This window comes from Paracoccus sp. PAR01, from assembly GCF_014851995.1.
Taxonomy (GTDB): domain Bacteria; phylum Pseudomonadota; class Alphaproteobacteria; order Rhodobacterales; family Rhodobacteraceae; genus Paracoccus; species Paracoccus litorisediminis.
The window spans coordinates 1-111,213 of record NZ_JACVAW010000010.1 but is presented as its reverse complement, the minus strand read 5'-3'; the positions used below and the strand labels follow the sequence as shown (position 1 = coordinate 111,213).

Annotated in this window: 114 protein-coding genes, 3 tRNA genes and 3 pseudogenes (1 of these 120 only partly in view); 68 read left to right on the top strand and 52 right to left on the bottom strand. The window is 63.1% G+C overall.

Translation table 11 applies throughout. The features are described from left to right. A protein-coding gene (bhcA, locus tag IB235_RS15885; protein WP_192337495.1) for an L-aspartate--glyoxylate aminotransferase BhcA crosses the window boundary here: on the bottom strand, positions 1 to 755 show its 5' portion. Its footprint begins 436 nt before the window's first position; only the first 755 of its 1,191 coding nucleotides appear in the window; its start codon is at positions 753 to 755; its stop codon lies beyond the left edge, outside the window. A 184-nt stretch (positions 756 to 939) separates the two neighbouring features. On the opposite strand from bhcA, the gene bhcR reads away from it, so the two are divergent. The 3 genes from bhcR (at position 940) to purN (ending at position 3,489) form a co-directional block, all read left to right on the top strand. Then, complete coding sequence (gene bhcR, locus IB235_RS15880) at positions 940 to 1,761, top strand: HTH-type transcriptional regulator BhcR (RefSeq protein WP_155040862.1); 822 nt, start codon at positions 940 to 942, stop codon at positions 1,759 to 1,761. Positions 1,762 to 1,849: 88 nt separating this feature from the next. After that, positions 1,850 to 2,896 (top strand): phosphoribosylformylglycinamidine cyclo-ligase, encoded by a 1,047-nt coding sequence (gene purM / locus IB235_RS15875; protein WP_192337494.1) that lies wholly within the window; start codon positions 1,850 to 1,852, stop codon positions 2,894 to 2,896. Continuing rightward, entirely contained in the window at positions 2,893 to 3,489 is a 597-nt protein-coding gene (purN, locus tag IB235_RS15870; protein WP_192337493.1) for a phosphoribosylglycinamide formyltransferase, read from the top strand. Before purM ends, purN begins: the two co-directional genes overlap by 4 nt. A gap of 10 nt (positions 3,490 to 3,499) precedes the next feature. On the opposite strand, the gene IB235_RS15865 is transcribed toward purN, so the two are convergent. From IB235_RS15865 to IB235_RS15835, 7 genes are all read right to left on the bottom strand, one after another. Next, positions 3,500 to 3,898, bottom strand: coding sequence for a DUF6314 family protein (locus tag IB235_RS15865; RefSeq protein WP_192337492.1), 399 nt, complete (start codon positions 3,896 to 3,898; stop codon positions 3,500 to 3,502). Between the two features lie 119 nt (positions 3,899 to 4,017). Beyond that, on the bottom strand, positions 4,018 to 5,358 hold the full coding sequence (locus IB235_RS15860) for a branched-chain amino acid ABC transporter permease (RefSeq protein WP_192337491.1): 1,341 nt from the start codon (positions 5,356 to 5,358) through the stop codon (positions 4,018 to 4,020). Positions 5,359 to 5,370: 12 nt separating this feature from the next. Then, on the bottom strand, positions 5,371 to 6,372 hold the full coding sequence (locus IB235_RS15855; RefSeq protein ID WP_192337490.1) for a branched-chain amino acid ABC transporter permease: 1,002 nt from the start codon (positions 6,370 to 6,372) through the stop codon (positions 5,371 to 5,373). Position 6,373: 1 nt separating this feature from the next. After that, complete coding sequence (locus tag IB235_RS15850; protein WP_155040867.1) at positions 6,374 to 7,084, bottom strand: ABC transporter ATP-binding protein; 711 nt, start codon at positions 7,082 to 7,084, stop codon at positions 6,374 to 6,376. Then, positions 7,081 to 7,962, bottom strand: coding sequence for an ABC transporter ATP-binding protein (locus tag IB235_RS15845; protein WP_192337489.1), 882 nt, complete (start codon positions 7,960 to 7,962; stop codon positions 7,081 to 7,083). Before IB235_RS15845 ends, IB235_RS15850 begins: the two co-directional genes overlap by 4 nt. 111 nt (positions 7,963 to 8,073) lie before the next feature. Beyond that, on the bottom strand, positions 8,074 to 9,258 hold the full coding sequence (locus IB235_RS15840) for an ABC transporter substrate-binding protein (RefSeq protein WP_155040869.1): 1,185 nt from the start codon (positions 9,256 to 9,258) through the stop codon (positions 8,074 to 8,076). A 132-nt stretch (positions 9,259 to 9,390) separates the two neighbouring features. Further along, the gene (locus tag IB235_RS15835) at positions 9,391 to 10,398 is read right to left on the bottom strand and encodes a GlxA family transcriptional regulator (RefSeq protein ID WP_192337521.1); all 1,008 of its coding nucleotides are present in this window, start codon (positions 10,396 to 10,398) and stop codon (positions 9,391 to 9,393) included. Positions 10,399 to 10,515: 117 nt separating this feature from the next. Here IB235_RS15835 and IB235_RS15830 point away from each other — a divergent pair, with 117 nt between their 5' ends. Next, positions 10,516 to 11,916 (top strand): class II 3-deoxy-7-phosphoheptulonate synthase, encoded by a 1,401-nt coding sequence (locus tag IB235_RS15830; protein WP_192337488.1) that lies wholly within the window; start codon positions 10,516 to 10,518, stop codon positions 11,914 to 11,916. Positions 11,917 to 11,963: 47 nt separating this feature from the next. On the opposite strand, the gene IB235_RS15825 is transcribed toward IB235_RS15830, so the two are convergent. Then, positions 11,964 to 12,731: a PAS domain-containing protein gene (locus IB235_RS15825; protein WP_192337487.1), complete on the bottom strand. Its 768-nt coding sequence runs from the start codon at positions 12,729 to 12,731 to the stop codon at positions 11,964 to 11,966. 205 nt (positions 12,732 to 12,936) lie between these two features. Here IB235_RS15825 and gmk point away from each other — a divergent pair, with 205 nt between their 5' ends. From gmk to IB235_RS15810, 3 genes are read left to right on the top strand one after another with little or no spacing between them, the layout of a single operon-like run. After that, positions 12,937 to 13,569, top strand: coding sequence for a guanylate kinase (gmk, locus tag IB235_RS15820; protein WP_155040872.1), 633 nt, complete (start codon positions 12,937 to 12,939; stop codon positions 13,567 to 13,569). Next, complete coding sequence (locus IB235_RS15815; RefSeq protein ID WP_192337486.1) at positions 13,566 to 14,093, top strand: gamma carbonic anhydrase family protein; 528 nt, start codon at positions 13,566 to 13,568, stop codon at positions 14,091 to 14,093. The genes gmk and IB235_RS15815 overlap by 4 nt, the downstream gene beginning before the upstream one ends. After that, the gene (locus tag IB235_RS15810; RefSeq protein ID WP_192337485.1) at positions 14,090 to 15,142 is read left to right on the top strand and encodes an ATP-binding protein; all 1,053 of its coding nucleotides are present in this window, start codon (positions 14,090 to 14,092) and stop codon (positions 15,140 to 15,142) included. Before IB235_RS15815 ends, IB235_RS15810 begins: the two co-directional genes overlap by 4 nt. Before the next feature lie 80 nt (positions 15,143 to 15,222). Here the strand turns inward: IB235_RS15810 and purF are convergent, their stop codons facing one another. From purF to IB235_RS15780, 6 genes are all read right to left on the bottom strand, one after another. Further along, complete coding sequence (purF, locus tag IB235_RS15805) at positions 15,223 to 16,725, bottom strand: amidophosphoribosyltransferase (RefSeq protein ID WP_155040922.1); 1,503 nt, start codon at positions 16,723 to 16,725, stop codon at positions 15,223 to 15,225. Positions 16,726 to 16,865: 140 nt separating this feature from the next. Then, a complete protein-coding gene (locus IB235_RS15800) occupies positions 16,866 to 17,495 on the bottom strand; it encodes a CvpA family protein (protein ID WP_155040875.1) in 630 nt (209 codons plus the stop codon). A 42-nt stretch (positions 17,496 to 17,537) separates the two neighbouring features. Continuing rightward, positions 17,538 to 18,902: a DNA repair protein RadA gene (radA, locus tag IB235_RS15795; RefSeq protein ID WP_155040876.1), complete on the bottom strand. Its 1,365-nt coding sequence runs from the start codon at positions 18,900 to 18,902 to the stop codon at positions 17,538 to 17,540. A gap of 102 nt (positions 18,903 to 19,004) precedes the next feature. Further along, entirely contained in the window at positions 19,005 to 20,189 is a 1,185-nt protein-coding gene (locus tag IB235_RS15790; RefSeq protein WP_192337484.1) for a UbiH/UbiF family hydroxylase, read from the bottom strand. Positions 20,190 to 20,193: 4 nt separating this feature from the next. Further along, positions 20,194 to 20,394, bottom strand: a complete 201-nt coding sequence (locus IB235_RS15785; protein WP_155040878.1) for a hypothetical protein — start codon at positions 20,392 to 20,394, stop codon at positions 20,194 to 20,196. Between the two features lie 24 nt (positions 20,395 to 20,418). Beyond that, positions 20,419 to 21,105 carry a pyrimidine 5'-nucleotidase gene (locus IB235_RS15780; protein WP_192337483.1) on the bottom strand — a complete coding sequence of 229 codons (687 nt, stop codon included), beginning with the start codon at positions 21,103 to 21,105 and terminating at the stop codon, positions 20,419 to 20,421. A 65-nt stretch (positions 21,106 to 21,170) separates the two neighbouring features. On the opposite strand from IB235_RS15780, the gene IB235_RS15775 reads away from it, so the two are divergent. The 3 genes from IB235_RS15775 to IB235_RS15765 are packed head-to-tail and all read left to right on the top strand — an operon-like array spanning position 21,171 to position 23,091. After that, positions 21,171 to 21,812 carry a GntR family transcriptional regulator gene (locus tag IB235_RS15775; RefSeq protein ID WP_192337482.1) on the top strand — a complete coding sequence of 214 codons (642 nt, stop codon included), beginning with the start codon at positions 21,171 to 21,173 and terminating at the stop codon, positions 21,810 to 21,812. Beyond that, positions 21,809 to 22,435, top strand: coding sequence for a DNA-3-methyladenine glycosylase (locus IB235_RS15770; RefSeq protein ID WP_192337481.1), 627 nt, complete (start codon positions 21,809 to 21,811; stop codon positions 22,433 to 22,435). The genes IB235_RS15775 and IB235_RS15770 overlap by 4 nt, the downstream gene beginning before the upstream one ends. Further along, the gene (locus IB235_RS15765) at positions 22,432 to 23,091 is read left to right on the top strand and encodes an alpha/beta hydrolase (protein WP_192337480.1); all 660 of its coding nucleotides are present in this window, start codon (positions 22,432 to 22,434) and stop codon (positions 23,089 to 23,091) included. Before IB235_RS15770 ends, IB235_RS15765 begins: the two co-directional genes overlap by 4 nt. A 158-nt stretch (positions 23,092 to 23,249) precedes the next feature. Here the strand turns inward: IB235_RS15765 and IB235_RS15760 are convergent, their stop codons facing one another. After that, positions 23,250 to 23,711 carry a VOC family protein gene (locus IB235_RS15760; RefSeq protein WP_192337479.1) on the bottom strand — a complete coding sequence of 154 codons (462 nt, stop codon included), beginning with the start codon at positions 23,709 to 23,711 and terminating at the stop codon, positions 23,250 to 23,252. A 477-nt stretch (positions 23,712 to 24,188) separates the two neighbouring features. Here IB235_RS15760 and IB235_RS15755 point away from each other — a divergent pair, with 477 nt between their 5' ends. Both IB235_RS15755 and IB235_RS15750 read left to right on the top strand, forming a co-directional pair. Beyond that, entirely contained in the window at positions 24,189 to 24,758 is a 570-nt protein-coding gene (locus IB235_RS15755; RefSeq protein ID WP_155040884.1) for an HNH endonuclease, read from the top strand. Next, positions 24,755 to 25,150 (top strand): GtrA family protein, encoded by a 396-nt coding sequence (locus IB235_RS15750; RefSeq protein ID WP_192337478.1) that lies wholly within the window; start codon positions 24,755 to 24,757, stop codon positions 25,148 to 25,150. Before IB235_RS15755 ends, IB235_RS15750 begins: the two co-directional genes overlap by 4 nt. Here IB235_RS15750 and IB235_RS15745 read toward each other — a convergent pair. Both IB235_RS15745 and IB235_RS15740 read right to left on the bottom strand, forming a co-directional pair. Next, positions 25,112 to 26,203 carry a glycosyltransferase family 2 protein gene (locus IB235_RS15745; RefSeq protein ID WP_225612367.1) on the bottom strand — a complete coding sequence of 364 codons (1,092 nt, stop codon included), beginning with the start codon at positions 26,201 to 26,203 and terminating at the stop codon, positions 25,112 to 25,114. The genes IB235_RS15750 and IB235_RS15745 overlap by 39 nt on opposite strands. A gap of 179 nt (positions 26,204 to 26,382) precedes the next feature. Beyond that, positions 26,383 to 26,544 (bottom strand): hypothetical protein, encoded by a 162-nt coding sequence (locus tag IB235_RS15740; RefSeq protein WP_170297700.1) that lies wholly within the window; start codon positions 26,542 to 26,544, stop codon positions 26,383 to 26,385. A 121-nt stretch (positions 26,545 to 26,665) separates the two neighbouring features. On the opposite strand from IB235_RS15740, the gene IB235_RS15735 reads away from it, so the two are divergent. Beyond that, entirely contained in the window at positions 26,666 to 27,748 is a 1,083-nt protein-coding gene (locus IB235_RS15735) for a PA0069 family radical SAM protein (RefSeq protein ID WP_192337477.1), read from the top strand. On the opposite strand, the gene bmt is transcribed toward IB235_RS15735, so the two are convergent. Together bmt and trpS are read right to left on the bottom strand one after the other, a co-directional pair. Continuing rightward, positions 27,745 to 28,701, bottom strand: coding sequence for a betaine--homocysteine S-methyltransferase (bmt, locus tag IB235_RS15730; protein WP_192337476.1), 957 nt, complete (start codon positions 28,699 to 28,701; stop codon positions 27,745 to 27,747). The two genes, IB235_RS15735 and bmt, sit on opposite strands and share 4 nt — an antisense overlap. Positions 28,702 to 28,771: 70 nt before the next feature. Further along, positions 28,772 to 29,791: a tryptophan--tRNA ligase gene (gene trpS / locus IB235_RS15725; RefSeq protein ID WP_155040889.1), complete on the bottom strand. Its 1,020-nt coding sequence runs from the start codon at positions 29,789 to 29,791 to the stop codon at positions 28,772 to 28,774. Positions 29,792 to 29,877: 86 nt separating this feature from the next. On the opposite strand from trpS, the gene IB235_RS15720 reads away from it, so the two are divergent. Next, positions 29,878 to 30,591: a rhomboid family intramembrane serine protease gene (locus tag IB235_RS15720; protein ID WP_155040890.1), complete on the top strand. Its 714-nt coding sequence runs from the start codon at positions 29,878 to 29,880 to the stop codon at positions 30,589 to 30,591. Here the strand turns inward: IB235_RS15720 and murJ are convergent. The 3 genes from murJ to IB235_RS15705 all read right to left on the bottom strand — a co-directional run bounded on the left by murJ (position 30,582) and on the right by IB235_RS15705 (position 36,163). Beyond that, complete coding sequence (gene murJ / locus IB235_RS15715; RefSeq protein ID WP_192337475.1) at positions 30,582 to 32,126, bottom strand: murein biosynthesis integral membrane protein MurJ; 1,545 nt, start codon at positions 32,124 to 32,126, stop codon at positions 30,582 to 30,584. The two genes, IB235_RS15720 and murJ, sit on opposite strands and share 10 nt — an antisense overlap. A gap of 24 nt (positions 32,127 to 32,150) precedes the next feature. After that, positions 32,151 to 34,898, bottom strand: a complete 2,748-nt coding sequence (locus IB235_RS15710) for a [protein-PII] uridylyltransferase (RefSeq protein WP_370576909.1) — start codon at positions 34,896 to 34,898, stop codon at positions 32,151 to 32,153. A gap of 65 nt (positions 34,899 to 34,963) precedes the next feature. Beyond that, positions 34,964 to 36,163 carry a penicillin-binding protein activator gene (locus IB235_RS15705; protein WP_155040893.1) on the bottom strand — a complete coding sequence of 400 codons (1,200 nt, stop codon included), beginning with the start codon at positions 36,161 to 36,163 and terminating at the stop codon, positions 34,964 to 34,966. A gap of 113 nt (positions 36,164 to 36,276) precedes the next feature. On the opposite strand from IB235_RS15705, the gene rsmI reads away from it, so the two are divergent. The 3 genes from rsmI (at position 36,277) to gshB (ending at position 38,595) form a co-directional block, all read left to right on the top strand. Continuing rightward, positions 36,277 to 37,188 carry a 16S rRNA (cytidine(1402)-2'-O)-methyltransferase gene (gene rsmI / locus IB235_RS15700; RefSeq protein WP_192337474.1) on the top strand — a complete coding sequence of 304 codons (912 nt, stop codon included), beginning with the start codon at positions 36,277 to 36,279 and terminating at the stop codon, positions 37,186 to 37,188. After that, positions 37,181 to 37,576: a YraN family protein gene (locus IB235_RS15695; protein WP_192337473.1), complete on the top strand. Its 396-nt coding sequence runs from the start codon at positions 37,181 to 37,183 to the stop codon at positions 37,574 to 37,576. The genes rsmI and IB235_RS15695 overlap by 8 nt, the downstream gene beginning before the upstream one ends. Positions 37,577 to 37,644: 68 nt before the next feature. Continuing rightward, entirely contained in the window at positions 37,645 to 38,595 is a 951-nt protein-coding gene (gene gshB, locus IB235_RS15690; RefSeq protein ID WP_192337472.1) for a glutathione synthase, read from the top strand. Here the strand turns inward: gshB and IB235_RS15685 are convergent, their stop codons facing one another. Next, entirely contained in the window at positions 38,596 to 40,110 is a 1,515-nt protein-coding gene (locus tag IB235_RS15685; protein WP_192337518.1) for a YifB family Mg chelatase-like AAA ATPase, read from the bottom strand. Positions 40,111 to 40,246: 136 nt separating this feature from the next. Here IB235_RS15685 and coaBC point away from each other — a divergent pair, with 136 nt between their 5' ends. The 9 genes from coaBC to IB235_RS15640 all read left to right on the top strand — a co-directional run bounded on the left by coaBC (position 40,247) and on the right by IB235_RS15640 (position 48,741). Continuing rightward, a complete protein-coding gene (coaBC, locus tag IB235_RS15680) occupies positions 40,247 to 41,524 on the top strand; it encodes a bifunctional phosphopantothenoylcysteine decarboxylase/phosphopantothenate--cysteine ligase CoaBC (protein ID WP_192337471.1) in 1,278 nt (425 codons plus the stop codon). Further along, complete coding sequence (locus IB235_RS15675; protein ID WP_155040898.1) at positions 41,521 to 42,591, top strand: cysteine desulfurase family protein; 1,071 nt, start codon at positions 41,521 to 41,523, stop codon at positions 42,589 to 42,591. Before coaBC ends, IB235_RS15675 begins: the two co-directional genes overlap by 4 nt. 1 nt (position 42,592) lies before the next feature. Next, positions 42,593 to 44,119, top strand: coding sequence for a Fe-S cluster assembly protein SufB (sufB, locus tag IB235_RS15670; RefSeq protein WP_155040899.1), 1,527 nt, complete (start codon positions 42,593 to 42,595; stop codon positions 44,117 to 44,119). Positions 44,120 to 44,245: 126 nt separating this feature from the next. Next, the gene (sufC, locus tag IB235_RS15665) at positions 44,246 to 45,001 is read left to right on the top strand and encodes a Fe-S cluster assembly ATPase SufC (RefSeq protein WP_155040900.1); all 756 of its coding nucleotides are present in this window, start codon (positions 44,246 to 44,248) and stop codon (positions 44,999 to 45,001) included. Continuing rightward, the gene (locus IB235_RS15660) at positions 45,001 to 46,329 is read left to right on the top strand and encodes a SufD family Fe-S cluster assembly protein (RefSeq protein WP_192337470.1); all 1,329 of its coding nucleotides are present in this window, start codon (positions 45,001 to 45,003) and stop codon (positions 46,327 to 46,329) included. Before sufC ends, IB235_RS15660 begins: the two co-directional genes overlap by 1 nt. Before the next feature lie 8 nt (positions 46,330 to 46,337). Next, the gene (locus IB235_RS15655; protein WP_155040902.1) at positions 46,338 to 46,826 is read left to right on the top strand and encodes a hypothetical protein; all 489 of its coding nucleotides are present in this window, start codon (positions 46,338 to 46,340) and stop codon (positions 46,824 to 46,826) included. Then, on the top strand, positions 46,823 to 47,410 hold the full coding sequence (locus IB235_RS15650) for a YIP1 family protein (protein ID WP_155040903.1): 588 nt from the start codon (positions 46,823 to 46,825) through the stop codon (positions 47,408 to 47,410). Before IB235_RS15655 ends, IB235_RS15650 begins: the two co-directional genes overlap by 4 nt. Then, positions 47,407 to 48,618 (top strand): cysteine desulfurase, encoded by a 1,212-nt coding sequence (locus IB235_RS15645; RefSeq protein WP_192337469.1) that lies wholly within the window; start codon positions 47,407 to 47,409, stop codon positions 48,616 to 48,618. Before IB235_RS15650 ends, IB235_RS15645 begins: the two co-directional genes overlap by 4 nt. Positions 48,619 to 48,664: 46 nt before the next feature. Beyond that, a tRNA-Arg gene (locus IB235_RS15640) sits at positions 48,665 to 48,741 on the top strand. Between the two features lie 718 nt (positions 48,742 to 49,459). On the opposite strand, the gene IB235_RS15635 is transcribed toward IB235_RS15640, so the two are convergent. Further along, positions 49,460 to 49,750, bottom strand: a complete 291-nt coding sequence (locus tag IB235_RS15635; RefSeq protein ID WP_192337468.1) for a hypothetical protein — start codon at positions 49,748 to 49,750, stop codon at positions 49,460 to 49,462. A 387-nt stretch (positions 49,751 to 50,137) separates the two neighbouring features. Between IB235_RS15635 and IB235_RS15630 the strand changes: the two genes are divergently transcribed. After that, the gene (locus IB235_RS15630) at positions 50,138 to 50,590 is read left to right on the top strand and encodes a hypothetical protein (protein WP_192337467.1); all 453 of its coding nucleotides are present in this window, start codon (positions 50,138 to 50,140) and stop codon (positions 50,588 to 50,590) included. Between the two features lie 198 nt (positions 50,591 to 50,788). Here IB235_RS15630 and IB235_RS15625 read toward each other — a convergent pair whose 3' ends face one another. Together IB235_RS15625 and IB235_RS15620 are read right to left on the bottom strand one after the other, a co-directional pair. After that, the gene (locus IB235_RS15625) at positions 50,789 to 51,463 is read right to left on the bottom strand and encodes a hypothetical protein (RefSeq protein ID WP_192337466.1); all 675 of its coding nucleotides are present in this window, start codon (positions 51,461 to 51,463) and stop codon (positions 50,789 to 50,791) included. Beyond that, positions 51,447 to 52,523 (bottom strand): GSCFA domain-containing protein, encoded by a 1,077-nt coding sequence (locus tag IB235_RS15620; RefSeq protein WP_192337465.1) that lies wholly within the window; start codon positions 52,521 to 52,523, stop codon positions 51,447 to 51,449. The genes IB235_RS15625 and IB235_RS15620 overlap by 17 nt, the downstream gene beginning before the upstream one ends. Positions 52,524 to 52,806: 283 nt before the next feature. On the opposite strand from IB235_RS15620, the gene IB235_RS15615 reads away from it, so the two are divergent. The 6 genes and pseudogenes from IB235_RS15615 to IB235_RS15590 all read left to right on the top strand — a co-directional run bounded on the left by IB235_RS15615 (position 52,807) and on the right by IB235_RS15590 (position 56,370). After that, entirely contained in the window at positions 52,807 to 52,989 is a 183-nt protein-coding gene (locus tag IB235_RS15615) for a hypothetical protein (protein WP_192337464.1), read from the top strand. Between the two features lie 6 nt (positions 52,990 to 52,995). Beyond that, positions 52,996 to 53,658 (top strand): annotated as a pseudogene (locus IB235_RS25580) (portal protein); the annotation flags it as partial. 46 nt (positions 53,659 to 53,704) lie between these two features. Further along, positions 53,705 to 54,647, top strand: a pseudogene (locus IB235_RS25870) (portal protein). Continuing rightward, positions 54,644 to 54,958 carry a hypothetical protein gene (locus IB235_RS15600; RefSeq protein ID WP_192337461.1) on the top strand — a complete coding sequence of 105 codons (315 nt, stop codon included), beginning with the start codon at positions 54,644 to 54,646 and terminating at the stop codon, positions 54,956 to 54,958. Before IB235_RS25870 ends, IB235_RS15600 begins: the two are co-directional and overlap by 4 nt. A 15-nt stretch (positions 54,959 to 54,973) precedes the next feature. Next, a complete protein-coding gene (locus IB235_RS15595) occupies positions 54,974 to 55,363 on the top strand; it encodes a major capsid protein (RefSeq protein WP_192337460.1) in 390 nt (129 codons plus the stop codon). A gap of 740 nt (positions 55,364 to 56,103) precedes the next feature. Next, a complete protein-coding gene (locus tag IB235_RS15590) occupies positions 56,104 to 56,370 on the top strand; it encodes a hypothetical protein (RefSeq protein WP_192337459.1) in 267 nt (88 codons plus the stop codon). A 95-nt stretch (positions 56,371 to 56,465) separates the two neighbouring features. Here IB235_RS15590 and IB235_RS15585 read toward each other — a convergent pair whose 3' ends face one another. From IB235_RS15585 to IB235_RS15570, 4 genes are all read right to left on the bottom strand, one after another. Next, entirely contained in the window at positions 56,466 to 56,666 is a 201-nt protein-coding gene (locus IB235_RS15585) for a hypothetical protein (protein WP_192337458.1), read from the bottom strand. A 97-nt stretch (positions 56,667 to 56,763) separates the two neighbouring features. After that, entirely contained in the window at positions 56,764 to 57,507 is a 744-nt protein-coding gene (locus IB235_RS15580; protein ID WP_192337457.1) for a hypothetical protein, read from the bottom strand. Continuing rightward, positions 57,504 to 58,385, bottom strand: coding sequence for a glycosyltransferase family 2 protein (locus IB235_RS15575; RefSeq protein ID WP_192337456.1), 882 nt, complete (start codon positions 58,383 to 58,385; stop codon positions 57,504 to 57,506). The genes IB235_RS15580 and IB235_RS15575 overlap by 4 nt, the downstream gene beginning before the upstream one ends. Before the next feature lie 43 nt (positions 58,386 to 58,428). Further along, on the bottom strand, positions 58,429 to 58,689 hold the full coding sequence (locus tag IB235_RS15570) for a hypothetical protein (RefSeq protein ID WP_192337455.1): 261 nt from the start codon (positions 58,687 to 58,689) through the stop codon (positions 58,429 to 58,431). 313 nt (positions 58,690 to 59,002) lie between these two features. Here IB235_RS15570 and IB235_RS15565 point away from each other — a divergent pair. Then, a pseudogene (locus IB235_RS15565) lies at positions 59,003 to 60,131 on the top strand (IS3 family transposase). A gap of 382 nt (positions 60,132 to 60,513) precedes the next feature. Here the strand turns inward: IB235_RS15565 and IB235_RS15560 are convergent. Further along, positions 60,514 to 63,303 (bottom strand): bifunctional aconitate hydratase 2/2-methylisocitrate dehydratase, encoded by a 2,790-nt coding sequence (locus IB235_RS15560; RefSeq protein WP_192337454.1) that lies wholly within the window; start codon positions 63,301 to 63,303, stop codon positions 60,514 to 60,516. 732 nt (positions 63,304 to 64,035) lie between these two features. Here IB235_RS15560 and IB235_RS15555 point away from each other — a divergent pair. Continuing rightward, a tRNA-Leu gene (locus IB235_RS15555) sits at positions 64,036 to 64,119 on the top strand. A gap of 140 nt (positions 64,120 to 64,259) precedes the next feature. Beyond that, on the top strand, positions 64,260 to 65,285 hold the full coding sequence (dusA, locus tag IB235_RS15550; protein ID WP_192337453.1) for a tRNA dihydrouridine(20/20a) synthase DusA: 1,026 nt from the start codon (positions 64,260 to 64,262) through the stop codon (positions 65,283 to 65,285). Here the strand turns inward: dusA and mazG are convergent. After that, positions 65,282 to 66,121 (bottom strand): nucleoside triphosphate pyrophosphohydrolase, encoded by an 840-nt coding sequence (gene mazG / locus IB235_RS15545; RefSeq protein ID WP_192337452.1) that lies wholly within the window; start codon positions 66,119 to 66,121, stop codon positions 65,282 to 65,284. The two genes, dusA and mazG, sit on opposite strands and share 4 nt — an antisense overlap. Positions 66,122 to 66,325: 204 nt before the next feature. On the opposite strand from mazG, the gene yajC reads away from it, so the two are divergent. The 11 genes from yajC (at position 66,326) to IB235_RS15490 (ending at position 74,598) form a co-directional block, all read left to right on the top strand. Then, positions 66,326 to 66,655 (top strand): preprotein translocase subunit YajC, encoded by a 330-nt coding sequence (gene yajC, locus IB235_RS15540; RefSeq protein WP_155041427.1) that lies wholly within the window; start codon positions 66,326 to 66,328, stop codon positions 66,653 to 66,655. Between the two features lie 13 nt (positions 66,656 to 66,668). Then, positions 66,669 to 68,333, top strand: coding sequence for a protein translocase subunit SecD (secD, locus tag IB235_RS15535; protein ID WP_192337451.1), 1,665 nt, complete (start codon positions 66,669 to 66,671; stop codon positions 68,331 to 68,333). Between the two features lie 12 nt (positions 68,334 to 68,345). Next, positions 68,346 to 69,332, top strand: a complete 987-nt coding sequence (secF, locus tag IB235_RS15530; RefSeq protein WP_155041429.1) for a protein translocase subunit SecF — start codon at positions 68,346 to 68,348, stop codon at positions 69,330 to 69,332. Next, a complete protein-coding gene (locus IB235_RS15525; RefSeq protein ID WP_192337450.1) occupies positions 69,332 to 69,688 on the top strand; it encodes an Mth938-like domain-containing protein in 357 nt (118 codons plus the stop codon). Before secF ends, IB235_RS15525 begins: the two co-directional genes overlap by 1 nt. After that, positions 69,685 to 70,317, top strand: coding sequence for a heme ABC exporter ATP-binding protein CcmA (gene ccmA / locus IB235_RS15520; RefSeq protein ID WP_192337449.1), 633 nt, complete (start codon positions 69,685 to 69,687; stop codon positions 70,315 to 70,317). The genes IB235_RS15525 and ccmA overlap by 4 nt, the downstream gene beginning before the upstream one ends. Next, positions 70,314 to 70,970 (top strand): heme exporter protein CcmB, encoded by a 657-nt coding sequence (gene ccmB / locus IB235_RS15515; protein WP_155041432.1) that lies wholly within the window; start codon positions 70,314 to 70,316, stop codon positions 70,968 to 70,970. Before ccmA ends, ccmB begins: the two co-directional genes overlap by 4 nt. Positions 70,971 to 71,021: 51 nt before the next feature. Next, positions 71,022 to 71,747: a heme ABC transporter permease gene (locus IB235_RS15510; RefSeq protein ID WP_192337448.1), complete on the top strand. Its 726-nt coding sequence runs from the start codon at positions 71,022 to 71,024 to the stop codon at positions 71,745 to 71,747. Then, positions 71,744 to 71,887, top strand: coding sequence for a heme exporter protein CcmD (ccmD, locus tag IB235_RS15505; RefSeq protein ID WP_155041434.1), 144 nt, complete (start codon positions 71,744 to 71,746; stop codon positions 71,885 to 71,887). Before IB235_RS15510 ends, ccmD begins: the two co-directional genes overlap by 4 nt. Further along, a complete protein-coding gene (locus IB235_RS15500) occupies positions 71,880 to 72,419 on the top strand; it encodes a DsbE family thiol:disulfide interchange protein (protein WP_343043128.1) in 540 nt (179 codons plus the stop codon). The genes ccmD and IB235_RS15500 overlap by 8 nt, the downstream gene beginning before the upstream one ends. Positions 72,420 to 72,559: 140 nt before the next feature. Beyond that, the gene (gene hisC / locus IB235_RS15495; protein ID WP_192337447.1) at positions 72,560 to 73,666 is read left to right on the top strand and encodes a histidinol-phosphate transaminase; all 1,107 of its coding nucleotides are present in this window, start codon (positions 72,560 to 72,562) and stop codon (positions 73,664 to 73,666) included. After that, the gene (locus tag IB235_RS15490; protein WP_192337446.1) at positions 73,663 to 74,598 is read left to right on the top strand and encodes a prephenate/arogenate dehydrogenase family protein; all 936 of its coding nucleotides are present in this window, start codon (positions 73,663 to 73,665) and stop codon (positions 74,596 to 74,598) included. The genes hisC and IB235_RS15490 overlap by 4 nt, the downstream gene beginning before the upstream one ends. Here IB235_RS15490 and IB235_RS15485 read toward each other — a convergent pair. Beyond that, a complete protein-coding gene (locus IB235_RS15485; protein ID WP_192337445.1) occupies positions 74,595 to 75,611 on the bottom strand; it encodes a DUF2125 domain-containing protein in 1,017 nt (338 codons plus the stop codon). The genes IB235_RS15490 and IB235_RS15485 overlap by 4 nt on opposite strands. A gap of 88 nt (positions 75,612 to 75,699) precedes the next feature. On the opposite strand from IB235_RS15485, the gene IB235_RS15480 reads away from it, so the two are divergent. The 3 genes from IB235_RS15480 (at position 75,700) to IB235_RS15470 (ending at position 79,414) form a co-directional block, all read left to right on the top strand. Further along, positions 75,700 to 76,269, top strand: coding sequence for a gamma-glutamylcyclotransferase (locus IB235_RS15480; protein ID WP_192337444.1), 570 nt, complete (start codon positions 75,700 to 75,702; stop codon positions 76,267 to 76,269). 87 nt (positions 76,270 to 76,356) lie between these two features. Next, a complete protein-coding gene (locus IB235_RS15475; RefSeq protein WP_370576906.1) occupies positions 76,357 to 78,012 on the top strand; it encodes a hypothetical protein in 1,656 nt (551 codons plus the stop codon). Further along, positions 78,002 to 79,414, top strand: coding sequence for a peptidoglycan -binding protein (locus IB235_RS15470; RefSeq protein ID WP_192337443.1), 1,413 nt, complete (start codon positions 78,002 to 78,004; stop codon positions 79,412 to 79,414). Before IB235_RS15475 ends, IB235_RS15470 begins: the two co-directional genes overlap by 11 nt. Here IB235_RS15470 and IB235_RS15465 read toward each other — a convergent pair. Next, entirely contained in the window at positions 79,411 to 80,382 is a 972-nt protein-coding gene (locus tag IB235_RS15465) for a glycosyltransferase (RefSeq protein WP_192337442.1), read from the bottom strand. The two genes, IB235_RS15470 and IB235_RS15465, sit on opposite strands and share 4 nt — an antisense overlap. Before the next feature lie 87 nt (positions 80,383 to 80,469). Beyond that, entirely contained in the window at positions 80,470 to 81,033 is a 564-nt protein-coding gene (locus tag IB235_RS15460) for an NYN domain-containing protein (protein ID WP_192337441.1), read from the bottom strand. 13 nt (positions 81,034 to 81,046) lie between these two features. Between IB235_RS15460 and folK the strand changes: the two genes are divergently transcribed. From folK to IB235_RS15445, 3 genes are all read left to right on the top strand, one after another. Continuing rightward, on the top strand, positions 81,047 to 81,640 hold the full coding sequence (gene folK, locus IB235_RS15455; protein WP_192337440.1) for a 2-amino-4-hydroxy-6-hydroxymethyldihydropteridine diphosphokinase: 594 nt from the start codon (positions 81,047 to 81,049) through the stop codon (positions 81,638 to 81,640). Positions 81,641 to 81,708: 68 nt separating this feature from the next. Next, entirely contained in the window at positions 81,709 to 82,065 is a 357-nt protein-coding gene (gene rpoZ / locus IB235_RS15450; RefSeq protein ID WP_155041443.1) for a DNA-directed RNA polymerase subunit omega, read from the top strand. Between the two features lie 30 nt (positions 82,066 to 82,095). Then, a complete protein-coding gene (locus IB235_RS15445) occupies positions 82,096 to 84,213 on the top strand; it encodes a bifunctional (p)ppGpp synthetase/guanosine-3',5'-bis(diphosphate) 3'-pyrophosphohydrolase (protein ID WP_155041444.1) in 2,118 nt (705 codons plus the stop codon). 9 nt (positions 84,214 to 84,222) lie between these two features. On the opposite strand, the gene IB235_RS15440 is transcribed toward IB235_RS15445, so the two are convergent. From IB235_RS15440 to IB235_RS15430, 3 genes are read right to left on the bottom strand one after another with little or no spacing between them, the layout of a single operon-like run. Then, a complete protein-coding gene (locus tag IB235_RS15440; RefSeq protein WP_192337439.1) occupies positions 84,223 to 85,533 on the bottom strand; it encodes an FAD-binding oxidoreductase in 1,311 nt (436 codons plus the stop codon). Continuing rightward, the gene (locus tag IB235_RS15435) at positions 85,530 to 86,891 is read right to left on the bottom strand and encodes a glutamine synthetase family protein (protein ID WP_192337438.1); all 1,362 of its coding nucleotides are present in this window, start codon (positions 86,889 to 86,891) and stop codon (positions 85,530 to 85,532) included. The genes IB235_RS15440 and IB235_RS15435 overlap by 4 nt, the downstream gene beginning before the upstream one ends. Beyond that, the gene (locus tag IB235_RS15430) at positions 86,888 to 87,592 is read right to left on the bottom strand and encodes a type 1 glutamine amidotransferase (RefSeq protein ID WP_192337437.1); all 705 of its coding nucleotides are present in this window, start codon (positions 87,590 to 87,592) and stop codon (positions 86,888 to 86,890) included. Before IB235_RS15430 ends, IB235_RS15435 begins: the two co-directional genes overlap by 4 nt. A 155-nt stretch (positions 87,593 to 87,747) precedes the next feature. Here IB235_RS15430 and IB235_RS15425 point away from each other — a divergent pair, with 155 nt between their 5' ends. From IB235_RS15425 to IB235_RS15415, 3 genes are all read left to right on the top strand, one after another. Beyond that, positions 87,748 to 88,875, top strand: a complete 1,128-nt coding sequence (locus IB235_RS15425; RefSeq protein WP_192337436.1) for an aminotransferase class V-fold PLP-dependent enzyme — start codon at positions 87,748 to 87,750, stop codon at positions 88,873 to 88,875. An 80-nt stretch (positions 88,876 to 88,955) separates the two neighbouring features. Continuing rightward, positions 88,956 to 89,381: a YqjD family protein gene (locus IB235_RS15420; RefSeq protein ID WP_192337435.1), complete on the top strand. Its 426-nt coding sequence runs from the start codon at positions 88,956 to 88,958 to the stop codon at positions 89,379 to 89,381. 9 nt (positions 89,382 to 89,390) lie between these two features. Beyond that, a complete protein-coding gene (locus tag IB235_RS15415) occupies positions 89,391 to 90,026 on the top strand; it encodes a phage holin family protein (RefSeq protein WP_155041450.1) in 636 nt (211 codons plus the stop codon). 53 nt (positions 90,027 to 90,079) lie between these two features. Here IB235_RS15415 and grxD read toward each other — a convergent pair whose 3' ends face one another. Both grxD and IB235_RS15405 read right to left on the bottom strand, forming a co-directional pair. Further along, positions 90,080 to 90,442, bottom strand: a complete 363-nt coding sequence (grxD, locus tag IB235_RS15410) for a Grx4 family monothiol glutaredoxin (protein ID WP_192337434.1) — start codon at positions 90,440 to 90,442, stop codon at positions 90,080 to 90,082. 60 nt (positions 90,443 to 90,502) lie between these two features. Beyond that, positions 90,503 to 90,745, bottom strand: a complete 243-nt coding sequence (locus IB235_RS15405) for a BolA/IbaG family iron-sulfur metabolism protein (protein WP_155041452.1) — start codon at positions 90,743 to 90,745, stop codon at positions 90,503 to 90,505. A gap of 402 nt (positions 90,746 to 91,147) precedes the next feature. On the opposite strand from IB235_RS15405, the gene IB235_RS15400 reads away from it, so the two are divergent. The 5 genes from IB235_RS15400 (at position 91,148) to IB235_RS15380 (ending at position 95,516) form a co-directional block, all read left to right on the top strand. After that, positions 91,148 to 91,699: a thioredoxin family protein gene (locus IB235_RS15400; RefSeq protein WP_192337433.1), complete on the top strand. Its 552-nt coding sequence runs from the start codon at positions 91,148 to 91,150 to the stop codon at positions 91,697 to 91,699. Continuing rightward, positions 91,700 to 92,389, top strand: coding sequence for a phosphoglycolate phosphatase (gene gph / locus IB235_RS15395; RefSeq protein WP_192337432.1), 690 nt, complete (start codon positions 91,700 to 91,702; stop codon positions 92,387 to 92,389). An 83-nt stretch (positions 92,390 to 92,472) separates the two neighbouring features. Further along, positions 92,473 to 92,901 carry a TIGR01244 family sulfur transferase gene (locus IB235_RS15390; protein ID WP_192337431.1) on the top strand — a complete coding sequence of 143 codons (429 nt, stop codon included), beginning with the start codon at positions 92,473 to 92,475 and terminating at the stop codon, positions 92,899 to 92,901. An 86-nt stretch (positions 92,902 to 92,987) separates the two neighbouring features. After that, positions 92,988 to 94,808, top strand: coding sequence for a translational GTPase TypA (gene typA / locus IB235_RS15385; RefSeq protein WP_155041456.1), 1,821 nt, complete (start codon positions 92,988 to 92,990; stop codon positions 94,806 to 94,808). An 81-nt stretch (positions 94,809 to 94,889) separates the two neighbouring features. Next, positions 94,890 to 95,516, top strand: a complete 627-nt coding sequence (locus tag IB235_RS15380) for a TetR/AcrR family transcriptional regulator (RefSeq protein ID WP_192337430.1) — start codon at positions 94,890 to 94,892, stop codon at positions 95,514 to 95,516. A gap of 27 nt (positions 95,517 to 95,543) precedes the next feature. On the opposite strand, the gene IB235_RS15375 is transcribed toward IB235_RS15380, so the two are convergent. The 6 genes from IB235_RS15375 to IB235_RS15350 all read right to left on the bottom strand — a co-directional run bounded on the left by IB235_RS15375 (position 95,544) and on the right by IB235_RS15350 (position 101,212). Next, positions 95,544 to 95,867, bottom strand: coding sequence for a 2Fe-2S iron-sulfur cluster-binding protein (locus IB235_RS15375; protein ID WP_155041458.1), 324 nt, complete (start codon positions 95,865 to 95,867; stop codon positions 95,544 to 95,546). A gap of 68 nt (positions 95,868 to 95,935) precedes the next feature. Next, the gene (locus IB235_RS15370; protein ID WP_225612363.1) at positions 95,936 to 96,799 is read right to left on the bottom strand and encodes a DMT family transporter; all 864 of its coding nucleotides are present in this window, start codon (positions 96,797 to 96,799) and stop codon (positions 95,936 to 95,938) included. Positions 96,800 to 96,891: 92 nt separating this feature from the next. After that, a complete protein-coding gene (locus tag IB235_RS15365) occupies positions 96,892 to 98,100 on the bottom strand; it encodes a beta-ketoacyl synthase (protein ID WP_155041477.1) in 1,209 nt (402 codons plus the stop codon). A 137-nt stretch (positions 98,101 to 98,237) separates the two neighbouring features. Continuing rightward, complete coding sequence (locus tag IB235_RS15360) at positions 98,238 to 98,498, bottom strand: acyl carrier protein (protein ID WP_155041459.1); 261 nt, start codon at positions 98,496 to 98,498, stop codon at positions 98,238 to 98,240. 13 nt (positions 98,499 to 98,511) lie between these two features. Next, complete coding sequence (lpxD, locus tag IB235_RS15355) at positions 98,512 to 99,612, bottom strand: UDP-3-O-(3-hydroxymyristoyl)glucosamine N-acyltransferase (protein WP_192337429.1); 1,101 nt, start codon at positions 99,610 to 99,612, stop codon at positions 98,512 to 98,514. A 25-nt stretch (positions 99,613 to 99,637) separates the two neighbouring features. After that, entirely contained in the window at positions 99,638 to 101,212 is a 1,575-nt protein-coding gene (locus tag IB235_RS15350) for a murein L,D-transpeptidase (RefSeq protein ID WP_370576905.1), read from the bottom strand. 377 nt (positions 101,213 to 101,589) lie between these two features. On the opposite strand from IB235_RS15350, the gene IB235_RS15345 reads away from it, so the two are divergent. Next, entirely contained in the window at positions 101,590 to 102,150 is a 561-nt protein-coding gene (locus tag IB235_RS15345; protein ID WP_155041462.1) for a DUF882 domain-containing protein, read from the top strand. 84 nt (positions 102,151 to 102,234) lie between these two features. Here the strand turns inward: IB235_RS15345 and IB235_RS15340 are convergent, their stop codons facing one another. Together IB235_RS15340 and IB235_RS15335 are read right to left on the bottom strand one after the other, a co-directional pair. Beyond that, positions 102,235 to 102,987 carry an SseB family protein gene (locus tag IB235_RS15340; protein ID WP_192337427.1) on the bottom strand — a complete coding sequence of 251 codons (753 nt, stop codon included), beginning with the start codon at positions 102,985 to 102,987 and terminating at the stop codon, positions 102,235 to 102,237. After that, positions 102,947 to 103,576 (bottom strand): uracil-DNA glycosylase family protein, encoded by a 630-nt coding sequence (locus tag IB235_RS15335; RefSeq protein WP_192337426.1) that lies wholly within the window; start codon positions 103,574 to 103,576, stop codon positions 102,947 to 102,949. Before IB235_RS15335 ends, IB235_RS15340 begins: the two co-directional genes overlap by 41 nt. A gap of 203 nt (positions 103,577 to 103,779) precedes the next feature. On the opposite strand from IB235_RS15335, the gene IB235_RS15330 reads away from it, so the two are divergent. The 3 genes from IB235_RS15330 to kdsA are packed head-to-tail and all read left to right on the top strand — an operon-like array spanning position 103,780 to position 106,983. Next, a complete protein-coding gene (locus IB235_RS15330; RefSeq protein ID WP_155041465.1) occupies positions 103,780 to 104,433 on the top strand; it encodes an ABC transporter ATP-binding protein in 654 nt (217 codons plus the stop codon). Further along, positions 104,417 to 106,153 carry a capsule biosynthesis protein gene (locus IB235_RS15325; RefSeq protein ID WP_192337425.1) on the top strand — a complete coding sequence of 579 codons (1,737 nt, stop codon included), beginning with the start codon at positions 104,417 to 104,419 and terminating at the stop codon, positions 106,151 to 106,153. Before IB235_RS15330 ends, IB235_RS15325 begins: the two co-directional genes overlap by 17 nt. Beyond that, positions 106,150 to 106,983 carry a 3-deoxy-8-phosphooctulonate synthase gene (gene kdsA / locus IB235_RS15320; RefSeq protein WP_155041467.1) on the top strand — a complete coding sequence of 278 codons (834 nt, stop codon included), beginning with the start codon at positions 106,150 to 106,152 and terminating at the stop codon, positions 106,981 to 106,983. Before IB235_RS15325 ends, kdsA begins: the two co-directional genes overlap by 4 nt. A gap of 7 nt (positions 106,984 to 106,990) precedes the next feature. Here kdsA and IB235_RS15315 read toward each other — a convergent pair whose 3' ends face one another. Beyond that, a complete protein-coding gene (locus tag IB235_RS15315) occupies positions 106,991 to 108,202 on the bottom strand; it encodes an NAD(P)/FAD-dependent oxidoreductase (protein ID WP_192337424.1) in 1,212 nt (403 codons plus the stop codon). Between the two features lie 96 nt (positions 108,203 to 108,298). On the opposite strand from IB235_RS15315, the gene IB235_RS15310 reads away from it, so the two are divergent. Beyond that, positions 108,299 to 108,373 (top strand) — tRNA-Gln (locus IB235_RS15310). A gap of 298 nt (positions 108,374 to 108,671) precedes the next feature. Beyond that, the gene (locus IB235_RS15305) at positions 108,672 to 109,784 is read left to right on the top strand and encodes a hypothetical protein (RefSeq protein WP_192337423.1); all 1,113 of its coding nucleotides are present in this window, start codon (positions 108,672 to 108,674) and stop codon (positions 109,782 to 109,784) included. Here the strand turns inward: IB235_RS15305 and IB235_RS15300 are convergent. Continuing rightward, a complete protein-coding gene (locus IB235_RS15300) occupies positions 109,764 to 110,105 on the bottom strand; it encodes a hypothetical protein (protein ID WP_192337422.1) in 342 nt (113 codons plus the stop codon). The two genes, IB235_RS15305 and IB235_RS15300, sit on opposite strands and share 21 nt — an antisense overlap. Positions 110,106 to 110,110: 5 nt before the next feature. Between IB235_RS15300 and IB235_RS25865 the strand changes: the two genes are divergently transcribed. Continuing rightward, positions 110,111 to 110,473 carry a DUF3008 family protein gene (locus IB235_RS25865; protein ID WP_370576904.1) on the top strand — a complete coding sequence of 121 codons (363 nt, stop codon included), beginning with the start codon at positions 110,111 to 110,113 and terminating at the stop codon, positions 110,471 to 110,473. Between the two features lie 12 nt (positions 110,474 to 110,485). Here IB235_RS25865 and IB235_RS15290 read toward each other — a convergent pair. Next, positions 110,486 to 111,213 (bottom strand): FAD-binding oxidoreductase (locus tag IB235_RS15290; protein WP_192337421.1); only part of this gene is annotated, 728 nt, incomplete at its 5' end.

Sequence of the window (111,213 nt, the reverse complement as noted above, 5' to 3'; positions counted from 1 at the left end):
CCGTTGATCAGTCCGACCGGCGGCGTATAGGGGTAGCCGTTGCGGGCATAGCCGGTGGCCATATCGCGGATGTCAAAGAAGGTGCGCGGCAGCTTTGCTGTCTCGACCGCCGCCATGGCTTTCGGCGAAAAGGCGACAATCGCCAGACCCGGCGGCAGCATGAAGCCCTTTTGGCTGCCGGTGACGGCGATATCGACGCCCCATTCGTCCATGCGGAAATCCATCGACCCGATCGAGCTGACGCCATCGACGAACAGCAGCGCCGGGTGACGCGCCGCATCCAGCGCGCGGCGGATCGCGGCGATGTCGGATTTGACGCCCGTCGCGGTCTCGTTATGGGTGGCCAGAACGACGCGGATTTCGTGGCCCTTGTCGGCGGTCAGGATTTCCTCGAAGCGGGCGGCGGGGATGCCTTCGCCCCACGGAACCTCGATATGGGTTACGTCCAGACGGTGGCGCTGGCACATGTCGATCCAGCGGTGGCTGAACATGCCATTGCGGGCGGCCAGCACCTTGTCGCCGGGCGAGAGCGTGTTGGTGAGCGCGGTTTCCCAACCGCCGGTTCCGGTCGAGGGGAACAGAAAGACCTGCGCCTGGTCGGTCTTCAGCACCTTTTTCACGCCCTCCAGCGCGGGATGCAGCATCCGCCCGAAAACCGGCGAGCGGTGGTCGATGGTGGGCATGTCCACCGCCTTGCGCAGTTCCTCGGGGATATTGGTAGGGCCGGGAATGAAGATGGGGTTCTGACTGGTCATTGTGCTTCCTCCTGCACTTGTGTCCCAGCCTAGGCGCAGCTGTCCATTCCGGCAATTTTTCTGAAAAGCATTTCGCAATGGCGGAAAATATGTTGATTTCTTAACCGAATCAGATGTTTGCTGTTTTCCACACCGGATTTTCGATATTCAATCGGATTGATATGCAGTCGAAAGGATTTCTTGAATGTCATCCGCACCGCGCAAAAGGGGGCGTCCGAAAAGCAGGGCCGAGGGCAGTGAGGACACTGGCGGCGTCCGTGCCCTGGAACGGGCGCTGGATGTGCTGGACGTGATCGCCTCGGGCAATGGCCTGACGCTGAGCGAGATTGCCCAGCAACTGGGGCAGGCGCCCTCGACCGTCCATCGGGTGCTGGTGACGCTGGCCGCGCGCGGCATGGCCGAAACCGACGGGCAAAATCAGGCGTGGCAGATCGGCCCGACCGCATTTCGTCTGGGGTCAGCCTTTATGCGACGCGCTGGTCTGGTCGAACGCGCCCGTCCGGTCCTGCGCCGCCTGATGGAGGAAACCGGAGAGACCGCCAATCTGGGCATCCTGAACGGCGATGCCGTGCTGTTCATCAGTCAGGCCGAGACGCATGAAACCATCCGCGCCTTCTTTCCGCCGGGCACCCGTTCGCCGCTGCATGCCTCGGGGATTGGCAAGGCGCTGCTGGCCTATGCCCGCCCGCAGCATCTGCGCCAGTTGATCCCCGGATTGCGGCTGGACCGTTTCACGCCGACGACGCTTTGCGCCCCCGAGACGCTGACCGCCGATCTGGCTTTGACGCGGACGCGCGGCTATGCGCTGGACAATGAGGAGCGCGCACCGGGGATGCGCTGCATTGCCGCGCCGATCTTCGATTTCGGCGGCGAGGCGGCGGCAGGGATCTCGGTCTCGGGGCCGTTGCATCGGATGAGCGACGCGCGGCTGGACGGCATCGCCCGCGCGGTCATATCCGCTGCGCGTGAGCTGTCGGCAGGGGCAGGGCCTGCGGGCAACGGCTGATGGCCGGAAAACGCCGCATTTGATGGACGGATCATTGCCTGCGCGCCGCGCCTGCGCTATCGGGACGCAAAGCAAAGGAGCCCCGCACATGACCGAGCGCAAATCTGGCCTGTCCTATGCCGAAGCCGGAGTGGATATCGACGCAGGCAACGCGCTTGTCGAGCGCATCAAGCCCGCCGCCGCCGCAACCAAGCGCTCTGGCGTGATGGACGGTCTGGGCGGTTTCGGCGCGCTGTTCGACCCCCGCGCTGCTGGCTATCAGGACCCGGTTCTGGTCGCCGCGACCGACGGCGTCGGCACCAAGCTGCGCATCGGCATCGACACCGGTGAACTTGACGGCCTTGGCATCGACCTTGTCGCCATGTGCGTCAACGATCTGGTCTGCCAAGGGGCCGAGCCGCTGTTCTTCCTCGACTATTTCGCCACCGGCAAGCTGTCGGTCGATGAGGCCACCCGTGTCATCAACGGCATTGCCGAAGGCTGCCGCCGTTCCGGCTGCGCGCTGATCGGTGGCGAGACCGCCGAAATGCCCGGCATGTATGCCAAGGGCGATTTCGATCTGGCCGGTTTCGCGGTCGGCGCGATGGAGCGCGGCACCGCGCTGCCCGCAAACGTCGCGGATGGTGACGTGTTGCTGGGCCTCGCCGCGGACGGTGTGCATTCCAACGGCTTCTCGCTGGTGCGCAAGGTCGCCGAACATGCGGGTCTGGACTGGGATTCGCCCTCGCCCTTCGGCACGGGTACCTTGGGTCAGGCGCTGCTGGTTCCGACCCGGCTTTACGTCAAGCCGGTTCTGGCCGCGATCCGTGCAGGCGGCGTTCATGCCGCAGCCCATATCACCGGCGGCGGTATCACCGAGAACCTGCCGCGCGTCCTGCCGAAAGGTCTTGGTGCCGACATCGATCTGGACAGCTTCAGCCTGCCCGCAGTCTTTGACTGGCTGGCCGAGGCCGGCAACATTGCCGATGCCGAGATGCTGAAAACCTTCAACACCGGCATCGGCATGATCCTCTCGGTCGCGGTCGACCGTGCCGAGGCGCTGGAAGCCCTGCTGAAAGCTGAGGGCGAGACCGTCTATCGCCTTGGTCAGGTCACCCCCGGTGCGGGCGTGCGCTACAGCGGCAAGCTGCGGTGAAACGCATTGCCCTTCTGATCTCGGGCGGCGGGTCGAACATGGTCAAGCTGGTCGAAAGCATGACCGGCGACCATCCGGCTCGCGCCGTGATCGTCGGGTCAAACGATCCGGCGGCGGGTGGCCTTGCCAAGGCCACCGCCATGGGCGTTTCGACCTTTGCCATCGACCACCGCAACTATAAGGGCGACCGCGCCGCATTCGAGGCCGCACTGCTTCAGCCGCTGCTGGCGGCCGAACCCGACATCCTTTGTCTTGCCGGTTTCATGCGCATCCTGACCCCGGCTTTCGTCCAGAAATTCGAAGGGCGGATGCTGAACATCCACCCTTCGCTTTTGCCGAAATACCCCGGCCTCCACACCCATCAGCGCGCCATTGATGCGGGCGATCCTGAGGCGGGTGCGTCGGTCCATCTGGTGACGCCTGAACTTGATGCCGGCCCGATCCTTGGTCAGGCCCGCGTTCCGGTCCTGCCCGGCGATACGGCGGATACGCTTGCCGCCCGCGTGCTGATCCAGGAACACCGCCTCTACCCCGAGGTGCTGCGTCGCTTCGCGCTGGGTGACCAGACTCCGATCCTGCTGACGGCGGCTTAAGGCCGCCTCACTACCGCCGATACTGGCTGACGCTTCGATAATTCTTGCGTGGCCCCCGCACGGTCCAGATTTCTGCCCATCTGCGGTTGCTGGCGAACATGAACAGCCCACGATACAGGTCGTCGCCGCAATGATGCACGACCCGCTGGATGCCCTGTGATTCAAGGGTGATGAACGGGCTGCCATCCGGCCGCCTGACCTCAACCACGCCATCGCCCCATTCAAGCAGATATTGCCGCTGCGATGACAGCCGCTGGTTCTGGAACTGGATCATTCCCGTTTCGTGAAAGGCGTTGTCGGAAATCTGCGCCGTCCCCTGAAACCGTGTAACCAGACCGGTCTGGGCGTCGGAAATCCGCCGCCGCACCTGCCATTCGCCCAGAAATTCGCTCAAATCAAAGTCCTTCATGCCCACTCCTGGCGATTGTCCATCAAGGGACAAGCGGAAAGAAAAAGGGCCCATAGGCCCTTTCTCCGTTTCCGAAATACCCTGGGGGTGTGGGGGCAAGGCCCCCACGAATCCCGGGGTCATTTCTCGGGAACCAGCCCGCGCGGCGCAAAGCGCAGCACCAGCAGCAGCACCAGCCCCATCGCGACAAAGCGCATATGCGGCGCGCTTTCCAGCAGATGCGTGCGCAACGCGCCATCGGGCAGCGGCGCTGTCAGCAGGCTCATCAGCTCGGGGCCCCAGACCTCGGCCTTGATCCACAGGAACCAGATCAGCACCGCGCCCAGAACCGAGCCCCAGTTGTTGCCCGAACCGCCGACGATCACCATGACCCAGACAAGGAAGGTGTAGCGCAGCGGGTTGAAGCTGCCGGGGGACAGCAGCCCGTCCAGCGTCACCATCATCGCCCCGGCAAGCCCGATCACCGCCGAGCCGATGACAAAGATCTGCAGATGCCGACCCTTGATGTTCTTGCCCATGGCGCTTGCGGCAGTCTCATTGTCGCGGATCGCGCGCATCATCCGGCCCCAGGGCGATTTCAGCGCCAGCTCCGCCAGCAGGATCAGCACCAGCAGCACCAGCCCGAACAACCCGGCATACATCAGCTTGACCCAGATCCCCGAGGCGGTGGCGATATCCACGCCCCAATGCGCCGCCTTGGCGACGAAGTCGGGATCGCTTTGCAGATCCAGCTCATAGGGAACCGGACGCGGGATGCCGGACATGTTCTTGACGCCGCGCGCCAGCCATTCCTCGTTGCGCAGGACGGCGACGATGATCTCGCCGATGCCCAGGGTCGCGATCGCCAGATAGTCGGAACGCAGCCCCAGCGCGACCTTGCCGATGCCCCATGCGGCGGCGGCGGCCAGCGCCGCGCCGACCGGCCATGCCAGCAGCACCGGCAGGCCAAGCCCGCCGATATTCCCGGCCGAGGCGGCATTGTTCGCCTCGATCGCCATGACGGCGGGATCGAAAAGATAGCGGTACAGCACAAAGCCGACCAGCAGCACCAGCGGCATGACAAAGAAGCTGATCGGCGCGGCGACCCGCTTCCAGACCTGCGTCGCCAGCGCCAGCGTGCCGAGACCGACGACCAGCGCCACGATCACACGCATCCCGCCTGCGGCCCAGGCGCCCTGAACGGGCGGGGTCGAGACCAGCACCGGCCCCAGCGCTCCCAGCGCAAGGAAACCGACGACGCCTGCGTTGAACAGGCCAGCATAACCCCATTGCATGTTCACTCCCAAGGCCATGACGGCCGAAATCAGCCCCATGTTCAGGATGGCCAGCGCCGAGTTCCAGCTGCCCGAGAACAGCGCGTTCCGCGTGGTTCCCTCCAGCACGAACAGTGCGACGATGATCAGGAAGATGACCGGCGCGCGCCAGCGGCTTGAGGCTTCGGCTTGACGAGTATTCGACATGTCGGCCCCTCCTTAATAGGCTTTGCCGCGGAACAGGCCGGTGGGCCGGAACAGCAGGACGATGATCAGGATGACGAAGCTGACCGCGAATTTATATTCGGTGGACAGCAGTTGCAGCAGCCCGTCGGACTGGAAGCCCAGATAGGCCGCGACCTTTTTCCATGGATAGGTCACCGCAACCTCAGAGAAGGCGACGATGAAGCCGCCAGCGACCGCGCCCAGCGGATTGCCAAGGCCACCGACGATGGCTGCAGCAAAGATCGGCAACAGAATCTGGAAATAGTTGAAAGCCTTGAAGCTTTTGTCGAGGCCATAAAGCGTGCCGGCCGTCACCGCCAAGGCGGTGGCGATGATCCAGGTCAGGCGCACGACGCGCTCCGGATCGATCCCCGACAGCAGCGCCAGATCCTCATTGTCGGCATAGGCGCGCATGGCCTTCCCGGCGCGTGAGCGGTTCAGGAAGCGGAACAGCGCCCAGCAGGCCAAAGCTGTGACGACAAAGGTGATGACCTGACTGACGCGCAGGGCCAGGCCCTCGTTCAGGCCGGTCCAGGTCTTGAAGTCCTGCACCGCGATCAGGAAGCGCGCGCCGTCGTCAAAGCGGATCTCGTCCACACCGATCAGCAGGCGCGTCACCCCGTTCATCACGAACATGACCCCGACCGAGGCCATGACCAGAATGATCGGCTCGGACTTTTTCTTGCGATAGAAACGATAGACCACGCGGTCGGTGCCCAGCACAAAGGCCGAGCACAGCGCGATCCCGATCGGCAGCGCCAGTAGCGCGGTCGGCAGCGGGCCAAGGCTGAGGCCAAGCGCTTGCAGACCCCAGGTAACAATGATCACCAGCGCGGTGCCAAAGGCCATGGTGTCGCCATGGGCGAAGTTGGAAAAGCGCAGGATGCCATAGATCAGCGTCACCCCCAGCGCGCCAAGCGCCAGCTGTGCGCCGTAAGCGGCGGCGGGGATCACGACGAAGTTGAGCAGGGCCACAATGGCGTTCAGAAAGTCCATGTCAGCCCCCAAGGAACGTGCGGCGAACCTCGGGATCGGCCATCAGGGCCTTGCCAGAGTCGGTATAGCGGTTCGCGCCCTGCACCAGAACATAGCCGATATCGGCGATCTCAAGTGCCTGACGGGCGTTCTGTTCGACCATCAGGATCGAGATGCCGGTGCGCGCGACCTCGATGATGCGGTCAAACAGCTCGTCCATGACGATGGGGCTGACGCCCGCCGTCGGTTCGTCCAGCATCAGCAGGCGCGGTTTCGTCATCAGCGCGCGGCCGACGGCGACCTGCTGACGCTGGCCGCCCGAAAGCTCGCCCGCATTCTGGCGGCGCTTGTCGGCGACGGCGGGGAACAGATGATAGACCTGTTCCATCGTCTCGCGGTAATCGTCGCCGCGAATATAGGCGCCCATTTCCAGATTTTCCTCGACCGTCATGGTCGGGAAGATGTTATGGGTCTGGGGCACAAAACCCATGCCCTTGTGGACACGTTCCTGCGGGGTCAGGCGGGTGATGTCCTCGCCTCCCAGCGTCACCGCGCCTTCGCGCAGGTTCAGCATCCCAAAGACGGCCTTCATCGCGGTGGATTTGCCAGCGCCGTTCGGGCCGACGATCACGGCGATCTGGCCCTGATCCACGGTCAGCGTGCAGCCGTTCAGGATGTCGGCCTTGCCGTAGCCACCGCGCATGGCGGTGGCGGAAAGATAGGGCTGGCTCATCGGATATCCCCCGCGGGCTTGCCGTCGCCGCCATGTCCGGCCTCGGCCCCAAGGCCGGGCTGCGCGCCGTGGCTTTCGCCAAAACTGGCTTCCTCGGCGATCTCGGCGGCGACCTTGTTCTTCAGGCCGGTGCCCAGATAGGCCTCGATCACGGCTTCGTTCTGCATGATGCTGGATGCATTGCCCTGCGCCAGCACCTTGCCCTGCGCCATGACGATCACCGGGTCGCACAGGCGGCCGATGAAATCCATGTCATGTTCGATGACGCAGAAGGTATAGCCGCGCTCTTTGTTCAGGCGGACGATGGCATCGCCGATCGTGCCCAGAAGCGTGCGGTTCACGCCCGCGCCGACCTCATCAAGAAAGACGATCTTGGCATCGACCATCATCGTGCGGCCCAGCTCAAGAAGCTTTTTCTGCCCGCCCGAGAGATTGCCCGCCTTTTCGTCGGCGACATGGGAAATCGTCAGGAATTCAAGGACCTCGTCCGCCTTCTTGCGAAGCGCGCGCTCATCCTCGCGGATGCGGCCACGGCGGAACCAGGTATTGACAAGGGACTCACCCGCCTGACCGCCCGGAACCATCATCAGGTTCTCGCGCACGGTCATCGAGGAGAATTCATGGGCCAGCTGGAAGGTGCGCAGCAGACCCTTGTGGAACAGCTGATGCGGCGCAAGGCCGGTGATGTCTTCGCCATCCATGACGACGCGGCCGGAAGTCGGCGGCAGAACGCCTGCGATGACGTTGAAAAGCGTGGATTTACCTGCGCCGTTCGGACCGATCAGGCCGGTAATGGAACCGGTCTCGATCGTCAGGCTGGCACCGTCAACGGCGCGAAACCCTCCGAAATGGCGGTGCAGGTCATGGACCTGGATCATGTTTCTCCCCAGACTTCGCTGTTTCCGCGAAGATTATTGCCCCAAGAGGGGTAGTTATAACAGGCAAAAGGCCCGGATTGAATCCGGGCCCCCCGCAACTTGTGAGGTCGATCAGCGGAACCCGATGACGTTCAGCTTGCCGCCCTTGAAATCGACTTCGCGGTAGACACCGGCGCTTTCGCCCGGCTCGACCAGTTCAACCGAGGTCGCGCCGACATAATCGACATCTTGCCCTGCGGCAATCAGTTCCAGCGCCTTGGCCAGTTCGCCCGGATAGATCTTTTCGCCCGGAGCGTTGGCGACTTCCATCACCTTGTCCTTGTAGACCTTGGCGTCGGACGACTTGGCAGCCTGCATGGCCAGCATGATCAGCGCAGCCGAGTCATAGGATTCGCCAGCATAGGCCGAAGTGCCATCGAAGCCGCCAGCCTTGGCCAGTTCCGCGAACTTGTCATGGCCTTCACCCTCGGCCGAGGGGTTCTGGCCGAACGAGGTTTCCAGCGCGGTGCCGAATTTCTCGACCAGCGAGTTGTTGACCATGCCGTCGGGCAGCACGAAGGTCGAGAAGGCGCCGGTATCCAGCGAACCCTGGATCACGCCCGCGCCGCCCTGGTCGGCATAGCCCGCAACGACCAGCGCATCGCCGCCGGCAGCAGCCAGCGCCGCGACTTCGGCCGAATAGTCGGCCTTGCCGTCGTCATGCGCGGCGGTGATGGTCACGGCACCGCCCTTGGCTTTGTAGGAATTGGCGAAGCTGTCGGCCAGGCCCTTGCCGTAGTCGTTGTTGGTGTAGGTGATGGCGACCGATTTGATGCCTTTTTCCAGCACGATGTCGGCCATGACTTCACCCTGACGCGCATCCGAAGGCGCGGTGCGGAAGAAGAAGCCCTTGTCGTCGATGGTCGACAGCGCCGGCGAGGTGGCCGAGGGCGAGATCATCACGACGCCGTTCGGCACGCCGACTTTTTCCAGCGAGGCGATGGTCTCGCCCGAGCACATGCCGCCCATCACGCCCTTGACGCCTTCGGCGCTGACCAGACGTTCAACCGCTGCGACCGAGGCTGCCGCGTCAACGCAGGTGTTGTCGGCGACGACCGGAACGATCTTCGAGCCGTCCAGCAGCTTGCCGCTGTCCGAAACCTCTTTCATGGCCAGTTCGGCGCCCTTCTGCATCGCGGGCGAGATGGATTCCAGCGGGCCGGTCAGGCCCAGCGAAATCCCCAGCTTGATGTCTTCGGCACCCGCGGCACCCGCGAACATGGCACCGGCGACGCTGGCCAGAAGCAGTTTTTTCATTGTCAGTCTCCCTGAGCGAACTTTTGTTCTGTTGGGCAAGCTATAAGCCCCAAAGCGAAAAGAAAAGTGCGCAAAGGCGGCAGATTGGCGGTCTAAACGGACGAATTGCCGCGAAATCGGGACAGGAAATGCCTAAATTGCATTCAGCGCGGGGGTGTCGCGCAACCGATAGGGAGAACTGCCGAAACTGGCGCGGTAGCATTTGGAAAAATGCCCGACCGAGGCAAAGCCGCAGGCCAGTGCAACTTCAATCACGCTGAGTTCGGTCTGGGTCAGCAGGTTGCGCGCGCGCTCCAGCCGGATGTCCATGTAATAGCGCTTGGGCGAGCGGCCCAGATAGCGCGCGAACAGTCGCTCCAGCTGGCGCGGCGACATGTCGGCATCCAGTGCAAGGCGGGCGGGACTGATCGGGTCCTCGATATTGGCCTCCATCCGGGCCAGAACCTGCGCAAGACGCGGGTGGCGCGCCCCGATCCGGGTCGGAATCGACAGGCGCTGGTGGTCGCCCTCGGATCGGATCGAGGTATGGATCAACTGATCAGCCACGCGACCGGCCAGCTCATTGCCATGATCGCGGGCGATCTGGCGCAGCATCAGGTCGATGGCCGCCGTTCCCCCGGCGGCAGTCAGGCGGCTGCCATCCTCGACAAAGACGGTGCGGATCAGGCTGACATCAGGGAATTCCTCGGCGAATCCGTCCTGATTTTCCCAATGGATGGTGGCGCGGCGACCGTCGAGCAGCCCGGCTTCGGCCAGCACCCAGGCGCCGGTGCATAGCGCGCCCATCCGTGCGCCGCGCCGTGCCTCTCGTCTTAGCCAGCCAAGCACCGGACGGGTCGCCGCGCGGCCGATGTCGATGCCGCCGCAGACCAGAATCGTGTCCTCTCGGCGGGTGTCGGACAAGCCGCCATCCAGCATGACCCGCGTTCCGTTAGAGCAGATGGCGAAATCTCCGCCTTCGCCGACCACCCGCCATTCATAAAGGTTCTGCCCGGAAATGCGGTTTGCCAGCCGCAACGGTTCCACCGCAGCGGCAAAGGACATCATCGTAAAGCGTTCGACCAGCAGGAAATAATAGCGCCGGGCGCGTGACTGGGCGGGGGCAGGGGGCGGCGTAATGGCTGGATCTGTGTCTGGCATGATGCGCGGCATGGATTTCCAGCGCAGATCAGCAGCCATCTTGGCGGCGTGCAAGGCTTTTCAGCGCTGTCATGACGCACTATACCCCCAATGACCTTTTGTCAGGAGGACAGGATCATGGCACCGCAGAAAACCGCTACCGCAACCCAAACCTGGGACAAGCGTGGCTGGCGCGCCTATCCGCGCATCCAGATGCCTGACTATCCCGACCAAGCCGCTCTGAACGCCGTCGAGGCGCAGCTTGCGAAATTTCCCCCGCTGGTCTTTGCGGGCGAGGCGCGACGGCTGAAGGCCTCGCTGGCGGAAGTCGCGGCGGGACGCTCGTTCCTGCTGCAGGGCGGCGATTGCGCCGAAAGCTTCTCGGAATTCTCGGCCGACAATATCCGCGACACCTTCAAGGTGATGCTGCAGATGGCGATCGTGCTGACCTGGGGCGCGCAACTGCCCGTGGTCAAGGTTGGCCGCATGGCTGGTCAGTTCGCCAAGCCGCGCTCGACCGCGACCGAAACCATCGGTGCGCATGAGCTGCCCAGCTACCGCGGCGACATCATCAACGGCTTCGACTTCACGCCGGAAGCCCGCATTCCCGATCCGCAGCGGATGCTGGCGGCATACACGCAGGCTGCGGCCAGCCTGAACCTGCTGCGCGCGTTTTCGACCGGTGGCTATGCCGATATCCACCGCGTGCAAAGCTGGATCAGCGATTTCACCGGCGGCGAGGAAGCCGCGCGCTACCGCGACATCGCCGATCGCATCAGCGACGCGATGGCCTTCATGGCGGCGGCGGGCGTGACCTCGGCCACGGCGCATGGCCTTGGCACGGTCGATTTCTATACCAGCCATGAAGCCCTGCTGCTGGAATACGAAGAGGCGCTGGCCCGGATCGACTCGACCACGGGCCTGCCGGTCGCGGGCTCGGGCCACATGATCTGGATCGGCGATCGCACCCGCCAGATCGATGGCGCCCATGTCGAGTTTGCGCGCGGCGTGCAGAACCCGATCGGGCTAAAATGCGGGCCGTCGATCTCGGACAGCGACCTGAAAACGCTGATCTGGAAGCTGAACCCGGAAAACGAGCCGGGCCGCCTGACCCTGATCGCGCGCTTCGGTGCGGGTTCGGTCGGCGACCACCTGCCGCGCCTGATCAAGGCGGTGCAGGCCGAAGGTGCGAACGTGGTATGGTCCTGCGACCCGATGCACGGCAACACGATCAAATCGGCCTCGGGCTACAAGACCCGGCCCTTCGAATCGGTGCTGCGCGAGGTGCGCGAGTTCTTCGCCGTCCACCGCGACGAGGGCACGATCCCCGGCGGCGTGCATTTCGAGATGACCGGCAAGGACGTGACCGAATGCACCGGCGGCGTCCGCGCGGTCACCGATGAGGACCTGTCGGACCGCTACCACACCGCCTGCGACCCGCGCCTGAACGCCAGCCAGTCGCTGGAACTGGCCTTCCTTGTGGCCGAGGAGTTGCGCCGCCGCCGTGTGGCCGGCGCACAGCAGGCTAAGGCCAGCTGATCCGAACGAAATTGATGAAAAGGGCGGCGATGATTTCGCCGCCCTTTTCACATCAGCTTGTCGGTCTTTGCTGATCCGGGATCGTTGGTGACCAGCCGGAAGCGCGCGCGGCGTTCCTCGGGCGTGGTCGGATCGGGCACGGGTTTGGCCGTGTCGGCGCGCCAGCTTGCCGGGCTTTCGGCAAATCCGGTGATCGAGGCCGAAGGCTCAATGATATGCGCGCCGGGAATGACCGGGAACAGCGCCTCTCCGGCCAGATCGAACCGGCGCGGGGTCTGGCCGATCTCGCCTTCGCTGACAAGGCAGCCCAGGGCGCGCGTCACATCGCCCAGATCCGAGCGCAGCGGCAGCAGCAGCAGCGATCCGGCCAGCTTGGGCCGACCGTAGCTTGCCGGGGCCTCCAGCCTGATCCGGGCGATCTGTGGGCCGCGAAACACGGTTTCCAGCACATCCGACAGCCGCCCCCGCGATCCGGTATCAAACAGCGCGCAAAGCGGCATGCCCCGCACCTCCATCCCCATCAGGTCGATCAGGTGACGGCCGGCAAGGCGGAAGCGCGCGGCACCCGGCGCGATGCGCTCAAGGATGAAGGCGTAGTCCAGCGTGCGGCGGATGGCACGCGGCTCAACCTCGGCGCGGGCAGGAATGGCGCGGCCATTGCGCAGGCTGTCCCAGTAGCTGCGCAACTCATGCAGGATGTGCTCTGGCTGGGCTGTTCCGTGATCGGACAGGTGAAGCAGTTTACCCTCGCGCGGGGCGTCAAGCCCACGCACGGCATCGTCGCGGTCGTCCAAGGGACCGTGATCATCCGACATGCATATCACCCAAAAACCGAACGGAACTCGTAACACACTACGCGGCCAACTCTAGCAAGCCGCACCCCATTGCGCCGAGTGAATTATTTAGAATTGGTTAAAATCCGGGCGACGCCGGGGCGGGGGTTGACCCCGCCCCCCGCGCTGCGTCATTCAGGCCGCGCATTTCGTCTGTCCGGCCAACAATAAAAAGGAAATCGGGACCATGGATCGTAGCGGGCTTCTGATCATCCTGTCCTCGCCCTCGGGTGCGGGGAAATCGACACTGGCGCGGCGGCTGATGGAATGGGACCCGACCTTGCGCTTTTCCGTCTCGGCCACGACGCGCAAGCCGCGCCCCGGCGAGGTCGAGGGCGATCACTATTATTTCCGCGAACCGGGGGAGTTCCGCGCCATGGTTGCGGCGGGCAATATGCTGGAACATGCCGAGGTCTTCGGCAATCTCTATGGCACCCCGCGCGAACCCGTCGAAGAGGCGATGCGCGCCGGTCGTGACACGCTGTTCGATGTCGACTGGCAGGGCGGGCAGCAGATCCGCGCCTCGGCGCTGGGAAATCATGTCATCTCGATCTTCGTGCTGCCGCCCAGCCTTGCCGAGCTGGAACGCCGTCTGATCTCGCGCGGGCAGGACGCGCCCGAGGTGATCGCTGGGCGCATGCAGAAAAGCCGCGACGAGATCAGCCATTGGGCCGAATACGATTATGTCATCGTCAACGAGGACATTGACCAAAGCGCCGAGGCGCTCAAGACCATCCTGACGGCCGAGCGGCTGCGCCGCGCCCGTCAGACCGGCCTTGGGCCCTTCGTGCGCGGCCTGATGGAGGAGGAAGGCAGATGATCTGGGATCTGGACGGATTTTCGCCGCAACTGGCCGATGACGCATGGGTCGCCCCCGATGCGCAATTGATCGGCAAGGTCGTGCTGGAGGAGGGCGCCAGCGTCTGGTTCGGCGCCGTCCTGCGCGGGGATAACGAAGAAATCCGCGTCGGTCGCAATTCCAATGTGCAGGAACTGACCGTCTGCCACACCGATATCGGCCATCCGCTGACCATCGGCGCGGATTGCACCATCGGCCACCGCGCCATCCTGCATGGCTGTACCATCGGGGACGGCGTGCTGATCGGCATGGGCGCGATCATCCTGAACGGGGCAAAGATCGGCGCAGGCTCATTGATCGGCGCGGGCGCGCTGGTGACCGAAGGCAAGGAGATCCCGCCGGGATCGCTGGTCATGGGATCGCCGGGCAAGGTCGTGCGCGAGCTGGATGATGAGGCGCGGGCAAGGTTGCTCAAATCGGCCGGAGGCTACCGTGCCAATGCCGCGCGCTTCCGCGCTGGCATGACGCCTGCGGAGGGCAGATGAGCCCGGACCTGCTTGCGCAACTTCTGGCGGCGGTGCCGGTGCCGATGGCGGTGGTCGATGCCGAATCCCGGCTGATCGGTGGCAATGACGCGATGGAGTCGCTGCTGGGTCCGGTTCCGTCGGGCCGTCCCTTCGTCACCCTGTTGCGCCACCCCGAGGTGAATGCCGCCTTGGATTCCGTGCTGGCGGGCAGTCCGCGCGCCCGGCTGAACGCCACCATGCAGACCCGCAACGGCAAGGTCATGTGCGAGGTCACGGTGACGCCCATGGACCTGTCCAAGGGCCGCGCTGCGGGCATCACCATCGAGGACCGCTCGCGCGATGAGGAAACCGGCCAGATGCGCCGGGATTTCGTCGCCAATGTCAGCCATGAGCTGCGTACGCCACTGACCGCGCTGATGGGCTTTATCGAGACGCTGCGCGGCCCGGCCCGCAACGATCCGGCGGCTCAGGAACGTTTCCTGGACATCATGGGCCGCGAGGCCGGGCGGATGAACCGGCTGATCGGCGAATTGCTGTCGCTGAGCCGGGTCGAGCAGGACGAGCGTCGCCGCCCGGTCGAAAGCGTCGATCTGGCCGCGCTGCTGCGTTCGGTGGTGACGACGCTGTCGCCCTCGGCTACGGCGGCGGGGGTGCGGATTGAAGCGCAGGTGGGTGACGGGCAGGTCACGCTGCCCGGCGATGCGGATCAGCTGGTGCAGGTGTTTCACAACCTGATCGAGAATGCGGTGAAATATGGCGGCAGCGGCGGTGTCGTTCGCGTGCAATTGGAACGGCTGGAACATGAGCCGGTGCTGCGCGGCCCGGCATGGACGGTCACTGTCGAGGATGAGGGCGAGGGGATCGAGGCGCTGCATCTGCCGCGTCTGACCGAACGCTTCTACCGGGTCGATGCGCATCGCTCGCGCGAGCAGGGGGGCACGGGGCTGGGTCTTGCCATCGTCAAGCATATCGTCAACCGCCATCGTGGCCGGATGAAGATCGAAAGCGCGCGCGGCAAGGGCAGCCGATTCATGGTGATCCTGCCCGAAAGCGCCGGTCGGGCCTGAGGTTCGGGTCATGACGGAAAAAGAAAGGGCGGGGGCATCGAGCCCCCGCCCTTTCTGGTTCGGCTGTGCCGAACCGGGTCTTATTCTGCGGCGTGGCCGGTAATGGCAGCGCCCGCGGTTTCGGAATTGGCCTTCATGCGGAAGCCGCGTTCCAGCTGGTCGAAGGGTGCGACCGGATAGTCGCCCGAGAAGCAGGCATCGCAATATTGCGGGCTGCCGGTGTTGCGGCCCTGAGCCTCGCCCACGGCGCGATAGAGACCGTCGAGCGACACGAAGGCGAGGCTGTCCACCCCGATCCATTCGCGCATCTCTTCCTCGGACATGTTCGCGGCCAGCAGCTTTTCGCGGTCGGGCGTGTCGACGCCGTAGAAGCAGGGCCAAGCGGTCGGCGGGCTGGCGATCCGGAAATGCACCTCGGCCGCGCCGGCATCAAGGATCATGTCCTTGATCTTGCGCGAGGTGGTGCCGCGCACCACCGAGTCGTCGACCAGCACAACGCGCTTACCGGCGACCAGCGCGCGGTTCACGTTCAGCTTCAGGCGTACGCCCATGTTGCGGATCTGTTCGGTCGGTTCGATGAAGGTCCGGCCCATATATTGGTTGCGGATGATGCCCATGCCGAAGGGGATGCCGCTTTCATGCGCGAAACCGATCGCGGCGGGGGTGCCGCTGTCGGGAACCGCGCAGACCAGATCGGCTTCGACCGGAGCTTCGCGGGCCAGTTCCACGCCGATCTGGCGGCGGGTCTCATAGACCGAGCGGCCCTTGATGATCGAATCCGGACGCGAGAAATAGACGTGCTCGAAGATGCAGAAACGACCGGTCGAGGGACCGAAGGGGCGCGAACTTTCGATCTCGCCCTTCGAGATCACCACCATCTCGCCCGGGTCGATCTCGCGGATGAACTCGGCGCCGATGATGTCGAGCGCACAGGTTTCCGAGGACAGGACATAGCCCTCGTCGCCAACCTTGCCCAGAACCAGCGGGCGTACGCCCAGAGGGTCGCGGACGCCGATCAGCTTGGTGCGGGTCATGGCGATGACGCTGAACGCGCCTTCGACGCGGCGCAGCGCGTCCTTCATCCGCTCGGGGATGTTGCGCTGGATCGAACGCGCCATCAGGTGGATGATGCATTCGGAGTCCGAGCTGGACTGGAAGATCGAGCCGCGCTCGATCAGTTCCTTGCGCAGCGCCATGGCGTTGGTGATGTTGCCGTTATGGGCGACGGCACAGCCGCCCATCGAGAAATCACCAAAGAAGGGCTGTACGTCGCGGATCGCGGTCGCGGCCTTGGTTCCTGCGGTCGAGTAGCGGACATGGCCGATGGCCAGCGACCCCGGCAGGGTCTCCATCAGGCTTTGTTTCGTGAAATTGTCGCGCACGTAGCCGAAACGGTGGGCGCTGTTGAAGCCCTGTTCCGCGTCATGCGAGATGATGCCGCCAGCTTCCTGTCCGCGATGCTGCAAGGCATGCAGGCCGAGGGCGACGAAGTTGGCCGCATCCGCGACACCGATTACGCCAAAGACGCCGCATTCTTCATGCAAGCGGTCGTAATCGAAGGGATGGGCAAGAAATGGCTGCATCATCACCGGCTCATGGGGCTAGGGGAGGGGTATCTGGCGTGAGTGCCGCTAACATAGGGACTCGCGCGGGTGAAGTCACGCCCCGCCGGACCGGCAGGGCGCATTTTATGTCACGAGGCGGTTATATTCGCCGGGTTGTTTCAATTCGCCGGGGCGGTGCCCTCAGTGGGGGTCGCGGCGGGTGCGGGCGTCTGGGTGTTCTGGTCGACGGCTTCGGTGCTCATGCAGCCACGGACCAGTTGCTCATAGCGCGAGACGACCCATTCCGGCGCATTATGCGGGATTTGCTCGTCCATCTGGCCGGTCATGCGCTCAAAAACCTGGGCCGAGCGCGAGTTGTCGACGACGGGCAGGTCCTGTTCGGACATGACCCGGTCGTAGACGATGAAGGCGATCGCCACCAGCAGGATGCCGCGCGCCACACCGAACAGGAACCCCATGCCTTGGTCGATACCGCCAAGCGCTGAGCGCTGCACCACCGAGGAGAATAGCGGCGTGATGATCGAGAACAGCACCAGCGCCAGGGCAAAGACCGCGGCGAAACCGGCGATGGTCGACAACTCGCAGCTATCGGAAAGGAATTTGTTCAGACCGGGTATCTGGGCGATCATCGGCCGCGCCGCGGGCGCAAAGATGAAGGCCAGCACCGCCGCGCCGATCCAGCCGAGGATGGCGAGCGATTCGCGCACGAAGCCCCGTGCATAGGCAAGGATCGCCGAGAGGATGATCACGGCCGCCACGATGCCGTCGATGATGGTGAAACCGTCCATGTCACGCCCTTTTGCGGGTAGCCCCGCGATTGAGTGGCAAGCTCATCCGGCCCCGAATGTCTCGCCCACAAATTTTGTCAGATCCGGGACACGGTCCAGCCGCATCCCGCCCATGCCCTCGACCTTGGTGGAAGTAGGCAGGATTGCTCGTGAAAAACCAAGTTTTTGTGCTTCTTTCAACCTGTTTTCGGTCTGCGCGACTGGTCTTAGCGCGCCAGACAGGCTGATTTCGCCGAAAACCACGGCCTCGGGGGGCAGGGCAATATCCTCGCGCGCGCTAAGAAGGGCCGCAGCGATGGCCAAATCCGCCGCCGGTTCGTTGACGCGCATCCCCCCGGCAACATTGAGAAAAACGTCCAGACCTGCGAAAGGGATGCCGCAACGCGCCTCAAGCACCGCAAGGATGGTCGAGACCCGGCCCGAGTCCAGTCCGACGACGGTGCGTCGCGGGCTGGCCAGTGTCGAAGGTGCAACAAGGGCCTGAACTTCTGTCAGGACCGGGCGTGTGCCCTCGATGCCCGCATAGACGGCCGATCCGGCGCTGGGTTGACCGCGTTCCGACAGGAACAGCGCCGAGGGGTTCGCAACCTCGGACAAGCCGCCGCCGGTCATTTCGAAGACGCCGATTTCATCGGCCGGGCCGAAGCGGTTCTTATGGGCGCGCAGGATGCGGAACTGGTGGCCGCGCTCGCCCTCGAAATACAGGACCGTGTCGACCATGTGCTCGACGACGCGGGGACCGGCGATCTGGCCTTCTTTGGTGACATGGCCGACCAGCACGACCGAGGTGCCGCGCTTCTTGGCGAAGGTGGTCAGTTCATGCGCGGTGGCGCGGACCTGAGAGACCGAGCCCGGTGCGGCCTCGATCTGATCGGACCAGAGCGTCTGGATCGAGTCGATAATGGCAACATCGGGACGCTCGGCGTCGAGCGTGGTCAGGATGTCGCGCAGCGCGGTTTCCGCGCCAAGTCGCACCGGCGCATCGCCAAGGCCAAGGCGTTGGGCGCGCAGGCGGACCTGTGCGCTGGCTTCCTCGCCCGAGATATAGATCGCCTGCTGACCTGAACGCGCAAAGGCGGCAGCGGCCTGCAGGAGCAGAGTGGATTTCCCGATTCCCGGATCGCCGCCGACAAGGATGGCCGAGCCCGGAACCAGCCCACCGCCCAACACACGGTCGAATTCGGCGATGCCGGAATTGGCGCGTGTTGGGGGGGCTTCCTGCGTGGCGAGGCCGGAAAGCGGGATCGGCTTGCCCTTGAGCGTGCCAAGGCCGCGACCGGGCCCCTGCGAGAGCGGGGCTTCCTCGATGATCGTGTTCCATTCGCCGCAGGCTTCGCAGCGACCGGACCATTTCTTGTGGCTGGCACCGCAGGCGGTGCAGGTGAAAGCGGTAATAGGTCTTGCCATTTGTTCTGAATGGCAGATTGCGCGCGGACGCGCCACTGGGAAGCGTGGTTCACGGTGGCGCGGTCGCGGGGGGTATTTGAAAAACGAAGAAAGCCTGCGGTTCTAGCTGACCCCAAGGCCGGCGCGCATCAGAACTCGGCGGACCGGGGCCACCGCATAGAGGCTGCCGAGGGCTGCCGCCCGCAGGTCGCGCAAGGGCCGGGCAGAGATCATGCTGGTCCGGTTCAGTGCGTCGATACCGATCAGGCGGGCCAATGCCTCGGGGCGGCGGCGGCGGTTATAGGCGTCAAGCGAGGCGCGGCTGCCGGGACTGCCCGATGACAGCTCGATCAGGGCCGCGAGATCGGCGACGCTCATGTTCAGCCCCTGCGCGCCAATCGGCGGGACGACATGGGCGGCCTCGGCGATCAAGGCGGTGCGGGGGCCAGTGAAGTTGTCGGCGATCTGACTGATGATCGGCCATTCGGTCAGTCGGGTGGCCTGAGTCAGATGGCCAAGAACACCGGCCGAGCGGCGGTTCAGTTCAGCGGAAAACTCCTCGGGAGGAAGGGCGCGCAGGCGGGCGGTTTCGGGGCCGCGCTCCATCCAGACCACCGCCGAGGAGGGCTTGCCGTCGCGGTCGGGCAGGGGAACCAGCGTGAAGGGGCCGCCCGAACGGTGGATCTCGGTCGAGATATTGTCATGGGGGCGGTCATGAGTGACGGCGAAGGCCAGAGCCTTTTGCCCATAGCGCAGGGTGCGTGTGCCGATTCCTAGCGCCTGGCGCACCGGCGAATTGCGTCCGTCGGCACCGATGACCAGATCGGCGCGGAGGCGCTTGCCGTCCGTCAACGTGACCAGCGCTTCATTTTCGCGCGCGATCAGGCCAGCGGTTCCGGTGCCGGGCAGAAAGCGGACATTCTGCAGCGTGGCCAGCCGGGCCGAGATCTCGCGTTTCAGCAGCCAGTTCGGCAGATTCCACCCAAAGGGCTGGTCCGAAATTTCAGCCGCGTCGAAATCGCGGGTCAGGCGGGCTTGCGACATCTTTCCGCCCGCGTCGATGATGCGCATGACCTGCAAGGGCGTCGCATGCGGGGCGAGGCGTTCCCACAGCCCGGCGGCGGATAGGACCGCGATCGACGGATGCAGGAATGCCGTGCTGCGCAGGTCCGAGCCTTCGGCCGCCTCATCGGTGATGGGCGGGGCGGGGTCAACGCAAGTGACCTGATGCCCGGCGCTGCCAAAGGCTGCCGCTGCGATCAGCCCGGCAATGCCGCCGCCCGAAACGAGGATCTCGGTCCGTTCCATCAGTTCAGAAGCCTGCCGCATAGGCGATGAGCACGCCAAAGACCGTGACTGTTCCGGCAAGCCCGATCATGGCAAGCGCGGGCAGGCCCCAGATCGCGGTCGTGACAACGGCGAAAACGACCAGAGCCAGCGCGAACATCAGCAGCTTGGCTGCGGTCCGGGCTTCCTGACGGGCTTCAATGGGATCAACGTGTGTGGCGGCCATGACGCGTCTCCTGTTCGGGTTCGCTTAATTCTGTCCCTGACGCTGCGTTTCGGCAAGGGAGCGCAGGAAGGCGGTCAGGTCCATGGTGTGGTGTTGGACGTGCGCGCCGTGGTCATGAGCAGGTGCAAACTGGTCGGGACCGCTGCGACCCTTGCCGACCAGAACCGTGCGCATGCCCAGTGAATGCGGGGTTTCAAGGTTGCGGGGCTCGTCCTCGAACATGGCGGCGGTGGCAGGGTCGAAACCCGATGCCTGCATCACTGCGGCATAAGCGCGCGGGTCGGGTTTGGGCAGGAAGCCGGTGGTGTCGATGCCGTGGACCTCATCGAATACGGTCAGGCCTCGGCCCTCCAGCACGCGGGCGGCGTATTCGGTGTCGCCATTGGTATGCACGATCTTGCGCCCCGGCAGGTCCGAGATCAGCGCGGCAAGATCGGGGTCCGGCGTCAGATGGGAGAAGTCGATGTCATGGACCTCGCGCAGATAGGGCATCGGGTCGATCGCATGTTCGGCCATCAGACCGGACAGTGTCGTGCCATGCTCGCGCCAGTAATGGTCGCGCAGGCGGCTGGCCTCGGCCTCGGGGACGCGCAGCTCGCGCATGACATAGGTGGTCATGCGACGCTCGATCTGATCGAAAAGCCGCATCTCGGGCGCGTAAAGCGTGTTGTCCAGATCGAAGATCCAGGTGGTCACATGATGAAAATCCATATGCGCTGCCTAAGCCCGCAGCAGGGCGCTTGCAATCCCGCGCGCGAAACAGGATCGTGCGCCGCATGAAAGACGCCTATTCCCTGATCCTTTCCGCCATCGACAACGGCATCTATCGCCCCGGCGACCGGCTGGTCGAATCCGAGCTGGCCGAGCGTTTCGGCGTCTCGCGGACCCCGGTACGCGAAGCGCTGCAGCGGCTGGAAACCCAGTCCATGCTGAAGCGCGACGGGCGCAGCCTGATCGTGGCCACTCTGGATCACAACCAGTTGGCCGAGCTGTATACCGTCCGCGCCGAGCTTGAGGCGCTGGCCGCGCGCCTTGCCGCCCGCCATGCCACGCCCGAGGAAATCCGGGTGCTGGCCGGAATGGTCGATGAGGATCACAAGATCCTTGGCGATCCGCAGGCGCTGTCGCGTGCCAATCGGCGCTTTCACCATCAGATCCATCTGGCCTCGCACAACCGCTATCTCGTGCAGCAGCTGGACCTTGTGCATCGCAGCATGGCCTTGATGGCGCGCACGACGCTGGCGGCAAAGGGGCGCGACACGGTGACGCTGGACGAGCATCAGGAGATCGTCGATGCGATCACCGTCCGCGATGAGGCCCGTGCCGAGGCTGCCTTGCGCCGCCATATCTCGATGGCGTTCGAGACACGTCTGAAGGAAGAGGCCCGGCTGACCAGCGAGAGCAGCCCCGACGCATGATTCGGGTGATTCGCGGCCCGGCGGATCTGGACGAGGGCGCTGCCCATCTGGCGCGGGTCTGCCCGGTCTGGGCGCGGGTGCTGCCTCAGCTTGGCCCCTTGCCGCTGCGGCGCTGGGACGAAGGATTCGCGTCAATCCGCGATGCCGTGGTGTCGCAGCAGATTTCGACCCATGCCGCCAGTGCCATCGTCGCACGCATGGTCGCGGCCGGGTTGGGCGATGAGGCAGGCATTGCGGCAGCCAGCGATGAGGACCTGCGCGCGACCGGCCTGTCGCGGTCCAAGATCCGCTACCTGCGCGGCATCGCCGGGGCGGGACTGGACTGGCCCGGCCTGCGCGATCTTTCCGACGAAGACGCCATTGCCGCGTTGACTTCCTTGCCGGGGATCGGGCGCTGGACCGCTGAAATCTATCTGAAATTCGCGTTGGGGCGGGCGGATGTCTTTGCCGCCGCCGATCTGGCCTTGGCCGAGGCGGCGCGGCTGCTTTACGACCTGCCGGAACGGCCGGGGCCGCGGGCGCTGGTCGAACTGGCCGAACCGTGGCGACCATGGCGCGCGGTTGCGGCACGCGGGCTCTGGGCCTATTACCGGCTGGCAAAAGGACGCGAGGGGGTCAGATGACGCGGGAACTCAATGCAAAACGGACGGGACCGGCCAAGGCGGATTCGGTGGTTGTCTTCCTGCATGGCTATGGTGCGGATGGGGCCGACCTGCTGGGTCTGGCCGATCCGATGCAGCCGCATCTGCCGCGCACGGCATTTTATGCCCCCGATGCGCCGGAACGTTGCATCAACAATCCGATGGGGTTCCAATGGTTCCCGATCCCGTGGATGGACGGCTCGACGCCCGAACAGGCACGCGCCTCGGCCGAAGAATCATTCCGCGACATCAATGCCTTCCTTGATAAAGTTCTGAAAAACGAAGGTCTTGCGCCGTCGCGTCTGGCGCTGGTTGGTTTCTCGCAAGGTACGATGATGTCGCTGGAAGTCGCGCCACGCCGCGACGCGGAACTGGCGGGCGTTGTCGGCTTTTCGGGTCGGCTTCTGGACCCCGAGGCGCTGGCCCGCGATGTGAAATCCCGCCCGCCGATCCTGCTGGCACATGGCGATCAGGACCCGGTCGTGCCTTTCGAAAGCATGGCGCTGGCTGCCGATGCGCTGGCCGGGGCTGGTTTCTCGGTCCGGACCCATGTGATGAAACGCACGCCGCACGGGATTTCGCCCGATGGGTTGTCGGTCGCATTAGCTTTCCTGAGAGAGCGGTTTTCCGCGGGGTAACTTCATATCGCGCATAATTGCCCTTGAAGTCGCAGGGTCGGGGATTACCTTGGAATCAGTTAGCGAGGAGATTTTGCGATGAATCTGATCCTGATGGCCCTGACCGCTGTCCTTCCTGCCGGGATGCTTCTGGCAATGGCGATGCGTCGGCCGCAAGCTCAGAAAGTCGTGGTACGCGCCCGCCGCTGATCCACCCGCATCAGGCTCCATATCCGGGGTTCGGCCAATTCGATGGAATTGCCTGCCGGGTCCCGGAAATAAATCGATCTTCCCCCCTGCGGCCAGACGAAATCGGCCTCGATCCTGATGCCTGCGGCCTGCAGATGCTGCCGCCACGCATCCATCTGTGCATCCTCGACGCCAATGCAGAAGTGACCCTCGCCCTCGGCGCCATGCGGTGGAACGGGCACGGGTGATCCCGCAGCCGGCGGTCTGCGGGTTGCGTCCGGATTGAAGACCAGCAGGATCTGTTCCCCACATTGGAAAAACGCATGCCGATCGGGCTGATAGCCGATCCGGGGCAGGCCCATGACCTCAGTCCAGAACACCGACGCACGATCAAGATCGCGCGCATAAAGCGCGGTCTCCAGCGTGCCGATCAGGCTGGGTGGGTTCGCCATGCCCCGATCCTGACATTGAGGTGACCGGAAAGCCAGCACCGCTTGATTGGAAGCAATGACCCTTGCCGCGGTTCACATCTGGCAAAACTTGCCGTGGCGCATGAGGGATTTGGCGGACATCGCCTGTCACGTCGATGTCACGCATCGGGGTTAATGATTTGGCAGGACATATATTGAGGGTATTGTCTGACCGCGGTCACGATATATAGTTGTCCGCAAGACGTTCCGATGAATTACCCTGCACAGATAAGGCAGAGGGCCGATGCTGGACGACCTTGGAAAACTCAGGATGGTTCCCTTGCGCGAGTGGCGAGACTCGCGTCAAAGTCCGGGCTTCCCCCTTCCCGCGGTGGGAAAGGGCTACGAATCCATAGGCGTATACCCCAAGTTTCCACAAGATTTCCCAAGGCGCGTGATTACCACGCGCCTTTTTCATTTCGCTCAGGACGGCGCGCGCCCCCGGCCCGGAGGTAACGCATGAACCTGCCGCTTCAGAACCTTCGGACGCTGATCCTGAACGCGGACATGCAGCCGCTCAGCTATGCACCGCTGTCGGTCTGCACCTGGCAGCAGGCGATCGTGTCGGTGTTTCAGGACCGGGTCGTGCAGGTGAAGGCCTATGACGATATCCAGATCCGCACCGCTGCCCGCGAATACGACGTTCCCGCCGTCATCGCGCTGAAGACCTTTCGCAAGCGCAAGCATGTCGCCTTTACCCGCTACAATGTGTTTCTGCGCGATGAATTCCGCTGCCAGTATTGCGGAAAGCGCTATCCGGCCCGCGACCTGACCTTTGACCACATTGTGCCGCGCAGCAAAGGCGGACAATCGAACTGGCTGAACATCGTCTCCTGCTGCAGCAAGGACAATCTACGCAAAGGCAACAAGACCCCCGAGCAGGCCGGGCTGAAGCTGCTGCGTCCGCCCTTTGCCCCGACCTCGTATCAGCTTGATGCGGCAGCCATGCGCCTGCCGGGCGCGGCGGACCAGTTGCACCAGACCTGGATGGACTTTCTGTACTGGGATGCCGAGCTGGAAAACCGGTGATTGCACAACTGAAACGATATGGCGTCTTTGCCGGAGGCTCTGCCTTTGGAGCGGTGGTCGATTACGTCGTGACCCTGCTGGCGGTGCGCGCCTTGGGCATATCACCCGAAACGGCGCTGGCGCTGGCCATGGTTTTCAGCGCGACGGCGGTGTTTTTCTGGCATGAGCATCTGACCTTCGGATCGAAGGGCCAGCCGGGCCTGTCGCGCCGCTACATCCTGTTCATGCTGTGGAGCGTGGTCGTCTGGGGCATGCGTGCAGGAATGCTGTTCCTGTTCCGTATGGCGGGCATGCCGCTATATGCTGCGCTGGCCTTGGCGATCGGCATTGCCTCGGTCGTCAATTACATCCTGTCATCGCGCGCGATTTTCCGCACCACCCATCAGCGGTAACACGGTTTCTCCCGCAGCTTGCGGACGCGGTTGGACATCCACGGGCAGCACCGGCGGGATGCCGTAAAGGAAGGCGTCGCGATCCTTGCGGCGGGATGCGCCGGCCTCGGACCAGTGGATGTCGTCGACCAGAAACAGCGGGCGGCGCTTGGTTTCGTTGAAGATGCGGCCCAGATATTCGCCGATCACCCCCAAGGCGATCAGTTGCACGCCGCCCAGCAGCAGGATGGTCAGGAACAGCGTCGGGAAACCCTGCACGTCCTCGCCGATCAGCAGGGTGCGGATCAGGTAATAGGCACCGCCACCAAAGGCGAAAAGCGCGATCAGGAAGCCCAGATAGGTGGTCAGCCGCAGCGGAACCGTGGTGAATGAGGTGATCCCCTCGATCGAGAGGTTCAGAAGCTGGGCGTATTTCCACTTGCTCGTGCCCGAGAAGCGCGGCTCGCGCACGTAATCGACCGCGCAGGATTTGAAGCCGACCCAGGCGAACAGGCCCTTCATGAAGCGATGCGCCTCGGGCAGGCGCAGCAGAGCGGACACCGCACGGCGGCTCATCAGCCGGAAATCCCCGACATTGGCGGGCAAGGGGACCGGGCCAAGGCGGCGCATGACGCGGTAAAAACCATGCGCCGTGGTCTTTTTCAGCCAGCTGTCGCCCTGTCTTTCGATCCGGCGGCCATAGACCACATCATAGCCTTCGCGGTAGCGCTCAAGGAATGTCGGGATCAGCGCGGGCGGGTCTTGCAGATCGGCGTCGATGGCGATGACGGCATCGCCGGTGGCGTGGCACAACCCGGCGGTCAGCGCGATTTCTTTGCCGAAATTGCGGCTGAAATTGACCACGGTGATATTGTGCTCGGCCTCGGCCAGTTCGTGCATCAGTGCAAGCGTCCCGTCGCGGCTGCCATCATTGACGAAGACGATCTCATAGGGCTGGCCTGCGCCGCGCATGACCTGCCCGATGCGTTGCACGAATTCCCGCAGGCCGTCCTCTTCATTGAAGCAGGGGCAGACGATGGAAACAAGGGTCAGGGGAGGCACGGTCTGGGACATGACTTGGACTGAACTTTCCTTGATTCGAAAAGAGTTGTCGCGATTCACATTGCAGAGACTGCTGAACTATGGGTCCATTCTGGCGATGATGAGGCGGTGAAGGAACCTGTCCTTTTTGCCATCGTTTCGCTGGTCGCACGCGCGTTCAGGCCGTGCGCAGGGCAGGCCATATGGCCCCTCTAGTGGTCCACGCGCACGACCAGATGCACGATGGCGGCTGCGCTAAGCGCGATCAGTCCCGAAACGTAAAGCGGCACACCGATCGCGGTTACCAGCCAGATGGTCAGGCCCGCGGCCAGAATCACGGCAAGAAGCAGGATCAGGAAATGCGGAAGCGGCATGTCGACCTCCTATAGGTCGATTATGTGACTGAACGGCGTGAAGGAAAAGACCTTCGTGCCTGACGAATGCGTCAATCGTGATGTTCTTGATATGTTCTTGCTTGCGGCGTATTCTGACCGCATGACCCTGCCGCCGCGAAACCCTGATGAAATCCTGCGCGCCCGTGGGGCGGATACCCGCCCGGCTGGCCGATTCGAGCCATATCAGCAGGAACGCGAACATGACGGCTGGGATATCCCCGAGGAGCAGGCGTTGTTGCGAACCGAGGTCACCCAGGAACGCGCGCGTTCGATCATCGCGCGCAATGCCTCGCCCGACATTCCCTTCGACCGCTCGGTCAATCCCTATCGGGGATGCGAGCATGGTTGCATCTATTGCTTTGCCCGACCCAGCCACGCCTATCTGGGTCTGTCGCCGGGATTGGATTTCGAAACCAAGCTGACCGCCAAGCCCAATGCGCCCGAATTGCTGGCGGCCGAGATCGGGCGGCGCGGCTATGCGGTCGCGCCCATCGCCTTCGGGACGAATACCGACCCCTATCAGCCGCTTGAGGCCAAGATGGGAATCATGCGCGGCTGTATTGAGGTTCTGTCGGCGTGGAACCACCCGATGAGCCTGGTGACGCGGGGGGCGACGGTGCTGCGCGATGTGGCGTTGCTGGGGAACATGGCGGCACGGCGGCTGGTCAGCACAGGCGTTTCGATCACGACACTGGACGCGGATCTGGCCCGTCAGATGGAGCCCCGCGCCCCCGCGCCTGCCACCCGGCTGCGGATGATCGAGGCCTTGGCCCGCGCGGGTGTGCCGGTGCGGGTCATTACCGCGCCGATGATCCCGGTCCTGAACGAACATGAGATGGAGCGTATCATGCAGGCGGCCCGCGACGCCGGGGCACATGCGGCCAGCATGATCCCGATCCGCCTGCCGCTTGAGGTGGCACCCCTGTTTCGCGATTGGCTGGAGCGTCACCATCCGGGCAAGGCTGCGCATGTCATGGCGCGCATTCAGGCCATGCGCGGCGGGCGTGACAATGATCCACGCTTTGGCGCGCGGATGCGCGGTGAAGGAGTCGAGGCCGAGTTGCTGCGCCAGCGCTTCCGCCTCGCCCGTCGAAGGCTGGGGCTGGACAGCCCGCAGCCGGTGCTGGATTGCAGCCTGTTCGGGCCACCGCCGCGCGCGGGCGATCAACTGTCGCTGTTTTAATTCCCGGCCATCGCGCCCGAGATGCGGGACGAGATCACCTCGCGCGTCGGGCGCGCACCGGGCTGGCGCTGCTCCAGCGCGTCCCGCATGGCAGCCAGATGTTCGGGCGTGGTCCCACAGCAGCCGCCGATGATCCTGACGCCCATGTCGCGCGCCAGCACCGCGAATTCGGCCATGACCTCGGGCGTGCCGTCATAGATCAGCCCGCCGTCCTGAAAGCGAGGAACCCCGGCATTGGGCTTGGCGATCAGCGGGCGTTCCGATCCGGCTGCCGAAAAACCGGACATTGCCAGCAGCAGCTCTGCCGGACCCGTGCCGCAATTCGCGCCATAGGCGACGGGCGGATAGGGCAGGCGTTCGACCAGCGTCGCCAATTGCGGCGGGCTGACGCCCATGATGCTGCGCCCGCCCGGCTCAAAGCTCATCATGCCGCACCATGGCAGGCCGGTCGTCTGCGCGGCCTTGGCGGCGGCACGCATTTCTTCGACCGCACTGACGGTCTCGATCCATAGAATGTCGACGCCGCCATCCTTCAGGGCCTCGGCCTGTTCGGTGAACAGGCGCGTGGCCTCGGCCTCGGTCAGGCGGCCGACGGGGGCCATGATCTCGCCGGTCGGGCCGATCGAACCCGCGACGATGACATCGCGGTCGGATTCCGCCACCGCCTCGCGCGCTAAGCGCGCCGCGGCATGGTTGATCGCGGCGACGCGGGTTCCTGCGCCCGACAGACGCAAGCGGCTGGCATTGGCACCGAAGCTGTTGGTCAGGATCAGATCCGCTCCCGCTGCGATCATCTGGCGATGCAATTCACGCACCCGCTCGGGATGGGTGTCGCACCACAGATCGGGGGCGTCTCCGGGCTGAAGGCCCATATTGTAAAGATTGGTTCCGGTCGCGCCATCGGCCAGAAGCCAAGGCCGCGCGCCAAGCAACCGGGACAGGATGTCCGTCATCTGAATATCCGTTCTCGCACGGGATGAGCCTAGCACATCCCGCGCGGAAAGGGCTGATTTTTCCGTCGCTTCAGCGCGAACGGATCATGCCCATGATTTCCTTGGTCCGCTCGACGATGGGCTGGGCGATGGCCGCCGCCTGATCCGCGCCACGGCCCATGATGCGGTCGATTTCCGCAGGATCGGCCATGTACTGGGTCATCTTGGCGGTGATCGGGGCCAGCACCTCGACCGCGACTTCGGCCAAAGCGGGTTTGAAGGCACCAAAGCCCTGACCCTCGAAACGCGCCAGCACCTGATCCGCAGTTTCACCCGAAAGTGCGGCATAGATGTTCACGAGGTTGCGGGCCTCGGCGCGGTCCTTCAGACCTTCCATGTTACCCGGCAGCGGCTCGGCATCGGTGCGGGCCTTGCGGATCTTCTGCGCGATGGCATCGGCATCGTCGGTCAGGTTGATGCGGGTCGCGTCCGAAGGGTCGGATTTCGACATCTTCTTGGACCCATCGCGCAGCGACATGACGCGGGTGGCGGTGCCTTCGATCAGCGGATTGGTGATCGGGAAGAAATCGACGCCGTAATCATGGTTGAACTTGGCAGCGATGTCGCGGGTCAGTTCCAGATGCTGCTTCTGGTCCTCACCGACCGGCACTTCGGTCGCGTGATAGGCCAGAATGTCCGCCGCCATCAGCGACGGGTAGGCCAGCAGCCCAAGACTGGAATTTTCCGAGTTCTTGCCCGCCTTGTCCTTGAACTGGGTCATCCGGTACATCCAGCCGACGCGGGCGACGGTGTTGAACAGCCATGCCAGCTCCGCATGCTGGGCAACCTGGCTTTGGTTGAACAGGATCGAAACCTCGGGATCGACGCCGGATGCCAGAAACGCCGCCGCGACCTCACGGGTGTTGTGACGCAGTTTCTCGGGGTCTTGCCAGACGGTGATCGCATGCAGGTCCACGACGCAATAGATCGTCTCGGCGCCCTTGCCCTGATATTCGGCGAAGCGTTTCAGCGCGCCAAGGTAATTGCCCAGCGTCAGCCCGCCCGAGGGCTGGATGCCGGAGAAGATGCGCGGAGCGAAGCTCGTGGTCATGGCACTACCTGCTTGGAAATTTCCGAAGGCTGGCTTACCCCTTGACCGGTCCGGGCGCAACCGCCCGAGCAAGCATGAGGATGACGATGCGACCCGGTTACGACGAATCCCCGCTGAACCCTGTTCCCGCCGTGGTCTGGGCACTGGTCCTGCCGATGATCGCCTGCGAGGCGGTGTTCGGACTGGCGCAACTGGGCCTGACCGGGGGCGGCGCGCCGGGGGCGGGCATCGCCATGCGCCAGATCGCGGTCGAGCGCACTGCCTATATCCCCGAAATGGTGCTGCAACTGTGGCAGATGGGGGTGTTCATGCTGGATCAAAGCTGGCGCATCCTGACCTATTCCTTTGTCCATCTGTCGCTGATGAGTGCGGTCTTCACGATCGTCTTCTGTCTGGCGCTGGGGAACCTAGTCGCTAATCAGTTCCGGACATGGGCCGTTCTGGCGCTCTTCTTTGGCTCGGCCATTGGCGGGGCGCTCATCTACACGCTGGTCGCGGGGCTTTTGCCGCAGTTCCGCTTTCAGCCGCTGATCGGCGGCTATCCGGCGGTCTACGGTCTGGTCGGGGCCTTTACCTTCCTGCTGTGGACGCGGCTCGGGCAGGAAAACGCCAACCGGATGCGGGCGTTTTCGCTGATCGGCATGCTTCTGGCGTTCCAGCTGGTCTTTGGCATCATCTTTCAGGATGGCAACAAGACCTGGATCGCCGAGGTCGCGGGCTTTGCGACCGGGTTCCTGATGTCCTTCGTGCTGATCCCGGGCGGGGTCGCCCGGGTCATGCGCCAGATCCGTCAGCGCTGACGGCGAAAGCCTGCCTTCAGGTCCGAAGGACGGAAGGCCCCCAGCAGGATCGCGGCGATACCATAAGCCGCGACACCTGCGCCAACCAACGCCAGCAGTGCCAGATAGCGCGTGCCGGGCTGGTACAGCGTGTCACCAAGCGCCGCCAGCGTCGCCCAGATCGCCACGCCCATGACCGCCGACGCGCCGATGATGCGGGGCAGACGGTGCTTGAGCCGCTCGTCCAGTTCGGCGGCCTCGCCATAGGCGCGGGTGCCACGCCATAGCTGTGCGGCCATGGTCCAACCGGCGATGGTCGTGCCCCAGGCGGCGGCGGAAAAGCCGATGAAGGGCGCAAGGCCAAGCGCGATCACCGCATTGACCACCATCGACCAGATCGCAAAGCGGAACGGGCTGCGGGTATCCTCGCGCGCGAAATACAGCGGTTGCAGCACCTTTTGCAGCACGAAGGCAGGCAGGCCAAGGCCGTAGATCGCCAATGCGAGCGCGGTCGGGCCGACATCGGCCTCAAGGAAGGCGCCGCGTTTGAACAGGACCGAGATCAGCGGATAGGCCGCCATCACCAGCGCCACGGCGGCGGGCACGGTCAGGAACAGCGCGAATTCCGCGGCGCGGTTATAGGCATGCCGACCGCCGCCCGTATCGCCCGCCTTCAGCCGCCGCGAAATGTCGGGCAGCAGCACGATGCCGATGGCGATGCCGACGACACCCAGAGGCAATTGATACAGCCGGTCGGCATTGGTCAGCCATGCAATGGCCCCGTCATAGAATGACCCGACCTGACGTCCGACCAGCAGGTTGATCTGGACAACCCCGCCAGCCAGCACGGCAGGGGCGGCAACTGCCAACAGGCGACGCATGTCGGGCGAGAGCCTTGGGCGGCGCAGGCGCAGCGGAAAGCCCATGCGTTTGGCCGCCCACCAGACGCAGTACAGCTGAGCAATGCCCGAAACCGGCGTGGACCAGGCCATGGCCTTGCCCATGTCCCAGCCGTTCCAGTCGGCCAGCAGCATTGCGGCGATCAGGATGAAGTTCATCAGCACCGGCGCGGCAGCGGCGGCAATGAAGCGCCCGCCCGCGTTCAACAGCCCCGACAGCAGCGCCGTCAGCGAGATGAACAGGATATAGGGGAAACATATCCGGCCATAGACGACCGCCAGATCGAAACGCTCATCGCCCTTGAAGCCTGCCGCCATCGCCAGCACCAGCCATGGCATTGCCAGATGCGCGATGACCGAGACGACCAGCACGACGCTGAACAGGCCGGAAAAGGCCTCTTCGGCAAAGCCGCGCGGGTTGTCGCCGGCTTCCAGCCGTTTTGCAAACATCGGCACGAAGGCCGTATTGAAGGCCCCTTCGGCAAAGAAGCGGCGGAACATGTTGGGCAGGGTGAAGGCCACCAGATAGGCCTGCGCCACCGGCCCGGTGCCCAGATAGGCGGCGATCATCACGTCGCGGACAAAGCCCACCACGCGGCTTGCCAATGTCCATGCCCCGACCGAAAGAAAGCCGCGGATTAGTCTGATCGGTTGCATCTGTTCTTTCCGTGATCCCGGAACCTAGAACGAGCCGCCAAGGCTTCGTTCCGCCTTTTCGGCGCGCTCGGTTCCGTCCTTGATCGCCTGTTGTAGTTTCTTGCTGAGCGACTCGCGCTTTTGCGGCTGGTGCAGCTTTAGCCCGAACATGTCCTTGACGTAGAACGTGTCCACCACCTGCGCCCCAAAGGTCGCGATCACCGCGCTGGCAATCTGGATATGGTTTTCCGCCAAGGTCCGGGTCAGGTCGTAAAGCAGACCGGGCCGGTCGCGGGTATCGACCTCGATCACCGTGTAGACGTCCGACGCCTCGTTGTCGAAGGTGATATGGGTCGGGAAGCGGAAGGCGCTGTCGCGTTTCTTGGGCTTGTCGCGCCCGGCCAAGACCTCGCGCGGGACCACCTCGCCGGCAAGCGTCCGCTCGATCATCTTGCGCAGGCGTGGCAGCCGGTCCGAGGCATAGGGGTGTCCGTCGCTGTCCTGCATCCAGAACACCGCCGTCGCGAAGCCGTCCTTGGTCGTGTAGGTCCGTGCATCGACGATATTCGCACCGACCAGCGCGATCGCCCCGGCAAGGCGAGAGAAGATCCCCGGATGGTCGGCCAGAACAAAGGCCGCGCGGGTCGCGTCACGGTCGATATCGGGATGCAGGTCTATGCGGATTTCGTCATCGCCCAGACCGCGCAGCAGGTCGGCAAAGACATACTGCGTCTCGGTCGGAAGGCTGGGCCAGTAGTTTTCGTAATGCCTGCCCAACTCGCCCTTGATCTCGCGCGGCTCCCAGTCGCGGGCGGTCAGCAGATGCCGCAGCGAGCGTTTCGCCTCGCCGATGCGGCGGTCGCGGTTCAGTTCCTCAAGGCCGTTCTTCAGCGCCCTTTCGGTCTCGGCATGCAGCTTGCGCAGCAGCACGGCCTTCCAGTTGTTCCAGGTGCCGGGACCGACGCCGCGAATATCGCAGACGGTCAGCACGGTCAGCAGGTCCAGCCGGGTTCGCGTTTTGACCAGCTTGGCAAAGTCGCGCAGCGTCCGCGGGTCGGAAATGTCGCGCTTCTGCGCCACGTCCGACATCAGCAGGTGGTTGCGGATCAGCCATTCGATGGTCTCGGTCTCATCGGGTTCCAGCCCGAAGCGGGTGCAGACCCGCCGTGCCAGCCTTGCCCCAAGGATCGAGTGATCCTCGGTCCGTCCCTTGCCGATGTCATGCAGGAAAACCGCCAGATAGATCACCCGGCGGTTGGGCTTGGCCGACATGATCTTGCTGACCGTGGGCAGGTCCGCGATTTCCTCGCCGCGTTCGATCGCCGAAAGGGCGGCGACGCATTGGATCAGATGCTCATCCACCGTGTAATGGTGATAGACGTTGAACTGCATCATCGCCACGACCGGGGCAAATTCCGGGATGAAGGCGGCCAGCACCCCCAGCTCGTTCATCCGCCGCAGCGAGCGTTCCGGGTTGCCGTGCTTCAGCAGCAGGTCAAGAAAGATGCGCACCGCCTCGGGGTCCTGGCGCACATGGTCGTCGATCAGGTTCAGGTTGGCCGCAACCGCGCGCATGGCGTCGGGATGCAGCAGCACGCCGGTGCGCAGCGCTTCCTCGAATAGCCGCAGGATATTCAGCGGATCGGCCAGGAACTGCTTTTCATTGGCATAGTTCAACCGGCCGCGATCCATCACGAAGCCCGGCTTGAAGCGTTTGCGGCGGTTGAAGAAACCGTTGAGCAGCGGCGCCTTGTACAGGTGCCGTGCCTCCAGCGCGACAAGGAAGACGCGGGTCAACTCGCCCACGCGGGTGGCATGGGTGAAATATTCCTGCATGAAGATCTCGACCGCGCGGCGACCGCCCTGATCGCGATAGCCCATGGCCTTGGCGACCTCGACCTGCATGTCGAAGGTCAGCTGGTCGCTGGGCCGACCCGCGATCAGATGCAGGTGGCAGCGCACCGCCCACAAGAAATCCTCGGCCTGCCAGAAGGTCAGGTGTTCCTCACGCGTGAAGAAACCCAGATCGACCAGCTCGACCGCCCGGTCGACGCGGTGGATGTATTTCGCGATCCAGTAGAGCGTTTGCAGGTCGCGCAAGCCGCCCTTGCCCTCTTTGACATTGGGCTCAAGGACATAGCGTTGCCCGCCCTGACGGCGGTGGCGTTCCGAGCGTTCGGCAAGCTTTGCCTCGATGAATTCGGGGACGGTATTGTCGAAAAGCTCGGCCCACAGCCGGTCGCGCAGGGTTTCGGCAGTGGTGGCGTAGCCGCAGACCAGCCGGTGCTCCAGCAGACTGGTGCGGATGGTAATGTCACCCGCGCCCAGCCGCAGGCAATCGTCGATCGAGCGGGTGGATTGCCCGATCTTCAGCTTCAGGTCCCACAGCATGTAAAGCATGGATTCGACCACGCTTTCCGACCATGCGCTGACCTTCCACGGGGTCAGGAACAGCAAATCCACATCTGATTGCGGCGCCATCTCGGCCCGGCCATAGCCGCCGATGGCCAGCACGGCCAGACGCTCGGCATCGGTGGGATTGGTCTGCGGGTGCAGGATCGTCGTCGCGACATGATGGATCGCAACCACCGTCGCATCGGTCAGGCTGGCAATGGCGCGCACTGTTTCCCGCGCGGCGCGGGGATGGGACTGAAAGCCCACGACAATATCGGCCAGCGCACTGGCCCGCGCCTGCGACAGGATCGCGACAGTTCTGGCGCGGATCTCGCGCGGGCCATCAAGGTCCTGCAACTGCGTTGTCAGATAGGGCAGAAAGATTTCGGGCGAGAACAGCGAATGTGCTCCGGGCAGGGCCGGAGCACTTTGCGGCAGTTTTTCGGCGCTGGCGTCGTTCAAGTTCAGAACCCGATCCCACCAAAGCTGCTGGGCGCGGCGTCAAGGACCTCGACCCGGCCATTACGGACCGTGGCCACCGACAGCGCGCGTTCGTTGGTGCCGTCGCGGCGCAGACGGAAGGCACCCGTGATGCCCTGGAAGCCCGAGTTCTGGGTCAGCCCGGCGGTGGTCAGCGCATTGCGCTTGCCTGCGCGGGCAAGGGCGGCAATGGCGGCAACGCCGTCATAGCCCAGCGAGCCCAGTTCATGCGGTGCCTCGCCATAGGCGGCGCGGTAGCGCTGGTCGAACTGGCCCTTCAGACGGTGATCGGGCAGGGCGAACCAGCCACCCTGAACGCCCCGCAGCGACAGGCGCGAGGCAGGCTGATCCCAGCGGGTCAGGCCCATCATCTGCACCGAGGCCGAGGTAATGCCCGCATCGGCCAGCCGGTCGGTCAGATAGGGCAGAACCGCGCCTTGGTTCGCGGTCAGGAAGACCGCGTCGACATTGCCGGATTCGGCGGCCTGACGGATGTTCGGCACGACCTGATCGATGCTTTCCTGCGACAGCGCATGCGTGGCGACGCCCGCGACCGTGCCGCGGTTGCGCTGGATCGCCGCCTGAATGGCACGCGAGCCGACCTGACCGGCGGCGTCATCCTCGGCCACGACCAGAATGCGGCGCTTGCCGTTCCGCACCGCGAATTTTGCCAGTCGGTCGGCGGTATTGGCGAATGTGGTGCCCAGAACAAAGACATTGCCCCCGGCGATGTCCGAATTGTTCGAGAAGGACAGGACGTTGATGCCGCGCGGGGCCATGGCCAGACCCACCGCATTGGCGCTGTCGGCGAAAAGCGGGCCAAGGATGATCTTGGCACCCTCATCCGCGGCCTTGTTGGCCATGGCAACGGCGGTCCCGGGGTCGCCGCCCGAGTTGTAGACGCGCAGGTCGATCGTCGCGCCCTGCGCATCGGCGGCTGCCATCTTGGCCGAATTGGTCAGCGAGCGCGCCAGCCAGTCCAGATCCGCGCCGCCGCCGCTGGGCACCAGCAAGGCGACCGGAACGGGCTGCGAGGGATCGATGGTCGGGCCGGTCGACGGGCCGGAGCGGGCGGTCTCGATCGGTTCGCAGGCGGCAAGGAATACGGCCGAGGCGATGGCGGCGAGACGGGCGAGCGGACTGCGCAGGCTGAAGCTGCCGCGGCTCGTGGACGTGACGGTCATGGCATGATTCCCTGTTCTGCGGGCTGGGGGTCTTAACCTGCACAGGTTATTGTCATATCGGGAAGTTGGCAACGTGCCGGAACACCGGCAGAACCAATCGGAAAGGGTTGACCATGAACGAGAACGGGCAGGGGGCCGGAACTCCGGCACGCGCGATTTCACTGACCGTATCCGACCGGGCACCCGAGCCGGGACTGCATCTGGTCGCCACACCCATCGGATCGGCCCGCGATATCACGTTGCGGGCGCTGGACGTGTTGAACACGGCCGATGTTCTGGCGGCCGAGGACACGCGAAACCTGCGCCATTTGCTGGATATCCACGGCATCCAGCTGCGCGGCCGACGGATGATCGCCTATCACGACCACAATGCCGACCGCGCGCGGCCCGCGATCCTGCAGGCGCTCGAAAACGGGTTGTCGGTGGCTTATTCGTCTGACGCTGGCACGCCTTTGGTAGCCGATCCGGGCTACCGCCTGGCCCGTGATGTGGCCGAGGCGGGATATACCGTCCGCGCGCTGCCCGGCCCTTCGGCGGCTTTGGCCGCGCTTTCGGTGTCGGGGCTGCCCAGCGACCGTTTTCTGTTCGTGGGCTTTCCCCCAGCGACTGCGGCCGCCCGCCGGAAATGGATCGAAAGCTGGGCCGGGATCGAGGCCACGGTCATCACCTTTGAAAGCCCGAGGCGCGTTAGGCAATTGTTGGAGAATTTGTGCGAGATTGAGGCGAATCGGGCCACGGTGATCTGCCGCGAGCTGACCAAGAAATTCGAGGAAGTCATGCGCGGAACCGCCGCGGAACTGCTGGAACGCATCCCCGACGAGGGGTTGAAAGGCGAGGTCGTGGTGCTGTTCGGGCATCCCGAAATCAAGGTCGCGACCGAATCCGACCTGCGCGCCGCCCTGTCTGCGCTGCTGGATGACATGCCGGTCAAGGAAGCGGCGGGACAGGTCGCAGCGCGTTTCGGGCAACCTCGCCGCGAGGTCTATGCACTGGCGTTGGAGTTGAAGAGAGAGCGCGATGGCTAAGACGGGCGTCAACGTCCCGCAATCGCGGCGGGCCAAGGGCGAAACCGCCTATGCGTCAGGCCGGATGGGCGAGGATTCCGTCTGCCGCGACTACCTGAGCCGGGGATATGCGCTGATCGAAACCCGCTGGCGCGGCCCTTCGGGAGAGATCGACCTGATCCTGCGCCGCGACGATGAATTCGTTTTTGTCGAGGTCAAGGCCGCCGCTGCCCATGCGGTGGCAGCCCAACGCATCGATCACCGCCAGATCGACAGGATTTGCCGGGCCGCGTTGGAGTTCTGTGCGGGACTGGCCTCGGGCATGCAAACGCCGATGCGTTTCGATGCGGCGCTGGTCGATCAGGTCGGGCGTGTCGAGATCATCGAGAACGCATTCGCGATGGACTAAGGGCGGGCGCTTGCAAAGCGGACGCGGTCAGGCGAAAACTCCGGCTGAACTGTGCCGGAGCTGATTGCATGAACCTTTACGTCGCCCTCCAGATGGACCCGATCGAACATGTCTCGATCGCGGGGGACAGCACCTTCCGGCTGGGGCTTGAGGCCGAAGCGCGCGGCCACCGGCTTTTCCAGTATACCGCCGACAAGCTGAGCTATGTCGAGGGACGCGTGATCGCCAAAGGGCGTCCGGTGACCTTGCGGCGCGAGCAGGGCAACCATGTCACCTTCGGCGATTGGGCCGAGGTCGATCTGGAAGAATTCGACGTGGTCTGGCTGCGTCAGGACCCGCCCTTTGACATGGGCTACATCACCAATACCCACTTGCTTGAGCGTGTTCATCCGAACCCGCTGGTCGTGAACGATCCGTTCTGGGTCCGCAACTGCCCGGAAAAACTGCTGGTTCTGGACTTCCCGGACCTGACCCCGCCGACGCTGATCACCCGTGATCTGGAGCAGATCCGATCCTTCCGCGCCCGGCATGGCGACATCATCGTGAAGCCGCTTTACGGCAATGGCGGCGCGGGGATCTTTCACCTGCGACCGAACGATCCGAACCTTTCGTCGCTGGTCGAGACCTTCTCGGGTCTCAACCGCGAACCGATCATCGTGCAGAAATTCCTGCCCGCCGTGGTCAAGGGCGACAAGCGCATCATTCTTGTCGATGGCGAGCCTGTCGGTGCGATCAACCGCGTTCCTGCCGCCGGTGAGGCGCGCTCGAACATGCATGTCGGCGGTCGCCCGGAAAAAATCGGCCTGACCGAGCGCGAGCATGAAATCTGCGCAATCATCGGCCCGGTCCTGCGCGAAAAGGGCCTGATCTTCACCGGCATCGACGTGATCGACGGCTGGCTGACCGAGATCAACGTGACCTCGCCCACCGGCATTCAGGAGCTTGAGCGTTTCGACGGCATCAATGCAGCTGCATTGATCTGGGACGCAATCGAGGGACGCTTGGCCGCGCGCGGCTGATCAGTCCGGGCTGCCGAAAACCAGCCGGAAGGACAGCGCCTCGGCCAGATGCGGTGCGCGTATCTCGGCTGAGGCATCCAGATCGGCGATGGTCCGTGCCACCCGCAGGATGCGATGATAGCCGCGTGGCGTCATCCCGAACCGCGCGGCAGCGCGTGAAAACAGATCGCGGCATTCGGCATCGAGTGGCGCGATTTCCTCAAGCAACCGGCCCGATGCGTCGGCATTGACCCGGGCCTTGGGATCGGTGGCGAAGCGCTGGTTTTGCAGCACCCGGGCGGCGGCGACACGTGCGCCGACCTGAGCCGAGCTTTCGCCCTTTCCCGGCATCTGGATTTCCTCAAGCGTGATCTGCGGCACCTCCATCCGCATGTCGAAGCGGTCCATCATCGGGCCCGATATCCTTGCCATGTAATCGCCCCCACAGACCGGCGCGCGCGCGCAGGCTTGCGCTGGATCGGCCAGATAACCGCAACGACAGGGATTAGCCGCCGCCACCAGCAGGAAGCGCGCCGGGTAGCGGATATGGGCATTGGCGCGCGAGACATGGATTTCCCCGGTTTCAATCGGTTCGCGCAGCGCGTCGATCACCCGGCGCTCGAATTCGGGCAGTTCATCCATGAACAGCACGCCGTTATGGGCCAGACTGACCTGTCCCGGCCCAGCCTGCCTGCCGCCGCCCACGATCGCCGCCATCGAGGCGGTATGATGGGGCTGACAGAACGGTGCCTCACGCGAGATGCTGCCGTTCTTCAGCAGCCCTGCGACCGAGTGGACCACCGAGGTTTCCAACGCCTCTTGTGGGGTCAAGGGTGGCAGGATGCCGGGAATGCGGCGGGCCAGCATGGTTTTGGTCGCGCCGGGAGGTCCCACCATCAGCAGGTGGTGGCGTCCGGCTGCGGCGATCTCAATGGCGCGGCGGGCGCGTTCTTGGCCCTTGACCTCGGACAGGTCATCGAAAATCTCGCGGTCATGCGCTTCTCCCGGCGCGGCGCGGGGCAGGGGCGCGCGGTCGGTCAGATGATCCACCGCGTCCCGCAGGGTGCGTGGGGCAAAGACCGGAACCGCGCCGACCCATGCGGCCTCGCCACCGCAGGCGCGAGGGACCATCAGGGTCCGATCGGCCTCGGCGGCGGCCATGGCGGCGGGCAGCGCGCCGGTCACCGGGGCCAAACGCCCGTCCAGCCCCAGTTCGCCCAGCGACAACAGCCCGTCCAGCGCCTCGACCGGGACGATTTCCAACGCCGCCAGAACGGCCAGCGCGATGGGCAGGTCGAAATGCGAACCCTCTTTGGGCAGGTTGGCGGGGGACATGTTCACCGTCACCCTGCGCGAGGGCATGGCGATCGACAGCGCGGCAAAGGCTGCCCGCACCCTTTCGCGGGCCTCGCTGACCGATTTGTCCGGCAGACCGACGATGCCAAATCCCGGCATTCCCGGCGAGACCGAGCATTGCACCTCGACCGGTCGTGCCTCGACCCCTTCGAAGGCCACCGTATGCGCAATCGCGACCATGCCCGTCCCCGAAACCTTCACCGCCATTCGGGGTTAACCCAACGTGTTTAACCAAAGGTTAATCCGGCAGGATTCCTTGCCGCGAGGGGCCATTCGCCCTATGTGCAGGGCAAGACCAAGTTTCAGGGGGTGCCATATGCCGGACAGCCGCGTCCTGCTGATCGTTGCCGGCGGAATTGCCGCGTTCAAGATACCCGAGCTGATCCGCCAGATGCGGCGCGAGGGGATCGAGGTCGTGCCCGTGCTGACCCGCGCAGGCGCGGAATTCGTGACGCCTCTGACGCTGTCGGCTTTGGCCGATCAGCCCTGCCACACGCAGCTGTTCGATCTGACCCGCGAATCCGAGATGGGCCATATCCAGCTGTCGCGCAGCGCCGATCTGGTTGTGGTGGCCCCGGCCACGGCGGATCTGATGGCGCGGATGGCGGCGGGGATGGCGGATGATCTGGCCTCGACGCTGCTGCTGGCGACCGATAAGCCGGTGCTGGTTGCGCCCGCGATGAACGTTCGCATGTGGCTGCATCCGGCAACCCAGCGCAACCGCGACATTCTGGAAAGCGACGGCGTCAATTTTGTCGGCCCGGATGAGGGCGACATGGCCTGCGGCGAATACGGTCCGGGCCGCATGGCCGAGCCCGAAGCGATCCTTGAGGCGATCCGCGCCATGCTGGGGCGCGAGAGGCCGCTGCGCCTGCCGCTTGAGGCGGTGGTGACCGGACCCGAGGGCCACCGTCTGGCGGGGCGGCATGTGATCGTGACCTCGGGGCCGACGCATGAGCCGATCGACCCGGTGCGCTACATTGCCAACCGTTCGAGCGGTGCGCAGGGGACGGCGATCGCCGGCGCCTTGCGCGATCTGGGGGCAAGGGTCAGCTTTGTCACCGGTCCGGCGGATGTGCCGCCGCCAGCGGGTGTTCAGGTGATCCGCGTCCAGACCGCCCGCCAGATGCGCGACGCGGTCGAGGCTGCCTTGCCCGCCGATGCCGCTGTGATGGCGGCGGCAGTGGCCGATTGGCAGGTGGTCAATGCCCAGGACAGCAAGATCAAGAAGGATGGCTCGGGCCTGCCTCCGGTGCTGGAATTTGCCGAGAACCCGGATATTCTGGCGTGGCTTTCCCGGCTTGAGGAGTCGCGCCCCGGTCTGGTCGTGGGCTTTGCCGCCGAGACGGATGACGTGATCGCCCATGCCACGGCCAAACGCCTGCGCAAGGGCGCGGATTGGATCGTCGCCAATGATGTCAGCCCGGAAACCGGCATCATGGGCGGCAGTGAAAACGCGGTGACGCTGATCAGTGACGATGGCGCCGAGGAATGGCCGCGCATGGACAAGACCGATGTCGCGCGCCGTCTGGCCGAGCGCATCGCCGACGCACTGACCGGGCCGGTGCTTTACGGATCAGAGGTGGACGCATGACCGAGCGGGTTTATCTGGACTGGAACGCAACCGCACCTTTGCGCCCCGAGGCGCGGGCCGCGATGCTGGCTGCGACCGAGATCGTCGGCAACCCTTCCTCGGTCCATGCCGAAGGTCGGGCGGCGAAATCGGCCCTCGAGCGGGCGCGTGAAGATGTCGCATCCGCGCTGGGGGCCGAAGGTGCGGATGTGATCTTTACCTCGGGGGCGACGGAATCCGCTGCGCTGATCTTGCAGGGTCGCGATCTGGCCTGTGCGCCAGCCGAACATGCTGCGGTGCTGGCATGGTGCCGCGCCGAGCTTGAGGTGGACCGCAACGGCAAGGTCGCCGTCCCCGACCCGTCGCGGGCGGCGCTGCAACTGGCCAACCCTGAAACCGGCGTCATTCAGGACCTGCCGCAGGGGCTGGCGGTCAGCGACCTGACGCAAGCCTTTGGCAAGATACCCTTCGCCTTCAACTGGCTGGGAATCGATGCTGGCTTCGTCAGCGCACACAAGCTGGGCGGGCCGCGCGGCATCGGGGCGTTGGTTGTCAAGCGCGGCACGGATGTACAGGCGCGGCTGAAGGGCGGCGGGCAGGAACAAGGCCGCCGCGCCGGGACTGAAAACCTGATTGGCATCATGGGATTTGCCGCCGCAGCAAAAGCGGCGCAGAATGATCTGGATCAAGGTATCGCAGAAAAAGTGTCAGGCATCCGCGATTCGCTGATGACCGCACTGGAATCCGGCGCAGAAATGGTTACATTCCCCGGACGCGAATCCCGCCGCCTGCCGAACACATTGTCTGTCCTGACGCCAGGTTGGCGCGGAGAGACCCAGGTGATGCAGATGGATCTTGCCGGTTTTGCCGTTTCGGCGGGATCGGCCTGTTCCTCGGGCAAAGTGCGGCCCAGCAATGTGCTGACTTCCATGGGGATCGCGACGGAATGGGCGGGCGATGCAATCCGCGTCTCGATCGGGCCGACCACGGACCATCGGGACGTCATGCGTTTTGCAGAAGCCTGGCTGGCGGCATATGAGCGCTGGCGGCAAAGGAACGAAGCGCGGGCAACCGCAGGAAGGGTTTGAGATGGCTGAACAGATCAGCGATGCAATCGAGGTGCGCGAGGGCGTAGACCGCGAGACCGTCGAGACCGTCCAGAACATGGGGTCCTACAAATACGGCTGGGACACCGAGATCGAGATGGAATACGCGCCGAAAGGCGTCAATGAGGACATCGTCCGGCTGATCTCGGCCAAGAACGAAGAACCGGAATGGATGACCGAGTGGCGCCTTCAGGCATTCCGCCGCTGGCAGACCATGACCGAACCCAAATGGGCGATGCTGAACTATCCTGAGATCAACTATCAGGACCAGTATTACTACGCTCGTCCGAAAAGCATGGAAGTGAAGCCGAAGTCCTTGGACGAGGTCGATCCCAAACTGCTGGCCACCTACGAAAAGCTGGGCATCCCGCTGAAGGAACAGATGATCCTCGCGGGCATCGAAGGTTCGGGCGACACCCCGGCAGAAGGCCGCAAGGTCGCCGTGGACGCGGTCTTCGACTCGGTTTCCGTGGGCACCACCTTCAAGGATGAACTGGCGAAAGCCGGCGTCATCTTCTGCTCGATCTCGGAAGCGATCCGCGAGCATCCCGAACTGGTCAAGAAATACCTCGGCTCGGTCGTGCCGCAATCGGACAACTTCTTTGCGACGCTGAACTCGGCCGTCTTCTCGGACGGGTCCTTCGTCTACATCCCGCCGGGCACCCGTTGCCCGATGGAACTGTCGACCTATTTCCGCATCAACGCGGAAAACACCGGCCAGTTCGAGCGCACGCTGATCATCGCCGACAAGGGCAGCTATGTCAGCTACCTTGAAGGCTGCACCGCGCCCAAGCGCGACGTGGCCCAGCTGCACGCTGCCGTCGTCGAAATCGTCATTCTGGAAGATGCCGAGGTCAAATACTCGACCGTCCAGAACTGGTTCCCCGGCGACGAGGAAGGCAAAGGCGGCATCTACAACTTCGTCACCAAGCGCGCGGATTGCCGCGAGGCGCGGGCGAAGGTCATGTGGACGCAGGTCGAGACCGGCTCGGCCATCACCTGGAAATACCCGTCCTGCATCCTGCGCGGCGAGGAATCCCAAGGCGAGTTCTACTCGATCGCCATCGCCAACAACATGCAGCAGGCCGATACCGGGACCAAGATGATCCATCTTGGCAAGAACACCCGCTCGCGCATTGTTTCCAAAGGGATTTCCGCCGGTAAGGCGCAGAATACCTATCGCGGTCTGGTGTCGATGCACCCCAAGGCAACCAACAGCCGCAACTACACGCAATGCGACAGCCTGCTGATCGGCGATCAGTGCGGCGCCCATACCGTGCCCTATATCGAGGTCAAGAACACCTCGTCCCGTGTCGAGCATGAGGCCACCACCAGCAAGGTCGATGACGACCAGCTGTTCTATTGCCGCGCCCGCGGCATGGACGAGGAAGAGGCCGTGGCGCTGGTCGTGAACGGTTTCTGCCGCGAGGTCCTTCAGGCACTTCCGATGGAATTCGCCATGGAAGCGCAATCGCTGGTCGCGATCTCGCTGGAAGGGTCCGTGGGTTGATCCGCTGCCGCGCCAGCCAAGGGCTTGAGCGCGGCAAATGCTTCGCAGGACGGCATGGCCGCCCTGAAATCCATTCTGATGGTGTCGGGGCCCGGCACCGCCACACCATCGACTGAGGTAAGAATAATGCTGAACATCAAGAACCTGCACGTCAAACTTGAGGACGAGGACAAGCAGATCCTCAAGGGCGTCGACCTGACCGTCCCTGCGGGCGAAGTCCATGCAATCATGGGCCCGAACGGCTCGGGTAAATCCACGCTGTCCTATGTCCTGTCGGGCCGCGACGGCTACGAAGTGACCGAGGGCGAGGCCAGCCTTTACGATCACGACCTGCTGGACATGGAGCCGGAAGAGCGCGCCGCAGCGGGCCTGTTCCTTGCCTTCCAATACCCGGTCGAGATCCCCGGCGTCGGCAACCTGACCTTCCTGCGCACCGCGGTGAACGCTCAGCGCAAGGCGCGCGGCGAGGAAGAACTGTCCTCGGGCGAGTTCCTGAAACTGGTCCGCGAAAAAGCCAAGACCCTGCAGATCGACGCCGAGATGCTGAAGCGTCCGGTCAATGTCGGCTTCTCGGGCGGCGAAAAGAAGCGCAACGAGATCCTGCAGATGGCGATGCTGGAACCCAAGATGTGCATCCTTGACGAAACGGACTCGGGTCTGGACGTCGATGCGATGCGTCTGGTGGCCGAAGGCGTGAACGCCCTGCGTTCGCCCGAGCGCAGCTTCCTTGTCATCACCCACTACCAGCGCCTGCTGGACCACATCAAACCGGATGTCGTCCACATCATGTCGAATGGCCGCATCATCAAGACCGGCGGTCCGGAACTGGCGCTGGAAGTCGAGAAGAATGGCTATGGCGATCTTCTGGCGGAGGTCGGCTAATGGCGGATACGGCTGTTCTTGCCGCCCAGACGGTTGCGGCCAAGGCACGTCCCGCCGGGACGGCGCTTGCAGCCCGTCTGGCGGAACTGGACCTGCCCACCGGTGGCTTCACCCGCGCAGCCCGCGCGGATGCGGCGGCCCGGCTTGAGGCGATGGGCCTGCCCGGTGCGCGCGACGAATACTGGCGCTATACCGATCCGGCGCCCTTCAACGCGCCGACGGCCGATGCGCTGGCCTATACCGACCGTGAATCGACCCTGTTCGGCGGAATCGACCGCCTGAAGCTGGTCTTTGTCGACGGACGTTTCGACGCCTCGTCCTCGGATGCGCTGGAAGGCGAGGGGCTTGAGATCACGACGCTGGCCGCTGCCGATGCGGCGGGCGATCATTGGGCGGCTGACCTTTATGGTAAGCTGGAAGCCTCGGGTCAGAAGCCGGTGAAGCGTCCCTTCGCCGTGCTGAACACGCTGGCGGCGGTCGATGGCGTGCTGATCCGCGTCACCGGTAAGGTCTCGCGTCCGGTGCATGTGATGTATCGCCGCGTGGCGCTGGATGCCGACGTCACCGTCCACCATGTCGTCCGGCTTGAGGAAGGCTCGGAGCTGACCCTGCTGGAAACCGGTGGCATCGGCGCGCGTTCGAACGTCGCGATGGAAGTTGAACTGGGCCGCGAGGCGCGTTTCCACCACATCGCCAGCAAGCGTGCGGATGACGCCAAGGTTGGTATCGGCCATGTCTTTGCCCGCGTGGGCGAAGGCGCGCTGTTCAAATCCTTCACGCTGTCCGTGAATGGCAGCATGATGCGCAATGAAGGCGTGATCGAGATCGTCGGCGATGACGCGGTGGCCCATATCGCGGCAGCCGTGCTGGGCGATGGCGGCGAAGGCCGCTTCCACCATGACGACACCGTCTTCATCACTCATGCCGCCGAGCGCTGCGAAAGCCGCCAGGTCTATAAGAAGGTGTTGAAGAACGGCGCTCATGGCATCTTCCAGGGCAAGATCCTGGTGAAGCCGGGCGCGCAAAAGACCGATGGCTACCAGATCAGCCAAGGCCTTCTGCTGGACGAGGGCAGCCAGTTCCTCGCCAAGCCGGAACTGGAAATCTATGCGGATGACGTGAAATGTTCGCATGGCTCGACCACTGGCGCGCTGGATGAAACCGCGATGTTCTACCTGCGCTCGCGCGGGGTTCCGAAGGAACAGGCGGTGGTTCTGCTGGTGCTGTCCTTCCTGGCCGATGCGCTGGATGAGATCGAGGATGACCGCCTGCGCGGCGACATCCTGACCCGTCTGGACGAGTGGCTGACCAGCCGCGCTTCGGCCTGAGACCTGCGATGACCCGCGCCGGTCTTGTCCCGCGGATCATCGAAAGCTGGCGGGCGCCGGGCAGGGTGGTGAACTCCCTGCGCGGTCTGCCCGACCGGGCGCTGATCGCGATCCTGATGTCAGCCATGCTGGTCTTTCTGATCGCGCAGGCGCCGCAGCATGCGCGGGATGCGCATCTGGACCCCTCGGTGCCGTTGCAGGCACGGATGGGCGGGGCGCTTCTTGCGGTAATGTTCATGATGCCGCTGCTGGCCTACGGTCTGGCAGCACTGGTATCCATCCTGTCCCGGCTGACGCCCCGGCCGATCGATGGGCAGGATTCGCGGCTGGCGCTGTTCTGGGCGCTGCTTGCGGTCTCGCCCGCGATGCTGCTTGCGGGCCTGACCGCCGGGCTGATCGGGCCGGGGGCCGCGCTGACGCTGACACGGGCGGTGGCGGGTCTGGGCTTTCTCGTGATATGGGGCGCCGGACTGGGCGCATTGACGAGGACGGAATGAAATTCGGTGAACTAGGCGATTTGGTGGTCCTGACCCTGCGGACCCCCGAGCGCGCGGTGCGCCTGCTGCGCGATCTGGACTTCGGCATGGCCGAGCGTTGGATGATCGCGTTGCTGGCGGCCTGTCTGTCCAGCCTGCTGGCTGGCATTGCGCGGCAGATGTTTCCGCCGATCGCCTCGGACCCGCTTTCGGCGATCCTGTCGGTCCCGCTGACGCTGGCCGGTCTGCAATTCGCCGCCATGGTGCTGTCGGCCGTCGCGGTGACGGTGATCGGGCGCGCCTTTGGCGGCAAGGGCGAATTCGCCGACGCGCTGGTTCTTGTTGCTTGGGTCGAGCTGATCCTTGTCGGGCTTCAGGCCGTGCAACTTGTCCTGATGCTGCTGGTCCCGCCCACAGCGACGCTGATGTCGCTGGTCGCATTCGGCCTGTCGATCTATCTGACCATTGCCCTGACCAAGGCGTTGCATGGTTTCACCAGCACGCCCAAGGTCGCGCTTGGCTTTATCGGCGGCGTCTTTCTGGTGGCGACGATCCTGTCGATCCTGGCCGCCGCATTTGGAATCCTTCCGGAGGTCTCGCCATGAGCTTCGATGTCGACAAGATCCGCGCCGATTTCCCGATCCTGTCGCGGCAGGTAAACGGGCGCCCCTTGGTCTATCTGGACAATGGTGCCTCGGCCCAGAAGCCGACCGTGGTGATCGAGGCCATCACCCGCGCCTATGAGGCGGAATATGCGAACGTCCATCGCGGACTGCATTTCCTGTCGAACCTGGCGACCGAGAATTACGAGCGCGTCCGTTCGATCATCGCCCGCTTCCTGAACGCGCCGCATGAAGATGAGGTCATCTTCACCTCTGGCTCGACCGAGGGGATCAACCTTGTGTCCTATGGCTGGGCCGCGCCACGTCTGCAGGCCGGGGATGAGATCGTGGTGTCCGTGCTGGAGCATCACGCCAATATCGTGCCCTGGCATTTCCTGCGCGAGCGTCAGGGCGTCGTGCTGAAATGGGTTGAGCCGGAACCGGATGGCAGCCTGCCGCCCGAAAAGGTGCTGGCTGCGGTGGGGCCAAAAACCAAGCTGATCGCCATCACCCATATGTCGAACGTGACCGGCACGGTGGTCGATGTCGGCGCGATCGGACGCGGGACGGATGTGCCGGTTCTGGTCGATGGCAGTCAGGCTTCGGTCCATATGCCGGTCGACGTGGCCAGCCTTGGTGTCGATTTCTACTGCATCACCGGGCACAAGCTTTACGGCCCCTCGGGGTCCGGTGCGATCTGGATCAAGCGCGAGCGGCAGGCCGAGATGCGGCCCTTCATGGGCGGCGGCGACATGATTCGCACCGTCACCCGCGACAGCGTCGATTATGCCGACCCGCCCCTGCGCTTCGAGGCCGGAACCCCCGGCATCGTCAACCAGATCGGTCTTGGCGCGGCGCTGGAATACCTGATGGGCCTTGGCATGGACAATGTCGCCGCGCATGAACACGACCTGCGCGACTACGCCCGTGAACGCCTGCGCAGCCTGAACTGGCTGAACGTGCAGGGCGATGCCGCTGACAAGGGCGCGATCTTTTCTATGACGATGGAGGGGGCGCATGCGCATGATATCTCGACCATCCTCGACAAGCGTGGAATCGCGGTCCGGGCCGGTTCCCATTGCGCCATGCCGCTGATGGATTTCTTCGGCGTCAGCGCCACGGCCCGCGCCAGCTTCGCGCTTTACAACACTCGCGCCGAGGTCGACGCATTGGTCGACGGCCTTGGACTTTGCCGCGAGCTTTTTGCCTGACCCCCATTGCATGGCCGCGAATTAGCGGCTATGCAGCCCAAGCGTTGCACCCGTAGCTCAGCTGGATAGAGCGTTGCCCTCCGAAGGCAAAGGCCACACGTTCGAATCGTGTCGGGTGCGCCATTAAATCAATCAGTTAGTCGTGCGACCGGCCTTTAGGTGTCGGCTTCCGCACAGATTGTGCGCACAATTTGGTGCTGATCCATGGCATTGCGAACCGATGCCTGCGCTTCTGGATGATGGTGCCCATACACGGTTTCAGTGGTCTGGATTGACGCCCCGAAGTAACTGGCCGCATCCCAAGCCTTCGCCCCGTGCTACATGGCCCACGTAATCGCGGTGTGCGGCAGGGTGTGCGGGGTCACGTCCGGCATTCCTGCTTCCTCTGCGATGGCGACCCATCCGGTCTTGATGTCGCCGCGGCGCCCGCCTTGATATTCGATCACCCAGCGCGCGCCGAGCCTCCCATCTGTGAAGGTGGGTCAGCAGTCGGCGGGGTAGGCTGGCCGGTGGCTGACGCTTCTTCGTCTCGCGCGTTCCATCAGCGCAGCGGTAGAGCAGGCCGCGTTCGGTGTCGATCTAGCGCCGTAGCTCACCGCGCGCGTCTGACCGTACAGCATCATTTTGGTTGTCAGGCGAGATTTACCATAGCGCCGCCACGTCTCTCCCTTGTCGGCGGAGACTGGCAGCGTCCCCAGAATGGCAGCTGCGCCTCGATCGCGCTTCTAATGTGCCCAGCGTCCTTGACGGATGGGCTATACTACGCTCGCGTAGAAGATCAAGGCGTCTGCGAGCAGGAATTGTTCCGGAAGCGACGGTCCGGTCGGTCGATCGCGGCTGGCTATATAGAGCGCGAGTCGCTTCTCAGCTTCCGCGAGGTCTCTCGTGCCAGATGCCGTCTCTGGTCTGCCAGTGTCACGGATGACGTATTTCCCGCGAGCAGCATGGAAATAGAGGCGTGTGCGTTTGGAGCGTTACGGCATTTTTTGATCAGTTTTGGGATGGTTTCGGGTCCAATTCGGACGGTGCGTCCGAATTGGACAAATAGGCCGTGGCGTTCAGCTTCACGGCGCAGGGCTTTGGCCGGGATATTCATCTGTGCGGCGGCTTCGGTGATCGTGAGCAGGTTCATTCTCCGCCCTCCGTGCTGGCGATGGCGACGCTTGATCCGAACCCTGCGAGGGCTAGGCCGCATGTGCAGATGTCGCCCCGATTACCTAAGCAGTTTCCAACATGTTGGCCCCAACGTTCTAGCCACGCGGCAGGGCCTTTCATCATCGCCCGTGGCGCCGCGCTCTCGCGCTCAAGGGCTTCGATGCAGTCAGCGGCGGCATGTTGCGTGCAAACATGTTGAGTGTCCCATGGGCCGCTCCCAAATACAGACCGCAGCTGCGCGATCAGTTCAGCGTCACCCATCCCGCCCTTCCTGTTACCTGCGCACGAGGATGGCGGCGGCGTAAGCAAGGCCGAGACGATTCCCCGGATTGGTGCGGGAGTGACCGTCTGCGACGAGAGCTTGATGTCGCCGAAAGAATGCGCCGCCCATCGCCGGGCGATATGCCTTGAGGTCAAGATCGTCCTGAATGTCGTGTTAGACCCCATTCGGCCCGATGAGGTCTGCGGGTTCATGGAGGGATCAGCAACTTCTGGTCGGGCAATGAACGGCGTAATCGCGGGCTTCCTCGGTCAAGGGCCGATCAGCGCGTTTGAGTTCCAGCCGCGTCTGAACACGTCCGAGGCATCGCGGACGATGGATTGGAACAACATCGATTTCGGTGATCGCTGCGTCATGTATCCGCGCGAGGATGGCTTGCCCGCACAACCTGATGAGTGCTGGCTGCGCGCGCGCTGGCGCTGCTTACCCGGCCCCGGTGCGGTTCCAGTCGCAGGATGCCAGCGGAGTGGCCGAGGTGCCGCATTCCGGGATCACGCCACGCGCGCGCTGGCATGCTCATGGGTCCGTTTGGAATGACAGGCGCGAATGGCGCCTATATGAGCGCGGGCAATGGTTCACCGGAAGGCGTCGTGTCTTGCCTTCGTGGCTTTTGCATCCGGCTAGATGGCGGCGCAGGAACCACCATTTACGCCAAGGAAACGGGCTCAGTCAGTCATCCTGGATGGGGAGCAAAATAAACGCCATCGACCTATTAGGCCGACGGCGATTTTTCCGCTACGCCCACTTCGCCTCCTTAAGCAAAAGCTCGGCATAGTCGGCATTCTTATGGAGGATGTCTCCGGGACCGATATTGTACTGCGCCTTCACGGTCTTGCCGTCGACAGTGCAGTCGAATGGGGTCTTAAGTAATTGAACTTCGCAACTTTCGTAAAACGACTGATAGCTCGTCCAAATCAGGTCAAAGATTTTCTCGGTCCAGACTTCCGGTTTGGTGGTGTCCTCGCAAACCCCCTCCGTATTCCCGCGCGGTGGCGTTGGGAAGGCAATTATATTACCAGCGAATTCGGCCCGGATACGTTGCAGAAATCGGGCGCCCGGCAGAGTTGGTATGAAGCTCTCGATGCTTTGCTGAATGAACTCTTCCGGATAGCGGCATTTCCCGGACGCCGAGGATCTTAAAAACTCATCGAAGACAGCCTGCGTCTTCACACGTCCTCCGCAGTACAGGATGTTTTTGTAGCCATCGATCCTGACTGGCTCTAGCCCGGATTTTACCGGGGCGTGAAGCTCTCCTTCGTTCAGGCGGCTCCGGTTGAAGAACGAGCCCGAGACCGACCAGAAGTCGACCTCACCCTTTGGGAAGAATTTGCGCTTTTCATCAAAGAGATTCTTGATCATGGCAACGTTGCTGTCGCCGATGATGAGAAGGGCCTTATTTCGCGAAAGCATTCAGGATCACCTCTTCGCAAACAACGTCATCGTTCTCGTCAATATCGTCTTCGTCCTCGGAGGCGTGCTTTGCCGTTGTCTCGGTTGGGCTGGCTGATGTTTTGTCGAACCGCTTGATTGCCGTGAAGAAGTAGCTGAGGACATTGTTGACGCCTTCAGGCGAGATGTTTCTCAGGTTGCTCGAATAATGGATCGCGCGGCTGACCGGGCTCGTGATCACCTCATAAGACGGATAGTAATCGATCCGGCGATTGCCCCTAACGATCTGGTCGGCAGCCGCGCGAAGGGTGCTTTTACTACGGGTCACAGCGACCAGAACGTGGCTCTTGCTCGCGGTTGCGGTCAACGGAACAGGAGAGACGGTCAGCAAAACACTGATATTTGACTGCCGGTTCTCGTTGATGATCTTCATGGCGGCCTTGAAATCCGCCACGATACTGGTGAATTCGTGGTTGATGAACTTCACTCGATCCGGGTCGAATTCGCCACAGACGACGCCTGGACAAGACGAATATTCCTGCTTGGTCTCCCTGTCGATCCACGCTTCGGTTAGCCCCAAGGTGAAGAAGAAGATATCCGCTTGGGTGAAGGCATTGCGAATGGCGTCGAAGGTTTCCTCGCGCGAAGCGAGCAACTCTTCCTCAGTTGCAAATCCCTCAGGGCAGATCTGTTGCCGGTAGGGGTCAAAGTAGCGACCGTTGTGGACGATCGGCGGAATTCGAGGCTCATCCACTCCGAATGCGAAGCTGACCCATTGGCGCAACATCTTTGCGGTGTAGATGTTGCCTGTGCGGAAACTGAACACGCCGTAATTGTACTTCTTTTTGACATCTTCCTGCGCGAAGGCCGGGCCCGGCTCTGTGTTGAGCCAAGTGTAGCCAGCTTTGACCAAGCGCGAGCTGATGTTCTGAGCGAAGCACGAACCTGCAGTCACAATTTTATGGGTCTTGTTGATCCTGAAGCCTGGGCGCCAGAGATCGGTCAACCCCAATGGCCCAACCTCTGATACCGCCGATTTCCAGAAACTACGCGAGTCGAGGTCTAAATATGGATGTGACATTGGCTCCTCATTTCTTGCTTAAATGGGTCTCAGTTGACTGCGCGGCGATTCGTTACTCAGTTCAAGGGTGCGGGCATGGTGCGCCATGTCCATATCAATCTCACGAAGCCGTGACTTATTTTCCCATCACCCACGGGAAGTGGGTTTTTTAGTCAACCATCCAAAGTGAGATTGCGGAGAATGCCTGTCGACGAATGGGTACTGCTCACCGGAATAGCCCAACAGGTATCACCCATAGCGCCACGATTATTCTGCCCTCGTAAAAGATTTCGAGGGCACTTCCATGTGCAAGACGCCAAAGGTCGAGGAGCCAAAGCAACTGCAGGCCAGCAAGGAGCCTGTGTTCAATAGTTCTGCGACCGATCTCAGCAAGCACGGCCACAAGGGGACGATCCTGACGCAGCCGCTCACATCGCCTGTCGTCGCCCCGGCGGTAGCGGGCGGCAAAACGCTGCTTGGTGGCTGATCGCACATGGCCGCAATCGTCAACCCGACCCTGCGCAAGACTCTCGATCATCACCGCAAGGAGATGACGGACGAGTACAGCTACTGGGAATCGCACTTCGGCGAATTGCGCGATGCGATCCTGCCCACGCGCGGGCGGTTTGATGCCGGTGAACGGCGCGCCTCATCCTCGATCAGCCAGAGGCTGATCGACAACACCGCCCAGATGGCGCTGCGGACCCTGCGCGCCGGGCTGATGTCGGGCGTCACCTCGCCGTCGCGGCCATGGTTCCGGCTGGGCCTGCTGGGCTCGAGTGCCGATGAGGTGGAATTCGACGTCAAGGATTGGCTGCATGAGGTGCAGCGCCGCATGTACGAGATCATGCGCGGATCGAACATCTATCGCATGCTCGATTGCAGCTATGGCGATCTGGGCCTTTACGGCACGGCTGCAAACCTCGTCGTGCATGACTTCGAGGATGTGGTGCTCGGGCATAGCCTGCCGGTCGGCCGGTGCAAGATAGGCGAGGACGGCAACGGACGCGTCACCTCGCTCTATCGCGAAATCGAAATGCCGGTCCGGGGCATTGTCGAGTCATGGGGGCTGGATTCCTGCTCAACGCAGGTCCGCCGCGACTTCGATCGGGGCGAGTATTACAAGACCTATACCGTCTGCCACATGGTCGACGAACGCGCCGAAGGCCTCTGGCCGCCCGTGGGCATCGGTCTATTGGTAGATGAGCCAGCAGAACAAGTTCCTGCAGATCGGCGGGCATCGCATCAAGCCGCTTCTGGCTCCGCGCTGGGAGCAGGTCGAAGGAGAGGCGTGGTTCGCATCGTCGCCCGGCATGATCGCGCTGGGGGACGCGCGCTCGCTGCAGGTGTCGCAGGAGCAGAAGGCAATTGCGATCCAGAAGATGCACAACCCGCCGCGCATCGGCGGTCCGATCCAAGGGGGCATGTTCTTCGAAAACGTGCCCGGCGGTTTTACCGCGATGGCGTCGACCGATCTGAGCCAAGGCGGCGTGCGTCCCGCCTATGAGGTCAAGCCAGACATTCAGGGCTTGATCCTCGACATTCAGGAAACGCAGCAGCGGATCGAGGTCGCGTTCTACAAGGATCTGTTCCAGAGGGCCGCTGTCGCCCTGGAGGGGCGCAGCCAGATCACAGTGCGCGAGATCGCGGATCGCCATGAGGAAAAGCTGATGACGTTGGGGCCGGTGCTGGAAAGCCTGGACCACGAATTGCTGCAGCCTCTGATCGAGGCCACGTTTGCCTACATGCAAGAGGCCGACATTCTGCCCGACGCCCCTGAATCGGTCGTGGGGCAGGAAATCAAGGTCGAGTATATCTCGCTGCTGGCAGGCGCAGAAGGCCATCTGCGTCGGTTCGATCGAGCGGACCATCGGCTTTGCCGCGAGGCTGGCACAACTCAAGCCCGAAGTCCTCGACATGCTGGATAGCGACCAGATGATGCGCGAGTTCTCGGATCCGGTCGGTGCGCCTCCGGGCATTCTGCTTTCGCCGGACGAGCTGACCGCCAAGCGCGAAGCCTGGCGGCAGGCGGCACAGCAAGCGCAGATGATGACGGTGGCTGAGCCTATGGCCGGCGCGGCAAAGCTTCTGAGTAAGGCGAACCTGAATGGCATCGACGCCCTGCAACGAGGGGCCGCGCTGTGAACGTCGCCGCGATCATCAAGGAGAACCGGGACCGCAAGCTGCGGCAGGCTTGGGACGCGGTTCTTCGCACGCCTGAGGGCCGCCTGGTCATCTGGTCGATCCTCGAACACTGCCACCTGTTCAGCCAGACGCATGCCGGCGATGCCAATGACGGGTTCCGCGCAGGTATGCGCGAGGTTGGCTTACGGGTGCTGAACCAACAGGTGTTTCCGCATGACGTGAAAACCTTCGCGGGGATGCAGGTCGAACACGCCGAGATGACGGCCGAGACGAGGGGCAACTTTGCTGCCTCGCTCTATGGCAACGGCTAACGAGAGGATTGAACCATGGTCGAGTTGAACGTGAAGAACCCGGGTCTTGTCGATATCCTGTCGCGCACCGATCCGGACGGCAAGATTTCCGATATCATCGAGCTTGCCGAGAAGTCGAACCTGATCCTGAAGGATGCGGTGTTCACCGAATGCAATGGCGTCGCCAAGCACCAGCACGTCATCCGCACCGGAATCCCCGAACCGGCCTTCCGCCGCTACAATGCGGGTGTGAAACAGGGCAAATCGACCACTGCCAAGGTCGTCGACACCACCGGCATGGTTAACCGCAGGAGTGGAACAACTGATCTGTCTGGCCACAAACCTCGCCACTGTGACGGCGGCAGTTACAGTGGCCACAATCGGATGAGCGACCATCAGAAAGTTTGTATCGCCCTCGAATGGTGAACAGTGCAGATGCGGGCCGCGTGACCGCGAACCTCGGGACAACAACCGCTGGCGAGGCTGGCTGAAGAATGAACGGACGGACGCCACCACACGTCCGCCCGAGCCGACTCAAATCATGACGTAACAGCGTCGTGCTGTTTGTGCGCTTGCGCACGCGCCAGCCCCGAGGGGCGATTTTTTCTGACCAATTCATACGGAGACTTCATGACGCAGACCATCGGGAGCAAGGGCCAGCGCTTCGTCCCGACCCTCGGCGTCTTACTTAACCGCCTGTGGGTTGCTTACCGGCATTGCCTTCGGGCTGGTCGGGCAGTCCTGCTCACTACGTTAACGCCATTTGGGGACGGTGTACGGGCAGTCTGGTCCAGCCCAGCGATGCTACCCGCCCGCACCGGATCACGTCGTCAGAGGTCCCGACAATATCGTCGGTATCGTTTGGGCATGGGATGGTACGAGTTTTGGTTCGTCACCGCAGGTGATCCTGCCGGAGAATGAGCGCATTGAATGATCGGTCTGATCCGTCGATCAATCTTACCACCCTCAATATCACCATGGACTCGGCGCTAACCGGCCCCCCGTACACGGTGCTGCCGTTGAGGGGCCGGGGGAGCGCTCGAGCGGAATCCACCTGAAACGGCCCGATCCCACTTTAACACAAGCCCCACATCACGTGGGGCTTTTTCATTTCCGGGGAAACAATGGAACGGATCATCATGTACTAACCCGCGGGCACGCATGCCGTGTCGTCGCTGGACCGTCAGCACTATCACTATGTCATCGCCGGATCCGGCATTGCTGACGAAGGCGACCACACCCTCGATTGCAACACCGGCTCGATCAGGATCTCTCTGGCCGGAATGGCCGGCGCGGTTGAGGCTCCTGTCTCACCGCAGCCGTGGTCGATCACGGAAGCGCAGCTGCTGGCGCGCGCCTGGCATAAGGGGCTGTCGATCAAGAATACCGGTCTGCACTCTAAAGAGCTAAAGCGGGGGGCGGCGAGTGGTTGACCCCGAGCTAGGTGTCCGTAACCGCATTGTGCGGAACACCTTCCCTAGGAATTGCTGGCCGAAGTGTGGTTGCCGGTGGGTCAGGGTCGCCCATCTTAAGGCCTGACACAGACCAGCGTTCTGCCTTGTTCAAACCTCGGACCAAGCAGGCCGAGGGTGAAACCGTTGATGAAGTCGGCAGCGGCAGATGCGCGCTCACCTGAGGTCATCTCTCCCGGTGCAATCGGCTTCAGCAGATCTCCGGTACGGGTCTTCATAAAGTTCGCGTCGACCAGATGCACGCCAATCGCGGCCACTTGGCCGCCTTGGATAACCCGCGCAAGCCTTTGAGCCTGCCAAACATGATCTCGATTCGATTGCGGCGCTTGCGGCGGAAATCAATGGGTCCTGACCCTAAATCGAAAACCCATAGCCCAGCTTCGTCTCAAGGTCGTGGTCGAGTTGGGAAAAGACAAATGCTCGGTCGTCATCCGAGTAGGTTGCGACTTTATCTCGTCTGGACCCTTCGACGTTGCGCTGCGTCATCTCACCGAGCTGCCTCGTTGGTATCACAAAATCGTCCGCCGCATTCACCGGGATGTCGAATAATTCGCAAACCTTGCTGATGGTCTCACGTGGATATCTCGTCACGTCTTCGTGCCGTATCAAGGCGACGTTGCATCCGCGTTCCAGAACCCCAAGAAAAGCTGCGTTCTTCAGGTTGCGCAGCTGAACCGGGTTTTCCAAATGCATACCAGTGATCGGATGTCGATCGCCTTGCACGGGAAGGTCAAGAGATTTCCTCGCGCCCACTGCGCTCATGGCGCCAGGCATGTCCATCACGGTAACCCACGGAGCGCGAAGGAACTCGGAAAAGGTCACATTCACCAAACTATCGGGCACATGCCACGGTTTGGCGTACATGCTGCGCAACCAGCTCTCGGGCCCTCGGAAGCAAACGATAATCAGGTCGTCGCGCAGAACCGAGGTGAATTGCGGGACTGCATGCTTCCAACCATAATCCTTGGTGGGCTGCAGCGTGGTGTTTCTCTTGAAGAGGACATCGACAAAGTTCGTCCCCGAGGATCGCTCGCCCAGCACCTGAAAGCGCTTGATGGGGGCGGCAAACGGCCTCCTCCATGCAATAGGGTCTGTCATAAAACCCCCTCGAATTGGGCAGGCAGCCGGTATGGCCCGCGGCGACAATCGCGCCACATAAATCTGCCTCCGCGGGTCTGATAGTTCTCCAGCTGGGAAGCGCGGAAGGCTTCGATCAGCTCTGGGGACAGATCAGGACAGTCTGCGACATCCGCACTCTGCAAGGCGCGGGCAAATCGCTCTTCTCGGTCGCCCCATGTGCCAATGGCGTGATCCGACCCTTGCTTGTCAAAATCGGCGACGAGGGCCATTCGGGCGGCGTTTACCTGCCGTGAATACTCGACGTCGAAAAAGCGGAAGTGGAAAAGGAAAATTTTCGGGTCGATTTCCCACTTCTCTCTTGCCAGTGAGTGCTGGCTCCCACCCCTTGGTTGGCGTCTGAATATACAGGGTTTGGAATAGGTGCCGTCAAGGAATCCAAAGCAGCGCTGCCCCAGAATGGGACGCGCAAAATCCACTGGATCCTGCTCCGCGCTGCTGCGCTGGACGACATCGAATCCGACTGGGGAAAGCGCTGCCCCTTCGAATGGATGGGTGGACAAATATTCCGCCAGCGTTTGCCCAACGCCCGGATCCATTGTCATAAACTCATCGCAGTCGAGCGTGATTACGTGGCCGTAATAACCTCGCAGTGCGCCGGCCAGCCCGAAGAAAAGCTGTCTGCGGGATTCCTCGAAGCTTGAACCGCTCGGATCAAATGGAAGCGTGACGACTGAGCAACCCTCAGCAATCTTCTGCAGCGCGGGATCGTGACCGTGCAGGAATACGTGGAGAGCGCTGCGATTGGCCACGAGTTTGGAATGGTGGGCGATCCACTTCTCCAGCATCGCATGATCGCCCCGGACCATCGTCACAAAACAAATCGGCTCGAAACTCATTCTGTCCCTCCAGAATGCCTGACTTAACTGAGTGGGCGTTTAGTTAAAAACTCTTGCCAACGAGGCGCTGCGTGCAGGCGCCCATCCTCGTCAACTCGCTCAGGACTGCGGATGCAGCCTGGTCCCCAAGGCGTGAGGTCAAATCGCTGTTCGTCATAAACGCGAGCGTCACAATGGCTGCGACGCCCTCCGTCTTGGCGTTGTCGAGTTCTTTGGCCTGCCTCTCAACCGCAGCATGGTGGGCTACACATTTTTCGGGACCAGGAACGACCCAGATGCGCTCGTGAATGTCATGACCGTTCATATTCCCTCTCTTTGACCGAGTGGCCAGCCAAGCAGTCATCCGTGATGGCTAGGAATCGATTGGGGTGACCGTGGAAAGCGTGCGTTGGAGAATTATGAAAACCTTCTGCTCGCCGCCGCAATAGCCATTAACCCCGGACGGGCCGTTAAATAGAAAATTCTTCTAAGGTGGAAAACAAGGAATCGTGAGTGTGCTAGCCGCGCGTTCCGTATCGCCTGGCGATGCTTCGGTCTCTTAGGGTCAGGACCCATTGATTTCAGCAGGTCGACACGATCTGCAGTTGCACCGGTTCGGTTCCGGTCTTGCGATAGCGATGCTCGGCAGAGAGACTGGATATGGCAGCGATGAGTTCAAGCGGGCCGCGGTTCGCATCTGGCTCACCATCGGCCTGACACGGCGTCAGGTTGTGTCCGATCTTGGGGTTGGACTTCGACGCCTGGCAAATGGATCCGGCGACTTCCGCGCGAGAACGAACGGCTGCGCAAAGAGAACCGGGTATTCCGGGATTTGAGCCGGATCAGAAAACAGCCCAAGGAACTGTTTTCCCGGCGAAAGAGGGAAGTACTGAAAAAGGTGCCTCAGTTCTTCGCGGCTCAAAAGCCGTGAAGTTTCAATATATTGCCAGCTATCGTGGCAACCTTCCGCGCAGTCACTTGTGTCGGTTGATGGGCGTGACAGACTGTGAGCTATGCGCTTGGCGGCACCGGCGGTCATCGCACCATCAGCGACGAGGCATGGTGATCGTGGCTCATATCCGCGACCAGCACCGCCTGAGCCTGGGCAGCTATGGCAAGCGCATGACCGAGGAACTGAACGAACTGGGCTTGCAGGTGGGGCAACGTCGCATGGGCCGCTGAATGCGCCAGAACGGTATCTGGATTGTCCGCAGCCGCAAGTTCCGGCGCACCGGTGAGCGGGCCAGACCAGAAATGGGTCGGTGACATCACCGTCGCCATTGTCGCTTGGACCAATGACGCAACAGCGGCAACTCTGGGCGCGCGAGGACTGGGTCTATCTGGCAGCCATCATCGACCTGTTTTCAAGGCGTGTTATCGGACGGGCAATCAGCAGCCGGATAAAGCAGGACGTGGCGATCAGGATGCTGAACATGGCAATCGCACTGCACGTGTCCGCCACTAGGTTGCATTCATATCACCGATCGCGGCTCGCAATACTGCGCTTACGAATACCAGGAGCTTCCGTGCAGCCATGGTTTCAAAGTGTCGGTGAGCGGCAAGGGTAATTGTTTTGACAACTACGGCAGTCAAAAGCTTCTTCAACCCCCTGAATGCCGGGCTGGTCTGGCGACGCGACTGGTACGACGTGATTTCGAGATCGCCCTCTTCGAATACATCAACGACTTCAACAACCCGCGCCGCAAACACTTGGCCTCTGGTTGGAAATCACCCGCGGCTTTCGGAGAAAAGGGCCGCATAACATGAGAATCTGGCCGGAAACGAAACCGGGATAGCTCCAATTTGGCCATCATTCTCCCATCCCATTCTCCGATTTTTGCGCAGAGGCTTCAGATGGGGGGACTGTGACATTCTTGAACTGCCTATGTGAGACATTTGAGCTTTGTCGGCACGCTCAACGAAGGGGCGAGAGGTTCAGCGCAGGGTAGGGGCTTCCGATCGCCGTATTGCTGCGCGCACAGCGTGCGTGGCCGTGGGATTTTCGCGACGAACTTGTCCCATATGGCCTCCTTCCATTCCTTGGAAAGGGTTGCACCATCAGACCATGGGATCAAACACTTAGCAGTCGTTCGTGCCTCGGGATCCCGCTGGCCAATGGCCAGCGGGACGGAGGTTGGCAGCGAAGCGATCAGAAATGGACCGAACGCGCCATGCCGGGATTTTCCAGCGGCGGGGCGAATTTGGTCAACTCGATCCCTTCGACGGCGGCCTTGTATTCATCCGCGCTGGGGGTGCGGCCAAGGATTGCCGAGAGAACCACGACAGGAGTCGAGGCGAGCAGGGATTCACCCTTCTTCTCGGCGGTGTCCTCAACGACGCGGCCCTGGAACAAGCGGGTCGACGTGGCCAGAACCGTATCGCCTTTTGCCGCTTTCTCCTGGTTGCCCATGCAGAGGTTGCAGCCGGGACGCTCGAGATAGAGGATGTTTTCGTACTCGGTGCGGGCCGCGTTCTTAGGCAGCAGGTCATCGAACTCGAAGCCCGAATATTTCTGCAGGATTTCCCAGTCACCCTCGGCCTTCAACTCGTCGATGATGTTGTAGGTCGGCGCGGCGACGACCAGCGGCGCCTTGAACTCGACCTTGCCCTGAGCTTTCTCGATCCGTTTCAGCATCTGCGCGACGATCTTGATGTCGCCCTTATGGACCATGCAGGACCCGACAAAGCCCAGATCGACCTTTTTCGTGCCGCCGTAGTAGGAAACCGGGCGGATCGTGTCATGGGTGTAGCGCTTGGACACATCGGCGTTGGTCACGTCCGGGTCCGCGATCATCGGCTCGTCGATCAGGTCCAGATCCACGACGACCTCGGCGAAGTATTTCGCGTTGGCATCGGGGGCCAGAGCGGGCTTTTCGCCCGAACGGATCTCGGCGATGCGCGCATTTGCCTTGGCGATCAGACCGGCCAGCGTGCCGGCGGCATTATCCATGCCCTTGTCGATCATGATCTGGATGCGCGACTTGGCGATCTCCAGCGACTCGATCAGGGTGTCGTCCTGCGAGATGCAGATCGACGCCTTGGCCTTCATCTCGGCGGTCCAGTCGGTAAAGGTGAAGGCCTGATCGGCCAGCAGCGTGCCGATATGAACCTCGATCACGCGGCCTTGGAAGACGTTGTCGCCGCATTGCTTCAGCATCTGCGCCTGCGTCGCATGGACCACGTCACGGAAGTCCATATGCGGCTGCATCGTGCCCTTGAAGGTCACTTTCACCGATTGCGGGATCGGCATGGTGGCCTCGCCCGTGGCCAGTGCCAGCGCAACCGTGCCCGAATCCGCGCCGAAGGCCACGCCCTTGGACATGCGGGTGTGGCTGTCGCCGCCGACGATGATCGCCCAATCATCCACGGTGATGTCGTTCAGCACCTTGTGGATCACGTCCGTCATCGCGTGATAGACGCCCTTCGGGTCGCGCGCCGTGATCACGCCGAAATTGTTCATGAATTTCATGAGCTTCGGAATGTTCGCCTGCGCCTTCTTGTCCCAGACCGAGGCCGTGTGGCAGCCCGACTGATAGGCCCCGTCAACGATCGGCGAGATGACGGTGGCCGCCATCGCCTCAAGTTCCTGCGCGGTCATCAGACCGGTGGTGTCCTGCGAGCCGACGATATTGACGCGCACGCGCGCGTCCGAACCGGCATGCAGCGTCTTGCCGCCTAGAACGCCCACGGCGTTGCGGTTGAAGATCTTCTCGACGGCGGTCAGGCCCTGACCTTCGACCGAAAGCTCCTTGTTCGGGGCAAAGACCGGGGTCGGCTCGATGCCAAGGGTCTCGGCGGCGAAGGTCTGCAGCTTCTTGCCAAAGACGATGGCGTAGGAGCCACCGGCCTTCATGAACTCGACCTTCTGGGGGGTGAAGGCGGCAGCGATATCGACCAGTTCCTTGCCGGATTCGTCGCAGAGCTTCTTGTTCTTGGCGTCGATGGTCAGGACGGTGCCGGTCTCGACCGAGTATTTCTGCTCAAGGATCGGGTTGCCATCATTGTTCAGGATCGGCTTGCCGTCTTCGTCGGTCTTCTTGACCCAGTTTTTCAGGTTCAGGCCGATGCCGCCGGTCACGTCGACCGTGGTAGCGAAAATCGGCGAGATGCCGTTGGTGCCCGCTACCACCGGCGCGATATTGACGAAGGGCACATAGGGGCTGGCCTGCTTGCCGGTCCAGAGCGCGACGTTGTTCACGCCCGACATGCGCGACGAGCCGACGCCCATCGTGCCTTTCTCGGCAATCAGCATGACGCGCTTGTCCGGGTGCTGGGCCTGAAGCGCCTGAATTTCCGCCTGCGCCTCGGGCGAGATCATGCATTTGCCATGCAACTCGCGGTCCGAGCGCGAATGCGCTTGGTTGCCCGGCGAGAGCAGGTCGGTCGAGATGTCGCCTTCTGCGGCGATATAGGTCACGACCTTGACCTCGTCGTCGACCGCCGGAAGCTTGGTGAAGAACTCGGCCTTGGCATAGCTTTCAAGGACGTCCTTGGCGACGGTATTGCCAGCCTTATAGGCGTCGCCAAGACGAGCCATGTCGGCGTCATAAAGGAAGACCTGAGTTTTCAGCACGTCGCCCGCCTGCGCGGCAATCGTGGCATCCGCACCCAGCGCGAGGTCCAGCAGAACCTCGACCGACGGCCCGCCCTTCATGTGCGACAGCAGTTCAAAGGCGAATGCCGGAGTGATCTCGGCGACAATCGCATCGCCCAGAATGATCCGCTTCAGGAGCTGCGCCTTGACGCCTGCCGCGCTGGTCGTGCCGGGCAGAGTGTTGTAGATGAAGAAGTGCAGGGAATCTTTGCGGTGCTCGCTTCCGGTATCCTCGATCTGGGCGATCAGCTCGGCCACCAGTGCACCATCATCGATGGGCTTGGGATGCAGACCCTCACCTTTACGGGTTTCGATTTCGGTTAGGTAGTCGGTGTACAAGCTCATGACGATCCCTACGTAAAAGTGCCGGAAGAACTGACGCACAGGACCGCGGGATGGTCCGGTTAGCGGCAGCAGCTTAATTGTATGCGGCAGTATACCAATTCCGTTTTGGTCGCAAGCGGGTGCCCCTGTAGAACTAATCGATGTGAGGATTTGTCACGCGAACCCTGTGGGTTAGGAGCCCGGAAGGATTTCTGTTTGTAGATGAGCGGCTTAAAGGCGGTCTGCTGAGGGTTCCGGATCGTGCGGCCTTAAGCGGGATCACCCCTGACACATGTTGTCAGCGGAATCGGGCCGTGGCTCGCGCGTGAGGGGGTTGGCAGCTTTTGCGGGGGGCTGGAAAAGACTGCAGCATTTGCCCGCAGGCGGTAGCTCGTGCCTCCGATCTGGGCGCTTCCCGTTCAAGCATGGCCTCCGCCGACGATACCGCAGGTTAGCCACCACATCATTGCGGTGCGTGACCACCGAAAAGCTGGCCCGCTCGTCCAGCGCCGCCTCGACGATGCGAACCTTCTCAGCCGTGCTCCATGGATATGCGTCCGATCAGAACGGGTGGCGTAGCCCCGAAAGCTCGGCCTTAGTTCTACCGGTTGAGGCGCTAAGGGTGCTTTTTTTATTCTCGCTACCAATGCTTCCCTGACACAATTGAACGAACAAAGCCCGCAGCAGGAATGTTGCGAAGGTCTCTTGCGCCCGCCACATGATGTGCGATAAAGCCAAGCGCAGCAATACTTTGCCCGAGTGGCGGAATGGTAGACGCAGCGGATTCAAAATCCGCCGTAGCAATACATGTCGGTTCGAGTCCGACCTCGGGTACCATATCGCAAGCAAACACGCAGATGGAAATCTGCATGGCGCGTCGCAAGTCGCGCCTTTTGCATTCCGACCGAACCCGCGACAATCCGACCGCAGGCACCCGTATCCAGACGGACCCAGTCGTATCAGACAGTGAGACCCGCATGCAGAACGGCGAAAATTCAGGGGCTTCCGGGGTGGTGACCGCAGCACGGCTCTCGGTCGCGCCCATGATGGACTGGACCGACCGCAACTGCCGGATGGTCCATCGCATGCTGTCGCGCCGCGCGTTGCTTTATACCGAGATGGTGACGGCTCAGGCCATCATCCACGGTGAGCGGGGGCGGCTGCTGGATTACGACGCGGCTGAACATCCCTTGGCGCTGCAACTGGGTGGGTCCGAACCGGCTCTGTTGGCCGAGGCCACACGTATCGCCTCGGACTGGGGTTATGATGAGATCAACCTGAATGTCGGCTGTCCCAGCGACCGCGTGCAGTCGGGTTGTTTCGGCGCGGTGCTGATGACCATGCCGCAACTGGTCGCGGATTGCGTGCAGGCAATGCAGAAGGTCAGCCCGGTCGAGATCACGGTGAAATGCCGCATCGGCGTCGACGATCAGACCCCCGAGGAAGTGCTGCCCGCCTTTATCGCGCTGATGCAAGACAGCGGTGTGCGCCGCCTGTCGATCCACGCCCGCAAGGCATGGCTGCAGGGTCTGTCCCCGCGTGAGAATCGCGAGATCCCGCCGCTGGACTATCCGCTGGTTCACCGCATGAAGGCGCAGTTCCCCGATCTGCATCTGTCGATCAATGGCGGCATCGCCTCGATGGATGAGGTGCGGGGCCATCTGCAGGTCATGGACGGCGCAATGCTCGGTCGCGCGGCCTATCACCAACCGTGGGACATTCTGGGGCAGGCGGACCTGTTGTGGGGCGATGAGCCCACATTCACCAATCCCTTCGACGCGGCCATTGCCATGCGGCCGATGATCGACGCGCATGTGACGAATGGCGGAAGGCTGCATCAGTTCGGGCGCCACATGCTGGGCATGTTTCATGGCCGCCCCGGCGCGCGGGGCTGGCGCAGGTTGCTGTCCGAGGGCGCGTCCAAGGCCACGGACCGGGCCTCGGCGCTGGCGGTCTATGATGCCGCACTGGCCGAGGTAGCAGCCGGGGCCGAAGCAGCTTAAGCGCGCTCGGCGGCCTTGGCCGCGTCCCAAAGCGCGTCCATCTCGGCCAGATCGCTGTCCTCGGGGCGGCGGCCGTCGGCGGCAAGCGCCGCCTCGATCGAGCGGAAGCGGCGGGTGAACTTGGCATTGGCCAGCCGGAGGGCCTCTTCGGGGTCGATGTTCAGATGCCGGGCCAGATTCGCCATGACGAACATCAGGTCGCCGAATTCCTCGGTCTGGTGGGCGTGGTCCATGCTGTCGCGCGCCTCGACCAGTTCGGTGGCCTCTTCCTGGATCTTGGCCAGAACGTCCTGCGGGCCCGGCCAGTCAAAGCCCACGCGGGCCGCGCGGTTCTGCAGCTTGACCGCACGGGTCAGCGCGGGCAGGCCAAGCGCCACGCCATCCAAGACGCCTTTTTCGGCCTTGGCGGCACGCTCTCGGGCCTTGATCTCCTCCCAATCCTTGATCTGCTGGGCGGCAGATTTGTCGCGGGATTCGTCGCCAAAGATATGCGGATGGCGGTCGATCATCTTGTCCGAGATGCTGGCCACCACGTCCGAAAATCCGAACATCCCGGCTTCTTCGGCCATCTGCGCATGGAAAACCACCTGCAGCAGCAGATCGCCCAACTCTCCGGGCAGCTCGTCCCAGGCTTCGCGGGCGATGGCATCGGCGACCTCATGGGCCTCTTCGATGGTGTAGGGGGCGATGGTCGCGAAATTCTGTTCGATGTCCCACGGGCAGCCGGTCTGGGGATCGCGCAGCGCCGCCATGATCGCCAGAAGCCGGGGAATTCCGGTTTCATCCGCCAGTGTCGGGCGGTCGGCCAGCGCCGGGTGCAATGCTTGATCTGCCATGGTCGGCCCTTCCTGATCCTGCGTAATGCCGGGTTTTCCCTGACCTGCCACAGGTGCCTCGTCATGTCCACGCCGGGGCGGTCTGACAGATGGCGCAGATGTCATGCCGGGGTTTCTTGCCATCCCCCGGCCACGCGGCTACGGTGCGCGCCAATTCCGCCGGGGGGACCTCCCGGAGAACGCCTGTGAAAAAGGGATCAACCCATGTTCGTGACCCCCGCCTATGCCCAAGCCGCCGCTCCGTCGGGCGCTGCCAGCATCGCGTCCTTCCTGCCGCTGATCCTGATCTTCGTGATCATGTATTTCCTGATGATCCGCCCGCAGCAGAAGCGTCTTAAGGAACATCGCGCCATGGTCGAGGCGGTCAAAAAGGGCGACGAAGTCATCACCCAGGGCGGTCTGATCGGCAAGGTCACCGCAGTGCGCGACAACGAGCTGGAAGTCGAAATCGCGCCGGGCGTCAAGTCGCGCGTCGTGCGCTCGACCATCACCGGCGTCGTGAACAAGACCGCTTCGGTCGCCGCGAACAACTGAGTTACCTGCCCAGATGCTTCAGATCCCCGCCTGGAAACGTGTGCTGATCCTGGGGCTGATCGCCCTGGGTCTGCTCTATGCTGTGCCGAACCTGTTCTATAACCGGGTCGAGCAGCGCAATGACGCCATTGCCAACATGGAAAGATCCGGCGTCGAGACGCCCGAGGATCTGGCTGCCAAGGCCGGTTGGCCGAACTGGATGCCCTCGGGGCTGGTCAATCTTGGCCTCGACCTGCGTGGGGGTGCCCACCTTCTGGGCGAAGTCCATGTGGCGGATGTCTACAAGGCGCGGATGGACAGCCTGTGGCCGGAACTGCGCGACGCTCTGGTCGCGCAGCGAGAGACGATCGGTGCCGTGCGCCGTGTCACCGCGCCCGACGGCCAGCTGATCATCGAGATCGGCAATGCCGACCAGATCGCCAAGGCCGTGGAAATCGCCCGCGGCATGGCGACGCCCGTCACCTCGATCAGCGGGGCCGGCTCGACCGATCTGGACATCAAGGGCAGCGGTAACCGCCTGACGGTGCAACTGTCCGATGCCGAAAAGGCCGCGACCGACGACCGCACCGTTCAGCAATCGCTGGAAATCATCCGTCGCCGTATTGACGAGGTCGGCACGCGCGAACCCACGATCATGCGTCAGGGCGCGGACCGCATCCTGATTCAGGTGCCGGGGATCGGCTCGGCCGAGGAACTCAAGCAGCTGATCGGCACGACCGCCAAGCTGACCTTCAACCCGGTCGTCAGCCGCGGCACGGATGCCAATGCGCGTCCGGCGGCGGGGCAGGTGGTTCTGCCCTCGCTGGACGAGCAGGGTATCTACTACACGCTGGAGCAGAATCCCGTCGTCACCGGCGAGGATCTGACCGATGCCCGCCCCAGCTTTGACCAGAACGGCCAGCCCTCGGTTGACTTCCGCTTTGGTCCGGCTGGCGCGAAACGCTTCGGGGCCTATACCTCGGCCAATATCGGCCAACCCTTCGCCATCGTTCTGGACAATCAGGTGATTTCGGCACCGGTCATCCGGCAGGCGATTACCACCGGTTCGGGCCAGATCTCGGGCTCGATGGATGTCGAGGGTTCGACCCGTCTCGCCGTGCTGCTGCGCGCAGGCGCACTTCCGGCCGAGATGACCTTCCTTGAGGAACGGACCATCGGTCCGGAACTGGGGCAGGATTCGATCGATGCCGGACGGCTGTCCTCGATCATCGCCACTGGCGCGGTCGTGGCCTACATGATCGCAAGCTATGGCCTGTTCGGGGTCTTCGCCTCGGTCGCGGTGATCCTGAACGTCATCCTGATCCTGTCGATCATGTCGATGATGGGTGCGACTCTGACGCTGCCGGGCATTGCCGGGATCGTGCTGACCGTCGGTACCGCGGTCGATGCCAACGTCATCATCTACGAACGCATCCGCGAGGAACTGCGTCGCGGCAAGCGCGTGGCCAAGGCCATCGACGACGGCTTCAACGAGGCAATGTCTGCGATCATCGACGCCAACGTGACCTCGTTCATCGCGGCCATGGTGATGTTCTTCCTTGGCTCGGGTCCGGTGAAGGGCTTTGCGGTCACGCTGACCATCGGCCTTGTCACCTCGGTCTTCACGGCGATCTTCCTGACCCGCCTGCTGATCGTGTTCTGGCTTGACCTGCGCAAGCCGAAGCAACTTGTTCTGTAAGGGGGCGGCACAATGGCATTTCGTCTGAAACTGGTCCCTGATGAGACCCATATCAACTTCTTCCAATGGCAATGGCTGACCTTTGGGGTTTCGGCCTTTGCCATGGTCGCCTCGGTCGTTATCACGCTGGTGATGGGGCTGAACTTCGGCATCGACTTCAAGGGCGGCACCACCATCCGCACCGAGACGACGACCGCCTTCGAGGTTGGCGACTATCGGGAGGCGCTGAACAACCTGAACCTGGGTGATGTCTCGATCACCGAGGTCTTCGATCCCAGCTTTGGCGCAACCAAGCACGTGGCCATGGTTCGTATCGGCACGACCGAGGAAACCGGCTCGGTCACGCCTGAACAGCTGAACCAGGTCGAGGCCGCGCTGAAGACGGTCGATCCGAATGTCAGCTTTGCCTCGGTCGAATCGGTCGGCCCGAAGGTCTCGGGTGAGCTGATCCAGACCGCGGTCTATGCGGTGGTCGCGGCGTCGCTGGCGATCATGTTCTACATCTGGCTGCGCTTCGAATGGCAATTCGCCATCGGGGCCGTGGTCTCGATCCTGCATGACGTGCTGCTGACCGTCGGTCTGTTCTCGCTGTTCCAGTTGAAATTCGACCTGACCACCATCGCGGCGCTGCTGACCACGCTGGGCTTCTCGGTCAACGATACGGTTGTGGTGTTCGATCGCCTTCGCGAGAACCTGATCAAGTACAAGACCATGCCCTTGATCGACGTGATGAACCTGACCTGCAACGAGACCCTGTCGCGGACCATCATGACGGCGGTGACGACGGGCATCGCGCTGACCGCCATGCTGATCTTTGGCGGCGATGTCGTGCGCGAATTCGTCATCGCCATGCTGTGGGGCGTGCTGGTCGGCTGCTACTCGACCATCTATGTCGCGAAAAACATCGTGCTGTGGCTAGGCGTGAAGCGTGACTGGTCCAAGCCCGATCCGAAGGAAAAGCAGGACGAGATCCCCGCCGCCTTCCGGGACGCGCCCTGATGTCGGTGATGACACCCACTGAATTCCTCGGGGCCGTGCCGATTGACGGCTATGGTCCCGGGTTCTTCCGCGTCGGGGGCAAGGTCCATCGCGGCGCGATCATCGTCACGCCCGATGGTGTGCAGCCTTGGGGCGGTCTGGATGATCCGGCACCGCTTCTGGCGCTGAAAGGCTCGGTCGACGTGTTGTTCATCGGCATGGGTAGCGACGTGGCCTTTCCGCCGCGCGAACTGACCGCGGCACTGGAAGAAGCAGGCGTGATGCCCGAGCCGATGAGTTCGGCTTCGGCTGCCCGCAGCTACAACGTCACGCTGTCCGAGGGCCGGCGCGTGGCCTGTGCGCTTCTACCGCTATGAGCCTGATCTCGGTCCGTGGACTGGCCGTCGCCCGCGGCGGGTTGCGCGTGATCGAGGGTTTGGATTTTGAACTTGGGGCCGGACAGGCGATTGTCCTGCGCGGTCCCAACGGGGCGGGCAAGACGACGCTGCTGCGCTGTCTGGCAGGTCTGCAACCCGCCGTCTCGGGCCGGATCGAGTGTCAGCCCGACAGTATCGCCTATGCCGGACATGCCGACGGGCTCAAGCCCGCGCTGACGGTGACCGAAAATCTGGAATTCTGGTCGGCGGTCTTTGGTGGACCCGACATCGCCCCGGCACTGGCGGCGATGAACCTGACCGATCTGGCCGCACGCCCGGCTCATGCCCTGTCTGCCGGGCAGAAACGACGTCTGGGGCTGGCGCGGCTGATGGTGACGGGCCGCCCTGTCTGGCTGCTGGATGAACCTACCGTATCGCTGGACCAAGGTTCAGTCACGCTGTTCGCGACCATGTTGCGCGATCATCTGGCCCAAGGTGGGGCCGCGCTGATCGCCACCCATATCGATCTGGGATTGCCCGAAGCGCAGGTGCTGGATCTTGGCCCTTACCGCGCCCGACCGGGCCTGCGGCAGGACCGCCCCGCAGGCTTCAACGAGGCCTTCGCATGAAGGCGCTGCTGCTGCGCGATCTGCGGTTGGCAGTGCGGGCGGGCGGCGGCTTTGGCCTGTCGCTGGTGTTCTTTCTGATCCTGTGCACGCTGGTCCCCTTTGGTGTGGGTGCCGAGGGCGGGCAACTGTCCCGCATCGCGCCCGGCATCCTGTGGGTCGGCGCGCTGTTGGCCTGCCTGCTGTCGCTCGACCGTATTTTCGCGCTGGATCATGAGGATGGCAGCCTCGACCTGCTCGCGACCGCACCCCTGCCGCTGGAAGGGGCGGTCGCGATCAAGGCCTTGGCGCATTGGCTGACCACCGGCCTGCCGCTGGTCGTCTTTGCACCTCTGCTGGGCGTGCTGCTGCATCTGCCTACGGCAGCCTATCCGCTGCTGGTCCTGTCGCTTGCGCTGGGGACGCCCGCGCTGTCGATGCTGGGGGCATTCGGTGCGGCAATCACCGTCGGGCTGCGGCGCGGCGGCCTGCTTCTGTCGCTGCTGGTGCTGCCGCTTTACGTGCCGACGCTGATCTTCGGGGCCGAGGTGGTGCGGCGCGGCGCTGTGGGCGCGGACCCGACGACCCCGTTGGTCTTTCTGGCGGGCATAACGCTGGCCACGTTGGCGCTGGTGCCTTTTGCCGCCGCCGCGGCCCTGCGGGTCAATCTGAGGTGAGGAGGAAACCGGCCTGTTGAGCGGACCCGCTGGACAGGCTAGGGAGGACACATGTCGATCTGGGAATATGCCAACCCCGTCAAGTTCTTGCGCGCCTCGGGCGTGGTCCTGCCATGGATCGTGGCGGGGGCAGCCATCTGCACCGTTGGCGGGCTGGTCTGGGGGTTCCTGACGCCCGAGGATTACCGGCAGGGATCAACTGTCAAGATCGTGTTCCTGCATGTGCCCGCCGCGCTGATGGCGATCAATGCCTGGCTGATGATGCTGGTCGCCTCGTTGATCTGGCTGGTTCGTCGTCATCATGTCAGCGCGCTGGCTGCCAAGGCCGCCGCCCCCGTCGGCGCGGTGATGACGCTGATCGCGCTGATCACCGGCGCGATCTGGGGCCAGCCGATGTGGGGGACATGGTGGGAATGGGATCCGAGGCTGACCTCTTTCCTTGTGCTGTTCCTGTTCTATCTGGGCTACATGGCGCTGTGGGAGGCGATCGAGGACCCTGACAGTGCCGCCGACCTGACCGGGCTTTTGTGCCTTGTCGGCTCGGTCTTTGCGCTGCTGTCGCGCTATGCGGTGAATTTCTGGAACCAGGGCCTGCATCAGGGCGCGTCGCTGTCCGTCGCGCCGGGCGAGCGGATGTCGGCGGTCTATCGGTATCCGCTTTACGTCTCGATGCTGGGCTTTTTCCTGCTGTTTCTGGCGCTAGTCCTGATCCGCACGCGGACCGAAATCCGCCGTCGTCGCCTTGCAGCCCTTCTGGCCCGAGAGAACCGCGCATGATCGAGCTTGGCAAATACGCAAATACCGTGATGTCGGCCTATGGGATCAGTCTGGTCCTGCTGGCCGCCATCATCTTGCAGACATGGCGCGCGAATGCCCGTGCCCGCCGCGACCTTGAGGAGCATGAATCCCGTGGCTAGGTTTTCCCCGTTGATCGCCCTGCCACCCTTGGCCTTTGGCGCGCTTGCCGTGCTGTTCCTGTTCGGCATGCAGCGCGACAACCCGGATGAGCTGCCCTCGGCGCTGGTCGGGCGCGAGGCACCTGCGGTCGGTGCCACGACCCTGCCGGGCAAGACCCAGCTGACCGACGCGATGCTGCGCGAGCCGGGGATCAAGATCGTGAACTTCTGGGCCAGTTGGTGCCCGCCATGCCGGGCCGAGCATCCGACGCTGACGGAGCTTGCCAAGGACATCCCGGTCTACGGCGTCGACCTGAAGGACCCCGAGGCCAATGCCACCGCCTTCCTGTCCGAGCACGGCGATCCCTTCCGGGCGCTGGCGACCGACCCGCGCGGCCGCATCGCCATCGACTGGGGCGTCACCGCGCCGCCCGAAACCTTCATCATCGACGGCGAAGGGCGTATCCTTTACCGCCATGTCGGACCGCTGATCCGCGAGGATTACACCAACCGCTTCCTGCCCGAGCTGGAAAAGGCCCGCGCAGCGCAGTGAACCACCCCAAACTGCGTGATTTTTACCGCCGCAGGGGTATTTAAGAAACGGAGAAGCCCGCAACTTGGCGCGGGGGTCCGAGACATCTTTCCAAGCCTGCCCGGCGCGGCTAAGACGACCGGGCATGCAAGAGGCCAGACATGTCGCAGAACGAACCGAGCATCGCCCCGCAACCCGGAATCATGGAAATCTCTCTTTATCAGGGGGGTGCGTCCAAGATCGCCGGTGTGGAGAACGTCACCAAGCTATCCTCGAACGAGAACCCTTTCGGGCCCTCGGACAAGGCGCGCGAGGCCATTGTCCGCGCCGCCCATGCGCTGCATCGCTATCCGAATACCGATCATGCCAGCCTGCGCAACGCCATCGGCGAAGTCCATGGGCTTGATCCCGACCGCATCATCTGCGGCGTGGGCTCCGATGAGATCATCCACTTCCTGTGTCAGGCCTATGCCGGGCCGGGCAGCGAGGTGCTGTTCACCGAGCATGGTTTCCTGATGTATCGCGTCAGCGCCCTTGCCGCTGGTGCGACCCCGGTCGCCGTGCGCGAACGCGACCGCGTTACCGATGTCGATGCGCTGATCGCCGCCGCGACGCCGAACACGCGGCTGATCTTTGTCGCCAATCCGAACAACCCGACCGGCACCATGGTCGGCCTGCCCGAGCTGGAGCGGCTGGCCCGTGCCGTGCCGCAGGCCATTCTGGTGATCGACGCGGCCTATGCCGAATATGTCGAGGATTACGATGGCGGTGCCGAGCTGGCGACGCGGCTGCCCAATGTGGTGATGACCCGGACGTTCTCGAAGATCTACGGTCTGGGCGGTCTGCGGATCGGCTGGGGCTATGGCCCGCGCGAGATCATCGACGTGCTGAACCGCATCCGCGGGCCGTTCAACCTGTCATCGGCGGCGCTGGACGCTGCCGAGGCCGCGATGCGCGACCGCGATCATGTCACCCGCTGCCAGACCGAGAACGCCCGCATGCGCGCCTGGCTGGCCGAGGCTTTGACCGAGAAGGGCGTGCCCTCGGATACGTCCTGCGCGAACTTTATCCTGGCACGCTTTGCCGATGTCGACACGGCCTTGGCCTGTGACGAGGCGTTGAAGGCGCAGGGGCTGATCGTGCGTCAGGTCGCCGGTTACGGCCTGCCCAATTGCCTGCGCATCACTGTCGGCGATGAGGCCTCGTGCCGACGGGTGGCGCATGTCATCGGCCAGTTCATGGCCGAACGCGCGGGGGCGCCGGCATGAGCTTTCTATACGACCGCGTGGCCCTGATCGGATTGGGGCTGATCGCGGGTTCGATGGCGCTGGCCATGCGTGAGCAGGGCCTTGCGCGTGAGATCGTCGGCCATGCCCGCAGCGCTGATACGCGCGCGACAGCGTTGGAAATCGGGCTGGTCGATCGGGTCTTTGAGACCGCCGCCGAGGCGGTCGAGGGTGCGGATCTGGTGGTGCTGGCAGTTCCTGTCGGTGCGATGGCCGCCGTGGCCGAGGAAATCGCGCCGCGGCTGAAGCCCGGCGTGACGGTGACGGATGTGGGCTCGGTCAAGCAGGCGGTGGTGACGGAAGTCTTGCCGCATCTGCCCGAGGGCGTGCATTTCATTCCCGGTCACCCGCTGGCCGGGACCGAGCATTCCGGCCCGCGCGCTGGCTTCGCCACGCTGTTTCGCAATCGCTGGTGGCTGTTCACCCCGCCTGAGGGTGCCGATGAGCAGGCCGTGTCGCGGCTGGAGTCGCTGGTTCAGGCCATGGGCGCCAAGACCGAGCGTATGGACGCCGCGCATCACGATCTGGTTCTGGCCGTTACCAGCCATACGCCGCATTTGATCGCCTATACGATGGTCGGCGTCGCCGATCACCTCAAGCGCGTGACCGAAAGCGAAGTGGTGCAGTATTCGGCGGCGGGCTTTCGGGATTTCACCCGGATCGCGGCATCGGACCCGACCATGTGGCGCGATGTCTTTTTGCAGAACAAGGATGCCGTTCTGGATATCCTTGGCCGCTTCACCGAGGAGTTGTTCGTGCTGCAGCGTGCCATCCGCATGGGCGACGGCCAGCACCTGTTCGACTATTTCACCCGCACCCGCGCGATCCGTCGCGGCATCATCGAGGCCGGGCAGGATACCTCGGCCCCGGATTTCGGCCGCAGCCAGCCGGGCGGCGAAAACGCCAAAAGCTAGGGCCGCATCAGCGGCGCTGGCCCCAGTGGAATGGGGCCAAGGCTGATCCGGCCATCTGCGAAAGTCAGCGGCAGGCGCAGCTCGCCGTCTTGCGGGGCGGGGTAAAGCGCGCCCTCCATCGGCAGGGCCGAGACGGTGCGGATCATCGTCCGGCCCAGCATCACCGCGGCATGGGGGATCATCCCGGCCTCGGACGCGGTTTGCAGCATGGCCTGCGCATCCGTCGTATAAAGCGCAATCGCACCGCTGGCATAGCCGTTGGCATCGGCTTTAAGCATGCCCACCATACGCGCGGTCAGCCCCTTGACCTGCAGATCGGCATTGTCGATGCGGATACCCGTCAGGACGGGCGTCGGCGGCGTTTGCAGCGCCTTGATGGTCGGCATCGCATCCAGCCAGATCCGCCCCTTGCCCCTGATCGAGACCGGATCGGCAATGCGGATCGTGCCTGCCAGACCCGGCAGCGGTGGCAGGGCGGCGGGGATCAGGTCCTTGAGGTTCCAGTCAATGTCATAGGCCGTGCGCGATCCTTGCGGCGCATCGTATTCAAGAGCAGTCATTCGCCCACGGACGGTAAGCCCGGCCGCCAGCGGGGTTTCGTCCAGCGTCAGCGGCCCGATCGAAATCCCCGCCCGACCGGGGGCGAAGCCTGACAGGACCAGAAAGCGGATGCTGGCACGCGGATCGGTCAGGCCCAGTTCATGCGGACCGCTGCCCAGATCGATCGTCGCCTTCGGAGCCAGTTCCAGCCGCGCGGTCATCGGCGCGAAGGGCGGGACCGACAGCGACGCCTCGGGCATCACGACGGTGGCGGCGGGCAGGTCCAGACGCGGTCCCGCTACCCGGACGCCGATGCGGGTGGGATCGTGCAGCCCGCGGACCTCGGTCATCGTGAACCCGGTTCCGGCGCTGGCAAGCTGACTGATCTGATGGGCCATGAAGGCCTGGATGCCGTTCCAGATGGCGGCGAAAAGCGCCACGATGACTGTCGCCAAGATGATGAACTTGCGCAATTTCCCCTCGTGCCTTTGTGGACGGCTTGGAACCGGGTCCATCCTGTCCTAAGTCTGACGAAAGCGGAAGTGCGCTGGGAAGTGGTTGATGGGACGACGCGATCATTGGGTCTTTGCCTATGGCTCGCTGATGTGGGACCCCGGTTTTCCGGTGGCGGAATCGCTCGGCGCGCGCCTTGAGGGGTTTCGCCGCACCTTTTGCCTGCGCTCGGTCGTTTATCGCGGCACGGTGGACGCACCGGGGCTGGTGCTGGGTCTGGACGAAGAACACGATGCATCGTGCCTTGGATTGGCGCTGCGGGTCGATGAGCGCGACTGGCCCGAGACCTTGGCCGGCCTGCGTGAGCGCGAGCTGACCACCAATGCCTATGAGGAACGCGCCCTGCCGCTGTTGCTGTCCGATGGGCGTCGGGTCGAGGCGATCGGATATGTCATCCGGCGCGATCATGACCAATATGCGGGCGGCCTTGCGCTGGATGAGCAGGCGCGGATCATTGCCCATGCACATGGCGGGCGCGGTCCCAATTCCGATTACCTTTTCAACACCGCCTCGCATCTGGCCGAAATGGGGGTCGAGGACATCGATATGGATGCACTGGCGCGACTCGTTCGCGACATGATTGCGCATCGGCAGTGCAAAGCGGCGAAACCTGATTAAGTCTTTGCCCGCAAATGTTTCCTTGGTGCTTGCATCGCGGCGCACTGACTTTACACTCTGCCCCAAAGACATAATGAGGGCGCGGACTTGTCCCAGGCCGAGAGTGACGAAACTGGCGCGGAAATTCCGCTGGATGGTGACAACAATCCCGCGCGCGGGGGACGGGCGGCGCGCCTGACGGCGACACGCCAGCGCCGCGACGGGCAGCAGGCGGCCGAGCCGCATTTCTCGCAGCCGGTGCGACAGGTCGTGCTGATGCTGATCGTGCTGGCGCTGGTCGGTATCGGCGGCTGGTTCGCCTATGGCAACATCCTTCCGATCTTTGCCGCGAACCCGCTGCTGAACGGCACGATCCTGTTCGTTTTCGCCTTCGGCGTGCTGACCTGCTTCTGGCAGGTGGCGCAGCTGATCAACTCGGTCAGCTGGATCGAGCGCTTTGCCGCGGGCAAGCTGGGCTATGCCGCACATGATCAGGCCCCGGCCCATTCCGCGCCGCGTCTGCTGGCCCCCTTGGCGCAACTGCTGGGATCGCGCGGGCCGGTGGGGACGTCGATCACCACGGAATCCTCGCGCTCGATCCTGGAATCGGTGGCGACCCGTATCGATGAGGCGCGGGACATCACGCGCTATCTGGGCAACCTGCTGATCTTCCTTGGCCTTTTGGGGACGTTCTACGGCTTGGCCACCACCGTTCCCGCGATTGTCGACACGATCCGCACCCTTGCACCCGAGCAGGGCGATTCGGGGGTCGAGGTCTTCGACAAGCTGATGCATGGGCTGGAAACGCAGCTTGGCGGCATGGCCACGGCCTTTTCCAGCTCGCTTCTGGGTCTGGCCGGGTCGCTGGTCGTTGGCCTGCTGGAACTGTTCGCCAGCCATGGCCAGAACCGTTTCTATCGTGAGCTTGAAGAGTGGCTGTCCAGCTTTACCCGCATCGGTTTTTCGGGCAGCGAGGGCGGCCTGAATGACGCGCATCTGGCCGAGTTCATGGTGGGTGTGCAGACCCAATTGGCCGATCTGCAGGATTTCTACGTCACCCGCGACGAACTTCGCGACCAAGAGGCAACCGCCGCCGACGCGCGCTCACTGACGCTGGCGGGCGGGGTGGAAAAGCTGACGGCGCTGATCGGATCGGACCGCGACGCGCTGGCAACCGAACTGGGCGCGGAACGTCAGGCCCAGACCGAAAGCCATTGGCGGCTAAGCGAAATCCTTGAGCGGCTGTCCGACCAGCAGCAACGGCTGGTCGATGCCTCGACCAGTTCGATGACGGTCGGCTCTCGGTTGGTCGATATGAGCGCCGCGCTGGAACGCAGCCTGTCGCGCCTGACCGAAGGGCAGGATGAGATGGTCTCATTGGCGCGGCAAAACCCGGTCATGCAGTTGCCTGACGAATTCTCGCAGGCCTTGGCGCGGATTACCGAAGGGCAGCATCGCCTAGCATTGATGGCACAGGCCCCGGCGCAGGTTGCGGAAACCGATCCCGCCCAGAATGCCAACCTGATGCGCGCCCTGAACCGGCTTGCGGACGGACAGGCGCGGATGATCGAACTGGCGGAAACCAAGCCTGCTCCGCAGGATGACCCCGAAGCGCGGATGCGCCTGCGCTCGATCGACGTGCAACTGGGGCGGCTGCTTGAGGAAACCGCCAGCGGCCGCGATGGGCTGATCGCCGAATTGCGCGAGGATATGGCCGCCCTGACCCGCGCCATCCGCGGGCTGGAGGGGCGTGATGGGGCTTAGCCGCAGGGGAAGCGAGCGGTTCTCGGCCAATATCTGGCCGGGTTTCGTTGACGCCATGTCGACGCTGCTGCTGGTGCTGATCTTTGCGCTGACCATCTTCATGGTGCTGCAATCGGTGCTGCGCCAACGCATCACCTCGCAGGACAGCGAATTGCAGCAACTGGGCGATCGGGTGGCCGCGCTGAGCACGGCGCTGTCCAGCACCGAGGATCGGGCGGAAACGCTGGACCGCGATCTCGTCTCGGAACGGACAAGGTTGCGCGCCTCAGAAGCCGCGGTTGCACAGGCCCGCACCGAAATCGACGCCCAGACCGAGGCCGCGCGTCTTGCCGCCGCCCGCCGTGAAGCGCTTGAGGCGCTGTTGACCGATCTGCGTCGCAAGGATGCCGACACCACGGCGGTGCTGGGCGACACGCAGAAAAAGCTGTCAGATGCGGAGGCCGCCCGGCTGGTCGATGCCGCAGCAGCCAAGGCACTGCAGGAACGGCTGGACAAGTCCGATACCGAATTGACCGCGACGACGCTGGCACTGGATGAGGCCCGCAAGAAGGCCGAAGAAACCCTGACCCTGCTTGCGGCTGCCGATGCCGCAAAAAAGGAATTGGGCGACAAGCTGGGCACGCAAACCAGCGAGGCTGAAAAGCAGGCCGGTTTGTTGGCTTTGGCGCAGCAGAAGTTGTCAACGCAAGAGGCGCTTTCGACCGAGGATCAGCGCCGCGTGGCGCTGCTGAACCAGCAGGTCGCGCAGTTGAACGACCAGTTGGGCAGCCTGCAATCGGTGCTGCAAGTGGCCAGCGACGACAAGCGCGAGATTGATCTGAAGGTCGAGGATCTGGGCAAGCAGCTGAACGTTGCTCTGGTCCGCGCCGCCGAAGAGGAACGCAAGCGTCGCGGCCTTGAGGAAGAAGCGCGCAGCAAGGCCGAGGCCGAGGCCAAGGATCTTGCCCGCTACCGCTCGGAGTTCTTTGGCCGCCTGTCGCAAATTCTGGCCGGGCGCGAGGGTGTCCGTGTCGTTGGCGACCGCTTTGTCTTTTCATCGGAAGTGCTGTTTCCGGCGGGCGAGGCGACGCTGTCACCCGAGGGTGAAACACAGGTCGCCCGCGTGACCGAACAGTTGAAGCAGATCTCGGGTGAAATCCCCAGCGAGATCGACTGGATCATTCGTGTCGACGGCCATACCGACAGCCAGCCGTTGTCGGGGCAGGGGCGCTATCGCGACAACTGGGAACTCAGCCAGGCCCGCGCCTTGTCGGTCGTGCGCTACATGGTCGATCAGCTTGGCTTCCCGGCGGGCCGTCTGCTGCCGGCGGGTTTTGCCGATACCCGTCCGGTCAGTTCGGGAACCGATCCGGCGTCGCTGGCCGCGAACCGCCGGATCGAGCTGAAGTTGACCGAGCGCTAGGCGCGCGGATCGACCATCGTGTAAAGGTCGGGAAAACGGTTCAGGTAGCGGATCATCGGACCCGCCGCCTTCCATTGCCGGAACAGGGCCGAGCGCAGCGTATCGGCCCCCGGCCAATGGCGACGGGTGGCCTCGGAGACCTGCGGGGCATCGGGAAAATGGCGGCTGAGAACCTGACCAAAGGCCTCGCGCATGCGCATGGGCACAATGCCTTGCGACCGATCCAGCCAAGGTTTGCGCGTGCCGATGAAATGGATCAGGCAGGGGTCCGCCATCGCCGTCAGATGCGCCGAGGCCGAGGTGAATTGCCAGTTCCAAAGCGGGCTGATCTCGGCCCAATCGCCCTTGAGGATGCCGTTCATCAGCGCCTGATCCCGCCCCAGACCGGCCAGATGGCGGCGGGCGAAATCCTCGGCACGTTTGGGCAGGTCCTGCGCGGCAAAGGCCTCGGTGTCGATCATCACCACGCCCGCGTTGAAATAGGGATGGGCCGCCTCGCCGAGTTTCCTGAATTCCAGCACCTTGCGCGTGGGGGTGCGCCATTGCCGATTGTCGCGGACGGCCGCTACCGCGTGGCCGAGCATGTCGGCTGACAGCAGCCGGGCAGGGTCGCCACGCTCATAAAGAATATCCGCATCAATCACGAGGATGCGCCGGTAATGGCCACGCAGCGCATTGCCCAGAAACAGTTCCATGTAGGTGGCCAGCGACCGCCGCGCATCCAGCGGCAGCGCATCCAGCAGGGCATCGTCCCGCGCGGCGACATGACCAATCCCGGCATCCAGCAGGGCCGAGGGCATCTCGACCGGCTCGGGGCCGCCGATCAGCACGTCATGGCCATGACCGGCCAGTGCCATGCCAAGCGCAGGCACCGCCGCATAGGGCAGGTAATTGGCATCGCAGGCCACGATGACGGCAAGGTCGGATTTCGGTTGAAAGCCGGGATTGAAGATCGGGGTCAGACCCATACGTCCCTCATTGGAGTCACGGCGCGATCCTATAATGGAACGCATCCGCCCCCTTCTAGGATCGCGACCGCGGCTTGTCCAATCGGCTCAGGTCTCGGCGCTGGGGGTGGCGGCTTGCGGTTCGCGCGGCGGACGACCGATAACCTCGCGCAGCGCGTCAAGCTCAATGAAATTGTCGGCCTGACGGCGCAGTTCGTCGGCGATCATCGGCGGCTGGCTGCGCATGGTCGACACGACCGACACCCGGACGCCCTGACGCTGCAGCGATTCGACCAGCGGCTTGAAATCGCCGTCGCCGGAAAACAGCACAGCATGATCAAGGCGTGGGGCCAGTTCCATCGCGTTGACCACCAGCTCGACATCCATGTTGCCCTTGACCTTACGGCGGCCAAGCGCGTCGGTGTATTCCCGCGCCGGTTTCGTCACCATCGAGAAGCCATTGTAATGCAGCCAGTCGACCAGCGGACGGATGGGCGAGTAATCCTCGTTTTCCAGAAGCGCAGTGTAGTAATATGCGCGAATGAGCTTGCCACGCCGCTCAAATTCCTGTCGGAGAAGTTTGTAATCGATGTCGAAACCCAGCGACTTTGCAGCGGCGTAGAGGTTCGATCCATCAATGAACAAAGCTAGCCGGTCGTCTTTGTAAAACACGATTAACCTCGATATGACTCAGAATTCTTTACCTTCAATCAAGCTAGCCCTCGTGGCTATCGGCGGGAACCTGCATAGTTTGGCAGGTGCACCCGAGGACACGCTTCGTGCCGCGCTGCGGCATCTGTCGTCACTTCCCGGCACCAGGGTGCAGGCCGTCAGTCGATTCTGGCAGACGCCAGCCTTTCCGCCCGGAAGCGGTCCCGACTATGTGAATGCCGCAATTGCCTTGATCACAGAGTTGCCGCCGGCCGAAATTTTGGCGCAGCTGCATGATATCGAAGCCAGATTTGGTCGCGAAAGGCAAGGGCCGCGTTGGCAGGCCCGCGGTCTGGATCTGGATCTGATCGCCTGTGACGATCTGGTCCTGCCCGATGCGGCGACCCAGGACGCCTGGCGCGATCTGCCGCCCGAAAGGCAGCCCGAGATCGCCCCCGAAACTCTGATCCTGCCCCATCCCCGGATGCAGGATCGCGGTTTCGTGTTGGTCCCCTTGGCCGAGGTTGCACCGGGCTGGCGCCATCCCCGACTGGGGCGCAGCGTGGCCCAGATGCTGGAGGCCTTGCCAGCGGATGCACTCATGGGTATACGGCCCGTAACTGCTTGACATTTCCGCGGCGGAGCGCCAAATATCCTGCTCCGCCCTGCACCCCGATTCCAAGCCAAAGGTGACCGATGGCCCGCGTGACAGTCGAAGATTGCGTCGACAAGGTTCCGAACCGTTTTGATCTTGTTATGCTCGCCGCGCATCGCGCCCGCGAGATCGCGTCCGGCAGCCAGCTGACCATCGACCGCGACAACGACAAGAACCCCGTCGTCGCCCTGCGCGAAATCGCAGACGAGACTCAGCCGGTTGATGATCTGCGCGAGCGCATGATCGAGGCGACCCAGACCCAGATCGAGGTCGATGAGCCCGAAGAGGACGCAATGGCGCTGCTGCTTGGCGCTGAAATCGACCGTCCCAAGCCCGCCGACGAAGAGTCGGAAGAGCGCATGCTTCGCATGATGCTGGAAGCGCAGGGCCGCGGCTGAGGCTAATGAATCGCGGGGTCTTCGGCTGAAATGATCGACGTCGAAGACCTCATCGCGCTTGTTCGCAACTATAACCCCAAGACCAACTCGGATCTGATCCGCGACGCCTATGAATATGGCCGCCGGATGCACGAGGGTCAGTTCCGCCATTCCGGCGAACCCTATTTCACTCATCCCATCGCCGTCGCCGCCATCCTGACCGAGATGCGGCTGGACGACGCGACCATCGTCACCGCACTTCTGCACGACACGATCGAAGACACCCGCTCGACCTGGGCCGAGGTGGCGCAGATGTTCGGGCGCGAGATTGCCGATCTGGTCGATGGCGTGACCAAGCTGACCAACCTGCAGCTTTCCGGCACGCACTCCAAGCAGGCCGAGAATTTTCGCAAGCTTTTCATGGCGATGTCGCGCGATCTTCGCGTAATCTTGGTGAAGCTGGCCGACCGTGTGCATAACATGCGCACGATCAAGTCCATGCGCCCCGAGAAGCAGTCGCAGAAGGCGCGTGAGACCATGGACATCTATGCGCCGCTGGCCGGTCGCATGGGTATGCAATGGATGCGCGAGGAACTCGAGGATCTGGCCTTCAAGGTCATCAATCCCGAGGCGCGCAATTCGATCATCCGCCGCTTCGTCAGCCTGCAGCGCGATTCCGGCGATGTGATCCCCAAGATCACCGCCGATATCCGTGCCGAGCTTGAGCGGGAAGGGATCGAGGCCGATGTCTATGGCCGCGCCAAGCGCCCGTTCAGCATCTGGCGCAAGATGCAGGAAAAGCAGCTGAGCTTCTCGCGCCTGTCCGACATCTATGGTTTTCGCATCATCACCCGAAGCGAGGCCGACTGCTACCGCACCCTGGGCGTGATCCATCACCGCTGGCGTGCTGTGCCGGGCCGGTTCAAGGATTATATCAGCCAGCCCAAGGCCAACGGCTATCGCTCGATCCACACCACGGTTTCTGGGCGTGACGGCAAGCGGGTCGAAGTGCAGATTCGCACCCGCCAGATGCATGAGGTTGCTGAATCGGGCGTGGCCGCGCATTGGGCCTATCGCGACGGCGCGCGAACCGAGAACCCCTTTGCCGTCGATCCGGGCGAATGGATTGCCAGCCTGACCGAACGCTTCGGCGAGGAAGACCACGACGAATTCCTCGAGCATGTGAAGCTTGAGATGTATTCGGATCAGGTCTTTTGCTTCTCGCCCAAGGGTGACGTGATCCCGCTGCCCAAAGGCGCGACGCCGATCGATTTCGCCTATGCGATCCATACCCGGCTGGGGAACAGCTGCGTTGGTGCCAAGGTGGACGGTATCCGCGTGCCGCTTTGGACGCGGTTGAAGAACGGCCAATCGGTCGAGATCATCGCCGCTTCCGGTCAGCGCCCACAGCCGACATGGCTGGATATTGTCGTGACCGGTCGCGCGAAGGCCGCGATCCGCCGCAGTCTGCGGCAAGAGGATCGCTCGCGCTTCATCCGGCTGGGGTCCGAACTGATCCGCGTGGCATTCGAACATGTCGGCCGCCGCGTGACGGATAAGGCGCTGCGCACCGCCGCGCGGACCATGGCCTTGCAGGATACGGATGAACTTCTGGCCCGGATCGGTTCCGCCGAAATCTCGGCCCATGAGGTCTTGTCCGCACTATATCCCGAACTTGCGGCCAAGCGCAGCGAGATCGACGCCAAGCGCGCCGTCGCCGGGCTTGAGGCCGATCAGGAATTCACGCGCGCGCCGTGCTGTAATCCGCTGCCGGGTGAACGGATCGTCGGCATCACCTATCGCGGCAAGGGCGTGGTCATCCATGCCATCGATTGCCCGGTTCTGGCCGAATATGAGGAAAGCCCGGATCGCTGGGTCGACCTGCATTGGCGCGAGGGGCAGCATCCTCCGGCCTATTCGACGCTTCTGTCGCTGACCATTCGCCATGATGCGGGCGTGTTGGGCCGGATCTGTACGCTGATCGGCGGGCAGGGGGCGAATATCTCGGATCTGGAATTCCTTGACCGCAAGCCGGATTTCTACCGCTTGCGGATCGAGGTCGAGTTGCGCGACAGCGAGCATCTGCACGCCCTGCTGACCGCGCTTGAGGCCGAGCAGGACGTGGCGCAGGTCGCGCGCATCCGCGACCCGTCGGCCAATCTGGACTAGATCCGCCCCTTAGATTCCCAGCCGATCGCGCAGCGAATACCACGACATGCCGGCGACCAGCATCGGCCAGCGCAGCATCGCGCCGCCGGGAAATGCCGGTGAGGGCAGGGCGGCCATGGTGTCGAAACCCTCGGATTGGCCCTGAACCGCCTGCGCCATCAACTTGCCCGCCAAGGTCGCAATCGCGAGGCCATGCCCGGAATAGCCGCTGGCCGACAGGCAGTTCGGCGCAGGCCGGATAAAGCACGGCATCCGGTTCATGGTGATCGCCAGCGTGCCGCCCCAGGCATGGGTGAACTTCAAATCCGCAAGGCTAGGATAAATTTCCAGAAGTGGTTTCCGCACCTTGGCGGCAATATCTGAGGGGAAGCTGTAACTGACATTCTCGCCGCCGCCAAAGATCAGGCGACCCTCGGGATCAAGCCGCCAGTAGTTCACCACGAATTTCGTGTCATGGACGGCAATGTCGCGGGTCAGCACCTCGGCACGACGCGCGCCCAAAGGCTCGGTCGCGACGATGAAGTTGTTGATCGGCATGACGCGGGCCGCGACCTTGGGTTCAAGATTGCCCAGATAACCATTGGCGGCAAGGATCAGCTGATCGCAGGTCACGCGCCCGCCCGCCGTGGTCACCGTTGTCTTCTGACCCGCGGTTTTGCCGTGCTGGATCGAGGTAACCTCGGAAAGCTCAAGGATCGTCGCTCCGGCGGCCGTCGCCAGACGGGCCATGCCCAAGCTTAGGTTCAAGGGATGCAGATGCCCCGCGCCGTGGTCGAGTTCGCCAGCGACATAGGCCTCCGAGGGCAGGATGGCGCGAAAGGCGTCGCGGTCCAGCGGCTCGACCTGCGTATAATCGTAGTCGCGAGCCAGCTTCTCGGACATGGCTTTGGCATGGCTGAATTCGTCGGGTTTGCGGAAGGCATGAGCGACCCCATCCACGACGGAAACGCCCGCGCGCGCAGCCAGATCGCGGGTCAGGCGTTTGGCTTCTTCGGCCAGATCCCATAGTCGGCGGGCGGCTTCTCGACCGGCCATTTTCTCAAGATCATCGACCTCGAGCCGCTGGCCCGAACCAAGCTGCCCGCCATTGCGCCCCGAGGCCCCAAAGCCGACACGATGGGCCTCCAGTACAATGACCCGCCGCCCGGTCTCGGCCAGATGCAGTGCAGCCGACAGGCCCGTATAGCCAGCGCCGATGACCACGACATCTGCCTGCACCTCGCCCTTGAGCGGCGGAAAGGGCGCAAGCTGGTCACGCGTCGCGGCGTAAAGGCTGGGGGGATATTCCCCCAGCCGGTCGTTTGAATGCAGTAAGTTCATACGTTTAGCAGGAGATGTTCGCGTTCCCACGGGCTGATGACTTGCAGGAACTCTTTGTATTCGTTGCGCTTCACGGCCTGGTAAACATCGATGAACTCGCTGCCCAGCACATCGCGCATGGCTTGGTCTTCGTCCATCAGATCCAGCGCATCGCCCAGGTTGTAGGGCAGATCCTCATCCTGAGAGACATAGGCGTCGCCCAAGCATTCAGCGCGCGGATTTTCCTGCTCCAGCAGGCCCAGATAGCCGCAGGCGAGGCTGGCGGCGAGGCCCAGATAGGGGTTGCAATCCATCCCGGCCAACCGGTTCTCGATCCGCCGCGCCTCGGGTCCCGAAATTGGCACGCGCAGGCCTGTGGTCCGGTTGTCGCGACCCCATTCAAGGTTGATTGGTGCTGCAAAATCAGGAACATAGCGGCGATAGCTGTTGACATAGGGCGCCAGCAACGCCACCGCGGCCGGCAGGTGTTTCTGCATCCCCGCGATGAAATGCATGAAGGCCGGGGTCTCGTGTCCCTTGTCGTCCGAGAAAATGTTGCGCCCGGTTTCAAGGCTGACCACCGAATGGTGGATATGCATGGCGCTGCCGGGCTCATCCTCGATGGGTTTGGCCATGAAGGTGGCGAAGCAGTCGTGGCGCAGGGCGGCCTCGCGGATCAGGCGTTTGAAGTAGAAAATCTGGTCGGCCAGATGCACCGGGTCGCCGTGGTTCAGGTTGATCTCGACCTGACCGGCGCCGCCTTCCTGAAGGATGCCGTCAATCTCGAAACCCTGTGCTTCGGCGAAGTCATAGATGTCGTCGATGACCTTGCCGTATTCGTCCACCGCAGACATCGAATAGGCCTGTTTCGCGGCGGCGCGGCGGCCGGAGCGGCCCATCGGCGGAATGATCGGCTGGTTGGGGTCGATATTCCGCGCGACAAGGAAGAACTCCATTTCCGGCGCGACGATCGGCTTCCAGCCTTTCTGGCGGTAGAGATCGAGCACGCGCTTCAGCACGTTCCGTGGCGCGGTGGGGACGGGTTCGCCCTGCTGGTTCGACACGTCATGGATGACCTGCAGCGTCACATCCGCGGTCCAAGGCGCGGCGGTGGCGGTCGAGAAATCCGGCGTCAGGATCATGTCCGGTTCGGTGAAGGCCCCCGAAGGGTTGTCGGCCCAGTCACCGGTGATCGTCTGCAAAAAGATCGAGTTCGGTAGGTAGAACCGTTCCTGATGCGCGAATTTCGAGGCAGGCATGGCCTTGCCCCGCGCCACACCCGCAATGTCGGCGACAATGCATTCGATCTCGTCCAGACGGCGGCCTTCGACATAGTCCTGCGCGGCCTGCGGGGCGTCTTCGATCCAATGGGGTTTCATGCGGCACCTTGTTTGCGCAACGCGGCGCGGGGCGCCTTAAAGAAAATCTCAATCCGGTCGGCAATGCTGGCCGATTGCAGCGACGATCCCATGCGGGCGCGGGCGGCATCCAGAAGCGTATCGGGGACGACGCCCTTGGCGCGGGTCTCGATCAGGCCTTCGACGAATTCATCGCGGAACTCGGGGTGCGCCTGCACGGTGAAGGCGCGGTCGTCATAGACCAGCGCGGCATTTTCGCAAAACTCGCTTGAGGCCGCGATCCGGGCAGCTTCGGGACGTTCGACGACCTGATCCTGATGCCAGGCGTTCAGGGTGATCTTTTCGTCACCGAAATCGTAATCCTGCGCGCCGACCGACCAGCCGCCCGGATATTTCACCACCTTGCCGCCCATGGCCTGAGCGATGATCTGGTGGCCAAAGCAGATGCCGACCAGCGGCACGTGATCGGCATAGGCCTTGCGGATGAATTCCTGCAGCGGGGGAATGAAGTCGTGATCTTCATAGGCACCGTGACGCGAGCCGGTCAGCAGCCAGCCCTCGGCGTCGTGGACACTGGTGGGGAATTCCATGTTCTCGACATGGTAACTGGAAAATTCGAAACCGCGTCCGGCGAGCAGTTTTTCGAACATGGAGTCGTAATCGCCCAGTTCGCCGCGAAGAAGTTCGGGCGACTGACCGCATTTCAGGATGCCGATGCGCATGATTGGCCTGTTGATTGTGCGACTCAAAGGTAGTCGGGCGGCACGGCCCGGACAAGTCCCCCTTCCTTGGTTTGGGATCGGTCCGGTGGGGCTGGCGATGCGCGAAAGGGCAGGCTAGGCTTTGCGGCAAATCCTTAGGAGGAAAGGAAAACCCCATGGCCGGACTGCGCCCCGATGTCGATCCCGATGGCCTGCAGGAGTTCTCGGTCGTCTTCACCGACCGCTCGCTGAACCACATGTCGCAGAAATATCAGCATGTCATGCGCGATGTCTCGGCCACCCTGCGCGAAGTCTACAAGGCCGAGGCCGTGGCGCTGGTCCCCGGCGGCGGCACCTGCGCGATGGAGGCTGTTGCCCGACAGTTCGGACGCGACGCCCATGCGCTGATCGTCCGGAACGGCTTCTTCAGTTTCCGCTGGAGCCAGATCTTCGAGACGGGCGGCTTTGCGCGCGAAACCACGGTGATGATGGCGCGTACCTTGGGCAATGAGGCGGAACCGCCCTTCGCCCCCGCACCGGTCGAGGATGTCGTGTCCCGCATCCGTGAAACGCGCCCCGACGCGGTTTTCGCCCCGCATGTCGAAACAGCCGCCGGGATGATCCTGCCTGACGATTATATCAAGGCCATTGCGGATGCCGCGCATGATGTGGGCGCGTTGATGGTGTTGGACTGCATCGCCTCGGGTGCAATCTGGGTCGATATGCAGGCCACGGGGGTGGATGTGCTGATCTCGGCCCCGCAAAAGGGTTGGTCGGCCTCGCCCTCGGCGGGGATGGTGATGCTGTCCCAGCGCGCGGTCGAGCGGCTTGAGCAGACCACGTCGAACAGCTTCGTGCTAGACCTGAAAAAGTGGCGCGCGATCATGAAGGCCTATGAGGATGGCGGGCATGCCTATCATGCCACCATGCCGACCGATGCCATTCTGGGCCTGCGCGACGCCATGGAGGAAACCCGCGATCTGGGCTTTGACGCCGCCCGCGACGCGCAATGGCGGCTGGGGAATGCCGTCCGGGCCGAGCTGGCCAACCGGGGCCTGCGTTCGGTCGCGGCGGATGGTTTTGCCGCGCCGGGCGTCGTCGTCTGCTACACCGACGAGCCCGAGATCCAGAACGGCAAGCGGTTTCTTGCCGAGGGCTACCAGATCGCCGCGGGCGTGCCCCTGCAGGTGGGCGAGGGTGAGAATTTTCGCAGTTTCCGCATTGGGTTGTTCGGTCTGGACAAGCTCAAGGATGTCGAGGGCACGCTGGATCGATTGCGTCCCGGCTTCGACGCGGTGCTGTAGGGCAGGGCAGGGACGGGAACGATCGCCTTCTGTGGACGTTGGGTTCGTGAACAGGAAGTTCACTTCGAAAGGACAGACCGATGCCGAATCATGACCCGACGAACGACCTGAAGGCCGAACCCCGCCGCGCCGCCGAGGATATCGGCCGTGAGGCTCGCCGTGCGGCGGATGACGCCGCAGATGCTGCCGAAACCGCAAAAGCACGTGGATCCGAACTGCTGGGTTCGGCCCTTGAGAAAGGGGCCGAATTCGTTGACAGCGCGCGCAAGCGTGGCGGCGAATACTATGAAGGCGCGCGCAGCAAGGGTTCGGAATATGCCGAACATGCACGCGACGAAGCCCGTCGCATCTATCGCGAAGGCGAGCGCCGCGCCGGTGACGCCGCAGCCTATGCCGAGGACTATTACGACGATCTGACCGTGATGGTCCGCCGTAATCCGGGGCAGGCGCTTGGCATCGCTGTCGGTGTCGGCTTCCTGCTTGGCCTGATCGTCGCGCGCCGCTAAGGACCCGTCATGTTCGTCTTTGCCAGGAACATGCAGCTTGCTGCCTCGGACAAGATGCGCCGCGCGGGGCTGGCGGTCGGGGCAGGGGTTGTCCTGACGATCGGGGCAGGGTTCCTGCTGGCCGCTTTGTGGACTTGGTTGGCCCATCATCTGGGCTGGGGTCCGATGGCTGCCTCGCTGGCGATCGGTGGGGTGCTGACGGTTCTGGGCCTGATCGTTCTATCCGTGGCACGGGTCGAACGGCACCCGGTTCCCAGCACGGATGAACTGAAGATCGAGGTCGAGCAGCAGCTGAACCTGATGGCCAACACTGCCGTCACCAAGGTTTCCGATGCTGCGGACGCCGCACTGGACCGCGCCAAGCTGAAAGCCGGCGAAGTCATGGATCTGGCCGAGAACAAGGTCCATGCGGTCGCCGACAATCTGGGCTACCGCGCCAATCTGGCGGCGGATCAGGCCGAGGCACGGGTCTATGGCGCAGCCCGCAATCTGGGCGACCAGGCGGCGCGACGCTTTGGCTTTGCTTCGGATCCAGATGCCGGTCCGTCACGAAGCGCCACCGTCGCGCCCATCCTTGGCGTTCTGGCGGTAGGGATCACACTGGCCTCGCGATTGCGCGGCAGGCACGATCAGGACGAAGCCTGAAAATAAAGAAAGCCCCGTAATTTACGGGGCTTTCTTGATAAAACCTGACGCGATCAGGCGTTGGCTTCGCGGATCTTGTTCGCCGCGTCCTTGTCATAGGCGACGCCGGCCTTGTCGAACAGCTGGTCCAGCTCGCCCGAGAGGGTCATCTCGGTGATGATGTCGCAGCCACCGACGAATTCGCCCTTGATGTACAGTTGCGGGATCGTCGGCCAGTCAGAGAAGTCCTTGATGCCCTGACGGATGTCCGCATCCTTCAGCACGTCAACGTCGCGGTATTCCACATTCATGTAGTTCAGGACGCCAGCAACCCGGCTGGAGAAACCGCATTGCGGCATTTCCTTCGAGCCCTTCATGAACAGCACGACATCGGTGCCCTCGATGGTGTCCTGGATCTTCTGACGAATGTCCGTCATCTGGGTCTTCCTTTTTCCTCATGCGCCGACTGCGGAGGGCCGCAGCGCAATCGCGCGGTCTTACTCGGGGGCCTTGGTCGTCAGGGCCAGCGCATGCAGTTCGCCTTGCGGGCCGTCCATCTTGCCTTGAAGCGCGGCATAGACGGCACGCTGCTGCTGGACGCGGTTCAGGCCACGGAAGCTCTCGTCGATCACCTCGGCAGCATAGTGATTTCCGTCACCGGCAAGGTCGGTGATCGAAATGCGTGCCTGAGGGAAGGCTGCACGGATCAGCGCTTCGATGTCCTGGGCTTCCATCGCCATGGTTGGTCCTTTCAAATGATGATGAAGATGTAGGGGAAGCCTTTGCGGCCCGCAAGATGCGCCCAGGGCGGCGGAAAGTCGCAAATCCTGCAAAAGTTGTAGATTGCCCGGAAAATCGTCCAGATTGGCGCTTCCATGACATAAAGCTTGTTCTCAACACGTTCCGGACGATATGCGCGAGCCAAGGAGGAAATGGGGCGGATTCTCAGCAAAAAGGGGTGAAATCCACCCCGGAAATCGACCAATCGAAAACAACAATAATCAGTATTATGTTAAATTCTGGTTATTTCATATCTGCCACAATCCGAAATTTCCCGCGTTTTCGTCTTGATCTTACGACTAAGTCACGGAAGTTTCTGACTTGTTTTCACAAGTCACCGGATCGCTGCGAAAGGAAAATTGATGGCCGTTACTCCACCCGTCTGCGATTTTGGCGCCCCTGCGCCGGATTTCCTTCTGCCCGATCCTGACGGCCATCCGTTCAGCCTGTCGCAGATCGCCGGAACACGCGGTACGCTGGTCATGTTCATCTGCAACCATTGCCCCTACGTTCAGGCGATCATCGACCGCATCGCCCGTGACGCGGCGGAACTGCAGAAGCTGGGAATTGGTGTCGTCGCGATCTCGGCCAATGACGTGACCGAATATCCCCAGGACAGCCCCGAGCATATGGCGATCGAGGCCCGGAAGCACGGCTTCACCTTTCCCTATCTGTACGACCAAAGCCAGGACGTGGCGCGCGCCTATGACGCGCAATGCACGCCGGACTTCTTTGGCTACAACGCGCAGCTGCAGCTGCAATATCGCGGCCGCTTCGACAGTTCGCGTCGGACCGCCGCCGAATCCGATGCCCGACGCGAGTTGTTCGAGGCCATGGTGCAAATCGCAGAAACCGGGCAAGGTCCGCGCGAGCAGATCGCGTCCATGGGCTGCTCGATCAAGTGGAGATCCTGAATGAATGTTTGCCTTGCGCCTTGCCCCGTGGTCTTCGACCTTGATGGCACGCTGATCGACAGCGCGCCTGACATCCATGCCACTGTGAACGCGGTTCTGCGCCTGAACCATGTGGCGCCGCTGACGCTGGATCAGGTGCGCGGCTTCATCGGCGGCGGCGTCGACCTGCTTTGGAAACGCGTCATCGCCGCCACCGGCCTTGCGCCCGAGGCGCATCGCGATCTGGTCGCATCCTTCATGACCCGCTACCACGATGCGACGGCGCTGACCCGGCTTTACCCGAACGTCGCCGAGGTGCTTGGCACGCTGGCCGATCGCGGGCATCCCTTGGGCGTCTGCACCAACAAGCCGCTGCGCCCGACCCGTGCGCTGCTGGAACATTTCGGTCTGACCGGCCTGTTCAGTGCCGTGATCGGCGGGGATTCACTGCCGCAGCGCAAGCCCAATCCCGCACCGCTGCGCGCCGCCTTTGCCGCGCTTGGCGCCGATCCGGCGAAACCTCTAGGCCTTTACGTCGGCGACAGCGAGTTCGACGCGGAATGCGCACAGAATACTGCCGTGCCGTTCCTGCTGTTCACGCGCGGCTATCGCAAATCTGACCCTTCCGAGATGTATCACACCGCGCGCTTCGACGATTTTGCCGAACTTCCCGGCCTGATCGAGGACCATGCCGAGATCGCCCGCGCGTGATCGCCGCCTCTCTTGACAGAGCGGCCAAAGAAAACGATCCGTCGGGCAGAATAACGCACCCGACGGAACCCAAGGAGCCCCGAATGGACCTGCGCCCGCTTACCCCCGAACTTTCGGTCTCGCCGCAAATCCGGCCCGAAGACCTGCCCGCGCTTGCCGCCGAGGGTTTCCGCGTCGTGATCAACAACCGCCCCGATGCCGAGGTCGGTCCCGATGAGGATGGCGAGGCGATGCGCCTAGCCGCCGAGGCTGCGGGCATGGAATATCGCGCGATTCCCTTCATTCCCGGCCAGATCACCCCGGATATGGTCGAGGCCCAGGCCGAGGCACTGGCCCTGCCCGGCCGCAAGATCGCCTATTGCCGTTCGGGCAACCGTTCGACGGTGCTTTGGGCGCTTAGCCGCGCCGGTGATGAGCCGACTGCGGAACTGCTCGAAACCGCGGCACGGGCGGGCTATGATCTGTCGGGCATCCGCCCGTTGATCGATTCCATCGCCACACGCGGGCGTTGATCCACGCGCTTCGGCGCGATTGAGACTGGCGTTTCGGCCCCCCTTGCGTTACGGGGGCCGCAACTTCATTCCAAAGGCCAGCTCTCATGGACATCCGCAATATTGCGATTATCGCCCACGTTGACCACGGCAAGACGACCCTGGTCGACCAGCTGTTGAAACAGTCGGGCTCTTTCCGCGAAAACCAAGCCGTCGCGGAACGCGCGATGGACAGCAACGACATCGAGCGTGAACGCGGCATCACCATCCTTGCCAAAGCCACCTCGGTGGAATGGAAAGGCACCCGCATCAATATCGTCGACACCCCCGGCCACGCCGATTTCGGCGGCGAGGTTGAGCGCATCCTGTCGATGGTCGACGGCGTCTGCCTGCTGGTCGACGCGGCCGAAGGCCCGATGCCGCAGACGAAATTCGTGACCTCGAAAGCACTGGCGCTTGGCCTGAAGCCGATCGTCGTGCTGAACAAGGTCGACAAGCCGGCAGCCGAGCCCGATCAGGCGCTGGATCAGGTCTTTGACCTGTTCGCGAACCTTGGCGCGAATGACGAGCAGCTTGATTTCCCGCATCTTTACGCCTCGGGCATCGGCGGCTGGGCCGACGAGACCCTGGAAGGCGATCGCAAGGACATGTCGGCCCTGTTCGACATGGTTCTGCGTCACGTTGAGGCCCCCAAGCAGGTCGCCCGTCAGGACGAGCCCTTCCAGATGCTGGCCACCACGCTGGGTTCGGACCCGTTCATCGGCCGCATCCTGACCGGTCGCGTCGAAGCTGGCCGCGCGAAAGCCGGCGACACCATCAAGGCGCTGTCGCGCGATGGTGAGCGGATCGAGCAGTTCCGCATCTCGAAAGTTCTGGCCTTCCGCGGCCTGACGCAAGCGCCGATCGACGAAGCCGTTGCCGGCGACATCGTCAGCATCGCCGGCATGTCGAAAGCCACTGTTGCCGACACGCTGACCGCGCTTGAGATCGAAACCGCCCTGCCCGCCCAGCCGATCGATCCGCCGACCATCAGCGTCACCTTTGGTATCAACGACAGCCCGCTGGCTGGCCGCGATGGCAACAAGGTGCAGTCGCGCGTCATCCGCGAGCGCCTGATGAAAGAGGCCGAAACCAACGTCGCGATCAAGGTCGAAGACACCCCCGGCGGCGATGCCTTCGTCGTCTCGGGCCGTGGCGAACTTCAGATGGGCGTGCTGATCGAGAACATGCGCCGCGAAGGTTTCGAGCTGTCGATCTCGCGTCCGCGCGTGATCTTCCAGGACATTGACGGCGTTCGTCACGAGCCGATCGAAGAAGCCATCATCGACGTTGACGACGAATATACCGGCGCTGTCATCGACAAGCTGACCGGGACCCGCAAGGGCGATCTGGTCGAGATGAAGCCTGCAGGCGTCGGCAAGACCCGCATCGTCGCGCATGTCCCGTCGCGCGGCCTGATCGGCTATCAGGGCGAGTTCATGACCGACACGCGCGGCAACGGCGTGCTGAACCGCATCTTCCACAGCTGGGCCCCCTACAAGGGTCCGATTCAGGGCCGTCGTCAGGGCGTCCTGATCTCGATGGAGGACGGCGTTTCCGTCGCCTATGCGCTGTGGAACCTTGAAGAGCGCGGCAAGATGTTCATCGGCGCGCAAGAGCAGCTGTATCAGGGCATGATCATTGGCGAGCATTCGCGCGACAACGATCTGGAAGTTAACCCGCTGAAGGGCAAGAAACTGACCAACGTCCGCGCCTCGGGTACGGACGAGGCCGTTCGCCTGACGCCGCCGGTGCGCATGTCGCTGGAAGAAGCCATCGCCTATATCGACGATGATGAGCTGGTCGAAGTGACGCCCAAGAACATCCGCCTGCGCAAACGCTACCTCGACCCGCATGAGCGCAAGCGTCAGGCCCGCGCCGAAGGCTGATCTTCACCTGACCAGAAACACAGCTCCGCCTTGGCGGGGCTGTGGTATAGAATCCGCCTGACGGTTTTCGGGGGTGGATACATGCCGGGCGAAGGCAATCTTTATCAGACCCTGATCGAGGCAGCTCTGGCCCGCCTAGAGGCGACCGGGTCGATGCCCGCCACCTTGGCCGAACTGGCCGAGTTGGCCGAGGTTCCGCTGGAAGATGTCAGCGGGATCTTCGGCTCTTTGCAAAATCTGCGCGAAGGACTGATCTATCAGGGCATTGCCCTGCTGAATGACTCGCTGCGTCAGGGCGTGGTGCATTCGGGATCGGTCAAGCCGGATGCTCAGTTGCGCAGTCTGGCGCGCAGCTATGCCATCTGGGCCAGTCTCAATCCTGCCCTGTTTCGCGTGATTGTCGACGGGCTGAACCGGCCCATGGCCGAGGGCAGCACGCTTTACCGTTTCACCATGTCGATGCGCGACCTGTTCGAACGCAAGCTGCGCGAGATGCGCGATCTGGGCCTGATCCGGCACGAGGCCGATCTGGCACCGATTCTGCTGGTGATCCTGTGCGTGGTGAAGGGCGCGAATGTCCTGCTTTTGAACCGCAAAAGCGAACCATGGTTAAGCGATGACCCGCGGCCCGTGGTCCAGATCGCCGATGAGATGTTTGGCTATCTCATCGACAATCTGTTGGTCACCGGTACGGCGCAGGCAGCTTGAATCCGCAAACTGCGCGTATAATGCGGTTTATATCTGGCGTTCGGGCAGGTTGACGACCAAGCCGTCCAGGTCCTCTGTCACCTTGATCTGGCAGGTCAGGCGCGAGCGGGCCGGGTCGGGCTGATAGGCGAAGTCCAGCATGTCCTCCTCCATCGGGTCTTTCGCCGGCAGGCGCTCGACCCATTCCGGGGCGATATAGACGTGGCAGGTCGAACAGGCGCAGGCCCCGCCGCAATCCGCGTCGATGCCGGGCACGCCATTGTCGCGCGCGCCCTCCATGACGGTCATGCCGGGCTTGACGTCGATTTCATGGACGGTGCCGTTGTGCTCGATATAGGTGATCTTGGCCATGGGTGCCTTCCTTGGGATTTCCACCGCAGATAGGACAAAGGTGCGGGGGTGAAAAGACCTTCGGGCGCTCAGGCCCGACGCTCGGCTCGCATTGCCTGAAAATTCGAGCCAAGGATGATCGCAGCGCCCAGAAACACGAACAGATCGACCCGCTCATGATACAGCAGATAGCCTGCGATCGCGGCCAGCGGCACGCGCAGGAAGTCGACGGGCATGATGATCGAGGCCTCCAGCCGCCGCAGTGCCTGCGCCATGCAGAAATGCGCGCTCAGCGCCCCTGCCCCGGCGACCAGCATCCACGGGATGTCGGTCATATGGACCGGCCGCCAGTCGGTCAGCGCCGCCGCCAGGCCCAGCGGCAACTGGATCAGAATCATCCAGACCACGATGGCGGCAGGCGAGCAATCCCGCGTCAGGCGCTTGACCAGCACCAGCGACAGCCCATAGCCCACAGCCGCCAACAGCACGAGACCCGCCGCCGGATCGATGACCTCGAATCCCGGACGGACGATCACCAGAACGCCGATGAAGCCGCCGATATTCGCCAAAATGCGGGCACGGGTCAGCTTTTCGCCCAGAATGCCCCAGGCAAAGAACGCGACCCAGATCGGCGCGGTGAACTCCAACGCAAAGACTGAGGCCAAGGGCAACAGCACCACGCCGATCGTCCAGAAATACTGAGCGGTAAAATGGACGAAATTGCGCAGGAAATGCAGCTTCAGGCTTCGCATTTGCCGCAGTTCGGGCCAAAGCCGCGGCAGGAACGGTGCAATGACGAACAGCCCGACCAGCGCACGAAAGAACAGCACCTGCCGAATCGACAGCGTTTGCGCCAGCTCTCGCGAGCCGACGGACATGGCGATGAAGGACGACATGCTTAGTGCCATCCAGCCCAGCCCCAGCCAGAACTCCCGCCCGCTCGTCCTGTCCATCACCGCCGCCTGATTGCCCATGCCCCTGCCCTGACCTGCCGAAAAATCCGGCACAGTCATACAGTTCGCGCGGGCCGTGGCAAGCGCCGGGATCAGACCCGGCGCAATGCGATGACGGCGTTCAGCCCGCCAAAGGCGAAGGCGTTCGACAGGACCGCCTCGACCCGCGCCTCGCGTGCGAAATTCGGGACGACGTCCAGCGCACATTCGGGGTCGGGTTCTTCATAACCGATGGTCGGCGCGATGATCCCGTCGCGCAGCGCCATGATGCAGGCCAGCAGTTCGACCGCACCGGTGCCGCCGATCAGATGGCCGTGCATGGACTTGGTCGAGGACATCATCAGCCGGTCGGCATGAGGTCCAAAGGCATGGGCCACCGCGGCGCACTCGGTCTTGTCATTGGCGGCTGTGCCGGTGCCATGCGCGTTGATATAGCCGATTTCCTCGGGGCGAAGCTGCGCATCCAGCATGGCCCCGGTGATCGCGCGTTCGGCCCCGATGGCCGAGGGCATGACGATGTCCTGCGCATCCGCGGACATGGAAAAGCCCACGACCTCGGCCAGAATATCGGCCCCGCGCGCCACCGCATGTTCCCAGTCCTCAAAGACAAAGACGCCTGCGCCCTCGCCCTGAACCATGCCGTTGCGGGTGGCCGAGAACGGCCGGCAGGCGTCCTTCGACATCACGCGCAACCCCTCCCATGCCTTGACGCCACCGAAGCACAGCATCGCCTCGGAGCCGCCGGTCAGCATCGCCGTAGCCGCGCCGGAACGGACCATGTTGAAGGCCATGCCCATTGCGTGGTTGGAACTGGCGCAGGCCGTGGCTACGGTAAAGCTGGGGCCCATCAGCCCGTATTCCATGCTCAGATGCGAGGCTGCGGCGTTGTTCATCAGTTTCGGGACGACAAAGGGATGGACCCGGTTCTTGCCCTCTTCGTAGACGGTCCGGTAATTTTCGTCCCAGGTGTTCATGCCACCTGCCGCCGTGCCAAGGATGACGCCGGAACGCAGGCCCAATTCGCCGTCAAAGGTCAGCCCGGATTGTTCGACCGCCTCGCGGGCAGCCAGCAGCGTGAACTGCGTGAACTTGTCATAAAGGACGATCTGCTGGCGGTTGAAATAGGCTTCGGCATCCCAGTCGCGGACCTGCCCGCCGATCCGTACCGCCAGCCGGTCCACATCGCGGAAATCCAGCGGGCCGATGCCGCAGCGTCCCTCGCGCATGGCTTCGAAGGTTGAGGGCACGTCGCGTCCCAACGCATTGATCGTGCCCATGCCGGTGATGGCCACGCGGTGCATGCCATTGGCATGCCGCCCCATGATCACCCGCCCCAGCATATTCCGCGCCCGGCTGGTCGCGGACTTCATCTTTCCTTTGACCTTTTCGGTCTTACGCTCTGATTTGGCGTCCTTTTCAGTCTTGCTTTTCTTGGCGTTCATGCCTTTTCAGCGACCAGCTTCTCGACTGCGTTGATGATCGAACCCAGGGTCGAGACATCGAAATCCGAACTCTCGGGCTCATTGGCATTGAATGGAACCGAGATGTCGAATTCTTCCTCAATGGCAAAGATCGATTCCACCAGCCCCATGCTGTCGATGCCGATATCCTGAGGCGACATGTCGGGCTTCAGCTCGGCAGGGTCCAGCATCGCCTGATCTGCGATGATCTGGATGATACGGTCACGGACATCTGTCATCTTGGGCCTCCATTCAGCTCTCTTCGTCGGAGCGCTTTTCCATCAACTTCTTAACAGTTTCACGAAGCTCCGCCACCTGCGCGTAAAGTCTTGGCAACCTGCGGATGTTTTTTTGCGCCTCGACATGGGTTTCCATCTTGACCGCGGGGCTGCCCAGCAGCACCCGCCCTGCCGGAGCGTTGGTAAAGATCTTGGTCGCACCCCCGGCGATCACGTCATCGCCGACAAAGATATTGTCCGAGACCCCGACCTGACCGCCCAGAACCACGCGGTTGCCGATCCGGGTCGATCCGGCGATACCGACCAGTCCACACAGCATGGTATCCTCGCCCACTACGCAATTGTGGCCGACCTGCACGAGGTTGTCGATCTTGGTGCCGCGGCCGATCCGGGTCGCGCGCATGGTGCCACGGTCGATGGTGCTGTTTGCGCCGATCTCGACATCGTCGCCGATCTCGACCCCACCCAGCGAATGGATGCGGGTCCAGTGCTGTTCGCGGATGTCGCCACGCTCACCCAGGGTCTCGCGGATCTGCTCGACGCCGGACTTCTCGGGGGTGACAAAGGAAAATCCATCGGCACCGATGGACACGCCGGGATGCAGGATCACCCGGTCACCGATCACCACCTCATGCGCGATGCGGACGCCGGGATGGAACAGCGCCTGATCCCCTATGACGGTGTCGCGCCCGATACTGACATGAGAGCCGATTTTCGCCCCCGCGCCCAGTCGCACGCGCGCGCCAATCACCACGAAAGGCCCGATGGATGCGCCCTCGCCAATCTCGGCGCTGGGATCGATCACGGCGGTCGGATGGATGCCGGGCGGGAAATCCGGCCCTTGGTCAAAGGCCCGCGTCAGGCTGGCCATTGCCACTCGTGGCCTGCGCACAAGGATCGCGGCGCTCAGACCAAGCGCCTCGGGGTCCATATCCTCGGCGATGATGGCCATGCTGCCCGGTGCCAGCTTTTCGGCATAGGCCGGTGCGGTAGCCAGCGATATCTGGCCCTCGTCCGCCAATCCGGCTTCTGCCGCGCCACGGACGGCCAAGCTGCCGTCCCCCCAGAAACGGGCGTCCAGCGCCCGAGCCAGTTCCGCGATGGTGAGTGTCATCTTTCTCCCCTTTGTTGGGGATGATCTAGTTGCCCCGTCCCGCAGATTCCAGCCCGGCCTTGACCAGTGCCGCATAGACAGCGGCGTCACGCCCGTAAATATCGGGATAACGGCGGATCCTGCCATCCTCATCGGGGAAGGCGGTGAAGTAGACCAGATGCACCGGCAGCGGCTTGGTCAGGTTCAGATAGGCCTCGCGCCCCGAGGACAGCGCCTTCGAGAAAGTGGCTTCGGGGTTCTTGAACTGACCCTGCATCAGCTCATGCGCCAGATCCAGCGGCCGTCCGACCCGGATGCAGCCATGCGAATAGGCGCGGCGCGATTCATTGAACAGGTGCTTGGTCGGCGTGTCGTGCAGATAGATGTTCCACGGGTTCGGGAACAGGAACTTGACCACACCCAACGCATTGTCATCGCTGGGTTTCTGCCGCATCCGATAGGGGAAGTTCGAGGCGGTATACTTGCGGAAGTCGATCCGGTCGCGTGAGATCACGTTGCCAGCGCGGTCGACCACGTCGATATGGCCGACCGCATTGCGATTGGCCTGCAGCCGCGGCAGGTATTCCTTGACCGTGATCGAGCGCGGCACATTCCAGCGCGGATTGGCCACGATGTATTTCATGTCCTCGGTGAATTCGGGCGTCTCGTGGGTCGCCTCATCCTTGCCGATCACCACTTTGGTCGAGAAAACGGTTTCGCCGTTTTCGCGGATCTCGGCGGTATAGGCTGGCAGGTTCACCCAGACCAGCCGGTCGTTCATGTCATGGCCGTGCATCCAGCGCATCCGCTCCAGCGCGACAAGGATGCCCTTGGCCTCGGGGCCGACACCGCGATTGAGCCGCGCCACCGTCTGCGGTCCGGCCACACCATCGGCGGGCAGACCTGCCGCGTCCTGAAACTCGGCAACGGCCTGCACCAGCGGCGCGTCAAAGGTTTCCGGGTCGGCGGTCGGGATGCTGTCGAACCCGATCGCGGCCAGCCGCTCGCGCAGCTTGGCCACGCCAGCCCCCCCGTCACCTTCGCGCCAACTGCCTTTGGGCACGGCGGGTGTGCCTGCGGGCGCCGCCAGACGGGACATGCCGCTGAGCGCGTCCTGTAGGGCCAGATAATCACGGTCGCGCGGCGCAAGCCCGGCCAGCCAGGCCTGAGGATCGGGTGCCTGCATGAATTCGCGCATGAGTTTGCCGGTGCCGCTGCGCGCAACGCTGCGCTTGATGCCGGAATCGACCTTGTGCGGATCGAGGAACCCGCCGGTCAGATCCTGTGTCCAGCGCACGAAGTTGCGGGCAAAGGCCAGCTCGGCCTGTAGCGACTGGTCGCCCTGCCCGTCCAGCTGTTGCAGCCTGCCCCGATGATAGCGCGCAGGCGGCAGGCCGTGGCTGGAGGCGGCGCTGATCGCCTCGATCAGGGCGGCGCGACGCGGCGCGCCTTCGGCCCCCAGAAAGATCGGCTTCAGCCCGTTCGAGCCATAGAAATCGGCCAGCCCCGGCGAGGCGGCAACCGCTTGGGCCAGTTCCATTTCCTCTTGCGAGAAAATCAGTCGCGGCGCGGGCAACGCCGCCATCGACGCCGCTTCCAGACCCTGCGCATGCGCTGGCACGGACCATCCCGCGCCTCCGAATGCCACAAGCCCAACCACAACCAAAGAGCGAATCAACCCGGAGCCCATGACCACTAAATTCCCATTCTCTTGTCTGGATTCTGTGCCATTCCCGACCCGAGAGGTCCAGAAGGCGTGACAGATTTGCCGCGCAGGTGATGCAGGCGAAGCACGGCGCATCCACAATCCGTCAACAAGATTAAGGTTTCACTGTTCGGTCGGCGGATTTTTGCCGAGAATGGCAAGAGTTCGCTGCATGAGGAATCAAAAGCTTTCCTCGGCTCTCAGGCTGGTGACATATTGTTAAACAGTTCCGTCTAAATCGGGACAGCCGGCAAGGCCGGAAATAACAAACGAAGCAGGACAGGCGATCTGACATGACGTTTGAATCTATTTCGCGTCGCGGCATCCTTGGCGTGTTCGCGGCGACGACTGTGGCAGCTGCGCCAGTTATGGCCAATGCCTTCGGTCTGATCCGCGGCGCTGGCGACATTCGCCGCATCCGCATGTATTCGGGACGTACCGGGGAAAGCATCGACACTGTCTACTGGGTCGATGGCAAGTATATCCGCGACGCCCTGAATGAAATCAACGTGTTCATGCGCGACTGGCGCACGGGCCAGGTGATCGGGGTCGACCCGCGCACCGTCGACATCGCGGCCGCCTCGCACAGGCTGCTGCAAACCAACGAGCCCTACATGATGCTGTCGGGCTACCGCTCGCCCAAGACCAACGCCATGCTGCGTTCGCGGTCCTCGGGTGTAGCGCGCAACTCGCTCCACATGGTCGGAAAAGCTGCAGACATGCGCCTGAAATCGCGCTCGGTCTCGCAGATGTATCGTGCTGCTGCTGCCTGCTCGGCGGGTGGCGTCGGCAAGTACTCGCGCTCGAACTTCGTGCATATGGACTGCGGTCCGGTGCGCCACTGGGGCGCCTGATCTCGCGAACTTTCACTTTCGCGCGATCACGCCAAGACCCGCCCCATTGGGGCGGGTTTTTGCGTTTTGCGGGGTAAATCGCGCTCAGCGCAGGCGCGGCGGGGCGTTCGGATCGCGCTGCGGCATGGGCTCGGGCTCGACCGGAGCTGGCGGCTCAAGGACCAGCGCAACCGCCGGATGTGCCGAATCGGAAAACCCGATATCCGCGCCGCCGTCGATTTCGGGCAGGAAGGCCAGTAATTCGGCAAAGGCCTTGGCCAAGGCCGGGCGGCGCGATTCCTCGACCCCCTTCAGCAGCAGCGTGTGGTTCCGCCGGCCATTTGCCCATTCGGTCGCGACCAGCGCTGCGGAATTGACCAGTCCGACCATATCGCCCAAGCGGGTCGAAAGCGGCTCGGCGAGGGCGCGCACCACCTCAGGCTGCGGCGCACGGATGCTGCGCGGGGCCTCATCCGGGGCAAGGCTGGGTTCGGCCTGCAAGGCCTGAACCAGCCAGGACAGCGTCGCCGTATCCAGCAGCATTTCCGAAGGATGCCCCGGATTGACCAGCAGCCCGCGCCCTTCCGTTGCCAGCGCCGCCGCCAGCACCCGCCCCGGCAGCCCCAGATAGGCCACCGGCCCGCCGATGAAATCGGCCAGCCGATCCTCGGCATCGCAGGCCAGTGCCACGGGACCGTCGGGCAGCGGAAAGACCTGCAGCTCAACCCGGTCATCGGCAGGTTCTTCGACAAGGGCCGCGAACAGCTCGCTATCGGCAAGGCGCGACAGGATGCGGGCCCGCTGCGCCGGATTCGCCTCATGGAAGGGGACGGGGCAAAGCAGATCCAGTGGGGTCATCGGTCTCTCTCAGGATGGTTTGAACGGTCCGGCGCAGGACGGGCAGCAGCTCGGCCTCGAACCAAGGGTTGCGTTTGAGCCAGCCGGTATTGCGCCAGGACGGATGAGGCAAGGGAAAGATGCGCGGCGCATGATCGCGCCACCCGGCGACAGTTTGCGTCACCCCGTCCTTGGCCGCATGGCCAAGGTGCCATCGCTGTGCATGACCACCGATCAGCAGGATCAATCGGGGATGCAGCAATTCCATGACCGGCGCACGCCATGTCGCAGCGCAGATCGGTGGCGGCGGCAAGTCAGAGCCCTTGGCGTCATAGCCCGGAAAGCAAAACGCCATCGGCACGATCGCGATCCGGGATTGGTCATAGAAGCTGTCCGCATCCACCCCCATCCAGTCCCGTAGTCTGTCGCCCGAACGGTCGGCAAAGGGGCGTCCTGACAGGTGAACCTGCATTCCGGGTGCCTGCCCCGCGATCAGGATACGGGCACTGGGCTGGAACCAGACCACCGGACGCGGCGCATGCGCGGTTGCCGTTGCGGCAAAGCGTGCGGCACAGATGCGGCAGGCACGGATGTCATCGATCAGCGTCATTACACATCAGCCCCCCCCTGACAGGGAAAGTGGCGCATCTTCACGAAGTGGCAAGCTTTTCCGCGCCAAGGTGGACACTGGATCGCTGCGCGCATAATGTCCGCTTGTCCCGTTTGCGCGAACAACCCGGTCGAGGTTACTCTTTGAGATTAAGCCATGCCTGCCCCCTCATGCTGGCTCCGGGCGGGCGCCGAGGTTTCTGAATGATCGAATTCGACAATGTCTCCAAGTCCTTCTGGACCGGTACGCAGCGCAAGGTGATCCTTGACCGCGCGTCCTTCCGGTTGGAACCCGGTCGCTCGATGGGCATCCTTGCCCCGAACGGCACCGGCAAGACGACCATCATCAACATGATGTGCGGCCTTGAAAAACCCGATGAGGGCACGATCCGCATCGATTGCCGCGTGTCCTTTCCACTGGGCTTCATGGGCGGCATCACCCCCAAGCTCAGCGCCAATGAAAACTGCCGTTTCATCGCCCGGATCTATGGTCTGGACCCGGATTACGTCGAAGCATTCTGCCGCTGGTTGACAGATATCCACGAATATTTCGACATGCCCGTCGGCACTTACAGCGCCGGGATGCGGTCACGGTTCACCTTCTCACTGATGCTGGCGCTGGAGTTCGACGTCTACCTGATCGACGAGGGGATGCCGGGCACGACCGATGTCGAATTCAACCGCCGGGCGGGATCGGTGCTATATGATCGGTTGAAATCCGCGACGGTCGTGGTCGTTTCGCACCAGGCCTCGACGATCGAGAAATTCTGCAGTTCGGCCGCGGTTTTGCGGGACGGCAAGCTCTACCAGTTCGAAACGCTCGAAGAGGCGAAGCAATATTATGACTACTCCGCCTAAGGCACGTGTCTTTCGCATCAGTCGCGAGGAATCTGTTCTGGCGGTCACCCGCGAGTCGGGAGCGGTCGAGACCGCACGAAAGGTTCAAGTGGAATTGCGCAAGCGTAACGAGACGACCGGGGGTGGCAACGATCCCTCGAAACTTTTTGCGAATGAAGAGGACGGTTTTGGCGATATGCGCTTTCCCGGCGCAACCGGGCCTGCGAACACCGAACCCCCGGCGGATATGGATGAGCGCATCGCCGCTGTCCGCGCCGAGAATTTGACCGGGCGCCAACTGCGCATGGCGCGGCGCATTGCCTCGATGCACGAAATCGAGGCGGAAACCGATGAAGAGGCCGTGGTGCTTCTGCGCGAGCGCGGCATTGATCCGTTCCATCGCGCGGCACTCGGGCAGGTCATCGCCGACGAGGGCGCGCGCGCCCAGCAATCCACCGATCAGCGCGGCCTGCCGGTTCCGACCCAAGCCCCCGGTCAACTCCGCAAGCGCGGCTCGGAAATCATGCCGATCGCGCCCACCCAGTTTCCGGGCCAGACCAAGCTGCCCTCGCGCGACGCACTGTCCGACGACAAGCGCGCCGCCGAGATCATCCGCATCCAGCAAGACATCGCGCGTCGCCGTCGTCGCAAGCTGACGATGCTGGCCGCGCGTCTGATCGCCCTGGTGGGGATCCCGACGATCATCGCGGGCTATTACTATTTCAACGTGGCGACGCCGCTTTACGCGACAAATTCGCAGTTCCAGATCCAGCAGGCCGATCAGGCCGCGCCATCGGGTCTGGGCGGGCTGTTCAGCGGCACGTCGCTGGCGACGAATACCGACTCGGTTTCGGTGCAAAGTTACCTGACCTCGCGCGATGCAATGATGCGGTTGGATCGCGAGCATGGCTTCAAGACGGCGTTCCAGGATGAAAAGGTCGATCCCATCCTGCGCCTGCCCCCTGATGCCACCAATGAGCAGACCTACAAGCTGTACATGAATTCGGTCAAAATCGGCTACGATCCGACCGAAGGCGTGATCAACATGGAGGTCATCGCGCCCGATCCCAAGCAGAGCCAGGACTTCTCGATGGCGCTGATCAAATACGCCGAAGGCCAGGTCGACCAGCTGACCGCGCGACTGCGTGGCGACCAGATGCAGGGCTCGATCGAAAGCTATGAGGACGCCGAGAAGAAGGTCAAGGAAGCCCAGATGCATGTCCAGGAGCTGCAGGAAAAGCTGGGCGTGCTTGATCCGATGGCGGAAAGCAGCGTCGTCATGGGCCATATCGCCGAGCTGGAACGGCAGTTGGCCGACAAGCGGCTTGAACTGGGCCAGCTTGAAGCAAACCGCGTTCCGAACCGCAGCCGTGTGCAGGGCGTCAAGGGCGACATCTCTCGGCTTGAGCAGATGTTGGCCGAAACCCGTTCCCAGCTGACCGAGGGCAGTGCCGCCCGCGGATCGCTGGCGACGATCTCGGGCCAGATCCGCATCGCGGAATCCGATCTTGCCACCCGGCAGGAACTGCTGGCCACCGCCGCCGCCCAGATGGAAACGGCACGGATTGAGGCCAATAAGCAAGTCCGCTATCTTTCGCTTTCCGTCGCCCCCGTCGCCCCTGACGAGGCGACCTATCCCAAGGCTTTCCAGAACACGATCGTGGCTTTCCTGATCTTCTCCGGCATCTACCTGATGCTGTCGCTCACGGCCTCGATCCTGCGTGAACAGGTATCTTCATGACCCATGTAAAAACCGGCAATGTCACCTTCGGCAACGACCTGCCCCTTTCGATCATTGCCGGCCCCTGCCAGCTTGAGACGCTGGACCACGCGTTGATGATCGCCGAACAGGTCGCAGCGGCTTGTGCCGCCGCCGGTGCGGGTTTCGTCTTCAAGGCCAGCTACGACAAGGCCAACCGCACCTCGCTTTCGGGCCGTCGCGGCGTGGGTATTGAAGAAGGTCTGCGCATGCTGGAAGAAGTGCGCGCGCAGATCGGCTGCCCGGTTCTGACCGACGTGCATGACATCGAGCAAACCAAGGCGGCCGGTTCGGTCGTCGATATCCTGCAGATCCCCGCATTTCTCTGCCGCCAGACCGACCTGCTGATTGCAGCCGGTGAAACCGGGGCTGTGGTGAACATCAAGAAAGGCCAGTTCCTTGCCCCTTGGGATATGCCCAACGTCGCGCAGAAGGTCGCCTCGACCGGGAACGAGCGCATCATGCTGACCGAGCGCGGCGCAAGCTTTGGCTACAACACGCTGGTGGCTGACATGCGCAGCCTGCCGATCATGGCGCGCACCGGCTATCCGATCATCATGGACGCCACCCATTCGGTTCAGCAACCGGGCGGTCAGGGTGGCTCCTCGGGCGGGCAACGCGAATTCGCTCCGGTCATGGCGCGGGCGGCAGTGTCGCTGGGCGTCGCCGGGGTGTTCATCGAGACCCATCAGGACCCCGACAACGCCCCCTCGGACGGGCCGAACATGATCCAGCTGGACAAGATGCCCGCGCTGATCGCCTCGCTGATGCAGTTCGATGCGCTGGCCAAGTCCGACCCGGTGATGGGCTGAGTTAGCCTTAAGCCGCGGCGATCGCTTTCGCCGCGGCATGGGCCGAAGCCCAGGCCCATTGGAAATTGTATCCCCCCAACCAGCCGGTGACATCGACGACCTCGCCGATGAAATACAGACCCGGCTGGTTGCGCGCCTGCATGTCGCGTGCGTTCAGGTCACGGGTATCGACCCCACCCAGCGTCACCTCGGCCGTGCGCCAGCCTTCGGACCCGACTGGGCGTAAGCGCCAACGGTTCACCCGATCAGCCAGTTTCGTCAGGCTGGTATTCGGCTGATCGGCCAGCCTTGCGGCCTTCAAACCCATCTCCTCGGCAATGGCATCCGCCAAGCGCGAGGGCAAATGCCGCCCCAGTGCGGTGGCGACGCCCTGCTTGCCCGCCTGCCCTCGCTGATCGCGTAACGCCACCGCCAGATCCAGATCCGGAGCCAGATCCACCGAGATTTCTTCTCCGGGCTTCCAGAAGCTTGAAATCTGCAGGATCGCCGGACCCGAAAGGCCGCGATGGGTGAACAGCAGACCGTCCCGGAAACGCGTCGCAGAGCGGCCCTGCCCGTGACTGACCACTGCCTCGACCGAGACCCCTGCCAGCGGTCGGCACAGGTCCAGATCCTGCTCGGCAAAGGTCAGCGGCACCAGACCTGCGCGCGGCTCGATCAGTTGCAGCCCGAACTGCCGCGCTATGTCATAGCCCAGTCCCGTCGCGCCCATCTTGGGGATCGAGCGCCCGCCGGTGGCGATCACCAGATTCTTCGCTCTGACCTGACCGCGACTGGTCCCGACCAGATAGCCACCCTCGGCTGCCGACACCCCTTGCACCGAAGTTTCCAGCCACAACTCCGCGCCGCGCATCCGATGCAGCAGCATGTCGATGATCTGGCGCGCACTGTCGTCGCAGAATAATTGGCCCAAAGTTTTCTCGTGCCAGGCGATCCCGGCGGCATCGACCAAGGCCACAAAGTCCTGCGGCGTGAACCCCGCCAGTGCCGAGGCACAAAAACGCGGGTTCTGTGACAGAAAGCGATCCCGCTGTGCCGCGAGATTGGTGAAATTGCTGCGCCCGCCGCCCGAGATTCGGATTTTTTCACCCGGCGCGCGGGCGTGGTCGATGACCATTACCCTTTGTTTGGGTTTGCCTTTATCGGCCTCGATGATCGATCCGGCACAAAAAAGACCGGCAGCACCGGCCCCAAGAATAAGCGTATCCACGTGTTCCATCTGGGGCGCTTAAACTTCCGGGAAGTTCTCCACAAGAATTTTCCAATCGCCCCTTGCGCGCCGGTTTCCCCTTGGCTAGATACCCGCTCACAGAGTTGGGGCGTGGCCAAGTGGTAAGGCAACGGTTTTTGGTACCGTGTACCGTAGGTTCGAATCCTACCGCCCCAGCCAACTCAGCATAACCAGTTGATCCGACGAAGTTTGGCGGTTTTGGGCTAGGAATGGCAGGCTATGTCCTCCATGACTGTCCATCACGTGATGACGCCCCAACCGTGAAGGGGCCAGCCTATGGGCATCGTCAACTTCGTCTTCCGCCGCGGCGCGATCTCCACTTGGCGGCGCCGGATCCCGTCACGGATCCAATGCGACGCGGTTCACATGCAGGTCAGTTTGGGCACATCATGCCCATCGACGAGTCCGTCGGCTTGCGGGCATCGTGGCGCATGCGCGTGAAGAGATTTTCGAATGAATGGCATTTGACGGATTGAGCCGGGATGCGGCGCGGGCTTGGCTGGAACGGGTGATCCGCGACGAGTTGGAGCGGATCGAACAGCGTCACCGGGTGCTGACCGATAACAAGGCAATCGGGTCGCGCGTCAAGAACGCCCATCAGGACAAGCTCATGGGCCATGCCCTGCGCCTGCTCGCCCGCGACGGCGTTTACGCCTTACTCGACGCGGCAGAACGAGAAGAACTTCTCGCAGCCGGCATCCCCGAAGCGGATTTGCCCCGCGTGGACGAGTTCATGCAGCGCGCTGCTGGCGAAGTCCTAAGTGACGCGGTCAGGGCCAAAATCCTGCGCGGTGCTGGTGAGGCCGCCGGCTTGGAGCGGCTCGACCATCACCAATATCTGGATGCCCGGCGGATCTATCTGCAAGGCCGTGCCGCAGCCTATCTCGCGGCCAGCAAGCGCACCGAGCCGGATTTCGCGGATGCGCTCGATCTTGCCGAACGATTGGCTGGGGGAGACCAACCTCTCCCGCCAGTCGCCGCAACCGATGCCCCGCCCCCTGCCGTCCCCAACCCCGAGCCAGCCTATGATCCGACGATCACTGCAATCGCCGACCGCCTGACCGGCCGCAAGGAACAGCGCGGGCTGGCCACCGACAAGACCGCCTACCAGATCCGCAATACCGCCAGCCTGCTCGTCGAGGCCACCGGCGTCGGTGATATCCGGCACCTGAAACAGTCCGACCTGGCCCGGTTTTGCGAGGTCATGGCACAGCTTCCGCCGACCTATCGCAAGAGTGCCAGGGAAAAGGACATGCCGCTCGAAGACATTATCGCCGCAGCCGTGGCACGCGGTGCCGAATGCGGCCTTGCACCGGGCACAGTGAACCGCAATCTCGGTTTCGTGGGGCAGCTGCTCAAGCAGGCGCGCTCGGAGGGCATCGAGATCGATGCGCGGCTCGATATCAGCGATCTTCGTGAAAAGGATGACGAAGATGCTCAGGAGAAGGTCAAATCCTTCACCCGCGAGGATGTCAGATCGATCTTCGAGGGCACGATCTGGCGGGGCTGCGCGAGCGAGTTGCAGCGAAGTGTCCCGGGTCAACCGGTGCTATGTGACGGGCTTTACTAGATTGCGTTGATCGCTGCCTATACCGGTGCCCGGCGTGAGGAAATTGCTGGCCTGGCCTGCGCCGATCTGATCGAGGAGGATGGAATCTGGGCCTTCCACGTCCAGACGAACGAATTTCGGCGGTTGAAGAACAAGCAGTCGCGCCGCAAGGTCCCGATCCACGAGCATCTGATCGAACTCGGCCTTTTGGCGCATTGCAAACGCGTCGGAAGCGGCCAGCTTTTTCCGGAACTGAAGCGCAAGTCCTAGCGCGCGGGTCACGGTGATGCGATCGCTTACCGTCTCGCATTTGCACGGATCCGGTCCGGGCGCGCAGGCCATGATCGATGTCGGTGGCCTTTGGTATCGGCGTGAAGCCCGTCGCGATCGACATCACCGAGATTGATTTCATGCGCGACGAGAAAGGTGCCGTCCATGGCGTGACGAACTATGGCAAGGACGATCCTGGAACATCACCACTGAGCCTTTCTGGCGACACCGACCGGTGCCGACACCACCTTGAGGAGGGTATAAAAACGCCAGCCAAATCAAAAGCCGGGCAAAAGGCAGCGGGTGCCGCACTTTTGCCAAAGCCTAGTGAGACACCGAAAGGCAACTTGCGCAGCGCGGCGAAAGCGATGACCGAAGCTCAGCTGGAAGAAATGGCCAGCACCAAACGCAAGGGCAAGCCCGAGCATGTGAAGAAATGACGAGGGCCCGTCCTAGCGAAAGGCAAACAACTCCTCGTCGGGGTCACGTTTGTCCGAGAGCCGCGCCGCGATGATCTGGGCGGCGATCATGGAAAACGTGATGCCATTGCCGCCAAAGCCCATAACGGCATGGGCGCAGCTGAAGCCCGGAACCCTGTCGATGATCGGCAGGCCGTCGCTGGTATTGCCGAAGGGTGCAGCCCAGACATAGGCGGGCGAACCGATCTCGATTCCGCAAAGATTGCGCAATTTCAGCGCGATGCGCCGGGCTTTAGCATGCAGCCGCGCTGGGTCTCGGTAGGCTTCTGGGTCGTCCATGTCTTCGCCGCCCGCGATGATCCGGCCATCACGTGCGCTGCGGAAATATAGGTAGGGCTCCGATGCCTCCCAAACCAGCGAGCGGTCCAGCCAGTCGGGCCGCGCGATGCGGGGGTGACTGGCCAGCGCCCAGGTCGAGGTGATGCGATGCGCGCGGCTTTCCATCACCGGCAGGAACTCGTAACCGGTGCAAAAGACCACCTGCTCTGCGGTCAGCACCCCACCCTCGCAGGTGGCAAGGGCGGCGCTGTCGCCGGTTTCCGCCAGATCGGTAATTTCCACGGGCGAGGCGATCTCGGCCCCGCGCGCCTGCGCCACACTTAACAGGCCAGCGGTCAATTGCCCCGGATTCGCCGAGGCCGAGGCGCCGGACAGGAGCGCAGCGCTGCGGTCGATGCCGAAGCGCTGCATGAGTTCCGCTT

Coding starts and splice junctions, on each gene's coding strand:
- gshB (WP_192337472.1), top strand. CDS start 37,645: ATGAACCTTTACGTCGCCCTCCAGATGGACCCGATCGAACATGTCTCG.
- ccmD (WP_155041434.1), top strand. CDS start 71,744: ATGATCGAGCTTGGCAAATACGCAAATACCGTGATGTCGGCCTATGGG.
- bhcR (WP_155040862.1), top strand. CDS start 940: ATGTCATCCGCACCGCGCAAAAGGGGGCGTCCGAAAAGCAGGGCCGAG.
- radA (WP_155040876.1), bottom strand. CDS start 18,902: ATGGCAAGACCTATTACCGCTTTCACCTGCACCGCCTGCGGTGCCAGC.
- IB235_RS15620 (WP_192337465.1), bottom strand. CDS start 52,523: ATGTCACATCCATATTTAGACCTCGACTCGCGTAGTTTCTGGAAATCG.
- mazG (WP_192337452.1), bottom strand. CDS start 66,121: ATGGCAGATCAAGCATTGCACCCGGCGCTGGCCGACCGCCCGACACTG.
- dusA (WP_192337453.1), top strand. CDS start 64,260: ATGCAGAACGGCGAAAATTCAGGGGCTTCCGGGGTGGTGACCGCAGCA.
- IB235_RS15380 (WP_192337430.1), top strand. CDS start 94,890: ATGCCGGGCGAAGGCAATCTTTATCAGACCCTGATCGAGGCAGCTCTG.
- gph (WP_192337432.1), top strand. CDS start 91,700: ATGAATGTTTGCCTTGCGCCTTGCCCCGTGGTCTTCGACCTTGATGGC.
- IB235_RS15735 (WP_192337477.1), top strand. CDS start 26,666: ATGACCCTGCCGCCGCGAAACCCTGATGAAATCCTGCGCGCCCGTGGG.
- IB235_RS15445 (WP_155041444.1), top strand. CDS start 82,096: ATGATCGACGTCGAAGACCTCATCGCGCTTGTTCGCAACTATAACCCC.
- IB235_RS15415 (WP_155041450.1), top strand. CDS start 89,391: ATGTTCGTCTTTGCCAGGAACATGCAGCTTGCTGCCTCGGACAAGATG.
- IB235_RS15780 (WP_192337483.1), bottom strand. CDS start 21,105: ATGGATTTTCATCATGTGACCACCTGGATCTTCGATCTGGACAACACG.
- IB235_RS15510 (WP_192337448.1), top strand. CDS start 71,022: ATGTCGATCTGGGAATATGCCAACCCCGTCAAGTTCTTGCGCGCCTCG.
- IB235_RS15855 (WP_192337490.1), bottom strand. CDS start 6,372: ATGGACTTTCTGAACGCCATTGTGGCCCTGCTCAACTTCGTCGTGATC.
- IB235_RS15695 (WP_192337473.1), top strand. CDS start 37,181: ATGGCTAAGACGGGCGTCAACGTCCCGCAATCGCGGCGGGCCAAGGGC.
- IB235_RS15570 (WP_192337455.1), bottom strand. CDS start 58,689: ATGAACGGTCATGACATTCACGAGCGCATCTGGGTCGTTCCTGGTCCC.
- secD (WP_192337451.1), top strand. CDS start 66,669: ATGCTTCAGATCCCCGCCTGGAAACGTGTGCTGATCCTGGGGCTGATC.
- IB235_RS15785 (WP_155040878.1), bottom strand. CDS start 20,394: ATGGCCGCCACACACGTTGATCCCATTGAAGCCCGTCAGGAAGCCCGG.
- IB235_RS15300 (WP_192337422.1), bottom strand. CDS start 110,105: ATGGCCTGCGCGCCCGGACCGGATCCGTGCAAATGCGAGACGGTAAGC.
- IB235_RS15525 (WP_192337450.1), top strand. CDS start 69,332: ATGTCGGTGATGACACCCACTGAATTCCTCGGGGCCGTGCCGATTGAC.
- IB235_RS15760 (WP_192337479.1), bottom strand. CDS start 23,711: ATGGCGAACCCACCCAGCCTGATCGGCACGCTGGAGACCGCGCTTTAT.
- IB235_RS15365 (WP_155041477.1), bottom strand. CDS start 98,100: ATGCACCGCGTGGCCATCACCGGCATGGGCACGATCAATGCGTTGGGA.
- grxD (WP_192337434.1), bottom strand. CDS start 90,442: ATGACGGACATTCGTCAGAAGATCCAGGACACCATCGAGGGCACCGAT.
- IB235_RS15765 (WP_192337480.1), top strand. CDS start 22,432: ATGACGCGGGAACTCAATGCAAAACGGACGGGACCGGCCAAGGCGGAT.
- purF (WP_155040922.1), bottom strand. CDS start 16,725: ATGCAGCCATTTCTTGCCCATCCCTTCGATTACGACCGCTTGCATGAA.
- IB235_RS15650 (WP_155040903.1), top strand. CDS start 46,823: ATGAAATTCGGTGAACTAGGCGATTTGGTGGTCCTGACCCTGCGGACC.
- IB235_RS15420 (WP_192337435.1), top strand. CDS start 88,956: ATGCCGAATCATGACCCGACGAACGACCTGAAGGCCGAACCCCGCCGC.
- IB235_RS15685 (WP_192337518.1), bottom strand. CDS start 40,110: ATGGTCGCGATTGCGCATACGGTGGCCTTCGAAGGGGTCGAGGCACGA.
- IB235_RS15675 (WP_155040898.1), top strand. CDS start 41,521: ATGACCGAGCGGGTTTATCTGGACTGGAACGCAACCGCACCTTTGCGC.
- IB235_RS15575 (WP_192337456.1), bottom strand. CDS start 58,385: ATGAGTTTCGAGCCGATTTGTTTTGTGACGATGGTCCGGGGCGATCAT.
- IB235_RS15790 (WP_192337484.1), bottom strand. CDS start 20,189: ATGGAACGGACCGAGATCCTCGTTTCGGGCGGCGGCATTGCCGGGCTG.
- IB235_RS15825 (WP_192337487.1), bottom strand. CDS start 12,731: ATGTCGGATGATCACGGTCCCTTGGACGACCGCGACGATGCCGTGCGT.
- IB235_RS15370 (WP_225612363.1), bottom strand. CDS start 96,799: ATGGACAGGACGAGCGGGCGGGAGTTCTGGCTGGGGCTGGGCTGGATG.
- IB235_RS15440 (WP_192337439.1), bottom strand. CDS start 85,533: ATGAACTTACTGCATTCAAACGACCGGCTGGGGGAATATCCCCCCAGC.
- hisC (WP_192337447.1), top strand. CDS start 72,560: ATGTCGCAGAACGAACCGAGCATCGCCCCGCAACCCGGAATCATGGAA.
- IB235_RS15745 (WP_225612367.1), bottom strand. CDS start 26,203: ATGTCCCAGACCGTGCCTCCCCTGACCCTTGTTTCCATCGTCTGCCCC.
- IB235_RS15335 (WP_192337426.1), bottom strand. CDS start 103,576: ATGACGCTGATCGATGACATCCGTGCCTGCCGCATCTGTGCCGCACGC.
- IB235_RS15630 (WP_192337467.1), top strand. CDS start 50,138: ATGTCGCCGAAAGAATGCGCCGCCCATCGCCGGGCGATATGCCTTGAG.
- IB235_RS15330 (WP_155041465.1), top strand. CDS start 103,780: ATGATCGAATTCGACAATGTCTCCAAGTCCTTCTGGACCGGTACGCAG.
- IB235_RS15465 (WP_192337442.1), bottom strand. CDS start 80,382: ATGGGTCTGACCCCGATCTTCAATCCCGGCTTTCAACCGAAATCCGAC.
- IB235_RS15405 (WP_155041452.1), bottom strand. CDS start 90,745: ATGGCGATGGAAGCCCAGGACATCGAAGCGCTGATCCGTGCAGCCTTC.
- coaBC (WP_192337471.1), top strand. CDS start 40,247: ATGCCGGACAGCCGCGTCCTGCTGATCGTTGCCGGCGGAATTGCCGCG.
- rpoZ (WP_155041443.1), top strand. CDS start 81,709: ATGGCCCGCGTGACAGTCGAAGATTGCGTCGACAAGGTTCCGAACCGT.
- trpS (WP_155040889.1), bottom strand. CDS start 29,791: ATGACCACGAGCTTCGCTCCGCGCATCTTCTCCGGCATCCAGCCCTCG.
- ccmB (WP_155041432.1), top strand. CDS start 70,314: ATGAAGGCGCTGCTGCTGCGCGATCTGCGGTTGGCAGTGCGGGCGGGC.
- sufB (WP_155040899.1), top strand. CDS start 42,593: ATGGCTGAACAGATCAGCGATGCAATCGAGGTGCGCGAGGGCGTAGAC.
- IB235_RS15315 (WP_192337424.1), bottom strand. CDS start 108,202: ATGGAACACGTGGATACGCTTATTCTTGGGGCCGGTGCTGCCGGTCTT.
- IB235_RS15360 (WP_155041459.1), bottom strand. CDS start 98,498: ATGACAGATGTCCGTGACCGTATCATCCAGATCATCGCAGATCAGGCG.
- IB235_RS15325 (WP_192337425.1), top strand. CDS start 104,417: ATGACTACTCCGCCTAAGGCACGTGTCTTTCGCATCAGTCGCGAGGAA.
- secF (WP_155041429.1), top strand. CDS start 68,346: ATGGCATTTCGTCTGAAACTGGTCCCTGATGAGACCCATATCAACTTC.
- IB235_RS15845 (WP_192337489.1), bottom strand. CDS start 7,962: ATGATCCAGGTCCATGACCTGCACCGCCATTTCGGAGGGTTTCGCGCC.
- IB235_RS15435 (WP_192337438.1), bottom strand. CDS start 86,891: ATGAAACCCCATTGGATCGAAGACGCCCCGCAGGCCGCGCAGGACTAT.
- yajC (WP_155041427.1), top strand. CDS start 66,326: ATGTTCGTGACCCCCGCCTATGCCCAAGCCGCCGCTCCGTCGGGCGCT.
- IB235_RS15390 (WP_192337431.1), top strand. CDS start 92,473: ATGGACCTGCGCCCGCTTACCCCCGAACTTTCGGTCTCGCCGCAAATC.
- murJ (WP_192337475.1), bottom strand. CDS start 32,126: ATGCAACCGATCAGACTAATCCGCGGCTTTCTTTCGGTCGGGGCATGG.
- IB235_RS15835 (WP_192337521.1), bottom strand. CDS start 10,398: ATGCCAGACACAGATCCAGCCATTACGCCGCCCCCTGCCCCCGCCCAG.
- IB235_RS15775 (WP_192337482.1), top strand. CDS start 21,171: ATGAAAGACGCCTATTCCCTGATCCTTTCCGCCATCGACAACGGCATC.
- IB235_RS15580 (WP_192337457.1), bottom strand. CDS start 57,507: ATGACAGACCCTATTGCATGGAGGAGGCCGTTTGCCGCCCCCATCAAG.
- IB235_RS15400 (WP_192337433.1), top strand. CDS start 91,148: ATGGCCGTTACTCCACCCGTCTGCGATTTTGGCGCCCCTGCGCCGGAT.
- IB235_RS15615 (WP_192337464.1), top strand. CDS start 52,807: ATGTGCAAGACGCCAAAGGTCGAGGAGCCAAAGCAACTGCAGGCCAGC.
- IB235_RS15480 (WP_192337444.1), top strand. CDS start 75,700: ATGGGACGACGCGATCATTGGGTCTTTGCCTATGGCTCGCTGATGTGG.
- IB235_RS15470 (WP_192337443.1), top strand. CDS start 78,002: ATGGGGCTTAGCCGCAGGGGAAGCGAGCGGTTCTCGGCCAATATCTGG.
- IB235_RS15810 (WP_192337485.1), top strand. CDS start 14,090: ATGAGCCCGGACCTGCTTGCGCAACTTCTGGCGGCGGTGCCGGTGCCG.
- IB235_RS15345 (WP_155041462.1), top strand. CDS start 101,590: ATGACGTTTGAATCTATTTCGCGTCGCGGCATCCTTGGCGTGTTCGCG.
- IB235_RS15830 (WP_192337488.1), top strand. CDS start 10,516: ATGGCACCGCAGAAAACCGCTACCGCAACCCAAACCTGGGACAAGCGT.
- lpxD (WP_192337429.1), bottom strand. CDS start 99,612: ATGACACTCACCATCGCGGAACTGGCTCGGGCGCTGGACGCCCGTTTC.
- typA (WP_155041456.1), top strand. CDS start 92,988: ATGGACATCCGCAATATTGCGATTATCGCCCACGTTGACCACGGCAAG.
- purM (WP_192337494.1), top strand. CDS start 1,850: ATGACCGAGCGCAAATCTGGCCTGTCCTATGCCGAAGCCGGAGTGGAT.
- IB235_RS15770 (WP_192337481.1), top strand. CDS start 21,809: ATGATTCGGGTGATTCGCGGCCCGGCGGATCTGGACGAGGGCGCTGCC.
- IB235_RS15305 (WP_192337423.1), top strand. CDS start 108,672: ATGGCATTTGACGGATTGAGCCGGGATGCGGCGCGGGCTTGGCTGGAA.
- rsmI (WP_192337474.1), top strand. CDS start 36,277: ATGAACGAGAACGGGCAGGGGGCCGGAACTCCGGCACGCGCGATTTCA.
- IB235_RS15720 (WP_155040890.1), top strand. CDS start 29,878: ATGCGACCCGGTTACGACGAATCCCCGCTGAACCCTGTTCCCGCCGTG.
- IB235_RS15560 (WP_192337454.1), bottom strand. CDS start 63,303: ATGAGCTTGTACACCGACTACCTAACCGAAATCGAAACCCGTAAAGGT.
- IB235_RS15645 (WP_192337469.1), top strand. CDS start 47,407: ATGAGCTTCGATGTCGACAAGATCCGCGCCGATTTCCCGATCCTGTCG.
- sufC (WP_155040900.1), top strand. CDS start 44,246: ATGCTGAACATCAAGAACCTGCACGTCAAACTTGAGGACGAGGACAAG.
- IB235_RS15840 (WP_155040869.1), bottom strand. CDS start 9,258: ATGAAAAAACTGCTTCTGGCCAGCGTCGCCGGTGCCATGTTCGCGGGT.
- IB235_RS15740 (WP_170297700.1), bottom strand. CDS start 26,544: ATGCCGCTTCCGCATTTCCTGATCCTGCTTCTTGCCGTGATTCTGGCC.
- IB235_RS15625 (WP_192337466.1), bottom strand. CDS start 51,463: ATGCTTTCGCGAAATAAGGCCCTTCTCATCATCGGCGACAGCAACGTT.
- IB235_RS15425 (WP_192337436.1), top strand. CDS start 87,748: ATGGCCGGACTGCGCCCCGATGTCGATCCCGATGGCCTGCAGGAGTTC.
- IB235_RS15655 (WP_155040902.1), top strand. CDS start 46,338: ATGACCCGCGCCGGTCTTGTCCCGCGGATCATCGAAAGCTGGCGGGCG.
- IB235_RS15660 (WP_192337470.1), top strand. CDS start 45,001: ATGGCGGATACGGCTGTTCTTGCCGCCCAGACGGTTGCGGCCAAGGCA.
- IB235_RS15595 (WP_192337460.1), top strand. CDS start 54,974: ATGGTCGAGTTGAACGTGAAGAACCCGGGTCTTGTCGATATCCTGTCG.
- IB235_RS15375 (WP_155041458.1), bottom strand. CDS start 95,867: ATGGCCAAGATCACCTATATCGAGCACAACGGCACCGTCCATGAAATC.
- IB235_RS15490 (WP_192337446.1), top strand. CDS start 73,663: ATGAGCTTTCTATACGACCGCGTGGCCCTGATCGGATTGGGGCTGATC.
- IB235_RS15340 (WP_192337427.1), bottom strand. CDS start 102,987: ATGACCCCACTGGATCTGCTTTGCCCCGTCCCCTTCCATGAGGCGAAT.
- IB235_RS15635 (WP_192337468.1), bottom strand. CDS start 49,750: ATGAACCTGCTCACGATCACCGAAGCCGCCGCACAGATGAATATCCCG.
- IB235_RS15850 (WP_155040867.1), bottom strand. CDS start 7,084: ATGAGCCAGCCCTATCTTTCCGCCACCGCCATGCGCGGTGGCTACGGC.
- IB235_RS15860 (WP_192337491.1), bottom strand. CDS start 5,358: ATGTCGAATACTCGTCAAGCCGAAGCCTCAAGCCGCTGGCGCGCGCCG.
- IB235_RS15800 (WP_155040875.1), bottom strand. CDS start 17,495: ATGGACGGTTTCACCATCATCGACGGCATCGTGGCGGCCGTGATCATC.
- IB235_RS15430 (WP_192337437.1), bottom strand. CDS start 87,592: ATGCGCATCGGCATCCTGAAATGCGGTCAGTCGCCCGAACTTCTTCGC.
- bmt (WP_192337476.1), bottom strand. CDS start 28,701: ATGACGGACATCCTGTCCCGGTTGCTTGGCGCGCGGCCTTGGCTTCTG.
- IB235_RS15755 (WP_155040884.1), top strand. CDS start 24,189: ATGAACCTGCCGCTTCAGAACCTTCGGACGCTGATCCTGAACGCGGAC.
- gmk (WP_155040872.1), top strand. CDS start 12,937: ATGGATCGTAGCGGGCTTCTGATCATCCTGTCCTCGCCCTCGGGTGCG.
- IB235_RS25865 (WP_370576904.1), top strand. CDS start 110,111: ATGTCGGTGGCCTTTGGTATCGGCGTGAAGCCCGTCGCGATCGACATC.
- ccmA (WP_192337449.1), top strand. CDS start 69,685: ATGAGCCTGATCTCGGTCCGTGGACTGGCCGTCGCCCGCGGCGGGTTG.
- folK (WP_192337440.1), top strand. CDS start 81,047: ATGACTCAGAATTCTTTACCTTCAATCAAGCTAGCCCTCGTGGCTATC.
- IB235_RS15815 (WP_192337486.1), top strand. CDS start 13,566: ATGATCTGGGATCTGGACGGATTTTCGCCGCAACTGGCCGATGACGCA.
- kdsA (WP_155041467.1), top strand. CDS start 106,150: ATGACCCATGTAAAAACCGGCAATGTCACCTTCGGCAACGACCTGCCC.
- IB235_RS15705 (WP_155040893.1), bottom strand. CDS start 36,163: ATGACCGTCACGTCCACGAGCCGCGGCAGCTTCAGCCTGCGCAGTCCG.
- IB235_RS15865 (WP_192337492.1), bottom strand. CDS start 3,898: ATGAAGGACTTTGATTTGAGCGAATTTCTGGGCGAATGGCAGGTGCGG.